This window comes from Kaistia granuli DSM 23481, assembly GCF_000380505.1.
In the GTDB taxonomy this organism is placed as follows: Bacteria; Pseudomonadota; Alphaproteobacteria; order Rhizobiales; family Kaistiaceae; genus Kaistia; species Kaistia granuli.
This window is the reverse complement of the sequence record NZ_AQYH01000007.1, coordinates 172,857-288,199: the sequence shown is the minus strand read 5'-3', so window position 1 is coordinate 288,199 and position 115,343 is coordinate 172,857. Positions and strand designations below refer to the sequence as shown.

The window sequence follows — 115,343 nt, the reverse complement described above, 5'->3', positions numbered from 1 at the left end:
GGCGCCGACCAGGCCGAAGAAGCCGAGGATCTCGCCCTTGCGCGCCTCGAAGCTCGCCGGCTTCGGCAGCTTCGAGCCGGTGATGGTCTCCACCTTCAGGCGCGTTTCACCGATCGCGCGGCCGCGCCAGCCCCAGATGTCGCTGATCTCGCGGCCGACCATCTCGGAGACGATCTGGTCGCGCGTGACCCCTTCCATGCTGGCGTGATGGGCGGCGAGCTTGCCGTCGCGCAGCACCGTGACGCCGTCGCAGAGGCGGAAGACCTCGTCGAGGCGGTGCGAGATGTAGAGGATGACCTTGCCCTGCTCGCGCAGGCGTTCGATCAGCTTGAACAGGATCTCGCTCTCGCGCGAGGAGAGCGACGAGGTCGGCTCGTCCAGCGCGATGACGCGGGCATCGAGCATCACCGCCTTGGCGATCTCGATCATCTGGCGCTCGCCGATGGAGAGCGCGGAAACCTTGGTGCGGGGATCGACGTCGACGCCGATATCCCGAAGCTTGCCGCCGACATCCGCGGCGAGCTCGCGGAAGCTGATGACGCCCGCTTTGGCCGGGAAATGGCCGAGCCGCAGGTTTTCGGCGACGGTCAGTTCCGGCACCAGCTGCAATTCCTGGTGTACCACCGTCACCCGAGCGGCGAAGGCGTCGCGGGTCGAATGGAAATTCTGGGCGACGCCGTCGATGCGGATCTCGCCCTCATCGGCGCGGATATCGCCCGAGAGGATCTTGATCAGGGTCGACTTGCCGGCGCCATTCTCGCCCATCAGGCCGTGCACGCGGCCCTTGGCGACGCCGAAAGAGATGCCCGACAGCGCCTTGACGCCTGGGTAGCTCTTGGAAATGCTGGAGAATTCTAGAAAATCAGCCATATGCGACGCTCCCCCCGCAAACGAGAACCGGCGGCGGATGACTCCGCCGCCGGGTGATCGAGGCCGGGCGAACTACTCGATGCCGAGGTCCTTGCGGACGGCTTCGTAGTTGTCGCGCAGCGCCAGCTGGCCGGCGGTGAGGGTCAGGGCCGGCGGCGCCTTGTCGTTGGCGATCCACTCATACATGTTGAGCGCCGTCTCATAGCCGTGACGCTTCGGCGAGATGATCACCGTGCCGACGAAGCCGGTCGCATCCGCCTTCTTGAACTCGTTGATCGCCGATTCAGCGCCGCCGATGCCGATGGCGATGACGTTGGCTGCCGGAATGCCGACGCTTTCCGTGGCGCGCACGGCGCCGAGGGCGGCTTCGTCGTTCAGGCCGAAGGCAACCCAGTTCTTGATGTCGGCATGCTTGTTGAGCACCACGGTGGCAGCGTTCAAGGCTGCTTCCGTGTCAGTCTTGGCCTGCGGCGCATCGAAGATGTTCTCGGCCGGGAAGCCGGCAGCCTTCAGGGCCGCGATGGTGCCTTCGACGCGATCGACGGCGGTCGGCAGCTGGTCGTAGGAGACGCGGATCGCGCCGACCGTCTTCATGTCCCAGCCGCGCTTCTTGATCTCGGCGGCGATCGCCTCGCCGACGGCTTCGCCGATCTTGGTGGCGGAAATGCCCATATGCGGCACGTCCTCGAGCGGATTGCCGGCCGCGTCGACGAGACGATCATCGACGGTCATCAGCTTCAGATTGTTGGCGGCGGCCTTGGCGACGATGCCGGGGCCGAGCTTGACGTCGGGGGTGCAGACGATGAAGCCCTGCGCGCCCTGGGCGCCAAGATTGTCGATCGCCGACTGGACCTTCTCGCCGTCTTCGGCGGCGATCTTCACCAGCGTGAAGCCCTTCTCCTTGGCCGCGATCTCGGCGAACTTCCATTCGTCCTGGAACCAGGGCTCTTCCGGCTGCTTGACGACGAAGCCGATCTTGACGTCCGCGGCATAGGCCGACGACAGGGCGATCATCACGGCGGCACCCGCCATGACGGCACTCTTCCAAAGGCGCATTGTCTCACTCCCACGAGATAAACTGCCCACCGCATGTAGCGGCAGTGTCAGATCCATATTTCGAATGATCATACCCGTCAACGACGTTGTATGATTAATTGAGATTGGGATTACACCCTTGATCCCGGCGCGAGCGCATGGGATTGGCTTTAGGTCCGACGCGCGTTCCCGCGACGCCCAAGCCGAGTGTGATGACAAGCGAGACCTATACGTTGAAAGCGCCCCCAAAGGACGCCGCTGTCGGTTCCGCGCCGCCGCGCCGCGCGAAACCGCGCGTCCAGAAGGAAATCATCGCCACGCTGGCGCGCTCCATCGCTTCCGGCCGCTTCCCACCCAACACCAATCTCCCCCGCGAAAACGACCTCTGCGCCGAGTTCGGCGTCAGCCGGACGGTGATCCGCGAGGCGCTAAAGGTTCTGGAATCGAAGGGACTGGTGCGCGGCCGGCCGCGCGTTGGCACCGTCGTGCGCGACAAGGAGGACTGGAACCTCCTCGACCCCGACATCATTGAATGGATGGGCAGCGATTTTCTCGACGAGGCGCTACTCAAATCAGTGCTCGAGGCGCGCCGGGCGATCGAGCCGGCGGCGGCCGAACTCGCCGCAACCCGCGCTTCGGCACAGGAAATCGCCGATCTCGACCATGCCTGGCAGCGCATGGCGGCGGCCGAGGACTACACCGCCTTCACCGAGGCCGACGTCGTCTTCCACACGGTGCTTTTGAAGGCGAGCCACAACCGCGTCTTCGCGCAGCTCTACGGGCTGATCCACGCCGCCCTGCATCGCGCCCTCGGCGCATCGGCCCGGGCCGTGGCGGACTACAAGGACGCGATCGTGGCGCATCACTCGCTCGTCGAGGCGCTGCGCCTGCGCGACACCAACGGCGCCCGCAAGGCGGTCGACGCCATCCTCAATCTCGCCGAACGAGACCTCGCCCACGCCGCCGCGACGGAACGGGCAGAGGCCGCGGCCCGCCTGGAGCAGCCGAATTCCCCAGCGCAGCAAGGCTAGGCGCCGTCGACGAGGTTGATCCAGCATCTAGCTATGGCGATGTGGACATGCCCAAGGAAGTTGGCCGGGGCTGGTCGTATCGGGTAGGGATAGCGCCATTGATTATCGAGCGCCTGGTCATGCTCGATCGTCACGCGGCGGTTTGATCGCCCCGGGATGACGACCTCCATGCCACGGCGCCTGAGATCGGCACGGATTGCGTTGCGTCGTAGCCGGTATGGGCCAGAAGCAGCCTACGCTGCGTCAACAATCTGGCCTGCTGAACCGACAGCAGAACAGTGCCCGAGTACAACTTGCCAGCGCCCATCCGTGCGATGCCATACGCGCGAGTAGGCCAAGGTGGCGCCAAATTGCTGGTCAGCATATGTGCCGGAGACCTCAGTGGTCAGGCAGACGATCGCAGTATCCCCAAACCTTTGGATGACACGGTCACCTGGTTCCGAGAGCGCCGTGATCGCAAGCAGACCTGATCGATGCGTGGCAATATCATCCGCCTTGGTGAGGCGGGCTCCATCCTGATTGACGAAAATAAGCCCATCGCTCAGAAGGCGATCAAGCTGCGCCACATCACTGAGCAGCATAGCGGCGCGCAGTTGCTGTTCGCAGTTCTCTATTTCGGCAATATCTTCCAAGACGATCCTCCAGCCTGAGCGATAGCGAAGTCTGCTTGGAGCCCTTCGCCGCGTCAACCAATTCACCACGCCGCCGAGGCTCGCCCGGCGGGACGCACCGCATCCCGCCGGGCTTCCACTCAGTCCCAGGCGAGCGCGCCGCCGTTCTGGTATTCGATCACGCGCGTCTCGAAGAAGTTCTTTTCCTTCTTGAGGTCCATCGCCTCCGACATCCACGGGAACGGGTTCTCCGTCTCCGGGAACACCGGCGCCAGACCCAGCTGCGCGCAGCGGCGGTTGGCGATGAAGTGCATGTAGCTCGCGCAAAGCGCCGCATTCAGGCCGAGGAAGCCGCGCGGCATTGTATCGAGGCTGTAGGCAGCCTCGAGTTCCGCCGCCTCGCGGATCATCGTGCGCAGCTCGTCCTGGAATTCGGCCGTCCAGAGATGCGGGTTTTCCGCCTTGATCTGGTTGATGACGTCGATGCCGAAGTTCAGGTGGATCGACTCGTCGCGCAGGATGTACTGATACTGCTCGGCGATGCCGACCATCTTGTTGCGGCGGCCGAGCGACAGGATCTGCGCGAAGCCGGTGTAGAACCACATGCCCTCGAAGATCACATAGAAGGCGACGAGGTCGCGCAGAAACGCCTGGTCGGTCTCGGGCGTGCCGGTCTTGAAATCCGGGTCGTCGAGATGCTGGGTGTGCTTCAGCGCCCAAGCCGCCTTGTCGGTGATCGACGGCACTTCCCGGTACATGTTGAACAGCTCGCCCTCGTCGAGGCCGAGGCTTTCGACGATGTACTGGAAGGTATGCGTGTGCACCGCTTCCTCGAACGCCTGGCGCAGCAGGTACTGCCGGCATTCGGGGTTGGTCAGATGGCGGTAGATCGCCAGCACGATGTTGTTGGCCACAAGCGACTCTGAGGCGGCAAAGAAGCCGAGATTGCGCTTGATGGCGCGGCGCTCGTCCTCGGTCAGCCCGTCCTTCGACTTCCAGAGCGCGATGTCGGCCTGCATCGAGACCTCGGTCGGCATCCAGTGATTGTTGCAGCCGGCGAGGTACTTTTCCCAGGCCCAGCGATATTTGAGCGGCAGCAGCTGGTTCACGTCGGCGCGGCAATTGATCATCGCCTTGTCGTCGACGGAAACACGGCCGCCGGCGCGGTCAATCGTTCCAAGACCGGTGGCGTCGGCTGCGGGCGCATCCTTGCCGGCGGAAGCATTGTTGCCGGAGGAGACATGGGCGCCGATGGTGGCGGCGAATTTCGGTTCGGACCAGTCGAGCATGGTCAACTCCTTTGAAGTCGGGTGGCGCGTTCCCAAGGAAGCGACCAAAACATTCTTCTTCACCTCTCCCTGAGGGAGAGGTCGACGGCGAAGCCGGCGGGTGAGGGTTTCGGGAATTCTCCGGGTGAGGCCGTAAACCCTCACCCGGACCTGCGTCCGACCTCTCCCTCAGGGAGAGGTGAAGCGCAGTGCTACCCTCACAAAACCGCCCCTACTGGCAGGCTTCGCAGTCGGGATCGTCGATCGAGCAGGCCTGACCCCAGGCCTCGCCGATCGGGATCGCGATCGGCGCCGGAGCCGGCTTGAGCGCCGCCGGCACGACGATCGGCACGGCCGCCGGCGCCGTGGCAATCACGGCCGAAACCGCGTTGAGCTTGCCGTCGGTGCCCTTCAGCGTCGACTTCTCGACATGCGTCGCCGAGCGCGAGCGCAGGTAGTAGGTCGTCTTCAGGCCGCGCTGCCAGGCGAGGCGATACAGCGCGTCGAGCTTCTTGCCCGAGGGATTGGCGATGTAGAGGTTGAGCGACTGCGCCTGGTCGATCCATTTCTGCCGCCGCGCCGCCGCCTCGATCAGCCAGGCGCTATCGATCTCAAAGGCGGTTGCGTAGAGCGCCTTGAGATCGTCCGGGATGCGGTCGATCGGGCCGATGCTGCCGTCGAAGTATTTCAGGTCGGAGACCATGACCTCGTCCCAGAGCCCGCGCGCCTTGAGGTCATGCACCAGCGCCGCGTTCACCACGGTGAAGTCGCCCGACATGTTCGATTTGACGTAGAGGTTCTGGTAGGCCGGCTCGATCGACTGCGCGACGCCGCAGATGTTGGAGATCGTCGCCGTCGGCGCGATCGCCATGGTGTTGGAGTTACGCATGCCGATGGTCTTCACCCGCTCGCGCAGGCCTTCCCAGTCGAGCACGGTCGAGCGGTCGAGATCGAGGCCGCCGCGCGCTTCGGCCAGCAGCTCGACCGAGTCGATCGGCAGAATGCCCTGCGACCAGAGCGAGCCATCAAAACTCGGATAGCGGCCGCGCTCGGCGGCGAGATCGGTCGAGGCCGAGATGGCGTGGAAGGAGATCGCCTCCATGCTCTCGTCAGCGAAGCGGACGGCGGCTTCCGAGGCATAGGGAATGCGCAGCGCCTGCAGCGCGTCCTGGAAGCCCATCAGGCCGAGGCCGACCGGACGGTGGCGCAGATTGGAACGGCGCGCCTCGGGGATCGTGTAGAAATTGATGTCGATGACGTTGTCGAGCATCCGCATCGCCGTCTGGACGGTGCGCGCCAGCCGGTCGAGATCGAGCCCGTCCGCCACGATGTGATGGGCGAGGTTGATCGAGCCGAGATTGCAGACGGCGACCTCGTCATTCGACGTGTTGAGCGTGATCTCGGTGCAGAGATTGGACGAATGCACGACACCGGCATGGCGCTGCGGCGAGCGGATGTTGCAGGGATCCTTGAAGGTGATCCAGGGATGGCCGGTCTCGAACAGCATGGTCAGCATGCGACGCCACAGATCGGTCGCCTTGACCTCCTTGTGCACGCGCAGCTCGCCGCGCTTCGCCTTCGCCTCATAGCCCTCATAGGCGAGCTGGAAGGCGGGGCCGTAGAGATCGTGCAGGTCCGGCGTCTCGTCGGGCGAGAACAGCGTCCAGGGGCCATCCTCGGCGACGCGCTGCATGAACAGGTCCGGCACCCAGTTGGCCGTGTTCATGTCATGCGTGCGGCGGCGGTCGTCACCCGTGTTCTTGCGGAGGTCGAGGAATTCCTCGATGTCGACATGCCAGGTCTCGAGATAGGCGCAGACGGCGCCCTTACGCTTGCCGCCCTGGTTGACGGCGATCGCCGTATCGTTCGCCACCTTCAGGAACGGCACCACGCCCTGGCTCTCACCATTGGTGCCCTTGATGTGGGCGCCGAGGCCGCGCACCCGCGTCCAATCATTACCGAGGCCGCCGGAATATTTGGCGAGCAGCGCGTTGTCCTTGACCGACTTGAAGATGCCGTCGAGATCGTCCGGCACCGTGGTCAGGAAGCAGGAAGAGAGCTGCGGCCGAAGCGTGCCGGAGTTGAACAGGGTCGGCGTCGAGGCCATGAAGTCGAAGGACGACAACAGGTCGTAGAACTCGATCGCCCGCGCCTCGCGGTCGATCTCGCGCAGCGCCAGACCCATGGCGACGCGCATGAAGAAGGCCTGCGGCAGCTCGATGCGGGTGCCGCCGGTCTGCAGGAAATAGCGATCGTACAGCGTCTGCAGGCCGAGGAACTGGAAGTCGAGGTCGCGCTCCGGCTTTAGCGCCGCCGCGAGGCGGGCGAGGTCGTAACGGCCAAGCTCGCCATCGACCAGCTCATGCTCGATGCCCACGCGGATGAAGGCCGGGAAATACTCGGCATAGCGCTCGGCCATTTCACTCTGGGTCGGCTGGACGGTGACGCCCTGCACGAAAGAGACGGCCTCGGCGCGCAGCATGTCGAGCAGCAGACGGGCGCTGACGAAGGCATAATTGGGTTCGCTCTCGACCAGCGTGCGCGCCGCCATCACCGGCGCCAGCGCCAGCTCGGCCAGCGAGATACCGTCATAGAGGTTGCGGCGGGTCTCGGCCAGGATCGCACTCGCATCGACATCGGCGAGGCCGGCGCAGGCCTCGTCGACGACGAGCTGCAGGCGACGCTCGTCGAGCGGACGAAGGACGCCGTCGGCGCCACGGACGTTGAGATGCGACGCGCCGCTGACGACGACCGGCTCGCTGGCGCGGCGGGCGCGGGCGCGCTCCTCGCGATAGAGCACATAGGCGCGGGCGACCTTGTGGTGCTCGCCGCGCATCAGCGCCAGCTCGACCTGGTCCTGCACGTCCTCGATGTGGAGCGCGCGGTCGGAACCGACGCGGCGCGTCAGGGCGCTGACGATCTGGGCGGTCAGGTCGGCGACGATCTCGTGCACGCGGCGCGAGGCGGCAGCTCCCGTGCCCTCGACGGCGAGGAACGCCTTGGTGACCGCGACGGCGATCTTGGCGGCGTCGAAATCCGACACCGAGCCGTTGCGGCGGATGACATGGAAGGACGGAACGGCGGCGGACGCCTTGGGCGGCACGGAAGCCGGCGCCAGCGAAGGATGGGAGGCGACCGGCACGCTGCGGTCCAGATCGATCGTTTGAGACATCGGCTTCAGCCCAAATGTTGGGAGCAAAGGCCGAGCGGAAGCGGACAGGACGACGAACGGCGCTGAAAAAGGCCGCACGAAACCAGCGCTCCACCGGGACACCCCGCCCGAGGACGTTTTCATTCTGTCGGGGCAGGTTTCCTGGCTCACGGGTCGTCGCTCTGCCCACCTTCCCAGGGCCTTTCGGTCCCAGTGGTCTCTCCGGACAGATACTCGCCGTTCACAGTTGCGGGGGCAGCTCCGGCATCACCCCATGGGGCGTCCCGGCATTCCCTCTAGCCCTTGAGCCTTGCGACTCAAGAGAACCTCGACACGCAGATGTAGACGCCCTAGGCGCCAAAACGTCAACATGTAGATGCTGGTTGACAGTTCACGAATCGGCGACCCCGGCGCATTCCGAAGCGGCGGCGCGGTTCCGCGGTTGTGGAAATTCCGCGCCGCCCCGTCAGCTCGCGCTCGCATACATGCCGGTGGTGCGGAATTCGGTCGGGCTGGTGCCGAAGAAGCGGCGGAACACCTTGGCGAAATAGTTCGAATCGTCGAAGCCCGACAGCACGGCGACCTCCTTGACCGAGAGCACCTGCTGGCCGGCGAGCAGCCTCGCCGCGCGCCGCATCCGCTCCTGCAGAACGAATTCGGCCGGCGGCATGCCCTCGCTCGCCGTGAACATGCGCGAGAAATGCGCCCGACTGAAACCGGACACCTCGGCGAGATCAGGCACCGAGAGCGGCTTGTCGAGATTGGCGAGGATATGGTCGACGACGCGCTGGATGGCGCCATCCTCGGCGCGCATGTCGCCATGCGGTCCGAACACGTCGTCATAGAGCGCCGCAGCCGCCTCATAGGCGATGGCCGAGGCCGCTCCCGGCGTCTCGCCGCCGCCGTCGATCAGACGAAGGCTGCAATCGGCGAGATGCTCGATCGTATCGGGCCGAAGCCGGAACACCGGCCCGGTCGCCGCCAGGATCGAGCGGTGGATGCGAAGCGCCTCCTGGCCGTTCATCGAGATCCAGAAGAACTCCCAGCGATCCCCCTGCTCGACCCAGTAGCGATGATTGTGCGGCACCAGGACGAGCATGGTCTCGCCCGCCGTGAGGCGATAATTGCGGCGGTCGTAGCGCAGCCGGCCGACGCCGGAAACCGTGTGCTGGAGCACCGTGAACGGCGTCTGGCCTCGCCTTCTGCCGTCCCAGGCATAGGTCGTATCCGTCCGCACCTCATAGCCGGTGCTGGTCGGCATCGTATGCAGGCGATGGCGGCCGCGCGGCAGCGACACGGTCTTCATCACCGGCGCGCGGCGGGCGAGTTTGTCGAGCACAGAATTACCCACGAAAGCACAAAATCTCTCTGGATCGCTTGAGAGCCTTGCGCATACTAGCCTCGCGCAGAGCAACTGGGCGACAAGAAAGAGCAGCTGGATGAGCAAATACCACCCAAGGCTGCCATTGCCCCGCCCGATCCACGGCATCGCCCCGACAATGGCCGACCGACCGGAATGCGCCGCCTGGAACCGCGCCCTGCGCGCGACGACCGCCTCCGAGGGACCCCAGAACCGTCATGTCTAGTTTCAAGATTGCCATCATCGGCGCCGGCAGCGTCGGCTTCACCAAGAAGCTGGTCTCCGACATCCTCGCCGTGCCGGAACTGCGCGAGGTCGAGTTCGCGCTGACCGACATCAGCGAACACAATCTCTCCATGGTCCACCAGATCCTCGACCGCATGGTCGCGGCGAACAAGCTGCCGACCAGGATCACGGCGACGACGGATCGGCGCGAGGCACTCGCCGGCGCGCGCTATGTCATCAGCTGCGTCCGCGTCGGCGGCCTTGAGGCCTATGCCGACGACATCCGCATTCCGCTCAAATACGGCGTTGACCAGTGCGTCGGCGACACGATCTGCGCGGGCGGCATCCTCTACGGCCAGCGCAACATCCCGGTCATCCTGGATTTCTGCAAGGATATCCGCGAAGTCGCGGCCCCCGGCGCCCGCTTCCTGAACTATGCCAACCCGATGGCGATGAACACCTGGGCGGCGATCGAATACGGCAAGGTCGACACGATCGGCCTCTGCCATGGCGTACAGCATGGCGGCGAGCAGATCGCCGAGGTGCTGGGCGCCACCGACGAGAGCGAGCTCGAATTCATCTGCTCGGGCATCAACCACCAGACCTGGTTCGTCGACATCCGCTTCCGCGGCCGCAAGATCGGCAAGGACGAGCTGATCGCCGCCTTCGAGCGCCATCCCGTCTATTCGCAGCAGGAAAAGGTCCGCATCGACGTCCTGAAGCGCTTCGGCTTCTATTCGACCGAGAGCAACGGCCATCTGTCGGAGTACCTGCCCTGGTACCGCAAGCGGCCGGAGGAAATCGGCCGCTGGATCGACATGTCGAACTGGATCCACGGCGAGACCGGCGGCTATCTGCGCCACTCGACCGAGACGCGCAACTGGTTCGAGACCGACTTCCCGAAATTCCTGGAAGACGCCGGCAAGCCGCTCGATCCGAAGAAGCGCTCGAACGAGCATGCCAGCCACATCATCGAGGCGCTGGAGACCGGGCGCGTCTATCGCGGCCATTTCAACGTCAAGAACCGCGGCATCATTGCCAATCTGCCGGAAGACGCGATCATCGAATCGACCGGCTTCGTCGACCGCTTCGGCCTCAACATGGCGGCCGGCATCCAGCTGCCGGAAGCCTGCGCCGCCACCTGCGTGTCGTCGATCAACGTCCAGCGCATGGCCGTGCACGCCGCCGTCACCGGCGACCTCGACCTCTTGAAGCTCGCCGTGCTGCACGACCCGCTGGTCGGCGCCATCTGCTCGCCGGAGGAGGTCTGGCAGATGGTCGACGAGATGGTCGTCGCCCAGGCGCGCTGGCTGCCACAATACGCCCACGCCATCGACGGCGCCAAGGAGCGCCTCGCCAACAAGACGGTCGCCACGCGCGACTGGCAGGGCGCGGCGCGGCGCGAGGTGCGCGGCATCGAGACGGTCCGCGCCGAGCGGGCCAAGGAAAAGGCCGAGGCCGCAGAGTAGCGGCGGCCCCGACGAACGGATCCAGCATGGCGGGAGGAGCCGCCATGCCGGATCGGCAGAGCCCGACAGACCCGAGACAAGGCGTTCGGGGAGCTGCCGCAGGGAAGTGAAAGGCAGACCTGGTGAAGGCGCCGTCGCGCCGACACCGATCCAAGGGGAGGTAACATGAAGAAGTCCGTATTGGCCGTCAGCGCAGCCAGCCTGCTGCTCGGCGTTTCCGTCACGGCGGCGCTCGCCCAGGTGAAGCCGCCGGTCGCGCCGCCCGATCCGCCGAAATTCGATGCCCAGGGCCAGATCAACTATGTCGGCGCCGCCGACATCCTCGAATTCAAGGCGCTGCCCGAATATCACGAGCCCGACTGGGTCACGAAGAACTTCGTCGCGACCGGCAAGCTGCCCGCCGTCAAGGACCGCCTCCCCAAGGAGCCGATGGTCTACAAGAAGGGCAACACCGTCGACGGCATCGGCGTCTATGGCGACACGATCCGCCACGTCATCGGTGGCCGACCGGAAGGCTGGAACTATACTGCCGGCCAGACCCAGGGCTGGGGCGGCATCGATATCGGCATGTCGGAATGCCTGACGCGCTCGGGTCCGCTGTTCCAGATCAAGGCCGACGAGCTGCAGCCGCTGCCAAACCTCGCCAAGAGCTGGGAATGGTCGGAAGACGGCCACACCCTGACCATGCACCTGATCGAAGGGGCAAAATGGTCGGACGGCCAGCCCTTCACCACCGCCGACGCGATCTTCTACTGGGAAGACAACGTAAACGATCCGAATGTCACGCCGCTGAACGGCGCCGCGCCCGGCTCGTTCGGTGATGGCACGACCCTCACCGCCGAGGGCGACTACACGCTGATCTGGACCTTCAAGGAGGCCTTCCCGAAGCAGTATCTCTATCAGATGGCCTATGGCACGTTCTGCCCCGGCCCGGCGCACATCCTGAAGCCGCAGCATCCGAAATATTCGAAGAACACCTACGAGCAGTACAAGAACGCCTTCCCGCCGGAATACATGAACATCCCGGTGATGGGCGCCTGGGCCCCGGTCGAGTATCGCGCGGACGACATCATCGTGCTGCGCCGCAATCCCTACTATTGGAAGGTCGACGAGGCCGGCAACCAGCTGCCCTACCTGAACGAGATGCACTACAAGCTCTCGACCTGGGCCGACCGCGACGTGCAGACGGTGGCCGGATCGGCTGACTTCTCCAATCTCGAGCAGCCGGAGAGCTTCGTCGAGGCGCTGAAGCGCTCGGCCAGCCCCGACGCCCCGGCCCGCCTCGAATTCGGGCCCCGGATCATCGGCTACTCGCTCTACCCGAACCTCTCGGCCAATGGCTGGGGCGAACCGGACGAGCGCGGCCAGGCGGTGCGCGAGCTGAACCGCAACGAGCACTTCCGCAAGGCCGTCACCTCGGCGATCGACCGCAAGCGGCTGGGTGAATCGCTGGTCAAGGGTCCGTTCACGACCATCTATCCGGGCGGCATCTATTCCGGCACCACCTATTACGACAAGGAATCGACCGCCTACTATCCCTTCGACCTCGAAGGCGCCAAGGCCGAGCTCGCGCTGGCCGGTCTGACCGATACGGACGGCGACGGCCTCGTCAACTTCCCGGCCGGAACGGCGGGCGGCAAGAATGTCGAAGTCACCCTGCTGGTCAATTCCGACTACCAGACCGACAAGAGCCTGGCCGACGGTGTCGTCGCCATGATGGAGCCGCTCGGCATCCGCGTCCTGCTGAACCAGGTCGAGGGCAAGCAGCGCGACGCGCTGCAGCAGGGCGGCCAGTTCGACTGGCTGATTTTCCGCAACCAGGAAGACCTGACCTCCGTCGTGCAGAAGACCGTCAACCTGGCCCCGGTCGGTCCGAAGACCAGCTGGTTCCACCGCGCCGGCAAGGACGACAAGGTCGATCTGCTGCCGTTCGAGCAGGAGTTGGTCGATGTCGTCAACAAGTTCATTGCCTCGAGCGACAATGCCGAGCGCAAGGAACTGATGAAGACGTTCCAGAAGATCTACACCGACAACGTCTACGGCATCGGCCTGACCCAGTATCCGGGTGCCCTGATCATCAACAAGCGCTTCGCCAACATCCCGAAGGGAGTTCCGATCAACCTGTTCAACTGGGCCGAGGACAGCATCATCCGCGAGCGGGTGTTCGTGCCGGCCGACCAGCAGGGCAATTACGAGCTCTTCCCGGAGACCTTGCCGAGCGCACCCGGCGCCAAGGGCGGCCCGATCAAGGGCTGATCTTCGCCCGGTCCCCGTCGAAACCGGCCAGGGTTGACGCCCTGGCCGGAACGACGGGACCGAGACGGCGTCCGGTCCCGCGCCAAGCGGGCACGACGGAACGACAGGGCGGCGGCTCCCGCGAGCGCGCCGCCCTCGAAGAGCCAACGCAAGGACCTGCTGCCCGATGCTACGTTTCCTGACGATGCGGATCCTCTCGGCGATACCGGTGCTGCTCATCCTGAGCATCGTCACCTTCGCCATCATCCAGGCGCCGCCCGGCGACTATGGCGATTTCATCCGCGCCCAGCTCATGAACCAGGGCGGCGCTTCCGCTGCTGTCGCCGAGGCGCAGGCCGATGCCTACCGCCAGGCACATGGGCTCAACGATCCGATCATCATCCAGTACTTCAACTGGATCTGGGGGATCGTCACCCGCTTCGATTTTGGCGACAGCTACTTCTACAACAAGCCTGTTTCCACGGTGGTGGCCGAGCGACTGCCGCGCACGCTGCTGCTGGCGCTGACCTGCCACGTGCTGGCCTCGATGTTCGGCATCGCCTTCGGCATCATCGCCGCGACCCGCCAGTACAGCTGGATCGACACGGCGCTCTCCTTCGTGTCGTTCCTCGGCATGACGGTGCCGCGCTTCCTGATCGCGATCATCATCGTCTACCTGCTGGCGTTCAAACTGAACGTGCAGGAGATCGGCAGCTTCTTCTCGCCGCAATATGGCGGCGCGCCCTGGTCCTGGGCAAAGTTCGTCGACCTGGTGAAGCATATCTGGCCCGTGGTGGCGATCGCCACCTTCGGCGGCCTCGCCTACAACATGCGCGTCATGCGCGGCAACCTGCTCGATACGCTCAACGCCCAGTATGTCGAGACGGCGCGTGCGAAAGGCCTGCCGGAATCGCAGGTGATCATGCGCCACGCCGTGCCGAACGCGCTGCACCCGCTCGTCATGTATCAGGGCGTCGTCCTGCCCTACATGCTGACCGGCGAGATCGAGGTGGCGATCGTCTTCTCGCTCGCCACCGTCGGTCCCGCCATCGTCGGCTCGATGGCCGTCGGCGACGTCTATGTCACCGCGACCTTCATGCTGGTGCTCGCGACAACCCTGATCATCGGCAACATCATCGCCGACATGCTGCTGGCGCTGCTCGATCCGCGCGTCCGGCTGGGTGGAGGCAATTCATGACCGATCGCTCCGATTCCGTCTCGACGCTGCCGCCCGCCCATCCGGCCGCACCGCTCGTTCCCAATGCCCGCTTCGCCCATGGCAATGAAGGCTATTTCGCCCTGGTCTGGCGGCGCTTCCGCCGCTCGGTCATGGGCATGATCGGCCTCGTCATGGTCATCGGCCTGCTGGTCATGGCGCTGTTCGCCGACTTCTTCGCGCCCGTCGATCCGCGCGCCAACGGCATCGGCTTCGCGCCGCCAGACCACATCTCCTTCTTCAAGGCCGACGGTTCGTTCACCTTCATCCCGCGCATCTATCCGATCGTCGAGACCGACGAGCTCGACCCGGTAACGTTCCAGCCGATGAACGGCCCCGATCTGGAAAACCCGCACGAGCTGGCTCTGTTCGTGCGCGGCTATCCGTACAAGCTGCTCTGGCTGATCCCGAGCAATATCCACCTGTTCGGCTCGCGCGACGGCGCGCCGATCCATCTGCTCGGTACCGACAAGTTCGGTCGCGACATTCTTTCCCGCGGCATCGTCGGATCGCGGATCTCGCTCACCATCGCGCTGATCGTCGTCATGATCACGACGACGGTCGGCACCACGGTCGGCATCACCTCCGGCTATCTGGGCGGCCGGATCGACGCCTGGGTGCAGCGCTTCGTCGATCTCGTCCTCGCCTTCCCGCAATTGCCGCTCTACCTCGCGCTGACCTCGTTGATCCCGATCACCGCGCCTTCGAACGTGTTCATTGCCTTCGTCATCGGCGTGATGGCGGCGCTCGGCTGGGCGCAGCTGTCGCGCGAGGTGCGCGGCAAGACGCTGGCGCTGGCCAGGATCGAATATGTGCGCGCCGCCATGGCGGTGGGCGCCGGCGACGGCCGCATCATCTTCCGCCACATCCTGCCCAATGTGATGAGCCATGTGATCGTCGGCGTGACGCTTGCCATCCCGACCATCGTGCTGCTCGAATCCTTCCTCGGATTCCTCGGCTTCGCCGTGAAGCCGCCGCTGATCTCCTGGGGCCTGATGCTGCAGGATACCGGCGCCTTCTCGGTGATCGGCTCCTATCCGTGGATCCTCTCCCCCGTCGTCTTCGTGCTGATCACCGTCTTCGCGTTCAACGCGCTCGGCGATGGTCTGCGCGACGCGATCGACCCTTATTGAACGGCGGATCGAGCATGGCCGACACACGAAGCGAATTCGCCCCGACCGAGCGCTATGATCTGAACGCGCATGGCCGCGAGCTGATCCTCGACGCCCGCGGCGTCGCCGTCACCTTCAAGGTCGAGGGTGGCACCGTCGACGCCGTCCGCGACGTCTCGTTCCAGCTGCACAAGGGCGAGACCATCGCCGTGGTGGGCGAGAGCGGCTCCGGCAAGTCGGTGACGGCGCGCACCGTCATGGGGCTGTTGTCGAAGCGGGCGACGGTGGCGAAGAACGCCCGCATCCTGTTCGAGGGCCAGAACGTGCTCGCCTTCAGCGACGCGCAGAAGCGAAAGCTGCGCGGCAACCGCTTCTCGATGATCTTCCAGGAGCCGATGAGCTCGCTGAACCCGGTCTACACGATCGGCCAGCAGATCGCCGAGGTGCTGCACCTGCACAACAAGATCAGCCGCGCCGACGCGCGCGCGCGGGTTCTGGAGTTGCTGAAGGAAGTGCAGATCCCCGACCCGGAAGCGCGGATCAAGCAGTATCCGCACCAGCTTTCCGGCGGCCAGCGCCAGCGCGTGATGATCGCCATGGCGCTTGCCAACCGGCCCGACATCCTGATCGCCGACGAGCCGACCACCGCCCTCGACGTCACCGTGCAGGCGCAGATCCTCAATCTGATCAAGGATCTGCAGAAGCGCTACGGCATGGCGGTGATCCTGATCACCCATGACCTGACGATCGTCCGGCAGTTCTCCGACTATGTCTATGTGATGCAGAATGGCGAAGTGAAGGAGCACAACGTCACCGAGGCGCTGTTCCAGAATCCGCGCCACGCCTATACCCGCCACCTGCTCGCTTCCGAGCCGAAGGGATCCGCCAATCCGCTGCCGGAAGGCACCTCCGTCATCCTGGAAGGGCGCAATGTCCGCGTCGCCTACACGCTGAAGCGCGGCGGGTTGTTCAAGCCCGACTATTTCGAGCTGCTCGCCTGCGACAATCTCAGCCTCGACCTGCGCCGGCACGAGACGCTCGGCATAGTCGGCGAGAGCGGTTCCGGCAAGACCACCTTCGGCCAGGCGCTGATCCGGCTGATCCAGCATTCGACCGGCGAGATCCTGTTCGACGGCGAACCGATCCACGACAAGGACCGCAAGGCGATGCGGCCGCTGCGCTCGCGCATGCAGATCGTCTTCCAGGACCCGTTCTCGTCGCTGAACCCGCGCATGTCGATCGGCCAGATCATCGAGGAAGGGCTTGTTGTCAACGACATCGGCGCCGATCGTCGCGACCGGCTCGAACGGGTCCGCAAGGCGCTGCGCGACGCCGGCATGCCCGACAGCATCCTGTCGCGCTTCCCGCACGAATTCTCCGGCGGCCAACGCCAGCGCATCGCCATCGCCCGCGCCATCGCGCTGGAGCCGGAATTCATCCTGCTCGACGAGCCAACCTCGGCGCTCGACCTCTCCGTGCAGGCGCAGATCATCGATCTCCTGCGCAAGCTGCAGGACGAAAAGGGCCTCTCCTACCTGTTCATCTCGCACGACCTGAAGGTCGTTCGCGCGCTCTGCCACCGCGTCATCGTCATGCAGCACGGCAGGATCGTCGAACAGGGACCGGTCAGCGAGGTGCTCACCCGACCGCAAAACGCATACACGGCCCGCCTCGTCCGCGCCGCGTTTGAAATAGCCGCCTAATCTTACTACCGGAGCTTCTCCCCATGACTGCCAATCCCAGGATCACCTTCATCGGCGCCGGCTCGACCGTGTTCATGAAGAACATCGTCGGCGACGTGCTGCAGCGTCCGGCCCTTGCCGGCGCGACGATCGCGCTGATGGACATCAACCCGCAGCGCCTCGAAGAAAGCGCCATCGTCGTCCGCAAGATCGCCTCCACGCTCGACGTTCCCGCCAAGGTCGAAACCTACACGGATCAGAAGAAGGCGCTCCAGGGTGCAAACTTCGTCGTCGTCGCCTTCCAGATCGGCGGCTACGACCCCTGCACGATCACCGATTTCGAGGTGCCGAAGCGCTACGGCCTGCGCCAGACCATCGCCGACACGCTCGGCGTCGGCGGCATCATGCGCGGCCTCCGCACCGTGCCGCATCTCTGGAAGATCTGCGAGGACATGCTCGCCATCTGCCCGGACGCCGTGATGCTGCAATATGTGAACCCGATGGCGATCAACACCTGGTCGATCACGGCGAAATACCCGACGATCAAGCAGGTCGGCCTTTGCCACTCCGTCCAGGGCACGGCGATGGAACTGGCGCACGACCTCGACATTCCCTACGAGGAAATCCGCTATCGTTCCGCCGGCATCAACCACATGGCGTTCTACCTGAAGTTCGAGCACCGCCAGGCCGACGGCTCGTACCGCGATCTCTACCCCGACCTCGTCCGCGGCTACCGCGAAGGCCGCGCGCCAAAACCCGGCTGGAACCCGCGCTGCCCCAACAAGGTGCGCTACGAGATGCTGACGCGGCTCGGCTATTTCGTGACCGAGAGCTCGGAGCATTTCGCCGAGTACACGCCCTATTTCATCAAGGAAGGCCGCGAGGACCTGATCGAGAAGTTCGGCATCCCGCTCGACGAATATCCCAAGCGCTGCATCGAGCAGATCGCGCGCTGGAAGAACCAGGCGGAGGAATACCGCACCGCCGACCGCATCGAGGTCTCGCAGAGCAAGGAATACGCCTCCGAGATCATCAACTCGATCTGGACCGGCGAGCCGTCGGTGATCTACGGCAACGTCCGCAACAATGGCTGCATCCCTTCGCTGCCGGCCGATTGCGCGGCGGAAGTGCCCTGCCTGGTCGACGCCTCGGGGATCCAGCCGACCTATATCGGCGAGCTGCCGCCGCAGCTGACCGCGCTGATGCGCACCAACATCAACGTGCAGGAACTGACGGTGAAGGCGCTGCTGACGGAGAACCGCGAGCACATCTACCACGCCGCGATGATGGACCCGCACACGGCGGCCGAGCTCGACCTCGACCAGATCTGGCACCTGGTCGACGATTTGCTGGCGGCGCATGGCGAATGGCTGCCGGAATGGGCGCGCGGCACGGCCAAGCAGCGCGTCGCATAGGCTACTCCGGCGCGTCTTCACCCGAAGACGCGCTGTGAGGCGCGCGGCTTGGTTCCGTTCCCCTCCCCGGCAGGAAGCTGCGCGCAGGCCCCGGCGATTTCCCCTCGCCGGGGCCTTTCTTCATTCCGATCGCCGAGCCGTCCCCCGGCGGCCAGCCTCTACCGGCCCATATAGGCGCGGCGGGCGATCTGGTCTTCCAGGCTCAGCCAGCGGCGCGACACCTCGTCGTCGTTCTGGCGCGAGGCTTCGCGCGCCTCGCCCTGCAGCGCGCGCAGCCGCTCGACCGGCAGTTCGATATTGGCGTCTAGCTCCTCGGCAATCTCAATAAAGCGTTCGGCCGCGGCCTGACTGCCGAGCAGCGGCGCCGCGTCCTCGGCGAGGAAGCGGTCCCAGGAGAGCGTCGGCTCGTAGCCGAAGCGGGCGAAGGCGAGATAGGAGAGCTCGACCGTCGCATGATAGGGCGACGGCTCGCCCCAAACGGTCAGGCCCTGCATGCCGACATCGGCGCAGAACTTGTTCATGTCGGCGAAGACGCGGCCATTGAAGGCATAGCGCTCGGTGCGCCGGTCGCCGTTCCACTGGCAGGCGAACTGGCAGCGCAGCACGTTCGGCTGCGTCGGCAGCTTCTCGACATCAGCCCGGGTCAGTTCCTTCTGCAGCCGGCCCCAGAAGGTGCGGTTGGTGGTGTGCTGGTAGATCGCGCCCTTCGGCATGCTGCGCTGGGCGTCATGGGCGACCGGATCGAACAGATTGTCCCACTGCAGCTCGCTGTAGATCCAGGCGTCCGGCTTCTTTGCCTTCGCCGCGCGATAAAGGCGCGGGAAATTCTCGGCCATGTCGGTGTGCGACCATGAATCGCCGTGATCGTCGACGCGGCGGGCGGCCTCGGCCTCGTTGTTGCGACGGGCGACGCAGCGCGCGCAGCCGCAGACGCCATAGTCGCCGCTCTCGATGTTGACGCCACCGATCTCGAAGGTGTCGGCGAGCCAGGAGACCGCCTCCTCCATCCAGTCCATCGTCTCCGGCGCGCTCGGGCACGCGCTCATGGTGTAGTCGGAGCGCGGGAAATTGAGCGGGAAGTCGAGGTCGGCGATCTGGAAGCCGACGCCCTTCTCCATGCTGGCGGCATGCTGCGGGTTCTTCTTCAGCCATGTGGCGAGATTGTAGGGATGGTCGCCCTCCCAGTAGACGCCGCCATAGGAGCCGATGGCGATGCCGGGAACGATGCGCACGCCGCGCTCGGTCGCATAGCGGCAGAGTTCCTGCGCTGCCTCGATGCCGCCATGCGTATTGCGCAGGAAGCCGTAGATGACGACCGACGGAATGCGGTTGCGGCTGGCGAAATCGACCAAGCGCGTATAGTCGCCGAGGAAGCCGGACGGCGGCTTGCCATAGGGATTGAAGACGCCGATCTCCTGATGGCCGACCTGCGACAATTCCCAGTTGGTCGAATGGTCCCAGGTCCAGAAGGTGCGATAGGCGAGGCCAGGCGCCACACGACGCTCACCGGCTGGAACCTGCACGGCGCCATCTGCCACGCGGGCGCGCGCGATCAGCTCCTCGGCGCCGTAGATGACGCCGGAGAAGGGGCCACCCGCGATGACGATCTCGGCGTCGGAGCCGTTACGCGGCTTGACCGTCAGCGTGAAGGCACCCTCGGCGAGCGAGCGATCCTCGACCAGGCGGACAACCGGAAGGCTCGTGGAAGCCGCAGCGAGCGGCACGAATTCCAGCATCGGAAAGGCTGCCCGGAGCCGCCGCGCCGCATGCACATGGCGCTCGCCATGCTCCAGTGCGACCCGCCCCGCGATCCGGACTTCATTCGCTCCAGCCATCCCGTCATCCTCCTCATGCCATGCGCTTGCGTGTCGCCGCGACGTCGCCGGCGATGTTGACAGGATTGCCCATCCAGTATCAAATATCAACGTCGACTATCGTCAGTGATAAATCATTGGAATGAAGCCCGCCGGCCCCGTTCGGCGGCGCCTGGGAGGGCGAGCATGACGTCTGGCTTGGAACTCGAACAGACCTGGCCCCTCCCGACCCGGCCGCGCCCGATCACGATCATCGGCGCCGGTGACATCGTCACCAGCGCCCATCTGCCCGCCTATCGCAAGATCGGCCTGCCGGTCGCCGGCATCTTCGATCTCGACCTAGATAAGGCGCGCGCCGTCGCCGCCGAGTTCGATATTCCCGTCGTGCATGAAAGTCTGGCCGCGGCGATCGCCGCGCGTACCGACGACACCGTGTTCGACCTCGCTCTGCCGCCGGCCGCCATCCTCGGCGCGGTCGAGCAACTGCCGGTCGGCAGCGCCGCGCTGATCCAGAAGCCGCTCGGCGCCAATCTCTCGGCAGCGCGCCAAATCGTCGAGGCGATCGACGCGCGCAAGATCACCGCGGCGACCAATTTCCAGCTCCGCTACACGCCGTCCATGCTGGCGATCCGCGACGCCGTCCGGCGCGGCCTGCTCGGCGACGTCGTCGAGCTCGAAGTGCGGCTCGCCATCTACATGCCGTGGGAGATGTGGTCGTTCATCCCGCATCTCGACGCCGTCGAGATCCCACTGCACTCGATCCATTATCTTGACTGGATTCGTTCGATCCTCGGCGAACCGGAAAGCGTCTACGCCAAGACGGTGCCGCATCCGCGCTATCCCGACCTCAAGGATGCGCGCTCCAGCATCATCCTCGACTATGGTGCGCGCGCCCGCTGCAACCTGTCGCTCAACCACACCTACAATTATGGCCCCAAGCACATCGACGCAACGATCCGCGTCGAAGGCACCAAGGGCTGCGCCCATCTCGATCTCGGCTATCTGCACGACTACCTGAAGCCGGTGCCGGAAAAGCTCGAGGTCATCGTCGAGGGCAGCGATTGGACGGAGATCCCGCTGGTCGGGGAGCGCGTGCCGGACGCATTCGGCGCCGTCATGTCCAATCTGCAGCGCTATGTGGCGGGCGAGGACAGCGTGCTCGACACGGATGTGCACGACTCGATCCGCACCATGGCACTCGTCGATGCCTGCCTGGCGTCGAGCCGTCTCGGCGGCGTCGTGCCGAAGACCACCTGATCAAAATCATCTGAGAGCTGAAACACTTAGGCTGCCGCATCCGATGCGGCGGCCCGAACTTTGCCGTCCGTCTGCCGGCTCCAATCGGAATGGTTTCTTATAAGAAATCTCTATTTCAATAGAAAAATCGCTGTGCTAGCGTTGACGCATGGCCGCCCACAAAACCCGTCTCAAGGGCGGCGGCCATGGCGGGGTGACAGGGATGCTGACCGCTCGTATCGCGCCTTCGTTCGGCTGCCCGGCGCTTGCTGCCGGCAGCGATGGCGACGCGTCGAGCGGCCTTTCGACGAACCCGATCGACGGTCGACCGCGACAGGGCCGGACCGGACCGAATTCCTGAAGCAGTGCGACAGAAACCTGACGGAAAGGGACACACAATGAAGCCAACACCATTCGGGAACGGCCGCTCGGGCCGCTCCGTCCGCGGCATGCTCGCCGGCCTCGCCTTCGCCTCGATGACCGCGCTCGGCGGCCAGGCAGCCCTGGCGCAGGACGTCACGACCATCCGCGTGCTGAACTGGGAGCCGGGCGGCGCCGACTACTGGAAGGCGCTCGTCGCCGAGTTCGAGAAGCAGAACCCGACCATCAAGGTCGAGCTCGAGACCGTGCCGTTCGACCGCTATCCGGAAGTCCAGGGCCCCTACATCACGACCAAGAGCGGCCCGGACGTGATGGAGAACAATGCTGGCCTCGAACTGTTCGATCGCCGCCGCGCCTATGAGCAGCTGCCGCCGGAAGTTCTGGAGGCCGGCAAGGACCTGATTACCTATAGCGGCGGCTGCCTGAACTTCGACACCAGCCAAGCCTGCTACGGCCTGCCCTTCGGCTACCAGGGCAACGTCATGTACTACAACAAGAAGGTGCTGACGGAGGCCGGCCTCGACGCCGCCAACCCGCCCAAGACCTGGGACGAGATGAACGCCGCTTGCGAGAAGGTGAAGGCCGCCGGCAAGACCTGCCTCGCCATCGGCCTGTCCGGCATCTTCCCGGCCTACTGGAACTTCCCCGAGGTCGCGCGCAACTACCTGACCGAAGACGACATGCGCGCCATGCTCGCCGGCAAGATGCCCTGGACCGACCCGAAGATGGTCAACGTCCTCAAGGGCCTCGCCTCGATCACCGAGAAGGGCTGGACCAATTCCAGCGCCCCCTCGATCACCATGCTGCCGGACGGCGCCGACATTTTCCAGAGCGGCAACGCCGCCTTCGCCGGCACCATCATCTCGGACGCCGCCAACTGGGCCGCCTTCGGCAAGATCCTCGGCGACGAGAATCTCGGCGCCATGCGCTGGCCGACCATCGTCGCCGACGCACCGCTCGCCGGCAGCTTCTCCGGCATCGAAAGCTCGGTCTTCGGCGTCTCCGCCTGGAGCGACAAGAAGGACGCCGCCTTCCAGTTCGTGAAGTTCATGGCCGGCAAGGAGAATGCCGAGCTTCTGACCAAGGTCGCCGGCGGCATCTCGCTCAACAAGAATGTCGACCCGTCGATCCTGCCGAAGTCCGAGGCGCTCACCCAGATCCTCGAGATCATCAAGAAGCCGACGCTGCATGCCGGCGTGCTGCTCTCCGGCCAGGAAGCCGATGCGCTCGCCCGCGGCTGGCAGGAAGTCTCGCTCGGCCGCCTGTCGATCGAGGACTGGACGGCGCGGATGCAGACCGCGCTCGAGCAGAGCCCGAGCAAGCGCCAGTAACAACCGCGCTCGCGACAAGATCGCGGGGAGGCCGACGAGGCCTCCCCGCCCCAACCCGCAACAGGCAGGAGTTTCGATGGCTGAGCTGGCCAATCTGGCGAGAGGCGCGGGCGACGCGCGCGCGAGGCCCTTCATCCGGCGCGACATGCTCATCGCCATACTGTTCGTGCTGCCGGGACTGGCGCTCGCCATCCTGTTCAAGCTGGTGCCGCTCGTGCGGACGATCTGGCTCAGCCTGCAGGAGACGCGCGGCTTCGAGGACCCGACCTTCGCCGGCCTAGCCAATTACCGCGCCATGGTGGCCGACCCTGCCGTCGCGGATTCGTTCCGCAATGCGCTGATCGCCTTCGCGACGCTACCGATCTGGATCGTGCTGCCGCTGGTGCTGGCCTTCCTCCTGTTCCAGAAGACGCCGGGCTGGAAGTTCTTCCGCGCCGCCTTCTTCCTGCCCTACATGATCGCGCCGATCGTCGTCGGCATCATGTTCCGCCAGATCCTGGCGCCGGACGGCCCGCTCAATGCGGTGCTGCGTGCCATCGGCCTGGCGCCGCTCGCCATCGAATGGCTGAACGGCCCGACCAGCGCGCTGCTGGCGCTGACCGCCGTCGCGCTCTGGAGCTTCTTCGGCCTCGGCGTGCTGACCTATCTCTCCGGCCTCTCGACCGTCTCCGAGGAAGTGGTGGAGGCGGCCAAACTCGACGGCGCCGGCTTCTGGCAACTGCTCTTCCACATCATCATGCCGCTGCTCAAATCGGTGATCGGCTACTGGGCCGTGCTGTGCACCTCCGGCATCCTGATCTGGATGTTCCCGCTGATCTACGCGCTGACCAAGGGCGGGCCGGGCACGGCGACCGTGCTGCCGGAATTCCTCGTCTTCACGACAACCTTCCAGTTCATGGATCGCGGCAAGGGCGCGGCGATCGGCATGGCGCTGTTCGTGTTCGTCGCCATCGTCTCCGCCTTCGTCGTCCGTCGCATGTATGTGGAAGGGAGCAAGCCCCGATGAAGTCCTCCGCCCCCGCCCCGCAGGTGACGATCTCCTCGGTCCGCATCGCGCTGACGCGCTGGCTGGTGACGAGCGTCCTCGTCGTGCTCGCCGTGGTGACGCTCTATCCGCTGATCTTCACGGTGATCAACTCGCTGAAAAGCCGAGCCGATTTCGCCGCCGATCCGCTCGGCTTCGTCACCGACATCACCTTCGACAACTACATCGAGACCTTCCAGCGCATGCAGGTCGGCCGGCTGCTGGTCAACAGCATCATCACCACGGCGGGCGGGCTTGTTCTCTCCACCGTCGCGGCGCTGTTCATCGCCTATGCCGTCACCAAGCTGAAGATCCGCGGCGGCAACTACATCTTCCTGTTCATCATCGCCATGCTGGTGATCCCGAGCCAGGTGATCATCTATCCGCTCTACGAGACGATCCTCGACCTCGGCTTCGGCGGTACCTACCAGGGCCTGATCTTCGCCTATGCGGCCTTCGGGCTGCCGCTCGGCACCTATCTGCTGTCGGCCTATTTCCGGGCGATTCCGGACGAGCTGATCGAGGCAGCGCGCCTCGATGGCGCCGGCGACATCCGCATCCTGTTCTCGATCCTGCTGCCGATCTCGATCCCGGCGATCGCGGCGCTCTCCATCCTGAACTTCGTCTGGATGTGGAACGACCTGCTCTTGCCGCTCGTCATCATGGGCGGATCCGACAAGAAGACGCTGATGGTCGGCGTAGCGCTGCTTTCCGGACAGTACGACGTCTCGATCCCGCTGATCAGCGCCGGGCTGATCGTCGCCCTGCTGCCGGTGATCCTCGTCTACATGCTGTTCCAGCGCCAGATCCTGTCCGGCGCCATCGCCGGCGCGGTGCGGTGAGGCGCGGCCCCGGGGCGGCGGCGCGGTCGGCCGCCCTCCCGCCCCCGCTGTCAGCGGCCGGGGCTGCCGACGGGACCGCCGGTATCGACCAGCGGGAACTTCGGCTCGGCGAGCTGGCCGCCCAGCAGCCCGGTGATCGTCTGGGCCGCCTCGAACAGCCGCCGGTTGGCGTCGTCAAGCGGCACCTTTTCGGTCGAGGAAGCGAGAAACGGCATGGTGATCACGGCCGGGGCGAACCCTTCCGAATCGAGGATCGGGAAGCTGACATCGGTGATGCCCTTGAGCGCCTCGCCGGCGATCATCTCGTAGCCGACCGAACGCACCACCTCGACGCGTCGGCGCAGCCACTCGACCTCGCTCTTCGGCGCGGTCTGTCCGATCGCCTCGAACAGCCATTCCTGCACCGCCGGTGGCTGATAGGCGATCAGCAGACGGCCGGACGCGGTCCGGATGGCCGGGTTCTGCGTGCCGACGCGCAGGCGGAAACCGAGCGGCGCCGGGCTGTCGACCTGGGCGACGACGCGGATGGAAAGCCCGTCCAGCACCGCCAGGTGGAACGCCTGATAGGCGTCGATCGCCACCCGGTTCAACACCGGCCGCGCCGCATCGACCAGCCGCCGCATCGGCGGATAGCGATAGGACAGGTCGTGCAGCTTGCTCGACAGCACCAGGCTTTCCTCGCCCGGCGGCCGCTGGATGTAGCCGCGGCGCTCCAGCGCGACGACGACGCGGTAGACCTCCTGCAGCGAACGCCCGAGCTGCTGGGCGATCTGGCTCGGCGTCACGCCTTCGGAGAGGCTCGCCAAAAGCTCGAGCACGTCGAGCCCCTTTTCCAGCGCCGGCGCGCTATAAGCGGGCTTGGCGACCGCGTCGCTGAGCACCGGCTTGGCGGATCGGGTGGCGGAGACCTTGCCAGCAGCGGCCTTGGCCGGCCGCTTGGCCGCTGGCTTCGCTGGGGATTTGACGGTCGCCTTCGACGCGACCTTCGCTTCCGCTGCGTCGGCGCCCTTCGCCGCTGCCCTGCTCTCGGCCTTCGCCGTCTTGCGGGCGGGCTTTGGACTATCGACGCCGCTCCCGCCGGATGGCCGCTTGGCTGTGGTCATAGCGATTCTCCTTTGGTGCCCGTCATTGCCGCGCCGACACGGCGGCGCAAGGCGACATTTGCGCCGATACTGCCTCTTGATGATATCACATATCAACTCTTGATATCATCAGTGATAGAAAATAGGGTAGCTTCAACAATCGACCCGATCGCGACCCTCCCTTCGTCGTCTCCGCACAGAGTAGAAAATGGGCCTGAACGCTAAGCAACTGGCGCAATGCACCGTCGACTTCGACAAGGACGGCAAGCAGAGCGGCTATTTCAACCTGCCGCTGTCCGTCCATGATGACGCCTGGGGCGTGATCCGCGTGCCGCTGGCCGTGATCAAGAATGGCGACGGCCCGACCGTCATCCTCGAAGGCGGCAATCACGGCGACGAATATGAGGGACCGATTGCGCTCGGTGAGCTCATCCGCGATCTGGATCCCGGCCTCGTCTCGGGGCGGCTGATCTTCATCCCGGCGATCAACCTGCCGGCGGTCAACGCCGCCCGCCGCACCTCGCCGATCGACGACCTCAACATGAACCGGACTTTTCCGGGCAATTTCAACGGCACGACGACGCAGCAGATCTCCGCCTTCGTCAACGACGCGCTGTTTCCGATGGGCGATGCCTTCCTCGACCTGCATTCCGGTGGCTCGTCGCTCGACCTGATGCCGAGCTCGGTGATCGAACCCGTCGCCGATCCCGTCCAGCACGCCAAGAACGTCGCCGCCGTCACCGCCTTCGATGCGCCGCTGGTCGTCGTCATCGACAATCGCGGCGACACCCGCACCGCGACCGCCTCCGCCGCCCGCGCCGGCCTGACCGTTGTCGGCACCGAGATGGCCGGCGGCGGCACCGTCTCGATCGACGCGCTCGACATCTGCCGCCGCGGCGTGCGCAACGTGCTGGCGCATCTCGGCGTGCTGCCGCCGGAGATGGCCACGCCTCCCCGCGCCGAGCCGCGGCTGTTCGAGCTGCCGGGTTCGGACGCCTATGTCATCTCCGACGATGACGGCGTGTTCGAGCCTTTCCACAGGAACGGCACGATGGTATCGCGGGGCCAGCCGGCCGGCCGCGTCCATTTCCTCGCCCATCCGGATCGCAGGCCGGCGGAACTCGTCTATGCCGCCGACGGCATCCTCTACGGCCGCCGCCAACCCGGCCGCGTCAAACCCGGCAATTGCTGCCTCGTCGTCGCCTCGCCCTATGGGGGTTCGCTGAAATGATCACGCTCCAGGACATCCAGGCGGCCGCCAAGCGGATCGCGCCGCATATCCGCCGGACGCCGAACATCCGCGCCACGGCGCTGGCCGAGCCCGTCACCGAGGCCACGCTGTCGCTGAAGCTCGAAAGCCTGCAGCCGACGGGCTCGTTCAAGGCGCGCGGCGCCACCAACAAGCTGCTGACGACGCCGAAGGAAGAGCTCGCCGGCGGTGTCGTCACCGCCTCGGGCGGCAATCACGGCCTCGCCACCGCCCGCGCCGCGCGGCTTGCCGGCGTGCCGGCGACGATCTTCGTGCCGAAGAGCATCACCGCCGCCAAGGTCGAGAAGCTGAAGCGCTGGGGTGCCACGGTCGAGATCATCGGCGACATCTGGAACGAGACGAACCTGCACGCGCTCGCCTTCGCCAAGGAAAACGGCGCCGCCTATTTCCACCCCTTCGCCGATGCCAATGTCATCGCTGGCCAGGGCACCACGGCGCTCGAGCTGCTGGAAGAGGTGCCCGACGTCGACACCGTCCTGGTGGCGATCGGCGGTGGCGGTCTGATTTCCGGCATGGGCGTCGCCATCAAGACGCTGAAGCCGTCGGTCCGGATCATCGGCATCGAGCCGGAAGGCTCACCGACTCTCAAGGCTTCGCTCGACGCCGGCCGCGTCGTCCGCCTGCCTGCCGTGACCAGCCGCGTCGCCACCATGTCCTGCGCCGAGACGGACCAGGGCGTGTTCGAGCTGGTCCGCGACCATGTCGACGACATCGTGCTGGTCTCGGACGAGGCGATGCTGGAGGCGAGCCGCTGGCTCTGGTTCGAGATGGGCATCGCCGCCGATCTCTCCGGCGCCGCCGCCATCGCTGCGCTGCAGACCAAGGTGCTGTCCTTCCCGGCCGGCCATTCCGTCGGAGCGCTCGTCTGCGGCGCAGGTCCCGACGCTCTGGTCTAGTCGACCGCCACGAGAACGAATTGGCGCGTCGGGGCCTGCGGCCCGGACGCGCCGTTCCCGGCGGCGCCTCGCGGAGGAAGCGCGTTTCTGGCGCCAATGCGCCATTCTTCCCGCCCGCCTGCCCCCGCCGCGCCACCCTCGCGCGCCGATGGCGCCGGCGCGCCCCGATCCTCTCTGCACGCACCCTTTATTTTCTCGGCGATTGGTCCAAGAATGAGGGGTCCACTATGTTAAGCGTGAGGCAGAGGACCGTCCTAGAAGGCGTGGCAACAACGCCGAAGGCGGTCCACGGACAGGGAAGAACCGCCATGGGCTTCGAGCGCAGATTCGCGCCGGATTTCGAGGTTATCGTCTGCGCGCCGTCGGAATCGTTTCGCTGGAACGTGCACGATTACCCCCACCATCTGGCGAAGTGGCACCATCACCCGGAGTATGAGCTGCACCTGATCCAGGAGAGCTCTGGCGAGATGATGATCGGCGACTATGTCGGCGACTTCCAGGCCGGCTGCCTGGTGCTGACCGGACCGGACCTGCCGCACAACTGGGTCAGCGCCATCCTGCCCGGCGCCCGCATTGCCGATCGCGACATGCTGATCCAGTTCAGCCCGGCCTTCGCCGACAAGGTCGTCAGCCTGTGTCCCGAGTTTCACGATCTGGGCACCCTGTTCGCCGACGCGGCGCGCGGCATCGAATTCAGCGGCGAGGCGGCCGAGACCGGCCGCCGGCTGCTGCGCGAGATCGGCGCCGCCAGCGGACCGCAGCGCCTGGTCCTATTCCTGGAGCTGATGACCGCGCTGGCGGAGCGGCCGGCGGAGCGGCGGATCCTGTCGCGGGCGGCGGCCGGTGCCCCCACCCGCTCGTCCGGCAAGCTGGAAGTCGCCATCAGCCATATCCTGGAGAATTTCGCCGCGCCGATCCGGCTATCGCAGGTGGCGAGCCTCTGCGGCATGGAAGCGAGCGCCTTCTCGCGCTTCTTCAAGAAGCAGACCGGCCATACCTTCGCCCGCTATGTGAACTGCACCCGGGTCCACTCGGCCTGCAATCTGCTGAGCCGGAGCGACAAGCCGGTCACCGACATCTGCTTCGAGGTCGGCTTCAACAACGTCGCCAATTTCAACCGCCAGTTTGTCAAGATCTGCGGGCGATCGCCCTCGGCCTATCGCCGCGATTCCCGGCGTATCGGCACCGTCACGCGCTGGGATCAGGCGGCCGAAGCCCGGATTTGACGGTGCGTCGGTGGGCCTTGGCGTGCCGACAAAATTGTACAGATGCGGCCGCAAACAAGCGTAGTGGGGCGCATCGCGCTCTTCTAGAGTCCCGAGCAGAAGCCATGCGGTCGATCGGCAGGTCCGAGGCCCGGAGGTGGGTCCCGCCAGCTTCGTGGAGGTTAGGCATACGGCACGCTTCATCAACGACATGAAGCGTTCGCTTGGGTCACGCACTGCGGACGCGTCCCTTTCCGGAGTGACGCAGGATCCAGGATCGCCGTCGACAATCCGAGGGAGGACGAGGAATGTCTGGTTTGAAGCGTATGATGCTCGGCGCCATCGCCGCGGGCCTGATGGCCGGCGTGGCTCCGGCCAAGGCCGACTTCTGGGCCGATGCCGGCAAGGATCTGGCCGGAACGACCATTCGCGGTGTCTCCGAGAGCACACCGCCATCCAACTACGTCAAGGACGTGCTGGCCCCCGCCTTCACCAAGGCGACCGGCATCAATGTCGAGTTCGAGGCGACGTCCTGGGACCAGATGTACGACAAGGCGATCAAGGACATGGAGGCCAATACCGGCATCTATGACTTCGTCTATATCGAGCAGGACGCCGTCTACGGCTATCTCGCCCGCGACTTCCTGGTCGACCTGACCAAATTCTTTGAAGAGAACCCGAAGCTCAAGGCGCCCGACTACGATCCGGCCAACTTCACCACCTTCGCCAACTACTTCAAGGGCAAGGACGGCGATCTGTTCGGCGTACCGATGGAAGCCTTCATCAAGGTCTACCTCTACCGCAAGGACCTGTTCGAGGATCCGGAGGTCAAGGCTGCCTTCAAGGCGAAGTACAATCGCGACCTCGCCCCGGCGAAGACACACGCCGAATACACCGAGATCGCCGATTTCTTCACCCAGTGGGGCAAGGACAAGGGCATCGAGCTCTGGGGCACGACCGTCCAGGCCAATACCGGACACCCGTCGTCCTGGTATGAATATGTCGAGACCGTCGCGCCGACCTTCGGCGTCTACAACTGGGGCATCGACGCGGCCAACAATTATGCGGCGACCGTCGAGCATGGCGGCAAGATGAACAGCCCCGAAGCCAAGGCGGCGCTGGAGTACTGGCTCGCCTTGCTCAAGAATGCCCCGCCGGAATCGACCGCATCGACCTGGGACGAGGTCGCTGCAACCTTCGGCGCCGGCCGCGCCGCGCAGGGTCTCGTCTATGGCGAGAACGCTGCCTGGATCGCCACCGACGCCAACAAGTCGAAGGTTGTCGGCAAGGTCGGCGTCGCCCTGCCGCCGGTGGAGCCCGGCGTGATGGAAGCCGCCGAGGCCGGAACCGGCTATATCGGCTACTATGACGGCGGCGCCTTCGGCATCCCGCATTCGTCGAAGAACAAGGCGGCCGCCGCCCTCTTCCTCGAATACATCGCCCAGCCTTCCGTGCAGGCCGACTGGGCCGTCGCCGGTTCCCGCATCACCCTGCAGGGCACCTACGACGATCCGAAGGTCAAGGCGCAGGACGCCAAGACGGACGGCTACTACACGCTGATGCGCGACCAGGGCAAACTGTTCGCCGGCGCACCTCCGTATCCGTTCCACAACCAGCTGCGCGAGACGGTCGCCCCGATCTTCTACCAGGCGATCACCGGCGAGCTCTCGGCCTCCGACGCGCTCGACCAGATGGCGGCGGCTTCGGAAGCCGAACTGACCAAGCTCGGCTACCGCAAGTAAGCGTCGCTTCGGCCTGACGGGCGGGGTCCTCCCAGCGGGATCCCGCCCGTTCTTCCAGCGGCACGCGACCATCGCCCGCGCTCGCCTGCCGGCCGTATCGCCGCCGCGCGACGCCACGCCCGATCCCCCGCGGCAACAGGAGAACCAGCTTCATGCGCTCTCAATCCGTCGGCTGGTTGTTTCTCGCCCCGACCCTTCTGATCCTGTTCGTGTTCGGCGTCTGGCCCTTCGTCTATGTGACGGTGATCAGCTTCTTCCACTGGAACAGCTTCGCCGCCGACCCGACGATGCGCTTCGCCGGCCTCGGCAACTATCGCGAGCTGGTGTTCGACAAGGGCTTCCTCATGGCCCTCTGGAACACGCTGAAATTCGGCGTCTTCGCTGTCGTCAGCCAGATCATCCTCGGCTATCTGCTGGCGCAATTGTTCATGAAGGATTTCCCGTTCAAGGGCTTCTTCCGCACGATCCACACGCTGCCGCTGATGATCGCCCCGGTCGCCGTCGGCGCCACCTGGCGCCTGATGACCGTGCCTGGCCTCGGCCCGATCCCCTATTATCTCGACAAGTGGTTCGGCTATGAATTCCTGATCAGCCGCTATGTCGGCCAGGCCTTCCTGACCACCGTCGTCATGGACATCTGGCACTGGACGCCGCTCGTCACGCTGACGCTGCTGGCGGCGCTTTCCTCGATGCCGAAGGAACCGTTCGAGCAGGCGCAGATCGACGGCGCCAACCGCGTCCAGACCTTCTGGTACGTGACGCTGCCGATGCTGAAGCCCGCCATCCTGTCGGCCGTCTTCATCCGCCTGATGGACGCGATGCGTACCGTCGACGAGGTCTGGATGCTGACCGGCGGCGGCCCCGGCGCGGCCACCCGCTATATCGGCCTCTACATCTGGCGCGTCGTCTTCCCGAAGACGGACTATGGCTACGGCTCGGCCATGTCGCTGATCACGCTCTATCTCACCATCGTGTTGTGCTGGCTGCTCTATGCCGGTCTCGTCGCCCGCCGCGATCTGAGGAAGCCCGAATGACCCGCAATCGCCCCTTCCTGTCGATCCTGTTCTGGCTCGTCTCCAGCCTGGTGACCCTGTTCCCGATCTACTGGATGTTCATCGTCTCGGCGAAGAGCCGCGTCGAGCTGTTCGGCGCACCGAACTTCATCATCAAGACGTTCTTCTCGGAAAACTACATCAAGACGCTGACCGACCCGACCTTCCAGAAATACATGTTCAACTCGATCGTCGTGGCGACCACCAATGCCGCGCTCGTCACGACGCTGGCCCTGTTCGCCACCTATGCGCTGGCGCGCTACAAGCTGACGGGCAAGGAGAACATCTTCTTCTGGACGATCACAAACCGGATGGCGCCGCCGGCGGCGTTCCTGCTGCCCTTGTTCCTGCTCTACACGCAGGTGTTCGTCGTCGGCGACTGGAAGCTGTTCGACACGCGGACGGGCCTGATCCTGCTCTATTGCGTGTTCAACCTGCCCTTCGCGATCTGGACGCTGCGGGGCGTCATCGAGGCGATCCCCTCCGAATTGGACGAGGCGGCCTATGTCGACGGCGCCAAGACCTGGCAGGTGATCTGGTACATCATCCTGCCGCTGGCGAAGCCCGGCCTCGCCGTCACCGGCATCCTGACCTGGGTGTTCGCCTGGAACGAGTATCTGTTCGCGGCGACGCTAACGAGCGTGCATGCCCGCACCATCACGACCGGCCTCGCCGAATTCGTCACGGTGACCGGTACCAACTGGGGCCAGATGGCGGCGACCGCCATGCTGACCCTGATCCCGGCGATCGTCTTCCTTGCGCTGGTGCAGAAGCACATCGTCGCCGGCCTGACCTTCGGCGCCGTGAAGGGATGAACGGGATGGCAAGCGATCTCACCGGCACGCCCGGAAACGGCAACGGAGCGCCGAAGCGCCCCGGCCGGCCCGACGGCTTCCTGCCGATCGACACCAATCTGTTCGACCGCGTCTTCATCGCGGTGGTGCTGTTCGTCGCCATCCATTTGTTCTGGATGCGCTTCGTCGAACAGTCGCTGTCGATCTATGTGGCGACGGCGATCTCGATCGTCGTCGGCGCCATCATCATCAAGCGCGGCTAGGCCGCCTGAAGAAAGAAAAGGGGCCGCTCCGAGGCGGGAGCGGCCCTTGTTCACGTGAGTCTTTCGCCCGCCTTACATGCCCATGGCGTGCGGCAGCCAGAGCACGGTCTGCGGCACGAAGGTGATGATCAGCAACACCACGAGCACGATGCCGACGATCGGCAGGCTGGCCCAGATCACGTCGCGCATCGGAACTTTGGCGATCGACTGGGTGATCAGCAGATTGAGGCCGAGCGGCGGATGGATCAGGCCAACCATCAGGTTGAGTACGATCACCAGGCCGAAATGCGTGGGATCGATCCCGAAGCTGGTCGCGGCCGGAAGGAAGATCGGCACCAGGATGATCGTCGCCGGCGTCGAATCGAGGAACATGCCCGCGACGAGGAAGACCAGGTTGACGATCAGCAGGAATTCCCACGGCGACAGCTCGGCGCCGTGCAGGAGGTTCTGGATGTCGCGCGGAATGCCGTGCACGACGACCAGATAGGCGATGAACGAGCTGACCGCGACCACCAGCATGATGTTGGCCGTCTGCAGCCCGGCATCGGTCAGCATGGCCGGGAATTGCCGCCACTTGAACTCGCGGTGGATGATCCAGCCGATGAAGATCGCGTAGAGCACCAGCACCGCGCCGAGCTCGGTGACGGTGAACAGCCCGCCCTTGGCGCCCACGATGAGCAGCAGCGGCATGGAGAGCGCCCAGGCGCTGCCCTTGAACTGCCGGCCGATCACGCCCCAGGACTGGCGGCCCCGCGCCGGCAGGTCGTGCCGCTTGGCATACAGCATGACATAGGCGATCAGCGCCGAAGCGATCAGCAGACCCGGGATATAGGCGCCGACGAACAGCTTGGTGATCGAGACCTGGGCGATGACGCCGTAGATCACCAGCGGGATGCTGGGCGGGATGATCGGACCGATGACCGCGGCGCCGGCGGTGAGCGCCGCCGCGAAGCCGCCGGAATAGCCCTGCTTGCGCATCTCCGGGATCAGCAGCGCGCCGCTCGCCGAAGCGTCGGCGACGGCCGAGCCCGAGATGCCGGCCAGGAACACGTTGGTTCCGACATTGACGACGCCGGACGAGCCGCGAACGCGGCCCAGCGCCGAGGAGAACAGGTCGACCACACGGGTGGTGATGCCGCCGCTGTTCATCACCAGCGCCGCGAGGATGAAGAACGGCACGGCGAGCAGCGGGAACGAGTCGATGCCGTTGACCATCTTCTGGGCGAGGATGAAGCCCGGCATGCCCCAGACGGCCACGATGATGAGGGCGGCGACGCCGAGCGCGATGGCGATCGGCACCGCCAGCAGGGTCAGCGTGAAGAAGACCGCAGCGAGAACGGCAAGCATCGTCATGACGGGAGGCTTTCGGTCCGAGTGGCATGGCCTTCGGCCACGGCCCTGGCCTGCGCCTCGCGCGCGGCGGCGGCCGAGGGCGCCAGGATGCGCTCGATGATGAAGAACAGGCCGAGGCCGGCGAAGGCGACGAGCGAGCCGTAGAACCAGGCGAAGGGCAGCCCCGTCGCCGGCGCGATCTTCTGGCCGACGACGGCCATCAGGTGGCGGCCATAGACCACCAGCATGACCAGGAAGGCAGCCGTGGCGAGGTCGATCAGGATGCCGAGCCGCTTGAACAGGTCGGCGTTCAGCTTGTCATGCAGGAAATCGATGACGATCAGCTCGCGGCGGCTGATCAGCAGGGCGGCGCCGAGGAAGGTGAGCCAGATGAAGAGAAGGCGAGAGATTTCCGCCATCCCCGGCGTCGCCGCGCCGATGAAGTAGCGCGAGAAGACCTGCACGCAGACGAGAAGGACGATCGCGAGCAGCAAGGCCCCGACCAGAAAGCCGAGCAGGCGGCGAAGGAGATCGCCGATCCGGACGAGGATGCTTGTCATCATGACCCCCAGGGGAGAGAAGCCCGCCGCACCGAGGCGGCGGGCCGGGTCTTACTGGACCGCGCGGAACTTGGCGATGATCGGCTCGAGCGCCGGATCGTACTTCGCCTCCTTGGCCTTCTCCATGAAGGGTGCGAGGTCCGGCTTGTGCACGACGACACCCTCGGCGACCAGCTTGTCCAGCACCTTGGCCTGGGCCTCGGTGGTGTAGCCCTTGTACCAGTCGGCGCTGGCATCGGCGGCGGCGTTGATCGCGCCGCGGACGCGCTCGTCCTGGCCCTGGTACCAGTCCGAATTGCACATGAAGCCCATGGTCTCGGCCATGTGGTTGGTCATGACCAGATGCTTGGCGACTTCGTAGAAGCGCTTGTCCTGGATGGCGAAGAGCGGCTGCTCGACACCGTCGACGACGCCCTGCTGCACGGCCGTGTAGACTTCCTCGAAGGCAACGGTCGCCGGATTGGCGCCAAGCGCGCGGATCGATTCGATATAGGCCGGGATGCCGGGCGCGCGGATCTTGCGGCCCTGCAGGTCGTCGAGGCTGTCGGCGGGCTTGGTCACCAGGAACTGGCGGAAGCCGTGATAGGCCGGGCCGACGACGCGGAAGCCGGCGTCCTTGGCGATCGAATCCAGGACCTCCTGGCCGACCGGGCCGCGCCAGATGCGGAAGAAATGGTCTTCGTCGCGGTAGATATAGGCGACGCCCTCGACATTGGCGGCCGGATGGAAGGAGCCGAGAACGCCGACGCTCTCATACATGCATTCGAGCACGCCGCCCTTCACCTGCTCGACCATTTCGTCGACGGTGCCGAGATGCGAACCGGGAAACAGCTCGATGGCGACGTCGCTGCCGAGCTCGGCTTCCATCTTCTCCTTGAAGACCTGCATGGCCTTCGTGTCCGGGCTGTCGTCGGAACCCGCGCCGCCGATGCGGATTGTGACGCCGGCATGGGCCGAGACGGTGGTGATCGCTGCGACACAGACGGCAGCAAGAAGCGTCTTCAACATCCTGTATTCCCCTCAGTGGTTCTTGTTATCCCGGCACGTCGCATGCGCGCACGCGCCGGCCTGCGCAGTCAATCCAGTCCCGTTGCTTGTGCGTGGTTCAAGAAACGATACTTGATTATTGATAGTTCGCAAGCCTGTCTCGACGGCAAGCCCCTGCCCGATATCCGGGCAAGCACCGGCCATGGACGGTCGCGCGCCTCAGGCGATCTCGCCGATCGTGTCATCGAGCGCGTCGACGAGTAGGTCGATCTCGGCCTCGCTGACGATGAAGGGCGGCGTGATCTGGATGTGGTCGCCACCCTGGCCGAAATTGGCGCCCGGCACGCCGCCGCCGATGATGACGCCGCGCTCCTTCATGCCGGAAACCAGCCGCGAGGTGAAGTTCTTCTCGGCTGGGAACGGCGCGCGCGTCGCCCGGTCGGCCACGAATTCGACGCCGCCATAGAGGCCGCGGCCGCGCACTTCGCCAATACAAGGATGGCGCTGCTGCAGGTCGTTCAGCCGGGCATGCAGATGCTTGCCGATGGTGCCGGCGCGGGTGAACAGGCCCTCCTTCGACATGATGTCGAAAACCTGCTGGCCGATGAAGCAGGACGTCGGATGGCCGCTATAGGTGAAGCCATGCACGAAGCGCTTGCGGCTCTCGCGGAAGAAATTGGTGATCTTGTCGTTGATCAGCACGGCACCGAGCGGCGCGTAGCCGCTGCCGATCGCCTTGCCGCAGGTGATCATGTCCGGCACGACGTCCCAATCCTCGATCGCGAACGGTCGGCCGGTGCGGCCATAGCCGGCCAGCACTTCGTCGGCGACGAACAGGATGCCGTAGCGATCGCAGATCTCGCGGATACGCTTGTAGTAATCCGGGCGCGGCACCAGGCCGGAGGCGGTGGTGCCGACGATCGTCTCGGCGAAGAAGGCGGAGACGGTCTCCGGCCCTTCAAGGTTGATCGCCCGCTCCAGCTCGTCGGCGCAGTCGAGCGTGCAACCGCCCTTATCCTTGCAATAGGCGCAGCGATACTCGTAGGGCGGCGCGATATGGATCACCGGCAGCATGTAGGGCGCATAGGGCGCGCGCCAGCTGGTGCGACCCGACAGCGACAGCGTCGCGATGGTCACGCCGTGATAGCTCTGCCAGCGCGAGATGATCTTCTGGCGCTGCGTGTCACCGCGCTCGAGATGATACTGGCGGGCGAGCTTCAGCGCCGTCTCGTTGGCCTCCGAGCCGCCCGAGACGAAATAGACCGAATCGATCCCCTTCGGCGCGACGGAGAGGATCGATTTGCCGAATTCTTCCTGCCAGGGCGTCGTGAACTGGGCCGAATAGGCGAAGGTCACGGCATCGCCGGCGGCCGCCAGCGCCTGGTAGATCTCGGTGCGGCCATGGCCGATGCCGATGACGCCGGCGCTGCCCATGCCATCGAGATAGGACTTGCCGTCGGCGTCATAGAGATAGACGCCGCTGCCGCGGACCGCGGTCGGAAGCTCGGTCGCATAGTCCCGGGAAAAAATCGACGACACCTGGCTCTCCTGCTGGGCGGTCGCCACCCATTTCAGGGCAGCTGGATTGGCAGCCCTGCGGGCCGCCGGATGGCGGCGCGCAACATCCAGTGTGTGGCCATCCCTGTCAATATCGATTATTGATAAAATGACCGTCGAAAAGGACAGGATATTGCCGATCGGCCAGGCCGCCGCCCCTGCGCATCGCCGATCGCGCTCAAGATGCGGGACGAGAGAATTCCCGGCCTAGTCGTGGTGGGAATATCGTTTATTGTTAGTTTTCAACGCCTGACAGGCAGAATGAGCATTGGAAGCGGGCTTGGGCGCATGAGGAACCGGCATGGGGTAAGGCAGGCGATGCGGCGGGATGCGGGCGGTGGCCCGGGCTCGCCGACAGACGCTCAGGAGCGGTTTCCGGCCGTTCGCGCCCGCATAACGGTCGGCCGACCCAGCGCTCGTCGCTGCAAGACGGGAGGTCGTCTATGATGGCGCGCCAGAGCAAGAAGCTGGTTTCCGGCGACACCCATGCGAGCCTCGAATCCGAGATCGGCGAAGCGCTGCGCGCGGCCATTCTCGACGGCGAACTCAGCCCCGGAGCCCGCCTGATCGAGCTGGATCTCGCCAACCGCTTCAACGTCAGCCAGGGCACCATCCGCGCCGCGCTGAAATTCCTGCAGGCCGAAGGACTGGTCGAATACCGCCCGCGGCGCGGCAATTTCGTCATTACGGTCGAAAAGGCCGACGTCTACGAAATCTCGATGCTGCGCGAGGCGCTGGAATCGCTCGGCGCCCGCCTCGCCGCCAAACGGATCGACGATAGCGGACGCAAGGCCCTGGAAGCGCTGCTGCAATCGATGCGCACCGCTGCCGAGGCCGGCAACCGGGCCAAGCTGGTCGAGCTCGATTTCGAGTTCCACCGCACTGTGATCGAGATCTCGGGCCATCGCCGGCTGATGGAGATCTATAACCGGCTCGAAGGCCAGACCCGCATGTTCCTGCGACTGACCGACCGCTTCTACAGCGATCCGCACGACATCATCGAGCTGCATGCGCCGCTGGTCGACGCCATCTGCAACGGCGACGCCGAGGCGGCCTTCCAGCTGGCAAACCGGCATGCCGACGCCGATGCCGAAGAGCTGATCGAAAGCATGCGCTGACGGAGGCACAATCCGTCTGACCCTAGAAACAAAAGGCCGGAGCGCGATGCGCCCCGGCCTTTTGCATTATCGGATCCGATGGAGAAACCGGCACCTATTCGGTGACGACGACATCCTGGATGAACAGCTTGCCGTCGACGCGCGGCTTCCAGTCGATGCGCTCGCTCAGGCCGTAAATGTCCTGAACCCGCAGGATCGAATTGACATAGGCCTTGTCGAACGACCGCTCGGTGATCTTGGCGTAGAGCGCCTTGCGCTTGTCGACATCGGTCTCGAAGCGGGCGGTGTCGATCCACTCGGCCAGCTCGGCGTCGGCATTCGACGCGCCCGGGCTCGACGGGTGGTAGTAGGCGGTGATGGCGCGATCGACGTCGAACAGCTCGTTGGCGCTCGACGAGTAGTAGATGTCGGGGCGGACATCCTTGTTGAAGATCGTCGCCAGATAGTCGCTCCACTCGGGAATGCGGACCTTCACGTCGAGGCCGAGCGCCGTCCAGTAGGCGGCGACGGCTTCGACCGTGTCGCGATCCTTGAGGAAGCGACCGCCGGGCCCAACGACATTGATCGTGAGGCCTTCGGCGCCCGCTTCCTTCAGCAGGGCCTTCGCCTTCTCCGGATCATACGGATACGGCTTGACCGCATCGTTGAAGCCGAAGGCGGTTGGCACGGCCAGCTGGCCGGAGGCGACGCTGGCATTGCCTTCGAACAGGCCCTCGGCCAACTCCTCGCGATTGATCGCATAGAGCAGCGCCTGGCGAACGCGCGCGTCGGCGATCGGCGAGCCCTCGCGGGCGTTGAGGACGATGTAGGGCAGCTCGAGGCCTTCGACCTTGGCGACCTTCGGCAGTTGCGGCACGAATTCCGGCGCCACATTGTTGATCAGGTCGACTTCGCCCGACATCAGTCCGGCCAGTCGCGTGCTGGCGTCCGGAATGAAGCGGAATGTCACCTCGTCGACCTTCGGCTTCTCGCCCCAATAATCGGGATTGGCCTTGAGAACGACCTCCTCACCGCGGTCCCAGCGCTCGAACTTGAACGGGCCGGAGCCGATCGGATGCGCGGCAAAGTTCGGATCCGAGGCATAGGCCGGCGGCACGATCTTCAGCCAGTAAAGGCGCGCGGTCAGCGCCGGATCGGGCTTTTCGGTCGTGACGCGGACGGTACGGGCATCGACCGCCACGGCGTCCTTGATCGTCGAGACATAGGAGAACTGCCCGGACTTCAGGGCCGGGTCGACAATGCGCTTCAGGCTGAAGGCGACGGCCTTGGCGTCGAGCGGCTCGCCATTGTGGAACTTGACGCCGTCGCGGACCACGATCTCCCAGGTGAGCGGGTCGATCTGCTTCGGCAGCGCCTCGGCCAGGCCGGGCTTCAGATTGCCCTCGGCGTCGCGCACATAGAGCGTCTCGTAGAGATTGTCGTTGACCAGCCGCTCCGGGCCATCGTCCTGAGCCTGCGGGTCGAGCGTCGTCGGCTCCGCACCAATCGCCACGACGATCTCGGCCGCCGAAGCGCCGGCCGCAGCGGCCATCAGGAGGCCAAACGCCGATACCGAAGCCAGCGCCGTGCGCCGGAGAGTCGACCTGAGGTCCAGCAACGAGTTCATGAAAATCACCCAAGCAGCGAGTTGTCTAACACGGAGGCGATGTTGCACTTGCGATACGTGAAGAGTGAAGTCTATCCATGCTAATAAACAAGCCCCCCTTAGAAAATTACTCCAAGTAGACAATTCCCGCGCAAACGAGATTCTTGGAACTAAAATTCCTCCTATAGCCTGACAGTAGAACGACGTATCATGACCCTTGGTCGGCCGCGGCTTAGAACGAGCGACCATCGGAGAACCCGCGTGACCTATCCGGAAAATCAGGCGCCAGGCGCGAAACGGCCGCGACGCGCAGCCCCGTCAGCCGGGAAATCCCCGAAGCCGGAGGCGGCCGAACGCCGGCCGACCCGCCTCGCCGGGGGTGTCTCCCGTGGCTGATTTCATCCTGCGCCGCCTGCTGCACGGCGTCGTCGTCGTGTTCGGCGTCATGACGATCGTCTTCTTCGTCACCCGCATCATCGGCGACCCCGTCCAGGTCATGCTGCCAGTCGAGGCGACCGAGGCGCAGCGCGACCTCCTGCGCGGCCAGCTCGGCCTCGACCGCCCGATCCTGGAACAGTTCCTGCAATTCGCAGGCGATACGCTGACCTTCAATTTCGGCGACAGTCTGTGGCAGCGCCGGCCGGCGATGGAGATCGTGCTGCAGCGCCTGCCGATGACGGCCCTGCTGACCGCCGTCGGCATCGGCGCGGCGATCCTGCTCTCGATCCCGCTCGGCATCATCGCGGCGCTGCGGCCGGACGGCATCGTCGACCGCACCACGGTCGTTGCCAGCCTGGCCGGCCTGTCGATGCCGCAATTTTGGCTCGGCCTGCTCCTGATCATCCTGTTCGGCGTCAAGCTCGGCTGGCTGCCGACCTCGGGCGCCCGCTCACCGGCGCATATCGTGCTGCCGGCGATCACGCTGGCCCTGCCCTCGCTCGCCCGTCTCGCCATGGTGGTGCGCACCGCCATGATCGACGAGCTGAACCGGCAATATATCAAGGTGGTGCGGGCCAAAGGCCTGAAACGGATCCGCGTCGTCGGCGTACATGCGCTGCGCAACGCCTCGGTGCCGATCCTGACCCTTTCCGGCTGGGAGATCATCGGCGCGCTCGCCGGCAATGTCGTCGTGGTCGAGTCGATCTTCGCCTGGCCCGGCCTCGGCCTCACCGTCATCCAGTCGATCGAGCGCCAGGACCTGATCCTGCTGCAGGCCGTCGTCTTCACGGTCGCGGTCATGGCCGTCTGCATCAACATCGCCCTCGACATAGCACACCGCGCGATCGACCCGAGGGTCAGCGCATGACCGATCTCGCCATGACCGGCAGACCCGCGAAAAAGCCGAGCGTTCCGGCGCAGCTGCTGCGCGAATTGCTGCGCGACAAGCCCGCCGCGCTCTCCACCCTGTTCCTGCTGCTGCTGGTTTTCGCGGCCATCTTCGCGCCGCTCGTCGCCCCGCATGATCCGGCGACGCAGGCGTTGCGCGCGCGGCTCGATCCGCCCTTCTGGCTCGAGGGCGGCAGCTGGTCGCATATCCTCGGCACCGACAATCTGGGCCGGGACGTGCTGTCGCGCATCATCTACGGCGCCCGCACCTCGCTGACCGTCGGCCTCTGCGTCGTCGCCATCGCCGGCTCGTTCGGGGTGACGATCGGCCTCGTCGCCGCCTATGTCGGCGGCAGGGTCGACAATTTCGTCATGAGCTGGGTCGACACGCAGCTGTCGTTCCCCGACCTGCTGCTGGCGCTGACGGTGTTGACCGTGCTGGGTTCGTCGCCGGTGACCGTCGTCGTCATCCTGTCGATCAGCGGCTGGATGGTCTATGCGCGCATGACGCGGGGCATCGTCAAGTCGACCCGCAACGAGGGCTATGTCGAGGCGGCGGAACTGGTCGGCTGCTCGATCCCCCGCATCATCTTCGTCCATATCCTGCCCAACCTTGCCGCGCCGCTGTCAACGCTGCTGATCCTCGAATTCGCCCGCGTCATCCTGGCCGAGGCGGCGCTTTCGTTCCTCGGCATGGGCATCCAGCCGCCGGCGACCTCCTGGGGCCTCGATATCGCGGTCGGCAAGGATCACATCTTCGGCGCCTGGTGGCTGGTGACCTTCCCCGGCGCCGCGATCGCCCTCACCATCCTGTCCGCCAATCTGCTCGCCGCCTGGGTCAGAACCACCGCCGATCCGCAGGAGCGCGAAAAGCGCTTTGCCCGTTCGGCCGCCGGCCGCCAGATGCGTGAGCGCAAGGTCGAAGCATGAGCGCGCCGCTTCTCGAAATCGACGATCTCGTCGTCTCCTTCACGACGCGACGCGGCCGCATCCAGGCAGTGCGCGGCGTGACGCTGCAGGTCCATCCCGGCGAGACGCTCGGCGTCGTCGGCGAGAGCGGCTCCGGCAAGAGCGTCACCATGCAGGCGGTGATGGGCGTGGTGGATTCGCCCGGCGCCGTCGAAAGCGGCGACATTCGCTGGCGCGGCAAGTCGCTGCTGGCCAGCGCCGTCGAGGCGGAGGACCTTCGCGGCCGTGACATCGTCATGGTGTTCCAGGACGCCATGACCTCGCTGGACCCGCTGTTCCCGATCGGCACCCAGATCGGCGAAGTGCTGGCGCGGCATCGCGGCCTCAAGGGTCCGGCGGCCCGCGCCCGCATCCTCGAATTGCTGGAGCTGGTCGGTATTCCGAATGCAGCGGCGCGGCTGAACTATCTGCCGCACCAGTTTTCCGGCGGCATGCGCCAGCGCATCATGATCGCGATGGCCCTCGCCGCCGACCCGTCGCTACTGGTCGCCGACGAGCCGACCACCGCGCTCGACGTCACCATCCAGGCGCAGATCGTCGATCTCCTGATCGAGCTGCGCGACCGGCTTGGCCTCGCCATCGTCCTCGTCACCCATGATCTCGGCCTCGTCGCCGAGCTCTGCGACCGCGTCGCCGTCATGTATGCCGGCCGGATCGTCGAAGTGGCGGATGTCTGGAGCCTGTTCGCCGCCCCCGCCCATCCCTACACGGCGGGCCTGCTCAGGGCGACGCCGGCGATCGGCGACCTGCCGGAGCGGCTCGATACCATCGAGGGCAGCCCGCCCGACCCGTCCGATCTGCCGGCCGGCTGCGCCTTCCGCCTGCGCTGCCCGCGCGCCGACGCCACCTGCGTCGTCGAACCGCCGATGTCCCATCCGGACACCGGCCGCAGCGTGCTGTGCTGGCACCCCGAACCCCCGCCCGTCACCACCCGCCCGGAGACGGCGCATGTCTAGCGAGACCCACGCCGCGCCGCTGATCGAGGCCGTCGGCCTCTCCGTTAGCTATCCGGTGCCGCGCGCCGCCTTCTGGCACAGGAAGCCGGCGCCGTTCCGCGCCGTCGAGGATGTCAGCTTTTCGATCGGTCGCGGCGAAACGCTGGGCATCGTCGGCGAAAGCGGCTCCGGCAAGAGCACGATCGGCCGCGCCCTTCTCGGCCGCGTGCCGCTGTCCTCCGGCCGCGCCGTCTTCCACGGCAGGGACATCTCCAACCTTTCGGGCGGCGAGATGCGCCGCATGCGCCGCCATATCCAGGCGGTGATGCAGGACCCCTATGCCAGCCTCAACCCGCGCATGCGGGTCGCCGACATCATTGCCGAGCCGCTGCTGGTGCACGGCATCGCCAGCGGCTCCGAGGCGCATGCCCGCGTCGCCGAGCTGCTCGATCTGGTCGGCCTGCCGGCCGATGCCGGCGCGCGCCACCCCGGCACCTTCTCCGGCGGCCAGCGCCAGCGCATCGGCATCGCCCGCGCGCTCGCCATGGAGCCTGCCTTCATCGTCGCCGACGAGCCGGTCTCGGCGCTCGACGTGTCGGTGCGGGCCCAGATCGTCAACCTCTTCCGCGACCTGCAGGAGAAGCTCGGCGTCTCCTATCTGTTCATCGCGCATGACCTGGCGATCGTCCGCCACGTCTCGCACCGCATCGCCGTCGTCTATGCCGGCCGGATCGTCGAGATGAGCGCGCGCGACGATCTCTACGCCACGCCGATCCACCCCTATACGCGGGCGCTGCTCGACGCCGTGCCGGTGCCCGACCCGCTCCATCGCCGCGCGAGACAAACCACGATCCGCGGCGAGCTGGGCGCGATCCCCTCCGCCGGCTGCCGTTTCGCGCCGCGCTGCCCGCTCGCGACCGAGCAGTGCCGCCGCGAGGCGCCGCCGCTGGTCGCCAAGGCGCCGGCCCATCTCGCCGCCTGCTGGAATGCCTGAACGGCACCGGCCCGGCAAAGCCGCGCGGCGCGGGGCTTTCCTGGCTCAGCAATCCGATTGACCGGTCATTCCGGCTATGCCAGCCTCCGATAGGAGCCATGGACATAAGGCCCGACAAGCGGCCGGCTCTTGGGAGGACTGAGACATGAGAAAATCACCCGTAGTGGGTGCGCTCGCCCTGCTGTTGCTGGCCGGTGCCGCCCATGCCGATACGTCGGCCAAGAAGATCGCCTTCTCCAACAATTACGCCGGCAATTCCTGGCGGCAGGCGATGCTGAAGAGCTACGACATCATCACCAAGAAGGCCGTCGCCGACGGCATCGTCGCCGCGTCGGACGTGTTCACCACCGCCGACCAGGAAGTGCCGACCCAGGCGGCGCAGATCCAGAACCTGATCCTGCAGGGCTATGACGCCATCGTCATCAATGCCGGCTCGCCGGACGCGCTGAACGGCGCCGTCAAGCAGGCCTGCGACGCCGGCATCGTCGTCGTCTCCTTCGACGGCATCGTCACCGAGCCCTGCGCCTATCGCGTCGTCGTCGACTTCAAGGCGATGGGCAAGGAACAGGTCACCCAGATGGCGAAGTTCCAGCCGAAGGGCGGCAATCTGCTCGAGATCCGCGGCCTCGCCGGCACCTCGATCGACGAGGAGATCCACGCCGGTATCCTCGAAGGCATCGCCGCGAACCCGCAGTTCAAGATCGTCAATTCGGTCACCGGCAACTGGGACCAGACGACGGCGCAGAAGGCCGTCGCCACCGTGCTGCCCTCGCTGCCCGACATCGTCGGCGTCGTCGACCAGGGCGGTGACGGCTATGGCGCGGCGCAGGCCTTCGCCGCCGCCGGCAAGCCGCGTCCGACCATCATCCTCGGCAACCGCCAGGACGAGCTCGCCTGGTGGAAGGAGCAGAAGGCCAAGGACGGCTACCAGACCTGGTCCGCCTCGATCGCACCGGGCGTCTCCTCGCTCGCCTTCTGGGTCGCCCAGCAGGTGCTCGACGGCCGCACGGACATCCCGCACGACCTGCTGGTGCCGTATCTCGCCTTCACGCAGGAAGACTTCGAGGCAGCCCTGCCGAACATCCCCGAGGGCGGCGTCGCCACGCATGAATACACCCAGGCCGACGCGATCGAAGCCATCAAGGCGAACATCAAGTAGCCGGCGCGGGAGCCGTTTTCGAGCGAGGCGGTTCGCGTGAAGGAAACGCGACCCGGCAAGTGGTAGAGCCTTCCACCGTTTCCATGAAGCGGTGAAAGGCCCTAGCTGCCCTCCTACCATCTGGTTGAATGCGGGTTGGAATGTCCGAGGGTAGCCCTGTCATCGTGAAACTGGACGGCGTCGAAAGGCATTTCGGCGCCGTTCGGGCCCTGGACGGCGTCGACCTTGTCGTCGGCGCCGGCGAATGCGTCGGGCTGGTCGGTCATAATGGCGCCGGCAAGTCGACGCTGATGCATATCCTGGCCGGAACCGGCACGCCCGACCGCGGCACGATCGCCATCGGCGGGACGCTCGAAACCGCGTACTCCGTCGCGCGGGCGCAAAAACTCGGCATACGCTGCGTGTTCCAGGAGCTGTCGCTCTGCCCGAACCTGACGGTGACGGAGAACACGCGCATCAGCCATGCAGCCCTCAAGGGGCCGGGCTGGCGACAGCGCTCAACGGCGTTGATCCGCGCCAAGCTCGACGAGATCTTTCCCGGCCACGGCATTGACCCTTCCGACGTCGTCGGCGACCTGGCGATCGGCCAGCGCCAGATGGTCGAGGTGGCGCGCGCCTTCACCGTCACCGACGAGCCGCTGCGGCTGGTCATCCTCGACGAACCGACTTCGTCGCTCGACGCCCACACCGCCGGGCAGTTGCTCGCCTTTATCGGGCGGGCGCGCCAGCAGGGCATCAGCACCATCCTGATCTCGCATGTCCTGGGCGAGATCCTGTCGACCTGCGACCGCGTCGTCGTCATGCGCGACGGCCGCGTCGTGGCGAGCGACACCGCATCGTCCTTCGATCGCGACCGGCTGGTCGGCACCATGGGCGGCGCCCGTCATCGCGACGGCGACACGGCGACGCGCGCGCGGACGCGCGGCCAGACCCCGGTCAAGGTGCGGGCCCGGCCGCGCAACCAGCAGGGCTCGGCCGAACTCGTCGCCCATGCCGGCGAGATCATCGGCCTCGCCGGCCTTGCCGGCCATGGCCAGACCCGCCTGCTGCTCGACATCTACGGCGCCTCGACCCATCGCCGCCCCGGCGTCGAAATCGACGATCCCGTCGCGCTCGTGGCGGGCGACCGCCAGACCGACGGCATCTTCCCGCTCTGGTCGATCGCGCAGAACATCGGCATCCGCTCGCTCGCCGGTCTCAAGCGCGGCTGGCTGCTGTCGGCCGAGCGCGAACAGGCGCTCGCCCGCGCCTGGCAGGCGAAGATCGGCATCCGGACGCCGGACCTCGACAACAACATCCTGTCGCTCTCGGGCGGCAACCAGCAGAAGGTGCTGTTTGCCCGGGCGCTCGGCTCCGATGCCCGCATCATCCTGATGGACGACCCGATGCGCGGCGTCGACATCGGCACCAAGCTCGAGGTCTACGACCTGATCCGGGCCGAGGCGGGCAAGGGCCGCACCTTCCTTTGGTACACGACGGAGATGGACGAGCTGAGCCATTGCGACCACGTCTACGTCTTCCGCAACGGCCGCATCGTCGCCGACCTCGCCCATAGCGAACTGACCGAGGAAAAGGTGATCCAGTCATCGTTCGAGGAGGCCGGCGACCGGGCCCGGGAGCGCGCATCGTGAGCTCTGCCGCCTCCGCCGAAACGTTGTCCCGCTCGGGCTTCCGCTCACCCGCCTTCGCCCGCCTGCTGCGCGCGCTGCTGCCGGCGCTGTCGATGACGCTGATCCTGATCGCCATCGCCTGGTTGAACCCGCGGGCGATCAGCTATTTCGGCTTCTCGCTGATGCTGAACCTGGCGATCCCGATCGCGCTCGCCACCATCGCCCAGATGTTCGTCATCACTGTCAACGAGCTCGACCTATCGATCGGCACGTTTGTCGGCTTCGTCGCTTGCGTCACCGCCACCTGGCTGCGCGATGCGCCGCTGTTGGGCATCGTCGTCCTGCTCGGCTCGATCGGCGTCTATGCGGCGCTCGGCGCGCTGATCCACCTGCGCAACCTGCCGTCGATCGTCGTCACCCTCGGCATGAGCTTCGTCTGGCAGGGCCTGGCGATCCTGATGCTGCCGAAGCCGGGCGGCAAGGCACCGGACTGGCTGCAGGCCTTCATGAGCCTGAAGCCGCCCTTCGTGCCCTTCCCGATCATCGCCGCCATCGTCATCGGCCTGGTCGTGCATTTCGGACTGATGCGGACCTCCTATGGCGCGGTACTGCGCGGCACCGGCGGCAACGCCCAGGCGATCCGGCGCGCCGGCTGGTCGATCCTCAAGACCAAGGTCACGATGTTCGCGCTGACCGGCGTGTTCGGCGTGCTGTCGGGCATGGCACTGGTCGGCATCACCACTTCGGCCGACGCCAATCTCGGCAATGGCTACACGCTGCTGGCGATCGCCGGCGTCATTCTCGGCGGCGGCGAATTCGTCGGTGGCCGCGTCTCGCCGATCGGCGCCGTCATCGGCGCGCTGACGCTGGCGCTGGCCGCCTCGCCGCTTTTGACCTTCATGCATATCCCGCCCGACTGGCAGGTGGCGGCGAACGGCGCCATCCTGATCATCGTTCTCGCGGCACGCGCGCTGATCAGCCGCCGGGAGGGAGACCGGTGAGCGCGATCCGAACCCTCCTCGCCCGCCCCTGGATCTGGTCCTATATCGGCGCACTCATCGTCTGGCTCGCCGCCATCACCTTCACCGGCGGCTATGGCGCTGGCGGTATGATCACGGCGGCGCTGTCGCTCGCCGTCTTCATGGTGATCGTCGGCATCGGCCAGATGTTCGTCATCACGCTCGGCCCCGGCAATGTCGACCTGTCGCTGCCGGCCAATATCGGCCTCGCCAGCGCCGTCGCCATGAAGGTGATGGGCGGCAGCAATTCGATGATCGCCGTCGGCTTGATCGCGGCGCTGGCGAGCGGCATGGCGGTCGGCGCGTTCAACTATCTGCTGATCCGGGCGCTGCGCATTCCGCCGATCATCGCCACGCTGTCGTCGAGCTTCATCGTGCTGTCGATCGACATCGCCTATGGCCGCGGCCTGCAGATCAAGCCGCCGCCGGCCTTCGCCGATTTCACCAACATCCAGTTCTTCGGCGTGCCGATCCTCGCCATCGGTGGCGCCATCTTCGCCTTCCTCGCCGGCATCGCGCTGCAGAGGATGATCTATGGCCGCTCGGTGCTGGCGATCGGCCAGAACATGCGCGCGGCCTGGCTTGCCGGCATCCCGGTCGAGCGCATCCGCTTCTTTACCTACACGCTCTCCGGCGCGCTCGGCGGCATCAACGGCGCCCTGCTCGCAGGCTATTTCCGCGGCGCCAGCGTCGATATCGGCAATGAATATCTCCTCAGCTCGATCGCGGTCGTCGTCATCGGCGGCACCTCGGTCGCCGGCGGCAAGGCCAATGTGCCCGGCATCTGGGGCGCGGCGCTCTTCCTCGTCCTGCTCCTCACCATGCTGAACACCTTCGGTGTCAGCGCCGGTGTCCGCCTGCTCCTGACCGGGCTGATCATCGTCGGCGTCATCACGGCGGCAGGGGGACAGAAAGCCCTGCGCTGAGGCCACACCACTTGTCCGCCGCCCCAGCCGGCCGGCATCGATGTTGACATCTCCGCCGGGGGCTGGTTTCACCTTTTGACCGAACAAACAAATTCTAAAAAGCCACCAAGGGGGGCCAATTGATGAAGTTCCTGACTGCCGCCGCGATCGCGACCCTCGCCTTCGTCCAGCCGGCCCTCGCACGCGACGTCACCGTCGATGTCACCGCCATCGTCGAGCATCCGGCGCTGGACGCCGTGCGCGACGGCGTCAAGGACGCGCTCGGCGAAGCCGGCTTCAAGGTCGGCGAGAACCTGACCTACAACTACGAGTCGGCGCAGGGCAATCCCGGCACCGCCGCCCAGATCGCCCGCCAGTTCATCGGCAACGGCCCGGACGTCATCGTGCCGATCTCGACGCCGTCGGCCCAGGCCGTCGTCTCCGGCACGCGCGACATCCCGGTCGTCTTCTCCGCCGTCACCGATCCCGTCGGCGCGCAGCTCGTCAAGCAGCTGCAGAAGCCGGGCGGCAACGTCACCGGTCTTTCCGACCTGTCGCCGGTTGCCGATCACGTCGCGCTGATCAAGGAGATCCTGCCGTCGGTGAAGACCATCGGCGTGCTGTTCAATCCGGGCGAGACCAACTCGGTCACGCTGGTCGAGCTCTTGAAGAAGTATGGCGCCGAACAGGGCATCGCCGTGGTCGAGTCGGCCGCGACCCGCTCGTCGGAAGTGCAGAACGCTGCCCGCGCGCTCGCCGGCCGCGTCGACGCCATCTACGTGCCGACCGACAACACCATCGTCTCGGCACTGGAATCGGCGGTCACCGTCGCGATCGAGAGCAAGCTGCCGCTTTTCACCGCCGACACCGACTCGGTCTCGCGCGGCGCCGTCGCAGCACTCGGCTTCAACTACTATGACGTCGGCAAGCAGACGGGCGCCATCGTCGTCCGCATCCTGAACGGCGAGAAGCCGGGCGACATCGACATCAACGTCGCCGCCGGCACCGACCTCGTGATCAACCCGGCCGCGGCCGAGAAGATCGGCCTGACGCTGCCGAAGTCGGTCGTCGACCGCGCGACCAAGGTCATCAAGTAATCCAGGAATGGCCCGGCCCAGCGCCGGGCCCTTTCTTGACGGACGGACCCTCACAGGCATCCACCCCGGGGTCCGCCGAAACGAAGTAACAAGAGCCAGCCCCTGCAACCGGGGCTCGCTTCACCGGAGAGGCCGCTTTCGTGAGCCAAATTGCCTTCCTCGGCGCGGTTGAACTCGGCCTCGTCTTTGCCTTCGTGGCGATCGGCGTCTATCTCGCCTTTCGCATCCTCGACTTTCCCGATCTGACCGTTGACGGCTCCTTCCCGCTCGGCGCCGCCGTCGCGGCCGTGCTGATCATCGCCGGCTGGAATCCTTGGCTCGCGACCGCCATCGCCATGGCGGCCGGCGCGCTCGCCGGCCTCGTGACCGCGACACTGAACGTCAAGTTCCGCATCCTGAACCTGCTCGCCTCGATCCTGACCATGATCGCGCTTTTCTCGGTCAATCTGCGCGTGATGGGCAAGCCGAACGTCGCCCTGATCAACCAGGACACGATGCTCTCGCCCTTCTACGGGCTCGGCCTGCCGGAATTCTATGTCCGGCCGCTGTTCGTCGCCGTTCTTGTCCTGATCGCCCTGCTGCTGGTCTGGCGCTTCCTGGCGAGCGATCTCGGCCTCGCCATGCGGGCGACCGGCGCCAACCCGCGCATGGCGCGCGCCCAAGGCGTCAAGACCAGCCTGCACATCTATCTCGGCATGGCACTGTCCAATGCGCTGGTGGCGCTCGGCGGCTCGCTGTTCGCCCAGACCAACGGCTTCGCCGACGTGACCTCCGGTGTCGGCACCATCGTCGTCGGCCTCGCGGCGGTGATCATTGGCGAGACGCTGTTCCATTCGCGCCTGATCATCTGGGCGCTGATCGGCTGCGTCGTCGGCTCCGTGCTCTACCGCATCGCCATCCAGCTGGCGCTTTCAAGCGACATCCTGGGGCTCAAGGCCTCGGACCTCAATCTCGTCACCGCGGTCCTCGTTGCCTGCGCCCTCATCCTGCCCCGCTTGCGCCGCGGGAGGGCCACGGCATGATCGAGCTTTCCAACCTCTCCGTCATCTTCGGACGCGGCACGCCGCTGGAGAAGCAGGCACTCTCCGGCCTGGATCTGAAGATCGAGACGGGCTCGTTCGTCACCGTCATCGGCTCGAACGGCGCCGGCAAGTCGACCATGCTCGGCGTGCTCGCCGGCGACGTCATCCCGACCTCGGGCCGTGTCGCCATCGGCGGCCGCGACGTGACGCGGATCACCACGGCCGAACGGGCGAAATATGTCGCCCGCGTGTTCCAGGACCCGCTGACGGGCAGCTGCGGCGCGCTGACGATCCAGGAAAACCTGGCGCTCGCCGCCGCGCGCGGCAGCCGTCGCGGCTTCGGCCTCGCCATCGGCAACAGCCGGCGCGACGAATTCCGTTCGCGCGTCGCCGAGCTGAAGCTCGGCCTCGAGAACCGCATGAACGACCGTATGGACCTGCTCTCGGGCGGCCAGCGTCAGGCGCTGTCGCTGGTGATGGCGACGCTCGCCCGCAGCGAGGTGCTGCTGCTCGACGAGCACACGGCAGCCCTCGATCCCGGCATGGCCGAGTTCGTCATGGAGCTGACCCAGTCGCTGGTCGAGAAGCACAAGCTGACGACGATGATGGTGACGCATTCGATGCGACAGGCGCTCGACTACGGCACCCGTACCGTCATGCTGCATGGTGGCAAGGTGATCCTCGACGTCGTCGGCGAAAGCCGCAAGAACCTGACGATCGAGGATCTGATCGAGATGTTCCGCAAGGCGCGCGGCGGCGAAACCCTCGACGACGACGCCCTGCTGGTGAGCTGAGGCCTCACTCCCCCTCAGGGAAGTGATCGCATAGCGCCGAAAGAGCCGCGCATCATTGTTGACCTGCCGGACCCGCCTGAGGCGAGCCCGGTCGCCGTCACTTGAGCTAGGCCGGCACCGCCGCAAACGTCTCTGGCTTGACCGGACCGCCGGTCTCGATCGACTTGTAGGCGGCCTCGACAAGGGCAAACGTGTTCAGATTGTCGTGGCCCGAGGTAGCCGGAGCGCTGCCGGCATCGAGGCTGTCGAGCCAGTGGCGCTGGGTCGAGACGACGCTGTCCTGGATCAGCAGCCACGGCTCGCCGCCCCAGGACAGCGGCTTTGGCGCAGCGATTTCAGTGAAATTGCCTTCCGGCGAGGTGACGACCAGCCGGCAATCAGCCTCGACCCGGATCGAGCCCTTCGTTCCCTCGAAATGGATCAGCGTCTGCGGGAACAGGTCCGGCTCCTGGCGGCTGGCATAGCTGCCTTCGGAGACGCTGACCGCGCCATTGGCATGGCGCATCATCACCGTCGCCTGGTCCTCGCCCTTGATGCCGGACTTAATCGCCTGGCCCAGGCAATAGACGCTCTCCGCCTCGCCCATGAAGACGCGCGCAACATCGAGGACATGCACGCCGATATCGAGCAGCACGAAGCGCTCGACCTCGGCCAGATAGGGCTGGCCCTTGTAGATGTCGTAGCCGGTGCGGAACGAGAAGCGGCCCCAGGTCGGCTCGCCGAGCACGCCCGACCGCGCGATCTCGGCGGCGCGCAGCAGCGGCGCCTGGAAGCGGAAGTTCTCATGCACCATCAGCGGACGCCCGGCGCGGTCCATCGCCGCCACCAGCGCGCAGCAATCTTCCCAATCCGGCGCCAGTGGCTTCTGCACGATGGCGGCGACGCCATGCGCGGCGCAGGCCTCGACCAGCTTGCGGTGCGACGGTGCCGTGGTGACGATGTCAACGAAATCCGGCTTCTCGGTCGCCAGCATGCGCTCGAAATCGTCGTAGAAGGCGGGGATCGCGAAATCCGCGGCGGCGGCCGCCGCCTTTTCGCGATCGACGTCGCAGACCGCGACAATCTTGGCGCGATCGCCGAGTTCCCGCCAGGCGTTCAAATGGTTGCGCGCGAAGAACCCGCACCCGACCAGGGCGCCCCTCCGTACCGTCATCATCTCTCTCCCTCGATGGCTTCTTCACCCGGCATGAAACTCCGGGCCGCGCGCCTCGCGAAAAAGCGGGCGCGCGACTTCCTAGGCCGACGATCGAGCAATTGCCGGGGCCGGCTGTCAAGCACAACCGGCACGCGGCACCACCGGAAAATGCGCGATCGGCCGGCCGTCGCTAGAGACCGAACGTCACGAGCCCCTGCCCGTCGATGGCCCAGGCGGGGTTCCAGGCGATTTCCCAGAGATGATCGTCGGGATCGGCGACATAGCCGCGAAAGCCGCCATGCGGCGGCGCATCGCCCCGACGCAGGATGGTGCCGCCCGCATCGGCCAACCGATCCAGCAGCGGCTGAACCTCGGCCTGCGACGGCACGTTGTGCGCCAAGGTGAAAGCGCCCGGACGAAGCAGGCCGGGACGCTGGCTGTCGGTCTCCATCGCCGCTTGCAGCCAGGTGCCGAGGACGAAGCCGTTCATCTGGTAGAAGGCGATCTCGTCATTCTCGAAGACCGGCCGCCAGCCGAAGCCGTCGCCATAGAACGCCTTCGATCGCCGGAGATCCTGAATGCCGAGGGTAATGACGGAAATCTGCGGTTGCATGCCCAAATCCTTTCGTTCGTCCCGGCACCCTGCCGGAACGCTGAAGGTCTTGGGACTCGGCGCCGGAGCGCCGGACAGGACCCGTTGCCGGGGGCCGGGCCAACCGCACCGACCTTTCCTTTTTCGACGCGGCGAGCCTAGCGCGCCGGCTGCCGCCGCTCAACATGGGCGAGCGGCGGAGCGGACCATGCCATCGACCTAGTCGCGGAACAGATCGAGGGTGAACTGCTTCGACAGGCCGAGGCCGACCGTGAACTGGTTCGCGTCGCCGACGGAAGAGACGATCGGCGAATCCTTGGCATCGCCGACGAAGCGCTCGTAGCCGGCATTGGCATTCAGGAACCAGGTCGGCTTGAACTCGTAGCGCGCCGACGCCTTGAGGCCGACGGAATAGAGACCGCCATTGGCATCATAGGCGTCGAGACGACCGCCGCTGGCGACGCTCTCGTCCGGCGAAACCGAGAAATAGGTGCCGACATAGTCGCTCGAAGCGAGATTGGCGCGCGGCCCCAGACGGAGTTCCAGCATCGGCATCGGTCGCGCGATGACATCGGCGCCGACCGTTCCGACCACGCCGCTCGCCTCGCCAAAGGCGCCGCGCACCTCGCCGATGACTTCCGCGCCATAGATCGGATCGAAATTGAACTCGTAGGCGGCCTTGATGCCCGCCTCATAGGTGGCGTCGAGCTTGCGCGTGCCGGCAAGGCCCGGCTCGTCGGCGGGATCGCGTTCGCCGATCACACGGAAGGACGGTCCGATCGTGAAAGCCGTCTTCGGGCCGCCGCCGAGCTCGAACAGGCCCGGCAGGCGAAGATAGGACATCGAGATGATCGGATAGGGCGCGAAGAGCAGATCGCGGGCGCCGGGATAGCGAGGCTGCACCTGGCCGCCGACACCGAGCTCGATGACGAGATCGGCGCCGTCGGTACGCTTTGGCGTATCGGCCGCGCTGGCGGGGGAAACGGCATGAGCCATAAGCACGGAGCCAGCAATCGCGCTGGCGGCTAGAAGTCGGATCAAGGCGGGGCTACTCCAGAACTCGCAATCGACACGCCGCGCGAGGAAGGGACCTACTTCCCCGTGCGCTTGGTTAACCAGATATCGCGATCGTTGCTGAAGATTGCGTTACGATAAGGCAGCCGATGCTGCTCTTCGGGACCGCCAACCTCCACAGACCGATGGAGCCTACCCTTCCCTGTCAACTTGGGGAAGCGAGAACTGGGGCACCGCCGACTTGGCGCAACCCCGGTTCTCCGCGGAAGTTCGGGTTCCGAACCTCAGCTTTGACCGAGGACCACGCGCAGGCTGTCCGTCGTCGCGGTCGTCGGCTTGTATTCGAGGCCGACCATGCCGCGATAGCCGTTGGCCTCAAGCCAGCGGACCCGCGCCTGCCAGTCGAGCGTTCCGGTGCCCGGCTCGTGCCGGCCCGGCGCATCGGCGAGATGGGCATGGGCGATACGGTCGACCCGGCCGGCAAGCACCTCGGCGATATCCTCGCCCATCACGGCCGAGTGGTAGATATCGTAGAGAATCTTGATTTCCGGCCGTCCGACCTCGTCGATGATGTCGAGGCCTTCCGTAGTGGAGGGCAGGAAATAGCCGACATGGTCGACCAGCGTGTTGAGCGGCTCGACGGCGAGCACGACGCCCGTGCCGGCGAGGATATCGGCCGCCTTCGTCAGGGCGTCGACCAGCGCCTTGCGCTGCTCGACGCGGCTGTGGCCGGGCAGATCCGCGCCGGCCTGGACGATCAGCACCGTGGCACCGAGACGCTTGGCGACGGCGATCGAACCCGGCAGACCGGCAAGGAACGCCTCGTGCTGGGCTGGATCGGTCAGCGGCACCATCGGCTCGGCGCAGAAGCCCGCGACCGGCAGGCCGGTCTCCTTCAGGGCCGCCTCGACGGCGTCGATGTCCTTGTTGCCGTAGAGCCAGAATTCCACGGCCGAGAGCCCCGCCTGCTTGGCCAGGCGGATACGGTCGGCAAAATTCGGCGCTTCGGCGGCGAAGAGCCATTCGAGACAGGCGGAATAGCGCATGGAAGAGCAGTCCTCGGAGGTCAGTGGCGATAATCGATCAGGACCTGCATGACATCGGGAGATCCCTGGTCAAGCAAGCCATAGCCGCGCCCTGCCTCGGCGAGCGGAACGCGGTGCGAGATGAAGCCCTTGAGATCGGGCGCCAGCTCCGACATGAACTCGCGCGCGATAGCGCCTCGGCGCTGCGTCGACCAGAGCGGCCCGAGAAACGGATTCACATTGCCAACCTGGGACGAGATGATCCGCGGCCGGTTGTGATGGAATTCGCCGGACAGGCTGAGGCTCTCGAACGTGCCGCCATACCAGGACATGGCGACGACCGTGCCATTGTAGCCTGCCGTCCGGATCGCCTCGTTCAAAGCCGGCGCCGCGCCCGAAACCTCGATCACGACGTCCGCGCCGCGTCCGTCGGTCAGCTGGCGAACGGTTTCCGCCACCCGATCTGCACCGGGAACGAGCACATGGTCGGCGCCGCCCTGGCGGGCGAGGTCGCGCCGCAGCTCGAGGCCGTCGACCCCGATCACAGTCCGCGCGCCATTGCGCTTCAAAAGCCGCACGACGATCTGGCCGATCACGCCCAGGCCGCTGACCACGACATCGGCGCCGAGCGGGATATTGGCGTCGAGTACGCCATTATAGGCGGTGTTCAGATTGGCGAAGAAGATGCCGATCTCGGCATCGTCGAGATCGCCGAGCGCCACCACGGCCCGGGCCGGAACGACGGCGTGGCTGCCATGCGGCGCATAGGCGAAGACGAGATCGCCGATCTTCACCGTCGTCACCGCGGCGCCGATCTCGGCGACGCGGCCGACCATGGCGTAGCCATAGCGGGCCGGCCAGGTCCAGTCGGAGCCGCCGTCGAGAAACAGGCGTGTCGCCGGATCCATATGCTGCCGCCACTGCGGCGCCAATCCACGAAAGACGTTGAGTTCCGTGCCGGCGCTGATGCCGGAGACGATCGCCTCGATGACGATATCCTCGGGCCCGGCCTGCTTGAGCGGCTCCTCCTCGATCGCGAGGTCGCGCGGACCGGTGAAATAGAGGGAGCGGGTCATGACGCCCATGGCGCTATCCTTTCACGCCGCCGGCCAGGAGGCCGCCGACCAATTGTCTACGGAAAATCAGGAAGAGCAGGATGGCGGGCAGCGCGATGATGGTGCCGCCGGCCATCACCTGGCCCCAGGAGAACGAGTAGGGATCGAACAGGCCCTGCAGGGCGAGCGGCAGCGTCTTCACGTCCGATTTCGAGATCAGCGCGAGCGCCATCAGATACTCACCCCAGGAAAGCACGAAGGCGAAGGTGCCGACGGCGATGATCGCCGGACGGATCAGCGGCAGCACGATGCGGACCATCGCGCTGATCCGGCCGCAACCGTCGATCTGCGCCGCTTCCTCCAGTTCCTTGGGAATGGCGTCGATATAGCCCTTGAGCATCCAGACGGCGATCGGCATGCCGAGCGCCAGATGGGTGAAGATCAGCGCGGTCAGCGTGTTGGTCAGCCCGATCTGGCGAATGATCACCACCAGCGGCACCAGCACGGCGAGGCTCGGCAGCATCTGCGTCCCGAGGATCAGCAGCGCGAAGAAGTTCCGGCCGTGGAAGGTGAAGCGGCTGAGCGCGTAGGCGGCCGGCAGCGCCAGCGCCGTGGTGAAAATGGCGACGACAACGCCGACGATCAGGCTGTTCTTCAGCGCGATCAGGAACGGCCGCTTGGCGAGGATCGCCTCGTAGTGTTCGAAGGTGAATCGGGTCGGGATCAGGCCCGCTCCGGTGATGTCGGTTTCCGGCCGGACCGAGGCGACGAACACCCACAGGATCGGCAGCAGGAACAGGAGCAGCACGACGAGCGTCAGGAGATCGAGCGAGATCTCGCGGGTCGGATTGTAGCGGCGCATCAGACTTTCCTCCGGGCCCGCAGGACGACGAGCGAGGCGAGGAACAGCAGCACCAGCATGACGATGCTGATCGCGGCGGCATAGGCGGGGCGCAGGTCGAGGAACACGGCCTTGTACATGGCGATGCCGACGATCGTGGTCGCATCCTGCGGGCCGCCCTTGGTCATGATCCAGGGCAGATCGAAGGAGTAGAAGGCGAGGATGCCGAGCACGAGGCCGACCGTGACGATGGTGTTCCAGATTTCCGGCAGCGTGACATGCAGGAAGCGGGAGACCGGCCCGGCGCCGTCGACCTCGGCCGCCTCGTACAGCTCCTCCGGGATCGACTTCAGCGCAGCGAGCAGGGCGATGACGAGGAAAGGCGTGCCCTTCCAACCGGAGATGAAGATGATCGTCGTGAAGGCCAGAACGGGATCGTTCAGGACCGAGCTGTCGCCGGCAATACCGATCGCGTTCAGGAAGCCGTGGATCGGACCGACATCGCTGTCGAGCAGGAAACGCCAGCCGAAGCCCAGCACGATGAAGGGCGTCACCCATGGCAGCAGGATGAGGGCCGATGCCGAGCGAGCGATCGCGCTCTCGCGGTTGAGCAGGAGCGCGATCGGCAGAGCGAGCAGGAGCTCGACGAAGACGGTGCCGACCATCCAGATCCAGGTCCGCCCGAAGGCGGCCCAGAGAGCGCCGTCCTGCAGCAGCTGGCGGTAGTTGACCAGCCCGCCCCAGACGGGGGTGGGCCGGCGCAGCATGTACCAGTCCTGCAGCGACAGCCAGAAGGCATAGGCCAGCGGGACGATGGCGATCGCGAAGGCGACGAATACGGCCGGCCCGATCATGCCGTAAGGGAGGAACCGATCGGGCACGAGCTTGCGCCGCAGGGGAGCCGGCGCCCGGGCCGGCCGCAACGTGTCTTGGGATGCCATCGTCATGGTACTGGACGCGACTTAGCGCGCGAGCACTTCGTTGATCGTCGTGCAGAGCTGCGCGGTCGCCGCATCCGTCGTCTGCTGGCCGAGCGCCACGGCCTGGACGGCCTTCTGGATGGTGTCGACCTCGAGCTGGCCCATCTGCGGGATGGCTTCGCTCGGATACTGGTAGGCCCTGGCGTCCTGCAGCTGCTCGACGAAGAGCGGATAGGGGAACTCGGTCCAGGGCGCGCCCTTGGCAAGCGAGATGCTACCGGGGATGAAGCCGCCAGCCGTGCCGAGGTTCTTCAACGCCTCGCCATGGGTTGCGAACATGATCCACTTGGCGGCCGCCTCCTTGTTCTCGGAAGCATCCCAAAGCACCAGCGGCCAGCCGCCCAGGAAGCCGGAGCGGTTCTTCGGCCCGGCCGGAACTTTGGCGATCGCGACCTCGTCGAGGAAGGAAGCCTTGTCGTTCTGCAGATCCTTGTAGAGACCTGCATCCGACAGGATCATTGCGAACTTGCCATCGCGGAATCCCTTGCGGAACGTGTCGCCGCTCATGCTCGGCGCGTCCGGATGGGTCGCCTTGTTCTTGTAGACGCTGACATAGGTGTCGAGCGCCGCCTTGAACTCGGGCGTCTCGAAGCCGCACTTGCCGTCTTCGCCGATCATCCGCGCGCCATAGCCGAGATAGGCGCTCATGAAGTTCTGGACGGTGAAATAGTCGAGGCTCATCGAGAGCGCCGCGCCGTAGACGCCGTCCTTGGTCAGCTTGCTCGCATCGGCCGCGAAGGCCTCCCAGGTCTCCGGCGGCTTCTCCGCATCGAGGCCAGCCGCCTTGAACAGGTCCTTGCGATAGTAGAGCGCGCGCGTCTCGACACTGATCGGCGAGGCCCACCATTTGCCGGCGAGATTGTAATAGCCCTTGTCGCCGGGCCAGACATCGGCGGCGACGTCGGTGCCGTGCTCCTTGTCATAGGCGGCGAAATAATCGTCGAGAGGCGCCAGGGCACCGGCCGACTGGAACTGCGCGACGACATTGTTGCCGAGCATCGAGACGTCAGGCAGGCCGCCGGCCGAGAGGGCGCTGACGAGGCGCTGCTGCTGCTCGGACCACGGCACGATTTCCATGCTGATCTTGATGTCGGGATTGGCCTGCTCGAAAGCGGCGATCGCCCCGTTCCACGCGGCGATGTCGGCATCGCGCGTCGAGAACTGCCAGAACGTCACGGTCGTCTCGGCGAGCGCCGGACCGGTGAGGAAACCGGCCACGATCGTGGTGGCCGCACATAGAGCCTTGATGCGCATGAGTACCCTCCCAAGCTATTCGGACGCCGCGGATGGGCGGCTGTTTGGCTTCCGATGCCCGTCTTGCGCGGGCTTGAGCGGATGACGAAAACCCTTCGTATCTGCCACATGTCATCGATGACATGTTGACCTAATCGATACCATCGCCCCGAAAGAGGGTCAATCCGTTCTCGGGTATCAGTTTGTGTGCGTTGCGATAGCGGTCGACCGGCGCAGCACCAGGCGGCTCGGCAGAGGCGCGACTTCCGGGCAGGTTCCGCCCTCTATCGCCGCGAGTGCAGTGCGAAATCCGGCCCGGCCCAGTTCTTCCATCGGCTGGGCGACGGTGGTCAGTTGCGGGGTCAGATTGACGGCCAGCGTATCGTCGAAGCCGACGACCGAGATATCGTTCGGCACGCGCAGCCCCCGCTCGTAGATCGCCTGCAGGGCGCCCGCCGCGAGGATGTCGCAGGTCGCGAAGATCGCCGTCGGCCGGTTCGGGAGGTCGAGCAGCGCCATGGTATGGCGATAACCCTCAATGCCGCTGCCGCCCTCGGCGATGCTGTAGTAGAGGCCGAGCCGCTGATAGTCCGGATCGGCGGCGATGCCGGCGGCGGCAAGACCTTCGTGATACGCCCCGAGCCGCTCCTGCTCGACCGAGGGATAGGGGCTTTCGCCGCGATGGATCAGCTTGTGGTCGCCGCCGACAAAGGCAATCCGCCGGTGGCCGAGCTCGACCAGGTGCCGCATCGCCTGCAGCGCGCCGACGCGGTTGTCGACCCGGATCGACGGCACGCCCACGGCGCGAATGCGCTCGAGCTGCAGAGCGGGGATGCCCGCCTCCGTCAGGAGCGCGATGTTCTCGCCGGCGATCGCATTGGTGAAGAGGACGGCGTCGACCCGGCGCTCGATGAACCGCTCGATGCCGCGACGCTCGCGATCGGCCTCGCCATTGTGATTGAACAGGAAGGTCTTGTAGCCGTGCTCGAGCGCCTCTTCCTCGGCCCAGTGCGCGACATTGACGAAGAACGGATTGACCGTGATCGCGGTCAGCATGTGACCGATGGTGAAGCTGCGCTGCTGGCGCAGGCCCCGCGCCACCGCATTGGGCCGATAGCCGGTCGCCTTGATCGCCGCCTCGACGCGGTCCTTGGTCTCGTTGGAGACATAGCCGTTGGATTTGAGCACGCGCGCCACGGTCGCCGTCGAGACGCCGGCGCGCTGTGCGACTTCCATCAACGTTGTCGACTTCATCAATGCGATCCAGATCGGCCCGGCTAAGCCCGGCTATTGGCACAGTGGAATAGCAGAATTGACGGCGGGTGAACGCCCCTTTCGGACCGAGCCGGCGGTACCGGACCAGGTGCGGAACCCCGCCAAGGCACCCGCCGTAGCGTCACACAGGCCTGCCACCGTTCGATTCCGGCCCTGGAAAGCAGCCATCCCACCGATTTCAAGTATCGCCAATAGTTGCAGGCCAGCGAAACTAATAGAATTGTCAGCCTTCATAGCATTGGCTAAGATCCCCCTCGCGGGATGAATCCCTAGGAGGTGCGGAATGTTCGGCACGTTCAGTGGCGCCAGCATGCGGAAGATGAGTCTAGTCTTCCTGGCGGCGACCTCCCTAATCGCAATCGCGACGACCGGGCAGGCGCAGGAACAGCCTGCTGCCCAGACACAACCTCCTGCGAACGCGACGCCGCCACCGGCGGACGCAGCGGCGACGACGGCCACCGAGGCCGCGCCCGCCGATGTCTTCACGCAGGAGGAATTGCGCAAGCTGCTGGCGCCGTTCGCGCTGTATCCGGACAGTCTGCTGGCGCAGCTTCTGCCCGCCTGCGCCTATCCGGTCGATATCGTCCAGGCCTCGCGCTGGATTGAAAAGAACAAGTCGGCCGTCGCCAAGGGTGACTTCTCCGGCGCCGACACCCAGAACTGGGATCCCACGGTGAAGGCGCTGGTGCGCTTTCCCGACATCATCAACAAGCTGAACCAGGATCTGGACACGACGACCGACCTCGGCGACGCCTTCGTCAACCAGCCGGACGATGTGGCGACGGTGATCCAGGATCTGCGCCGCGAGGCACAGAAGGCCGGATCGCTCAAGACCACCAAACAGCAGAAAGTGACCGTCCAGGACCAGGGCGGCACCGACTATGTGGTGATCGAGCCGGCGGAACCGGGGGTCATCTACGTGCCGACCTATGATCCCGAGACGGTCTACTACGACAATGGCGGCGCGGTCGCGGCCGGCATCATCGGGTTTGGAGCCGGCATCGCCGTGGGCATCGCCATCGACAATGCCTGGGACTGGGGCCGCGGCTGGGTCTATCCGCCGCGCTGGCCCGGCTATCCGGGATATCGCCCCGGCGGCGGCAACATCAATATCGGCAACGACATCAACATTGGCGGCGGGGACCGCATCGACATCGGCGGCGGCACGCGGCCCTGGCGGCCGGATGGCGACCGCTATCGTCCGGGCCAGGGCAGCAAGCCCGGCCTGGCCAATCGTCCGAACGCCCCGGGCGCCGGCAACCGACCCGGCGCGGGCAACCGGCCGAACGCCGGCAACAGACCCGATGCAGGCAATCGCCCCAATATCGCGAACCGGCCCGATGGCGGCAACCGCCCGAGCGCGGGCAACCGGCCGGCCAGTGCCAAGCCGGCGACCCGGCCGGCCGGCAAGCCTTCCAAGGGCGGCGCCTCCTCCAAGAAGCAGGCCAAGAACACCGCCTTCAGCGGCGCCAAGATGGGCGGCTCGTCCAAGGCGGTCTCCAATCGCGGTTCGTCCAGCCGGCAATCGGTCGCCAGGCCTTCCGGCGGCCGGCAGCAGATCAACCGCGGCGGCGGCGGCCGGCCCCAGATGCACCGCGGCGGCGGCGGCGGGCGGCAGATGCATCGCGGCGGTGGTGGTGGCGGACGTGGCGGCGGGCGGCGCTAGGGAGAATGATCATGCACAAGCACACGGCATCCGCGCTTGGCGTTCTTCTTGCAAGCGCCTTCGGCCTGCTCAGCCAACCTGCCGGCGCCCAGGAGGTCTTCCCCTCCCCCGAGGCCGCCTCCACCGCGCTCGTCGACGCGGCGAAGGCGCCCAAGGAGGGCATGCTCGACAAGATCTTCGGACCCGGCGGCAAGGACCTGATCGCCTCCGGCGATCCTGACGTCGACAAGGAGCGGATCGAGGATTTTCTCGATCTCGCCAGCAAGGGCAGCAACATCGTCGACGGCAAGGAAGGCGAGAAGATCCTGACCTTCGGCCCGGATCAATGGCAGTTCCCGATCCCGCTCAAGGCGAGCGGCACGGGCTGGGCCTTCGACATCAAGCTCGGCAAGCAGCAGATCACCGATCTGACGATCGGCCAGAATGAACTCGTCGCGATCGCCGCCTGCGACGACTATGTCGACGCCCAGAACGAATATTTCGAGACAATGCATGACGACGAGCCCGTGCAACAATTCGCGCGCAAGCTCGTCAGTACGCCCGGCCAGCATGACGGCCTCTATTGGGAACCCGAGACGCCAGACGACCGCAGCCCGCTCGGCGACCGGGTGGTGGCGGCGGCGGTGCGGACCAGCGCCGATCCGACGGTGCCAGGCTCCTATCACGGTTATCACTACCGCATCCTGACCCGTCAGGGGCCCGCCGCACCCGGCGGCGCCTACGACTATCTTGTCAACGGACGGATGCTCGCCGGCTATGCCCTGATCGCCTATCCGGAGAAATGGGGCGAGACCGGCATCATGACGTTCCTCTGCGACCAGCGGGGCAATGTCTATGAACGCAACTACGGCCCCTCAACCGACACGGTGGCGCCGACGATCCGGGTCTTCAATCCTGGACCGGCCTGGGACGACGTCCCGCAATAGCGGACGCCCGTGCAATTTCGCCTCCTTGCGCCCGACGGAGCGGGGAGGCTATTTTTCTTCGCGTGCGCCCGCTCGACCCGTCTCCCCCGCGCCGAAGGCCTAGTTTGGCCCCCGGGGCCAACCGTGCCAAACAGGAGGCGAATATGGAAATCCGCCGTGCCGGCTCGCAGCCTTCGGGCAAGGGGCCAACCGAGTGGTTTACCGGAACGGTCCGCATCGACCCGCTGTTTCCGGTCAACGCGCCGGCAAGGGCCGCCGCCAACGCCGTGACCTTCGAGCCGGGCGCGCGCACCAACTGGCACACCCATCCGCTCGGGCAGAGCCTGATCGTCACGGCCGGAGCCGGCCGCGTGCAGCGCTGGGGCGCTCCGATCGAAGAAATCCGGCCGGGCGACGTGGTCTGGTTCGAACCTGGCGAGAAGCACTGGCACGGCGCCGCCGCCGGCACGGCCATGACCCATATCGCCATCCAGGAAGCCCTCGACGGCAAGAGCGTCGACTGGTTGGAACCCGTCAGTAGCGAGCAATACGGCGCGTAGGACGGGCAGGAGCGTGCCGCGCTGCCGATATGCGGGCGCAGAAGAGCGGTCACGTCATCAACGTGTCGTCGGTTGCCGGCCAAGAGGTCGGGCCGAACGGCGTCGTCTACGCCGCCACCTCGCGATCAGCCAGCCCGAGGATGTCGACATCAACGAGATCCTCTATCGCCCGACGCGACAGGAGCTCTAGCCGGCTCCGGAGGCGGCCGGCGGCCGCCCCTCCCGGTCACAATCACGCCTCGGCCGGCTCGAGAATCTCGCCAAGCAGGCTGAGCGTATTGCGCAATGACGTATCGAGGTGCTCGCGCATGGCTTCCATGGCGCGCTGTTCGTCTTTTGCCGCGAGCGCGGTCAGGATCGCCTGATGCTGGGCGATCGTCGTCTCGCCGAGGCCCGGCCTCGGCAGAGCGAGATATCGCCCGCGATCCATCTGCGCCTTGGAGATGTCGACCGCTCGCCAGAGCATCGAGAACCGATTGATCTCGGCGATCGAGCGGTGGAAGTGATCATCGAGGCGAATGGCATCCGTATAGCGCTTGCGGCCGATCGCGGTCTGGTGTTGGCCGATGATGTCCTCGAGCTGCTCGAGATGGAACTTGGTGATCTTCGTCGCCGCGCGGCGCACGCTCTCGACCTCGAGCGCGTTGCGGATCACATAGGCCTCTTCGAGCGCATCCCGGGAGATCTTGGCGACGAAGGTTCCCGTCTGCGCATAGACGTTGATCAGCCCCTCGTCGCTCAGCCGCTTGACCGCCTCGCGCACCGGCGTGCGCGAAACGCCGAGCTGCTCGGCGATCTCGACCTCGTTGACCGATTGCCCAGGCCGCAATTGCCCGATGATGATCAACGTGCGGACGACCTGGTAGATCTGGTCGCGCAGCGGCGATTTGCGATCGAGGTTGACGAGCTGCAACTGCAGCAATGCCGCTTCGGCCACCCGTTCAAACCCTCCCAAAAGAATTGCCCGAGCCGCCTCGCCTGAGTCGGTTCCACCCGGTCAGGATGGCGTTGCGGACGCCCGCGACCGCGTCGTTCCGTGCCACTGTTATATTAGTATCGTGCATCGCCGCAAGCCGAGCTGCCTCCCTGCATGTGGAACAGCGATCCGCGCCATTCCGCCAAAACTCCGATAAACCGTTCGTTATCAATAATATGACCAATAAAACCCTACCGCAACAGTCATAAAATAAATCCGTCTCTGCCGGCCCAACTTAGCGTTGAAGGCCGCTTGACACGTTACACTAATATAACAGACAGTGCCGTTGCGTTCCGGTCGACCGAGGAAACGGTCGGAGCGCATGGGGGAGGCGTTTTCGCAACGCGGTGCAACCGGAACGGAGTCCTGCTGGACTGCCGGCGGAGAAGTGCGCCCGCATGCGACCCTGCAGCTTCCCCCGCATGCAGAAAGGACCTTTGCCGCGCAGAAGGCGGGTCCGATAGGGAGGAAGACCAAGTGGCGGATCCAAACAACTTTCCGAAGCTGCACAACGCGGCATGGCCGGGCGTCGTCGGCAAGGGCGGCGAAGGTGGCGAGCCCATCATTGCGCTCGACACCCTGTTGGATCTGACCGCCAAGGCCGAGGTCGACGGGCAGAAGTTCGACGGCATCGACCTCTGGCTCGCCGATCCGCACCTGTCGATCGACAGCGACAAGGACCAGGTCAAGCGCATGGTCGACCACATTGCGAGCTACGGCCTCAAGGTCGGCTCGTTCGTGGCGCCGATCTGGGCCGGCGCCGGCGGCGGCTCGGCCATGGGCTCGGCCGACGAGCGCAAGCGCTTCGTCTCGCAGGTGCGCAAGGCAGCGGCGATCGGCGAGCAGATGCGCGCGCTTGGCATTCGTCCGACCGGCGGCATCCGCATCGATTCCTCGACCGGCGTCGGCGACTGGGACAAGGACCCGGCCGGCAACACCAAGATCATCGCCGAGACCTTCCGCGAGGCCGGCAAGGCGGCTCAGGACCATGGCGAGTTCCTCGTCGCTGAGGGCGAGATCTGCTGGGGCGGCATGCAGTCCTGGCGCGAGAATGTCCGCCTGCTCGAAGAGGTCGGCATGCCCGGCGTCGTCGGCTACCAGGCCGACATGGCGCATTCGATGCTGTTCACGCTCGGCTACAACGCCGAGAAGGATCGCCTGCTGCCCGAAGGCTATGACTGGCAGGACCGCTCCGTCCTCGACGCGGCCTACAAGAAGGTCGCCGACGCGCTCCGCCCCTGGACCTACGACTTCCACGTCGCCCAGAACGACGGCACCGTCTTCGGTTCCGGCGACCACGAGAAGACCGGCCGCCATGTTCAGGTCAACGACCCGAACGGCAAGCTCGATGTCACCAAGCATGCCGGCTACTGGCTGCGCGACGACAGCGGCAACCCCACCCGCAAGATGCGCCACATCGCCTGGGACGGCTGCATGTTCCCGAATTCGGTGATGACGGCGCAGCAGACCTGGAATGACGTTCTGGGCGCGATGATCAAGGTGCGCGACGCCCATGGCTGGCGCGAATAACGGTTCCGGAGATCCTTCGAAAATGACCAAGAAAAAGCTGAACATCGGTCTGGTCGGCGCCGGCTTCATGGGCCGCACCCATTCCAACGCCTTCCGCCAGGTCGGCCAGTTCTTCAACAGCGAGTACGAGCCCGTCCTGAAGGCGATCGCCACGCGCAACGCCAAGGGCGCTGCCGATTTCGCCGCGAACTGGGGCTATGAGAGCTCGGAGAGCGACTGGCGCAAGCTGATCGAGCGGAAAGATATCGACCTGATCGATATCGCCAGCCCGAACGACACCCATGCCGAGATCGCCATCGCGGCGGCCCAGGCCGGCAAGATGGTGATGTGCGAGAAGCCGCTCGGCCGCAACGCCGCCGAGGCCGAGAAGATGGTCGCGGCCGTCGAGGCGGCCGGCGTCGCCAACATGGTCTGGTACAATTATCGTCGCGTGCCGGCGGTGACTCTCGCCAAGCAGATGATCGATGAGGGCCGGCTCGGCCGCATCTTCCACTATCGCGCCAAGTTCCTGCAGGACTGGACGATCTCGGCCGACGTGCCGCAGGGCGGCATGGGCACCTGGCGCCTCGACGCCAGCGTCGCCGGCAGCGGCGTCACCGGCGACTTGCTGGCGCATTGCATCGATACCGCCCTCTGGCTGAACGGCGGCATCGACAGCGTCACGGCGGCCACCGAGACCTTCGTCAAGCAGCGCTCGCACGCCGTCAGCGGCAAGGTCGAAGAGGTCAAGATCGACGACGCCAGCGCGTTCCTGGCCCGTTTCGAGAACGGCTCGCTGGCAACCTTCGAGGCGACGCGTTACGCCCGCGGCCACAAGGCGCTCTACACGCTCGAGATCAACGGCGAGAAGGGTTCCATCGCCTGGGATCTGCACGATCTGCACCGGCTCTCCTTCTTCGACTACAGCGACGAAGGGCAGCTGCGCGGCTGGCGCTCGATCCACATCACCGATGGCGACCATCCCTATATGAGCCAGTGGTGGGTGCCGGGCCTGCAGATCGGCTACGAGCACTCCTTCATCCATCAGGCCGCCGATTTCCTGGCGGGTCTCGCCTCCGGTCAGCCGGCGGCGCCGACCTTCCGCGAAGCGCTCAAGACCGACTATGTCACCGACGCCGTCCTGGCATCGGCGAAGTCCGGTCGCTGGGAATCGGTCCAGGGCTGAGCGGCGTCACGGCATGAACTCCGCAACACCCCTCGCGATCCAGGTACAGTCCGTGACCAAGAGCTTTCTCGGTCAGCGGGCGCTGGACGATATCGACTTCGAAGTCGCTCGCGGCGAGGTGCACGGGCTGGTCGGCAAGAACGGCGCCGGCAAGTCCACCTTCATGAAGATCCTGTCGGGCGCCCAGCCGCCCGACAGCGGCCAGATCATCGTCGGCGGCAAGGCGTTCAAGGCGCTGAATCCGGCCGAGGGTCGCGCGGCCGGCATCGCCATCGTCTACCAGAACCCCGAGCTGCACCTGGACCTGACCGTCGCGGCGAACATCTTTCTCGGCGCCGAGCCCCGCAAGGCGCTCGGCATCATCGACGAGAAGGCGATGTCGCGGCAGGCGGCCGAGTTGCTCGCCCGGCTCGGCCTCGACCTGCCGGTCGACAAGCGCCTCGGCGATTTCGACATCGCCGATCGCCAGCAGGTGGCGATCGCCAAGGCCGTGCGCGAGAAGGCGCACGTGCTGCTGCTCGACGAGCCAACCGCCGCCCTCAACAAGGCGCAGGCGGAGTTTCTGTTCAACCTGATCCGTGACCTCGCTAAACAGGGCATGGCGATCGTCTATGTGTCGCATCACCTCGACGAGGTGCTGGAGATCTCCGACCGCATCACCGTACTGCGGAACGGCCGCAAGGTCGCCGTCGTGGAGGGCCGGAGCGCCGACAAGGACGGCCTGATCTCGATGATCGTCGGCCGCACCCTCGACGCCGTCGAGACGCATCGGAGCGTCGCGGCCAGGACCGATCCCTATCTGGTGGTGGACGCCGTATCGAGCGAAGACGGCCTCGCCGACGTGTCGCTGACCGTCGGCAAGGGCGAGATCGTCGGCCTGACCGGGCTGATCGGCGGTGGCGCCAATGCGCTCGCCGCCGTCATCGGCGGGCTCGATCACAGGAATCTCTCCGGCGCGATGACGCTGGGTGGCAAACCTTATGCGCCGCGCGCCGTGCGCGAGGCGATCGCCCGCGGCGTGCTCTTCATTCCGGAGGACATGCGCGGCCGCGGCCTGGTGATGAGCCTGTCGATCGCCAAGAACATCTCGCTGGCAGCGCTCAAATCGCTGGCCAAGCTGGGCTGGCTCAACCTGCCGAAGGAGACCGGCGTCGCGACGGAGATGTCGGAACGGCTCGATCTCAATCCGCGCGCGCCGAGCCGCGAAGTCCGGTTCCTGAGCGGTGGCAACCAGCGCAAGGCGCTGCTCGGACGCGCGATCTTCGCCGATGGCGAGCTCTTCGTGCTGGAGGAGCCTACCCAGGGCGTCGACGTCGAATCGCAGCGGCAGATCCATGACCATTTGCGCAGCCTCGCGGCCAAGGGCGCGACTGTCGTCTTTGTCTCGACCGACCTCGAGGAACTGATCGCCCTCGCAGACCGCATCCTCGTCCTGCGCGGCGGACGCATCGAGCAGACGCTGTCTCCCGAAGGCCTCGATCCCCAGCAGTTGCTGGCGGCCATCCAGACCCAAAGCACCCGGAGCCTGAACTGATGTCCTCTCCCGCCGCCTCTGTCGCCTCGTCGACAAGCCGCAAACCCGGTGGCTTCCGGTCGCTCGACATCGGCCGCTACACACTGCTGATCGTGCTGTTGCTGATCGTGGTGGTCACTGCCATCGGCAATCCGCGCTTCCTGTCGGTCAACAACCTGATGAACATCCTGTTCCAGGTTTCGGCGCTCGGCATCGTCGCCTCCGGCCAGACAATCCTGCTGATCGCCGGCGGCCTCGATCTTTCGGTCGGCGCAGCGCTTTCGGTCGCCGGCCTCGCCACCGCGCTCACCATCATGTCGACAGGCTCGGTGACGCTCGGCATCCTGGCCGGCGTCGCTGCCGGCGTGGTCGTCGGCGCCATCAACGGCATGCTGGTCGCCACCAACCGCGCGACGCCGTTCATCATCACGCTCGGCACGATGACCTTCCTGCAAGGCGTCGCGATCCTGATGTCCGGCGGCAGCCCGATCAACGGCACCGGCGCCCTCTTCAACGTGTTTGGCCTGGGCGATTTCCTCGGTGTGCCCTGGCCGGTGTACGCCATGTTCGCGTCGATCCTGGCGATGTTCGTGATCCTGCGCTTCACCACGCTCGGCCGCTATGCCTTCGCCATCGGCGGCAACGAGGAAGCGGCGCGGCTTTCCGGCATCCCGGTCCGGCGCATCAAGATCGCACTCTATGCGCTGAGCGGACTCTTCGTCGGAGTCGCCGGCGTCATCCTCACCGGCATTCTCGACTCGGGCCTGCCCAGCATGGGCACCGGCTACGAGCTCCGGGCCATCGCGGCCGTCGTCATCGGCGGCACGCCGCTGATAGGTGGGCGCGGCACGGTGCTCGGAACGCTCGGCGGCGTCCTGCTGCTGGGCTTGGTGAGCAACAGCATGAACCTTCTCGGGGTGGGCGCGAACTTCCAGAGCGCCGTCCTGGGATTGATCATAACGGCGGCGGTCCTGCTGCAGAAAAAAGCCTAATCGGCACGCCGCTTCAAAGACATTGCAACGGAGGAGACGAGCAATGATGATCACGAGGAGAGCCCTGGCGCTTCTGGCGCTCGGAACGGCGCTTGTGGCGCCTGGCCTGGCCCAGGCCGCGGAGAAGACCATCGCCTTCATGCGCGGCGGTCCGGATCCCTACTACCAGTTCGGCATGAACGCGGCGCAGGCCGCCGCCGACAAGCTCGGCGTCAAGCTGATCACCTATTCCGCCAACAATGATCCGACCCAGGAACTCGCCAACGTCCAGGACGCGATCACCAAGGGCGTCGACGGCATCCTGATCTACGCCGTGTCGCTGTCGTCGGAGAAGGCCGCCATCGCGCAGGCCAAGAAGGCCGGCGTGCCGATCTTCTTCCAGTACGGCTATGACGAGTCGATCCTGCCGGATTCGGCCGGCATCATGCAGATCGACCTCTTCAATTTCGGCCAGCCCGTCGGCGAGGCAATCGGCAAGCTGCTGCCGGAAGGCGAATACGCCACTATCACCGGCAAGCTCGGCCGCGGCGACGCGGAAGCCTTCGCCCAGTCGTTCAAGAACGGCATGGTGAAGTCCGGCTCCAAGGCCGTCTCCGTGGCGGACCTCGCAGCCGACTGGGATCGCCAGAAGGCCATGGACGCCGCCTCGCAGATCCTCACGGCGCATCCGAACGTCAAGGCGATCTACGCCGCCAATGACGACATGGCCGTCGGCGTCGCCATCGCCATCGATCGGGCCGGCAAGTCCGGCGAAATCCTGATCGGCGGCAACAACGGCGCGCCCTATGGCGTCGAGCTGATCGAGAAAGGCCAGATGACCCTGACCGGCAGCAACCCGCCGTCGATCGCCTCGGTCCATGCGCTGCGCCTGCTGCTCGGCGTCATCGACGGATCGGTCAAACCCGGCCAGTTCTACTACGCGCCGACCCAGCTGATCACCAAGGACAATCTCGGCGACGCGATTCCGTGGGATGCCCAGCCCGAGATGGTCGCGAAGTGGCTGGAAGAGCCGCTGCCGCAGGGTGCGGCCCCGCCGGTTCCGCCGGCGAACTGATGCCTCGGGCCGGCGGACCATGGGGTTCGCCGGCCTCATTCCAGCGGCGCCGGACTTCGTGCCCGGCCCGCATGGCTTGCCCAGCGACGGCGAGCCTTTTGTTGGGTCGCGATTTCTTCACGCGAACCGGTTCCACTTCGCTCGAAAACGCTCTGGAAGAGACGACCGCCATGAAGATCGGCTTCAACCTCCTGCTCTGGACGGCCCATGTCGAGCCTCGGCACTGGCCGATCCTCGAGGATCTGAAACGCTGCGGCTATGACGGCGTCGAGATCCCGATCTTCGAGGGCACGCCAGAGCACTATGCCGAACTCGGTCGCGAGCTCGACCGCCTCGGCTTGGACCGCACCGTGATCGCGCTGTTCCCCGGCACCGAGATGAACCCGATCGGCGCCGAGGCGAGCCAGCAGGAGGCGGGGCGCCGCCATATGCAATGGATCCTCGACTGCTCGGCCGCGCTCGGCGCGAAGGTGGTCGGCGGCCCCCTGCATTCGACGCTCGGCCATTTCTCCGGCGACGCGCCGACGGCCGACGAGCGGGCGCGCGGCATCGCCTTCCATCGGGACGCGGGTGACATGGCGAAGGCGCGCGGCATCACGCTGGTGCTGGAGGCGGTCAACCGTTTCGAATGCTATTTCGTCAACACGATGCGCGATCTCGCCGGCTATCTGGCGGATGTCGATCATCCGAACGTCGCCGGCATGTACGATACCTTCCACGCCAATATCGAGGAGAAGGATCCGATCGCCGCCGTCGCCGCCATCGCGCCGCATCTGGCGCATGTGCATGTCTCGGAGAACGACCGCGGCACGCCGGGCAAGGGCCATGTCGATTTCGCCGCCACTTTCAAGGCGCTGAAGGCGGTCGACTATGATGGCTGGATCACCATCGAGGCGTTCGGCCGTTCGATGCCGTTGCTCGCGGCGGCGACGCGCGTCTGGCGCGATCTCTTCCCCACCGCGACCGAAGTCTACAGCGACGGCTACACGCTGATCCGCGACGGCTGGCGTGCCGCCTGATGCTGACATTGAAGAGCGGCCATCGACGCGCCGCGAGGGAATTTACATGAACGACGCCGCCCCCCTTCCTGCCCAGCCGCGGACGCTTGTCCTCCATGGCCAGGACAACATCGCCGTGGCGCTGGGCAATCTCGATGTCGGCGTCACCACGGCGCAAGGTGTCCAGATCATCCGCCGCGTGCCACGCGGCCACAAATTCGCGCTCCGTCCGATCGCCGCCGACGAACCGGTGGTGAAATTCGGCCAGATCATCGGCTTCGCCAAGAGTGACATCGCCGCCGGCGACTGGGTGCACGAGCACAATTGCGGTATCGGCGAGGAACACGGCGCCTTCGCGCGCGACTATGCCTTCGGCCAGGGCGTGGTGCCTACCGAATATGTGTCGCCCGAATTCCAGGCGACGTTCCAGGGCTACCGTCGCGCCAACGGCAAGGTCGGCACCCGCAACTATGTCGGAATCCTCACCTCGGTGAACTGCTCGACGACGGTCGCCGGCTTCATCGCCACCGAGATCGAGCGCTCGGGCATCCTGAACGACTATCCGAACATCGACGGCATCGTCGCGCTGAAGCAGGCGAATGGCTGCGTCATCGACTATCGCGGCGTCATCTTCGACACGCTGAAGCGCACCACCTGGGGCTATGCGACCAACCCGAACATGGGCGGCGTGGTCATGGTCGGCCTTGGCTGCGAGGGTTTCCAGATCCCGCGCTTCAAGGATGCGTACCGGATCGAGGAGAGCGAGACCTTCCGGACGATGACGATCCAGGAGGTCGGCGGCACGCGCAAGACGGTCGACGCCGGCGTCGAGGCGGTCAGGGCGATGCTGCCGATCGTCAACGCGGTGAAACGCGAGACCGTGCCGGCAAGCGAACTGATGCTGGCGCTGCAATGCGGCGGCTCCGACGGCTATTCCGGCATCACCGCCAATCCGTCGCTCGGCGTCGCCGCCGACATCCTCGTCCGCAATGGCGGCACCGCCATTCTCTCCGAGACCCCCGAGATCTACGGCGCCGAGCATCTGCTCACCCGCCGCGCCGTGACGCCCGAGGTTGGGCAGAAGCTGGTCGACATCATCCATTGGTGGGAAGACTACGCGACACGCAACCTCATGGAAATGAACAACAATCCGTCACCCGGCAACAAGCAGGGCGGGCTGACCACCATTCTCGAGAAGTCGCTCGGCGCCGCTGCCAAGGGCGGCACCTCACCGCTCACTGCCGTCTATGGCTATGCCGAGCCGGTGACCGAGAAGGGCTTCGTGTTCATGGACACGCCCGGCTATGACCCGGTCTCGGCGACCGGCCAGGTGGCGGGTGGCGCCAACGTCCTCTGCTTCACCACCGGCCGCGGCTCCGCCTATGGCTGCAAGCCGACGCCGTCGATCAAGATCGCCACCAATTCCGAGATCTACGCCAAGATGATCGACGACATGGACATCAATGGCGGCGACGTGCTCGACGGCGGCTCGCTTGAAGCCAAGGGCCAGGAGATCTTCGACGAGATCCTCGCCGTCGCCTCGGGCAAGAAGAGCAAGTCCGAACTGCTCGGCTATGGCGACAACGAATTCGTGCCGTGGCAGCTGGGCGCGACGTTCTAGCATCACCCTTGGCCCCTGGGGGCTGAAGGGAGCCCGGTCCGTTCCAGAACGCCGCATCGTCTGGGCGGACCGGGCGACCCGTCGCGACTGCGCCGCGCGAGACGGAATTCATTCAAGGAGAGAGACATGCTGAAGGGACTTTCGCCCATCCTCAGCCCCGACCTGCTGTGGACGCTGCGCGCCATGGGGCACGGCGACGAGATCACCATCGTCGACGCCAACTATCCGGCCTCCAGCGCCGGCCCGGACCTGATCCGCATCGACGCGGCGACGGCGCCGCAGGTGCTGGAGGCGGTGCTGTCGCTGCTGCCGCTCGACCAGTATGACGAAGTCGCGGCGATCTCGATGCAGGTGGTCGGCGATCCCGACCGGCGCGAGCCGATCGTCGACGAGTTCGAGGCGATCGTCCGGAAGCACGAGCCGACGCACAAGGTGCACTCGCTGGAGCGCTTCGCCTTCTACGAGCGCGCCAATTCCGGCTACGCCATCATCCAGACCGGCGAAACCCGCCAATATGGCAATCTGATCCTGAAGAAGGGCATCGTCCCCCCGGCCGCATGACGCCACGACCCGGCGGAGCGCGCCGCCTCAGGCGGCGGGCCTGCTGACCAGATCGGCGGCGGCGCGATTGGCCCGTGCCAGCGCCTCCGCCAGGTGGTCGCCACGCAGGAGGCATGCCGCCAGAACGCCAATGAACTCATCGCCGGCGCCATGGGTGCTGACCAGCTCGACCGGGATTGCCTCGATAGCGATCGCCTCGCCTTGCACGGTGGCAGAGGCAACTCCCTTGTCGCCAACAGTGACGACGGCCGTCGGATAGCTGCCCGCCAGGATGCGAGCCGCCGCCTGTGCGCCCTTCAGGCTCTCGACGACCGGAACGCCGGCCAGCAGTTCCGCCTCGATGGCGTTGACGACCAGGATATCGACACAGGACGCCAGGCCTTCCGAGGGCACCCGGGCCGGCGCCGCGTTCAGGATGACGAGACCACCCGCCGCCTTCATCGCCGCCGCGGCGGCGGCGTTGGCCGTATCCGGCACCTCGTTCTGCAGGACGAGGATGTTGCCCCGGGCAAAGAGTTCGCACGCCGTCAGGACGTCATGCTCGGAAAGCGAGAGGTTGGCGCCCGAGACGATCACCGCGCCATAGTCGCCGTCGCTGTCGCAGATGGCGACGCTCATGCCGGTCGAAGTGCCCGGGGAAATCCGCACGAACCGAGGATCCACGCCCCGGGCCGCCAGGTTCCCCAGCAGGGTGCGGCCGAAATCATCCTGCGCCACCGCGCCGATCATGGCGCTTCGCGCGCCGGCGCCAGCGGCGGCGACCGCCTGGTTGCCGCCCTTGCCGCCGCATTTCGGCTGCCATGAATGCCCCGCGATGGTTTCGCCCTTTCGCGGGCGCGCCGGGCTGTCGACGATAATGTCGTAGTGCAGGCTGCCGAAGACGACGACAAAGGGCGCGGGCTCGGTCATGGGGTCCTGTCTCTGCGGTTCGATGCGACGGCGGACATGGTCATTTCAAGGTTCTGTTGCGACCGCTCGTAATCTCGCTGCGCCACCGCGACGAACACGGCGTCGAGAATATTCAACTGGGCGATCCGGGCGGCGGCGTTCTCCCCCATCAGCGGCGATCCCTGCGCCGTCGAGCACAGGACGATGTCCGCCTGCCTGGCCAGCGGCGAGCGCTCGTAATTGGTGATGGCGATGGTCCGGGCGCCGTTTCGACGGGCGAGCTGGATCGCCTCGATCACCGCCGCCGTATTGCCGGAATGCGAGAAGCCGATCGCGAGATCGGACGGCCCGAGCAGGGCGGCCGACATCAGCATCATGTGGGCGTCGTCATGGACGCTGGCGCGCACCCCGATGCGGAGGAATTTGTGGCCGACATCGCGGGCGATCTGCGCGGATCCGCCGACGCCGTAGAAATCGCGCTGGCGCGCCACATGAAGCGCATCGACGGCACGGTCGAAGGCGTCAATGTCGAGGATCGACAACGTCTCCTCGAGCGCCTTGATCGAGGTGCGGAACACCTTCTGGACGATATCCCGCGACGTGTCCTCGGGCGACAATTCCTGATGCATCGCCGCCGCCGGCAGCCGGTTGTACTGCGCCACCGCGGCGCGAAAGGCTCTATAGCCGTCAAAACCCAGCTTCTTGGTGATCTTGACTACCATGGCCTCGGAAACATCCGCCGCGGCGGCGATCCGCTTCAGCGACGTATCCATGCCGAAATCAGGCATGGCGAACACCGTCTCGACGACGTGAGCCTCGCGCGGCGTCAGCAGCGGCATCATCATCCGGATGCGCGGCCCGACAGAATTGGGCTGCAGATCGACCGGGTTCATTGGATCCTCCCTTCCGGCGCAGGCGGCAGCGCGCAACCGGATCTAGGCGTCGGGCCCCAGCATGGCTTCCTGAACAATGCCCTGCGACGACACCGCGTCCTGGCGATCGATCGCCTCGACCAGCCGGTTGTCGCGCTCCAGCCGATCGACGATCGCCAGCATGCGGCGGACGGTCTGGATGTTGACCTGGCATTCGTGCACCGGATCCAGCCCCGTCATGTCGGGGAAGGTGTCGAAATAGATGGCGCCGTCATAGCCATCGCGCCGGATCTGGCGGAGCAGCTCGATCGTCTGGACCGAATGGACGGCGCCCACCATCAGGCCGTCATCGCGTTTCGCATAGCCGTCATTCAGGTGCACGCCGAGAAGTCGGCTGTGGCGCGCAATCATCGCCGCCGCGAAAGCTGGCTGCTCGTCGGCATAGAGCACATGCGCGAAATCCAGCGTCACGCCCAGATTGGGCGACCCCGCCTCCTGGATCGCGAGCAGCGCCGTGGCGCAATCGGGTATCAGGCTGTAGGAGCGCGGCTCGTTCGGCTTGTATTCGATGCTGATCCAACAATCGGGGTCATGCGCGCATACTTCACGAATTCCATCGATCTCGTGTTGCCACAGCCGATCATAGTCGGCCTGAAACGCGTAATCGAAGCCGTCCTGACCGAGCCAGATCGTCATTAGCTTCGACCCGGCCTGGCGGGTAGCATCGATGCCGCGCTTGGTCAGTTCGATCGCCTCGCGGCGGACGTTCCGGTCCGGATGGGTGAAGGCGCCGAGCTTGAAGGCGGGATTGGTATAGTAACGCATGGCGAAGCCATTCACTGCCAGGCCCAGATCCCCCAGCCGTTGTGCGAGAACGCGCGGATTGTCGTCGACGTGATCGGGATAGTTCAGGTCCAGATCCGTCAGACCGTCGACCCTGGCGGCCCGCGCCGCCATCTGCAACACGCTCGGCTTGCCCTTGAGATCCGGCCATTCAGCCTCGGCGCGCGAGGCAAAGGAATTCAGGCGAGTGGCGAAGCGCAATCGGGTCACGGAAGGATCCCCTGTTTTGCCGGATGAGAGCCAAACTTCACACGAGAAGATATTCCTGTAAAGTAAAATATGCCTCGGGCGGCTGCCAGCCAGACCCGTTCATGGATCGTGTTCGCGCTCCGTTGCCCTCAGCGGCTGCACGCTAGCCGCTGCGACGAGGCCGGTCAGAAAAATGCCGGTAACTCCGATCAGCAGCGGCAGCCATGCCTTAGCGGCAGGCTTGCAGCGCGACGCGAACCCGCCTGGCGCGGATCCTGCTTCATGCGTCCGGGAATGCAAGTCTCCGCGCATCCGCTCGCCGACGCCCCTGTCGGCATCGTGATCGAAATTCGGCGGCGGGCATGCGATCGTTTCTGCCCCTCACTATGGGCGCTTTCGTCACCGTATTCAGGTAGCGGTTCGAAGCGCGGGCGACGTCGTCCAGCGGTGAGGACCTCGGCGGCTCTTCCCGCCATCCAGGGCTCTATGCCGATCGGTCCTCAGGCCGACACACGGGATGGACTACCTATTGGCGGTCAGGGCCAGTTTCGAAGGCCCGCTACTCGCTGGCTCTCGTCCTGTGTCTTGAGCCTAATGTGTTGCTGGCTGTCCCCAGCGGCACCCTCCCGCGTCCCGCGTTCCGCGTCCTTAGTTTTTATTCCGCAGATGGAGAAAGAAGATGACATCCCTTCGCATGAACAACGACCCCGTTGCTCTCAGCAGCATGGGCCCCGGCTCCGGCAGTCAGGCCATGGCCGAGGCCACCCGGGCGATCCGCGATATCGGCTATGACAACCTTCATATCGATATCGATACGGTCAACTCGACCTGCTGGTGCTACATGGAGCCGGTGGGCAAGCCCTCCTACACCCATGAACTGATGCACGACATCAGCCGGATGCAGACGGCGATCACCCAGACCTTCTCCACCCTGCCCAGCCCGGCCGCCGCGCCCTTCTCCTGGTTCGTGATGGCTTCCGGCGTGCCGGGCATCTACAATCTCGGCGGCGATCTCGGGCATTTCGCGCAGCGCATCCGCAGCCGGGATCTGAACGCCATGCGCCACTATGGCCATGTCGCGGTCGAGGCCATTCACCGCAACGCCGTGGCCTTCGACGCGCCGGTCGTCACCATGGCCCTGGTGCAGGGCGATGCGCTCGGTGGCGGGTTCGAGCACGCGCTGTCCTTCGATCTGATCGTGGCGGAGCGCAGCGCCAAGATGGGCCTGCCAGAAATCCTGTTCAACATGTTCCCCGGCATGGGCGCCTACAGCTTCCTGTCGCGGCGCATGTCCCGCGACAAGGCAGAAGCGCTGATCCTGTCGGGCCGCGTCCATACCGCCGAGGAGTTGCACGACATGGGTGTCGTGGATGTCCTGGCCGAGGACGGACAGGGACAGGCGGCCGTACTCGACTACATCGCCCGCCACAACCGCAAGCACAACGCCCACCACGCCCTCTACAAGGCTCGCCGGCGCGTCAACCCGGTGACGCTCGAGGAGCTCATCGACGTCGTCGACATCTGGGCCGAAGCGGCGCTGAACCTGACGGAAGCCGACCTGCGCAAGATGGACCGGCTCTGCTCGGCCCAGAACCGCCGCCTCGCGTCGCTGCAGGCGGAGATACCCGTTCTCGTGGCTGCCGAATGAGGTGGATTGGCGATGCGCCCCGGCGGGCGCATCGCCAGCCATCCGTCAGCCCAGGCCCGCCTCGCGCGCCGAATAGGCGCGCATGGCTTTTTGCGTCCGCCTCAGCTCCGCCCTGGCTTGCCGCGTGAACTCCGCGGCACGGGCCTGCAGCTCATCGCCACGCAGGCCCCGCCAGGGCGCGCAGATACTGCCGAGCGCCAGCGCACCCATATTGGCCGAGCTGCTCTGCAGCGCGTGGTCATCGCTGCGGAAAGCCTCCAGATCGCCCTGGCAGGCGCTCTGCACCAACCGGTCGAGCATCACCTCGGCGTCGACCAGATAGTCCTCCATCAGCTCGCGCACGAATTCCGCATTGCCGAGCCTCTGCAGCTTCTCGACCGCATTCTCATCCAGGCTGGGCAGGACATCGTTGCGAACCAGGGTCAGCCGCGGCTCGTTGCGGGCCGGCCTGCCGGGCTCCTCGCGGGCGATCCTGTCGATCGCCGCCAACAGGCTGGCAGGCTCGACCGGCTTGATCAGGCAATCATCCATGCCGGCATCGCGCCAGCGATTGTCGGTCATGGCGGTCGCATCGGCGGTCAGGCCGACGATGGGAAGCCGCCGGTCGCCGGTTGCCATCATGCGATAGAGCTTGGTCGCCTCCAGCCCGTCCGTATCGGGCATGTTGAAGTCCATCAGCACGATGTCGATCTGGTCCGCCTTCTCCTCCAGAAGATCGAGCGCCTGGTCTCCCGATTCCGCCAGCAGCACGGAATGGCCAGCCGCCTCCAGAATGCGGGAGAACACCCGCTGGTTGATGCGATTGTCGTCCGCCAGCAGCACCCGGCGGGGGCGGCTCGGCTGGATCGGACGCGGCGCCGCGGGCTGGGCGAGCGAGGCGGCCGGCGCGGCCAGCCGGCAGGCGACGACCAGCGCCCGGCGCAGTTCCGTCTCCGTCGGGTCCACCGAAAGCAGGCTCGCACAACGCTGGCGGGTCGCCAGGCCCGGCAGGGTCTCCGTCGCCTGAGGTTGGACCAGCACCACCTTCGGGGTCGATCCGGCTGCGCCAGCTGGCGGGATGGGCAGGTTATGGCTGTCCGGTTCGTAGAGCAGCCGAACGGAATTGACGGCCTGCGGCGGGAACATGCGCACCGGCCCCTGGCGCGGATCGGCCAGGATCGGCGTGACGCCAAGCGCGGAAAGGGTGCTCAGCAGCTCCGCCACCGGCGCGACATCCCGGCAGACCAGGACGACGCCGCGCTCGCGCCAGGGCTCGTCCGCCGACAGGCCTTCATCCGCCACCGTCGAGACGACGATATCGAAACGAAACGTACTCCCCTCGCCCAGCGCGCTCTCGACCGAAATCGAGCCGCCAAGCAGCTCTACCAGGCGCCGCGCGATCGCCAGGCCGAGGCCCGTGCCGCCAAAGCGGTTCATAATGCTGGGGTTGGCCTGGGTGAAGTCCTCGAAGATCCGCTCCTGGTCCTTCGGCGCGATGCCGATGCCGGTGTCGGTGATCTCCATCACCAGCCGGAGCGTGCCATCCTCCTGCGGCTCGCCGTCCACCGCGATGGTCACGCCGCCGTCGCGGGTGAACTTCACGGCGTTGCCGACGAGATTGACCAGGATCTCGTGCAGGTGCTGGCGGCTGCCATGCAGGCGCAACGGCGTGCGCGGCGTGACGTGGATATCGAAGCTGAGGCCGCGCTCGCGCACCTGGCTCTCGACCAGGCGGCGCGCGTCGACGAGCAGCGCGATCAGATCGATCCCCTCGTTCGATACCGGCATGCGCCCGGCCTCGATCCGCGAGAGATCGAGCAGGCTGTTGATCAGCGATTGCAGCGAGCGGGTAGCGACATCGACCGTCTCGACCATGTCGCGCTGCTCGGCGACGAGCGGGCTGGCTCGCAGCAATCCCGTCATGCCGACGATGGCGGTAAGCGGCGTGCGCAGCTCGTGGCTGACGCTGGCGAGGAAGAGGCTCTTTGCCTGGCTGGCCTCCTCCGCCGCCTGGGTGGCTAGCGAGAGCTTGCGGATCAGCGTTCCGGCATAGGCCGGCAGGATGACAAGCCCGGCCAGCAACCCGACCGAGAGATGCCAGCGCTCGAACCAGAATGGTGTTGTCAGGACGACGACGGCGAAACATAGGGTCGCAACAGGAATCGCGATGGCGAGCCAGGTCAGTCCGAAGCGGAAGCCGTTGCCGAAGATGACCCAGAGATAGATCGGAAAAAACAGCGCGGCGACCTCGCCGCCGAGATGCAGCTGCCAGGAGAGAAAGCCGCAATCCATCAACAGCGCGAAAAAACGTCGGCCGCGCGATACGCCAGGGCGAAACAGGATATGGCCGAGAACCCCGAGCGCCAGCGGTATGTACAGCGCCATGACGTCGAGGGCGTCGCCCATGTCGCTGCTGCTGCGATAGATCAGCAGCACGATGACGATGATGATGGCGAAGACGAGCCGGTTGTAGCTCATCTCATGTTCGCTATCGGGGCGACCCCGCAGTCGTGAAGCCATCCAGCGGAATGGTGTAGCCAGCGTCTGGAGCACGCTATCCGGTGCCCGCATGCTCGTTCTCCATCGAGCCCTGCGAGGACCCGGAGCTCAGGCTGCCATACTGCATCAACCAGTTGGCGAAAGCGTCGGCGGGAAGCGGCCGGCTGAAATGGTAGCCCTGCACCTCGTCACATCCCTCCAGGCGCAGAAGCGAGAGCTGCGGCTCCGTCTCGACGCCCTCGGCGAGAACATGGAGATGCAGGATGTGGCCGAGATCGATGATGGTCCGCACGATCGCCAGCGCGCTGGGATCGCTGCCCAGATCCTGAACGAAGGAGCGGTCGATCTTCAGACGGTTCAGCGGAAAGCTGCGGAGATAGCTCAGCGACGAATAGCCGGTGCCGAAATCGTCGACCGACAGCGTCACGCCGAGCGAGCGCAGGACATGCATCTGCTTGACGACCTGCTCGTCATGACCGAGCAGAATGCCCTCCGTCAGCTCCAGCTCCAGCATGGTCGGGCGCATGCCGCTTTCGCGCAGCGCATCCTTGACCAGGCCTTCCACGCCCTGACGCTTGAACTGGATGGGCGACATGTTGACGGCGACGCGCAGATCGCCGAGGCCGGCAGTCTGCCAGGCGGCGCCCTGCCGGCAGGCCTCGTTCAGCACCCATTCGTTGATGGGCAGGATCAGCCCCGTCTCCTCCGCCAGGCCCAGGAACGAGCCGGGCGCCAGCAGGCCGCGCTGCGGGTGCTGCCAACGCAACAGCGCCTCGACACCGACCACCTTCTTGCTACGGAGATCGATCTGCGGCTGGTAGTGGAGCACGAATTCCCGCCGCGACAGCGCACCCTTCAGCTCGCTCTCGAGATGCGCGGTCTGGCTGGCACGCGGGCGCATGTCGGCCGCGAAGAAGCGCCAGGTGCCGCCGCCCAGCGACTTGGCCAGATACATCGCCTGGTCGGAATTCTTGAGCAGCTCGTCCGGGTCGGTGCCGTCCAGCGGGGCGAGCGTGACGCCGATGCTAGCGCCGATATTGAGGGCGAGCGGGCCGTCTTCCTCGCTGTTGAGCAGGTCGAGGATCGCCTGCGCCAGACGGCCGGCGTCATCGGGCCCGTCAATATCGGGCTGCAGGATGGCGAATTCATCGCCGCCCAGGCGAGCAACGGTATGATTTTCGTCGACCAGCTCCGACAGCGCTTCGGCGACGCGTTGCAGCAGTTCGTCCCCCCGGTGATGGCCGTGCGCGTCGTTCACCGCCTTGAAGCGGTCGAGGTCGATGAAATGCAGCGCGAAATTCTGGTCGCCGCGCCGGCCGCGCGCCAGCTCGCGCCGCAGATGGTCGCGCAGCATCAGCCGGTTCGGCAGGCCGGTGAGCGAATCGTGATTGACGATATGCAGCAGGCGCCGCTCGGCATGGCGCTGTTCGGTGATGTCGATCGAAGTCGAGAGGACACTGGCGATCTCGCCCATGCCGTCATAGAGGGGCGCCTTGCTCGTCAGATAGATCCGGTGTTCGCCGCTCGGCGCCCACACATCCTCCTGGCGGGCCGGAATCGAGCGGCCGGTCTTCAGCACGAGCTGGTCGAGCCGGCGACTGATATGCGCCCGCTCCTCGCCGAGCAGCGCCTCGATCGGCTGGCCGACGAGGTCCCCCGGCACCTTGCCGAAGAAGGCGGCCTGGTGGGCATTGACGAAGACGCAGCGCCCGTCTCGATCCGTCGCGTTGATCATGGCGGGAACGGTATCAATGACCTGGGCCAGCGCCTCGCGGCTTTCCCGCAGCAGTTGCTCCTTGGCGTTCAGGCTCATCTCCAGCAGGTCCGCCCGCTTGGCAATGAGAAGCTGCTGGGTCCGGAGCTTCAGGAGGTTCTTGGCCCGGGCGAGAAATTCGACATGATCGACCGGGCTGAGCAGGAAATCCGTCGCCCCCGCCTCGAGCGCCGTGACCCTGAATTGCTGGTCGCTGTAGGCGGTGATGACGATGATCGGGACGTCCCAGTTGCGGGCGTTGGCCCGCACGGCGGCGGTCAGATCCGCGCCGGTCATCGTCGGCATCTTGTAATCGGTGATGATCAGATCGGCCGTGTTCTCGGCCAGCCATTCAAGCGCCTTGCGCGGATTGCCGAACGCGCGGATGTCGAGATCGGTCTCCAGTTGCCTGGCCAGTTTCGAATAGATGCGCTGATTGGTCGAGCTGTCGTCGACAATGAGGATCTTGAGCATCAGTGCTGGCGCCATGAACACACGGGAGGCCTCTTACAGTAGCATTGACACGGTGAACTGCGATGACCGCATGGCACTAGAGTTCGAGACGGCCGCGGAGCGCGGTCGAATGTGTCTTATGTGTTTACGCCTGCGAAGGGGCAAGTGGTAGCGGTGCCCCGACAATCTGGCCAGATTTTTGGCTCGGATCGCCTGACCGGCAACGTGCCTGTCGATAAGTGACCGCCGCCCCCCAAGATCCCGCATGCCTTCCCGTGACTGATATCCTAGGCTTGGCCGACGCCGCTCTCGTATCCCAGCCCCGAAAAAGGACATCTCATGACAGCGACTGCCTGGCGCGCCGATCCCCTCGTCTGGGGAACCGGATCGCGCATCTTTGAAGTCTTCCTCGAGCCGACCTGCCCCTATTCCGTCCGCGTCTTCAACAAGCTCGACGAGCTTCTGGCCCAGGCCGGAGAGGACAGGATCACGATCAAGATCCGGCTGCAGTCGCAGCCCTGGCACCTGTACTCCGGCGTCATCGTCCGCTGCATCCTCGCGGCCTCGACGCTGGAAGGTGGCAAGGAAACCGCGAAGAAGGTCATGGCCGCCGTCGCCGCCCATCGCGAGGCGTTCGAGTTCACCCACCATGCCGGCGGCCCGAACATGGACGTGACGCCGAACCAGATCATCGAGCGCCTGGAAGGCCATAGCGGCGTGGCGCTGAAGGAGGCCTTTGCGATTCCGGATCTCGACCGCGAGATCAAGTGGCACTGCAAATATGCCCGCCAGAACGGCATCCATGTGTCGCCGACCTTCATGATCGACGGGTTGATCCAAGCCGACATGAGCAGCGGTGACGCGGTGTCCGCCTGGGTATCGCGCCTGCTGCCAGCGTAAGCAGCATCCGCGCCCCGGCGCCCCTTGCGTCAGCGCCAGTTGCGCGAGCGGGCGACGGCCTGGTCGAAGCGCTCGCGCCAGCGTCCGCGGCCGAGATCGCGGCTCGCATAGACGATGTCGCCGCCCGAGCGCTCCGGCAGCTCGACGCCGAGCGCCAGGCCGGCCAGCGCCGCGCAGCCGAGGCTCGTCAGCTCGTCGAACGAGCGCGTGCGGATATCGCGTCCCAGCGCATCGGCCAGGAACTGCGCGAAATAGGGGCTGCGCGACAGACCGCCATCGATCGACAACGTCTCGCCGATCGCCACCTCGGCCGCCATCGCCCGCATCACGTCGGCGCACGCCAGCGCGATGCCTTCGAGCGCCGACTGGCTCATCTGCGCCCGCGTTGTGTCGGCCGACATGCCGAGCCACAGCCCCGCCGCGCTGCGATCCCAATGCGGACAGCCGAGACCGGACAGGGCCGGCACGAAGACGAGCCCGCGCTCGATCGCCGGGCCGCCCTCAAAGACCTGCAGGTCTTCGACGCTGTCCAGGATGCCGATCCGACCGAGCCACTCGATCGTCGAGCCGGCGTCGTAGACGCCGCCATCGACGGCATAGACCGTCTCCGCCGCGATCCGCCATGCCACCGTCGGCAGCAGCCCGATCGCCGGGTTGCGGACAATCCGGTCGCCGGTCACCGCGAGCGCGAAGGCACCCGTGCCGAAGGTGATCTTGGCGTCCCCCGGCCGGCGGCAGCCATGCCCGTAGAGCGCCGCCTGCTGATCGACGATCGACGCCGTCACGGGAATATTTCCCGCCATGCCGATGACGCAACCGGCCGAGGGCCCAATCTCCGGCAGGCATTCAACCGGCACGCCGAACAGCCGGCAGAGTTCCGGGTCCCAATCGAGCGTCTCGAGGTTCATCAGCGAGGTGCGCGAGGCGGTCGCCGCGTCGGTGACGAAGCGTCCGGCGAGCCGATCGAGGAAGAAGGCATCCGTGGTGCCGAGCCGCAATCTTCCCGCCGCATGGGCGGTGCGTGCCGCCGGCAGGTGATCGAGGATCCAGCGCAGCTTCGTCGCCGAAAAATAGGGGTCGAGCGGTAGACCGGCGCGGGCGAGGGTCAGCGCCTCGCCCCCCTCGCCCCGCAGCCGCTCGATGACGTCCTGGGTGCGATTGTCCTGCCAGACGATGACCGGCGACAGCGGTTCGCCCGTGACGGCGTCCCAGGCAAGGCAGCTCTCGCCCTGATTGTCGATGCCGATGGCGTCGACGGCGCCCGCCGCTTCGATGCAGGCGGCGACATTGGCGAGCAGCTCCTTCGCGTCATGCTCGACCCAGCCGACTCGCGGATAGTGCTGGGCGTGACGGAGCGAATGGACGATCTGGCGGCCACCGGCATCGTCCGCCACCAGCACCCTCGTCGACGTCGTCCCCTGATCGATTGCCGCCAGCCGCATCTAGTCCACCTTGTCGCTGGTGAAGCGGATCTCGACCGTATCGGTTCGTTCGCCCGCCTTCAGGAGTGCCGCCAGAGGAACGAGAATTCGCCGCTCCGGCAAGATCGAAAGCCGCTTTTCCCAGAGAATGGTGGAGCCATCTCTCACGCTGAGCACACCGGTGCCGGCGGCGGCGGCGCGAAGCTGGATCCAGCCGAGGCTCGGTTCGGCCGATGGCAGCGCGATCCGCTGCGGCACGGCGAGCTTGAGCCCCTCGCCGCGCGCGATCCGGATCGACCGCCTGGCCGGAGCGAGGTGGCCATCCAGATCGTCGGCGACGATGCCGCCGATGCGCGTGCCTTCGCGAAACGACCAGCCCGCCGTCTCGACCGGGCGCAGCAGATTGCCGGCGGCAAAATAAGCGGGATCGCTGCAGCGACCGAACTGGTCGATTGAGGGACCGCCGCTGCCCATATCGACATCAAGATGGCTGAGGCGGACCAGCGCCGATTCGGGTACGAAGCGCCCTGTCAGAAGGACGCCGTCGCAATCGACATCGCGCGTCGTGCCGTCGGCCAGTCGCAGCGTCACCGCCTCGACGCGCGAGCGGCCGCGAATGTCGACAAGCTCCGCGCCATAATGCATCGGAATGCCGAGCAGGCGCGGAAACAGCGCCAGCGGCCAGCGGGCCGTCGGCCGGGACGCCGCCTCGACGACAGCTACGGGCCGGATGCCGGCCTTCCGACAGGTCAGCACGGCCGACAGGCTGACCAGTTCCGTGCCGACGATCAGTGGCCGGCGGAACGGCTTCAGCCGCTCGATATAGATCGCATGCTGCAGCGTGCCGGTATTGAGGACGCCGACCGGCCTGTCGCCGGCGATCAGGCGCGCCGAACGCGGCATTTCCCGAACGCCGGTGGCGAGGATCACCCGGCGAGCGTCGAGTTCGGCCGTGCCGTCGGGCGTCGCGAGGTCGAGCCGCCCGCCCGGATGCAGCGCCGTCACCGAGGTGCTGGTCCGGATCTCGACGCCGGCACCAGCCGCCTCCAGCCGCAGCCGCGCCGCATAGGCCGGGCCCGACAGGATGCGGCCGAATTCGCGCAGGCCGAAGGGCGGATGGCCGCAATGGCGCGGCACGCCGCCCGCCTCGTTCTCGCGCTCCAGGATGGTGACGCGCGCGACACCGTGATGGCGCAACGCCAGCGCCGCGGCGATGCCGGCCGGTCCGCCGCCGACGATAGCGACGTCGGTCTCGAAGGGCTCAGTCATCCGCCTTCTCCACGGCCAGCGGCTCCGCGAATTTTCCCTCGGTCAGCGCAGCGATACGGGCCTGGCAATAGAAGCCCTGGCAGCGGCCCATGCCGGCGCGGGTCCGGCGCTTCAGCCCTCCGACATCGCCGGCGGCCAGCGGCCCTTCGAGCGCCTGCTCGATCTCGCGCCGGGTGACCAGTTCGCAATGGCAGACGATCTCGCCATGGCCGTCGGCCTGCCAGTCGCGTTCGCAATGCTCGGCAAGGTTCGGCATGAACGGCCAGACTGGATCGGCCACGGGCCTGAAGCCGCTCTCACCGAAGCCGGCATGCAGGCTGGCGGCGTGTCGGGCGATGCCGAGGGCGGCGGTCAGGCCCGTCGAACGAATGCCGCCAAGGGTGATCCAACGCTGATCGGGCTTCGAGGAAACGCGATATTCCTTTCTGTCGGTCGCCGGCCGTAGCCCGGCATAGATCGCCGTCACCGGCACATCGGCCAGCGCCGGCACCATCTCGACGGCCTTGGCGACCAGTTCGCGCAGCGCCTCCTGCCGGACATCCGTGCGGTTGCGGTCAAGCTGCTCCTCGGCGGTCGGGCCGACCAGCACATTGCCGAAGATGGTGCGCGCCAACACGACGCCCTTGGTGCGCTCGTTCGGCACCGGCAGGATGATGCTGGTAAGCAGCGCACTCGCCGCCTTGTCGAAGACGACGAACTGGCCCTTCCGCGGCAGGATGGTGAAATCGGACTGGCCGAGCAGCCGCGTCTCGACCTCGTCGCCGAACAGGCCGGCGCAGTTGATGACCGCCTTGGCCTGCACGGCGCCGCGCGGCGTTTCGAGCGTCCAGACGCCGGCGTTGAGATGGCCGGACAGCACCTCGGCGTTGCAGAGCACTTCGGCGCCATGCGCGACGGCCTGCTTCAGATAGGCGAGCGGCGCCGACCACGGATCGATTACATGTTCGCCGGGCACCAGCAGCGCGCCGCGCAGGCTCTTCGCCAGATGCGGCTCGCGCGTCAGAGCCTCGTCCGGCTCCATCAGGTGGACATCATCGACGCCGTTCGCCCGCGCCTGCGCTTTGATGCCGTCGAGCCTGACCAGGTCCGCCTCGTTCCAGGCGACGACCATCGCGCCGGTCTCCAGGAGCGGGAGGTTCATCCGCTCGCGGATCTCGCAATACTCCCGGTAGCCGGCCTGCATGCAGGCGAGCTCCAGGCTGCCGGTCGGCGCGTCGAAGCCGGTATGCAGCAGCGCGCTGTTGGCCTTGCTGGCCCCCGACAGGATGTCGGACGCCCGCTCGAGCAACAGGACGCGCGCGCCGTCCAGCGCAAAGCGCCTGGCGACGGCACAGCCGACGACGCCGCCGCCGATGATGGCGACATCGAACAAGCCGGACTGGCTCTTCATGATCTGTCTTTCTGAACGCTGCCGCGGTTCAGCTTGTCGGCATCGGGAACGGCGTCGGATCCATGAACCGGCGCAGCACATTCAACGTCAGCTTGGAGATGTTGTTGTCGAAGTTGTTCCAGGGCAGCGCGCCGGAATAGGCGATGGAGCCGACCGAGAAGACGGCGCCGCCCTGCGGCGTCTCGAAGAACACTAGATCGGCGCGGACCTTGTCGCAGACGTCACCGGTGGCGCCCATGAAGTTGAACAGCATGTCCTCGACGACGAAGACATGCGCCTCAGTATGAGGGCCGGAGCTGGCGATCACCAGCGAATGCGGCGGCGAACCGACCGAGACATCGTGGCGGTCGAGCTCCATGCCGGCGGCGCCGCCGCCCGTAAGACCAAAGTCGCCGAGGATCTCGTCCTCTATGCCTTCAAGGATGAAGGCGGCGCGGGGATCGGCCGCCCCTTCGGCGCGACGATAGGGCGACGACTGGTCGAAGCCCTGCGCGGTGAAACCGACGCCAACCAGATGGTTGGGGCTGCGATTGCCCTGGCGACGCCACATGCCACCATATTCGCCGGTGAAGGAGTGGTAGTACTCGCCCGTCGGCGGCTCCCAGGCGCGACTGCCGCCCTCGGAACGACGTACCTCGATGATGCCGGGCTGGGTCGCATGATAAGCGATGCGCCAGTAGAAGCCGTTGCCGCCGAGATAGATCAACCGGCCGCCGCCATGCGTATAGCGATGGACCGCGTCATACATCTCCTTTGTGTAATATTCCGGATGGGTCGCAGTGACGACCGTCTGATAGTCGCGCAGCAGACCGTGCCCTTCGGCGTGCAGGTCCTCGTCGGTTATGACGTCATAGTCCTGGTCAAAATTCTCGAGCCAGCTGGTGATGTGCGTGTCGGCGTTGAACAGCCAGAGATGCGACGGGCCGGCGCCATGATTGGCCTCGACCTTCGGCCGCAGGTTCAGGACCGGGCGCAGTCGCGAGGAATAGCAGACGCCGCTGCCGTCCGAATGCAGATCATAGAGCGAATGGCCGTATTCGCGGTGCTCGTTCAGGAACTGCTGATGCGGATGCAGCACCAGCGCCCGGTTGAGATGCAGTTCGACCAAGCCGTCATTGGTGCCGAAATGCTCGTTGGCATAGGCCATGTAGGTCGCGAGCGGGAACAGGAAGGCGAGCTTCGAGCCCGGCTTGCCGCGCGGCGGCCGGACGACGAAGGTGACGAACTGCTCCTCGCCCTCGGCCTCGATGCGAACGGCGTAGATGCCGCTCTTCATGCCTTCCGGGATGGTCAGGCTGAAATCGACCTGCCAACCGGCATCGTAGATGTCGTCGTCATGGAAGTGGATCGCCGACCATTGCGTCGGGCGATCCTTCCAGCACATGCCGTCCTCGCCGGTGAAATTGTGCCCGGTGACGCCGCGCGTCGGCATGTTGACGACGACGCCGTGATGCTCGCGGCCTGAAACGTCGTCCATGCGGATGCCGGGGATGTCGCGGGAGAAATCCCAGGCGCCGATCAGCGCGCCGCCGAGACGCTCGGACCAGAGATCGCCGCGCAGAGCCTGCATATCGGCGAGGCTCAGGCTGGCGCCAGAGACGCGCGGCCGGTCGATCTTGCCGTTGTAAAGCGCGCGACCGATCGTGCGGCCGGCATCCTCGCCGCCCCAGCTGGCGGCGAACAGCAGCGGCGCCGCGTTCTGCCAGGAAAGCCCCGCCGGCACGGTATCGCTGGCGCTGCCGCTATCGTCGATGGTCGGGAAATCGTGCTGCGGCTCCTGATGCACATGCAGCGCGCCGGTCACCGCGTCATAGCTGACGGCGGCGAAGTACCAATGGCGCGACAGCATCGGCTTGCCGACCGACAGGACCTTGCGCGTCGCGCCGTCCGAGATCTCGATGCCGAGCGAGCCATCGGCGGCGACGATCATGGCGATGCCGCGCCCTTCGGCCTCGTCCCATTTCGACAGGATCGCCTGGCGGCCCTTCTGCGGCGTGGTCGGAAAGATCATCGCCTGCAGCGACAGGCTCGAAACGCCGGCAAAGCCACGCTCGCAATCGACGCGGCCGAACGAACCGGCATGGATGACCTGTGGTCGGCCCGGATAGCGGCCATCGATCGCGGCCGGCACCGGCACCAGCTTGACCGGCGGCGCCTCGGGGGCGGTATCGCCCTGCACGACGCGGACGACGCTCGCCTGATAGTCGGGATACTCGCAATTGATCATGAAGCGGATGGCATCGCCGGGCATCGCGCTAACGCGATCGGCGTATCCGGTGATCTTCAGCATGGGGCCAGTCTCCAACTCTTCGCCGGCGGCGTTCGTTCGGTCGGGTTGTTCGGTCAGGGCGGGCGGCGGGCGCCGCCACGGCTCAATCCTGCAGGTCGATGTCGAAATGCCGCTTCATGCGCAGCTTGAAGATCGCCCATTCGGCATCGTTCAGATCATGGTAGATGCCGCCGAGCAGTGTCATCGGCTTGCCGCGCCCGTTCATCTGAACGAGCCGCCATTCCTCGTGCGGCTTGGTGCAGAGCAGCGCCAGCTTCCCAGTCATCGGCTCGCTGCGGATGCGGTTGATCAGACGCTGCAGCGCCGGGCTGTGCTGGCCTGTCGTCTTGGCGCGAAATTCGGCCACCAGCTCGTTCAGATCCCGCCCCTGAATCAGCTGTTCCAGATCCTGCTTGGCCATCCGGGCCCTCCCTGCTTGCATCGCGCCCATGCCGGACCGCCGCCCGGAAGCGCCGCCACTCCTGAACGGCGGCGCCTCGCAATTCGGGCATTAGAAACGACTGAAACAAACATTGTCAATGACCGAACGGTCAATCGAGGATCAAATCGCCCGACCGATCCACGAATGCTGGATCCGGCTCGCCGCGCGACACCGGCCCGAAATCAGCGGGCGGTGCCTAGTCGGCCAGGATTACCTCGACACCGGCGCCCAGCAGCGCGTCCATGGTTTCCGCCGGCGGCCGCAGGTCGGTGACGAAGCGGTCGATGACGTCGAGCGGGCAAACCTTCGCAAAGGCGCCGCGCCCGACCTTGGAATGATCCGCGATGATCGTCACGCGGTCGGCCTGCTCGATCATGGCGCGCGCCACCTGCGCCTCGCCAAGCGAGAAATCCATGACGCCGTTGCGGCCATGAATGGCGCCTATGGTCAGCACGGCATGGGCGGCACGGAAATTGCTGATTTGTTCGATCGTCGCCTCGCCGGTCGTTTGGCCGGCATCGGGCTGATAGAGGCCACCCAGCAGGAAGACGTTATTGGCGGGACCGGACAAGGCCGCGGCGATCGCCGACGAATTGGTGACGACCGAAAGATTGCTGACATGCGCCAGTTCCTCGGCGAAGAACAGCGTCGTCGTCCCGGTATCGATGAACATCGTCTCGCCATTGCCGAACAGGCTGGCGGCCTTGCGAGCGATTGCCCGTTTGCCGGCCGTTTGCTCCGACATGCGGATGGAGAACGGATTTTCCTCGGCCAAGGACGGTAAACAGGCGCCGCCGTGGAATTTCCGCAACGCGCCGCTGGCGGCCAGATGGTTCAGATCGCGCCGGATCGTCTCGCTCGACGCCGACAATTGCTGGACGAGATCCTCGACCAGAAGGCGACCCTTTTCGCGGGCGATGTCCATGATCATGGTGCGGCGCTGTTCGGGACTGAAACGGCTGGATGTCATTGGCTTTCCGCACGGTTTCTCGGCGAGGGAAAATAGCCGACGCCCCGGACCTCCGCAATCGGAGAGACCGGACTTGGCCGGGTCGCGGCGCTTCGGTCGGGGCAAATGCCCGAAAATTGGGCCGGCAAATAATTCTCGCGGATCGGATTGACTGAACGGTCATAGCATATACCATATTCGGGCTAACGGCTATCAGGGCGCGTTGCACGACGGAGAGGTCGGGCCACGACGCCGGCTCAAGACCAGTCTGCCGTTCGGACGCGCCAGCGGGCTGCTGGCCAGTTGAGGAGCGGGATCGCTGAGGGGCGGTCGTCGCAAGGCCGCCACCCGCCTATCGGGCACGCGGCCAAGGCCACACCGAAGGAAGGGGAACTCATTCCATGAACACCACGAGACGCACTTTTCTCGCCGGCGCCTCAGCGTTCGGCGCCGGTTCGCTGCTGGTTGGCGCGGGCACGGGGCCGTTCGGCGCCGCCTTTGCGCAGGAATCGAAGCCACTGGTCTTTGCCGCCGCCGGCACGGTCACCAGCAGCTGGGATCCAACCTCGCACACCATCGCGCCGCAGATCACCGCCGAGATGCTGGTGTTCAGCCGGCTCACCAAATGCCTGATGACGGCCGAGAATCCGGGCGAAATCCTCCCGGACCTGGCGACTGAATGGAAGCTGATCGACAAGTACACACTCGAATATAAGCTCCGGCCGGGCGTCAAATTCCACGACGGCAAGGAGTTCAAGGCCGAGGACGTCAAGGCGACCTACGAATATGGCTGCCAGCCGAGCCGCCCGGCTTCCGCCTGGTATCCGGGCCAGGTCGAGGTCGAGATCGTCGACGATTACACGGTGCGCCTGAAGACCGAGAAGTTCGGCTATCCGGCCCTGAATTTCTGGTACGTCGCCGCCTTCCTGCCGGTGCTTTCGGCCAAGGACGTCGCCGACCCGAGCCAGTTGAAGCAGCGCCCGAACGGCACCGGCCCGTTCCGCTACCAGGAGACCAAGGGCGACCAGATCGTCTTCAAAGCCAACGAGGCCTACTACGACGGCAAGCCGCATATCGACACGCTGCTGTGGAACTACGTCCCGGACGCCAACACCCGCGTCCTCGGCCTGCTGAACGGCCAGTACCACCTGACCGAGCGCCTTGAGCCGGAGCAGTATGAATCGCTGAAGGCCGACGCCAACATCGTCACCAATCGCGGCCTGTCGAGCGAGAACAAGTATCTGCATTTCCGCTGCAACAAGCCGCCCTTCGACGACGTCCGCGTCCGCATGGCCGCCGTCCACGCCATCGACCGCGATCAGATTCTCGAGCTGATGGGCGATGCCGCCGAGGCTTCGAACTGCCACATCTCGCCGGTCAAGTTCGGCTTCACCGACGTGCCGAACTATCCGAAATATGATCCCGAGCTGAGCCAGAAGCTGCTGGCGGAGGCCGGCTTCCCGAACGGCCAGGGCCTGCCGGAGCTCGAATACATCACCTCGGTCGGCTTCTATCCGAAGACGCGCGAATATGGCGAGCTGGTCACGGCCATGCTGCAGGAGCAGGGCTTCCCGGTGAAGCTGACGACGCTCGAGCCGGCGGCCTGGGAAGAGCAGATCTATCGCCGCGCCGACGGCCAGGGTCCCGGCCACATCATCGATGTCGGCTGGATCACCGGCTCGCCGGAACCCGACCTGGTGCTGCGCCCGAACTACTATTCGAAGTTCGCGCTCATCAACGGCGTCAATGATCCGGAGATCGACGCCTCGCTCGACAAGGAGCGCGGCGCCGAGACGGCCGAGGAGCGCAAGAAGATCCTGCAGGAAGAGACCCTGCCGCTGCTCGCCGCCAAGGTCCCGAGCCTGTCGCTGTTCTCGGCCGTCTCGCTACGCGCGATGTCGAAGAACCTCGAGGGCGCGTATTTCTACCCGAACGGCCCGATCGACCTGAGCAAGGCGAAGCTGTTCTGAGCCAAGCTCACCTCCCCGGCCCGGCGGTCTACCACCGCCGGGCCGGTCGCGCAGCCAAGGGCGCGCCAAGGGCGCGCTCGACCCATTCTTCGTTTCCGGGACGGCATCCATGGCCTTCGCAATCGAATTCTTTCTGCGGCGCATCAGCCAGGGCGTGGTGATCGTCATCCTGGTCGCCTTCGTGATCTTCACCTTGCTCCGGATCGTCCCGGGCGATCCCATCCGCATCATCCTCGGCCCGATGGCCTCGGCAGCGGCCCTGGAGGAGAAGGCCACCGAGCTCGGCCTGCGCGATCCAATCTATGTCCAGTTCGGGCGCTTCATGGGCCAGGTGACAACCGGCGATTTCGGCCGCTCCTTCATCCGCGGCGCCCAGGGCGGCAGCGCCGGCGGCTCACAGGACGCGGCGGGCTACAATCCGGAATCGCGCGCTTCCGTGTCCGGACTGATCGCCAACGCCCTGCCCTACAGCCTGCAGCTGGCAGCACTCGGCATCGCCTTCGCCTTCCTGGTGGCGATCCCCATCGGTCTCGGCGCCGGATTGCGAGCGGGAAAATGGCCGGACAGGCTCGGACTCTATGTCAGTTCGCTGTTCGTCTCGCTGCCCAATATCTGGGTGGGCGTCGTGCTGATCTTCCTGCTCTCGGCCAAGACGGGCTGGCTGCCGGCCATCGGCTATCAGGGCTTCGCCTACACCATCATCCCCGCCATGGTGCTCGCCATCGAGCTGTCGCCGGTGATGATCCGCGCCATCTCCGTCTCCGTCGCCGCCAATCTCGGCGAGGTCTATTTCGACGTCGGCCTGGTGCGCGGCTTGTCGCGCCGGACGATGGTCGCCAAGCATGTGCTCCGCAACGCCGCCGTGCCGCTATTGAACCTGTTCGGCGCGCAGATGATCGGCATGCTGCTCGGCGGCCTGTTCGTCGTCGAATACATCTTTTCCTATCCCGGCATCGGCATGCTGACGATCAACGCCGTGTTCCAGCGCGACTTCCCGATCATCCAGGCCGTCGCGATTCTCGCCAGCGCCGCGCTCGTCGCGATCAACATGCTGGTCGACTTCGCCTCGACGACCATCGATCGCCGCTTGAAATTCTGAAGGACGGCACCCCATGACGAGCTCGACCGCCACGGCCGCCGGAACGACGGCCGCCCCCAAGACCAAATATCGCGGCGTCACCGCCCGCATCCTGCGCCGCGCCTGGGGCCAGACCGAGATGAAGGTCGCCGCCTCGATCTTCCTGGCGCTGACCCTCCTGACGCTGTTCGGCCCCTACATCATCGACGCCTCCGCCACCAAGATGAGCGTCGCCAACAAGTTCCTGCCGCCGATCTTCATGGAAGGCGGCAAACTTCCGCATTTCCTCGGCACCGACCAGCTCGGCCGCGACCTGCTGCTGCGCTCGCTGATCGGCCTGCGCAACGCCTTCGCCATCGGCGTCGTCAGCGTCGTCGGCATGTTCATCCTCGGCTGCGCCATCGGCATCTATTCCGGCTATCGCGGCGGCCTGACCGACGTCATCCTGATGCGGCTGACCGATGTGCAGATGTCGATCCCGGTCGTCATCCTGGCGATCACGGTGCTCGGCATGTCGCGGCCTTCACCGCTCACCATCATCGCCGTGCTGATCCTGGCCAGCTGGCCGGTCTATGCCCGCGTCGCCCGCGGCGTCACCCTGGCCGAGCGACAGAAGGAATATGTGCGCGCCGCCAAGATCCTCGGCGCAAGCGACCTACGCATCATGGTGCGCCACATCGCGCCCAGCATCTTGCCGCCGATCGCCTTCGTCGCCGTCCTCGACGTCGCGCGCATGATGATCTTCGAGGCGATCTTCGGCTTCATCGGCATCGGCATCCAGCCGCCGACGCCGACCTTCGGCACCATCATCGCCTCCGGCACGCAATATCTGCTCAATGCGTGGTGGATCACCATTGTCCCCGGCGTGCTGCTGGCGCTAGCGCTAGGCAGCCTCAACCTCATGGGCGGCGTCCTCGAACGCGCGCGCAACCACATCCTCCAGGGAGGGGAATGATGTCGAAGTCCCTGGCGACCCACATGTCCCCGGCGAGCAACTCGCACGCCGCCATGGCACCCGTCATGGAAGTGCGCGGCCTGTCGGTGGTGGTTAACACCGCCGCCGGCGAGCGCAACATCCTCACCGACATCGACCTGACCGTGGCGCCGCGCTCCGTGCTCGGCATCATCGGCGAGAGCGGTTCGGGCAAGACCGTGCTGTCGCGCGCCATGGTCAACTGGCTGAAGCCGCCGCTCGCCATCACCAAGGGCAGCGTCCGCTATGACGGCCGCGACCTGCTCACCCTGCCGGCCGCCACCATGGCCGGACTGCGTGGCCGCGAGATCGCCTATATCGGCGCCAATCCGACCAGCGCGCTGGATCCGACCGTGCCGGTCGGACACCAGATCCTGGAAAAGCTGCGCGCCGTCGCGCCAGAACTGACCCCGCAGGCCGCCCGCCAGCGGGTCATCGACACGCTCGATGCTGTTCGCATCCCCTCGCCGAAACAGCGCTTCGACGAATATCCGTTCCAGTTCTCGGGCGGCATGATGCAGCGCGCGATGATCGTCGACGCGCTCGTCTCCAACCCGAAGCTGCTGATCGCCGACAACATCACCCAGCCGCTCGATGTCACCGTGGCGGCGCAGATCCTGCGGCTGCTGCGCGATCTGCAGAAGGACTTCGACACCTCGATCGTCTTCGTCTCGTCCTCGCTCGGCATCGTCAGCGAGATCGCCGACGACATGATCGTGCTCGATCGCGGCCATATCGTCGAACGCCAGTCGGTCCGGGGCCTGCTCGCCACGCCCGAGCACGCCTATACGAAGGAACTGATCGCCAAGGTGCCGATGATCTGGGCGAGCGCCGAGACGCCGCCCGTGCCTTCTTCCGGCGACATCGTCCTCGACGTCCGCGATGTCGGCAAGACCTACCGGGTGCGCGACCGCAAGGCGATCTTCGCCGAGCGCCAGGTCCGCGCCGTGCGCGGCGTGTCGTTCACCGTGCGGCGGGGCGAGAATTTCGGCATCATTGGCGAGAGCGGTTGCGGAAAGTCGACGCTGTCGCGCCTACTGAGCTGCCTCGAACAACCGGATGCCGGCCAGATTCAGTTCGAGGGCCGCGACATCGCCACGCTCAAGGGCCGCGACCTGCTCGGGCTGCGGCGGCGGTTCCAGCTGCTGCTGCAGGACCCCTACAACGCTATCGCAGCCCACGCCTCGATCGGCCGCACCATCGCCGAGCCGCTTTTGATCCACGGCCTCGGCAGCCGGCGCGAGATCGAGCACAAGGTGAAGGACGTCATGGCCGAGGTCGGCCTGGCCCCGGCGCTCTACAACCAGCTGCCGATCGGCCTCTCGGCCGGCCAGCGCCAGCGCGTCAACATCGCCCGCGCCCTCGTGCTCGAACCGGAACTGCTGATCCTCGACGAGACGCTGTCGTCGCTCGACCAGGTGGAGCAGGCGAAGCTCCTCGACCTGTTCGAGACGCTGCAGGTGAAGCGCGGCATCACCTATGTCTACATCTCGCATGATCTGGCGATGGTTCGCCGCGTCTGCGCCCGCATCGCGGTGATGTATCTGGGCCGCATCGTCGAGCTGGCCGACAACGACACCATGTACTGGCGGTCGGCCCATCCCTATACACGGGCGCTACTCAGCGCCGTGCCGACGGTCGAGGCCAAGCCGTACCGGACCGCCACCTATCTGCTCGAAGGCGAGCCGCCGGATCCGATCGACATCCCGCCCGGCTGCAGCTTCCGCACCCGTTGCCCGTTCGCCTTCGATCGCTGCGCCACCGACGACCCGAGCCAGACGATCTACGCCGATGGCAACGCCAGCGCCTGCCATCTGCCCTTGAACAGCCTGCCGGCGCCGGAGCTCGCACACTAGCCGCGCGCGACAGCGAGAAATGACTGCGCCGCCCGACGGGCGGCGCAGGAGAAATCAGCCCGCGAGCTGTTCCTTGAAGAAGCGCCGCGTCTCCTCGGCGATGATTTCCTTGTCATAGTCGATCGTGGCGACATGGAAGGAATTGTCGAGGATCAGCTGGCGCCGGTCCTTCGACGAGATGCCGTTCAGGATCACGCCGGCATTGCTCGGCGGCACGACATGATCGTCCGGCGACACCATCACCAGCGTCGGGCAGGTCACCTTGACCAGCAGGTCGCGGGTGATGTTCATCAGGCCGTAGATTTCCTTGATTGTCGGGATCGGGATCTCGCGATAGGCGACCTCGACAACGTCCGGGTCCTTCACGTCATTGCCGACGCCGACGATGTATTCCGGCGCATCCTTGGCATAGGCGAGCTCGGCCAGGCCCGGCACGCCGAAATAGAGGCAGGCATTGATCGGCACCGCAGCCTTGATGCGGTCGCCATATTGCGCCGCCATGTAGAGCGTCAGGCAACCACCCATCGAGAGACCGGCCATGAAGATGGTCGAACAGGTCTGGCTCAGCGTGTCGAGGCCCTCCTCGAGCGAACGGATCCAGTCGGTCGCCGTCGTCTTGGCCATCGCGGCCGGGCTGTCGCCATGGCCCTTCAGCTGCGGCGCCAGCACCGTCCAGCCCTCGCGCTCGTGCAGATAGTCGCCGAGATAGCGCATGCCGGAGGTGGTGCCGGTATAGCCGTGCGACAGCAGCACGCCGACCTCGTTGCCCGGGATCAGGAAGGGCTGGCCGCCGGCGCGGTATTGTTCGGGTGTCATGAAGTTCCTCCCTCGAAGAGGACGCGCGTTCAGCGCGTCCGCATTCCGTAGATGATGGCGGCGACGGCGATCACCGTGCCCTGGACGATCAGCTTGCCCGGCTCCTGGATGCCGAACACGGTCATCAGGGCGAACAGCAGCGCGAAGGCGACGACGCCGACGAACGGCCCGGCAACACCGCCGCGCCCGCTGCCGAAGGTGACGCCGCCGAGAATGGTCGCGGCGATCGAGTTCATCATGATCTCCGGCCCGAACTTGACGCTGCCGACGCCGAGCGCCGCCGTGAACATGACGCCGCCCAACGCCGCCAGCAGGCCGGACAGCACATGGGTGGTGACGACGATGCGCGGCAGCGGCAGGCCCGAGAAACGCGCCGCCTGCGGATTGGAGCCGATCGCGGTCAGGTAGCGCCCGAAGATCAGAGTCCGCAGAAGCACCGCGACGATGATCGCCGCGACGACCCAGATGATCACCGGCACCGGCACCACGTCGATCCGGGCATTGGCGATGGCGCGCAGCTCATCCGGCACCCGGCCGGGCGGCCGGCCGCTGCTCATGAACAGCACGATGCCGGTCAGGATGATCGAGACGCCGAGCGTGACGATGACGGCCGAGGCGCGGACCAGCGCGATCAGCGCGCCGTTGACGAGGCCGACCACCAGCCCGACCGCGAGCGGCACCAGCACCAGCATGGCGACCGGCTGCCCGCCGAGGAGACCCGAGGTCAGCAGGTAGTTGGTGATGATGAAGACGCCGCCGATGGAAAGATCGATCGAGCGCGCCCGCATCACCATCAATTGCCCGAGCACGGCGACGCCGAGCGGCGCCGATTGCCGGATGAAGGTCAGCAGCACCTGCGGCTTCATCAGATTGGGGTTGAGCAACGCGATGGCGACCAGCACCGCCGCCAGCACGAAATAGGCGGGCGGGATCTCGATCAGGCGGCGGCCGAGGGCCCGGACCCAGTGGTTGGCGCCGCCGGCGTTCGACGAGGTTTCGAAGGTATGCGCCATGCTCAGAGACCGATCTGCTTGCGCCGCTGCACCGAGACGACGGCGAGGAGCAGCGCGCCCTTGATAACGATCTGCAGGAAGGCGGAGACATTCATCAGGTTCATGCCGTTGCCGATGACGCCGACCAGGACGGAGCCAAGCACCGTGCCGACGAGGCTGCCGACGCCGCCGGAAAGCGAGGTGCCGCCGAGCGCGACCGCCGTGATCGAATCGAGCCCGAACACCGTGCCAACATTGGCGTCGCCCGAGGCGATGCGGCCGGCCAGGTAGAAGCCCGCTCCCATCGCGAACAGCGACGACAGGATGTAGGTCAGGACGATGTTGCGCTGGACCCGGACGCCATTCATCAGCGCGCTGTTCGGATTGCCGCCGATGGCGAAGAGATGCAGCCCGAAACGCGTGCGATAGATCAGGAAGGCGGCGATGACGACGGCGACGGCGATCCAAACCAGCGCCGCCGGCAGGCCGAACAGGCTGCCGTTCACGGCGCCCGAGATCCAGCCGGGCACCGTGCCGCCCGGCACCGGCCGGGTGATCAGGGCCACACCCTGCACGACGCTCATCGACGCCAGCGTCATGATGATCGGATGGACGTTCAGGAAGGCGATGCCGACGCCGTTGACGGTGCCGACGGTAACCGCAGCCGCGATCGCCAGCAGCACCATCGCCCAGCCCGGCAGGTCGAGAACGATGATCGCCGTGGTCAGGCTGATCAGCGAGCCGACCGAGAGGTCGAGGCCGCCGGTGATGATCACCAGCGTCTGGCCGATGGCGGTGATCACCAGGGGCGTGACCTGGGCGGCAACATTAGAAAGATTGCCCGGCGTCAGGAATAGCGGCGCCGACCAGGCGACAACCGCAACGACAATGACGAGGCAGGCGAGCACCAGATACCAGGGGCCGGCGCGTGAATTTCGTGGAGGCGGCAGCAGGGCCGAAAGCGTTGCCATGATGGATCCCTATGCCGCCTGCCGCGAGCCGATGGCCGAATGAAGAATGCCGTGCTCGGTGGCGCCGTCCGCCGCCATCTCGGCGACGACGGCGCCGCCATGCACGACAAGCAGCCGGTCGCACAAGCCGATCAGCTCCGGCGTTTCCCGCGACAGCACCAGCACCGCACCGCCAGCATCCGAAAACGCCCGGAGCAGCTTGTAGACTTCCGCCTTGGCGCCGACATCGACGCCGCGCGTCGGCTCTTCGATGATCAGCACGTCGACGCCCGATGACAGCCAGCGGCCGATCAGCACCTTCTGCTGGTTGCCGCCGGAGAGTGAGCCGACGATGGCCTCGGCGTTGCGCGCGCGGATATTCATCGACTGCATCATCGAGCCAATGACGGCCGTGGTGTTGGGCGCCAGCGCCCAGAACGGACGGCCGGTCTCGACGCCGAGCGCGATGTTGTCGCGGATGGCGAGATCGAGGAACAGGCCCTCGCCCTTGCGGTCTTCCGGCACGAAACCGATGCCGGTTGCCAGCGTCCGGCCGACGCCGGCGTCGACCGGCAGCCCGTGCCTCGCGCCATCGCGGCCGGTCTTCTCGATCCGTCCTGCCTCCGCCGGCTCGATGCCGGCCAGCGCACGGGCGATCCCCCGCTGGCCCTGGCCCTCCAGGCCCGCCAGGCCCAAGATCTCGCCGCGATGCAGCGTCAGGCCGACCGACGGCGAGGCCGCATTGGTGCGCAGGTCGATGGCGGTGAGGACCGGCTCGCCCACGGTTCCGGCGCGCGGCGGGAAGAAGCTCGACAGCTCCCGTCCGACCATCAGCGCCACCAGGTCGTGCTCGTTCAGTTCCTCGGTCGGACGGGTGGCGACATGGCGGCCGTCCTTCATCACCGTGACCGTGTCGCAGAGCGCGAAGATCTCTTCGAGCCGGTGCGAGATGTAGAGGATCGCCTTGCCGCGCGCTTTCAGGTCGCGGATCAGGCGGGTCAGCTTCTCGACATCGGCGGAATTCAGCGCGGCGGTCGGCTCGTCGAAGATGAAGACGCGCGCATCGGCCGAGAGCCCCTTGGCGATCTCGACGATCTGCTGTTCGGCGACGGTCAGATTGCGCACCATGCCGTCGGGGTCGATGGCGGATTCAAGCCGCGCCAGGGCCGCTGCGGCGCCAGACCGGAGCTTCGGATAGTCGATCCCGCCCCAGCGCCGCATCGGCTCGCGGCCGAGGAAGATGCTTTCCGCGACCGTCAGGTTGGGGATCAGGGTGAATTCCTGGAACACGGTCGAGATGCCGTGCCCGAGCGCGCCGAGCGGCGAAGAAAAATGCACCTCGCGGCCTTCGAGCCGGATGGTTCCCGCATCCGGGCGGATGACGCCGGCGAGGATCTTCATCAGGGTCGACTTGCCGGCGCCATTCTCGCCGGTCACGGCGTGGACGGAGCCCGGCTGGACCGTCAGGCTGACGCCGTCGACGGCGCGGGTGCTGCCGAACGAGCGCGAGATATCGAGGAGTTCAATCAGCGGGGCGGCCATGGCGCTTCCTTCGCGAGATCAGGAAGCCGCGGCTTCGGACCGCGGCTTCCCAAAGTCGTGTTACTTCTTCAGGCCGTAATATTCCTGCTTCTTCTCTTCCGAGAGAGCGGTCGGGAACCAATAGGCGTCCGAGAGATCCTCGCGGATGTAGGTGTCGCGCGTCTCGGCAGTGATCGGCTCGGGATTGTAGACGTAGCGCTTGTGCAGCGGCTTGCCCTCGAGCAGGGCGACGGCCGCGCGCACGCCGGCGGCACCCTGTTCCGGACCATATTCCGGAGCGATCGAGGTCAGCTTGTTGTCGCGCCAGAACTTGAAGAAGCCGTTATTGCCTTCACCGGAGATCGGCGGCATCTCGGCGCCGTACTGGTTGAAGACGTCGACGCAGGCACGCGCCATGTCGGCGCCGGACGACCAGATGCCCTGGACGTCGGGATTGCTGAGATAGAAGGCTTCGCAGAGCTTCTTGCCGCCGTCATATTCCCAGGTGCCGTAGTCCTCGGACACGATCTTGATGTCGGTGCCCTTGATGGCGTCGACGAGGCCCTGATAGCGGTTGATGTCCTCCGGATGAGACGGCACGCCGCGCAGCACCCAGATGTTGCCCTTGCCGCCAAGCTGTTTCACCAGGAAGTCGCCCATGACGCGGCCGAAATAATTGCCGCCGCCCTGGATGTCGACCGTGTAGTCCTCGGTGTCGGTAAGGCCGGTGTGGACGATCACGGGAATGCCGGCGGCGACCGCCTTCTTGATGCCGGCATCAGCCGAGGTCGGCGTCAGCGGCGTGATGATGATGGCGTCGACGCCCTGGGCGATCAGGTCCTCGATATCGGCGACCTGCTTGGTTTGGTTCAGATCGGCGTTGCGGAACAGGAAGTCCGTGATGTTCGGATTGTTCTTCGCCTCGAACTCGGCATCATGCGCCATCTGGATGGTCCAGGTGTTGCTCAAGCCGAAATGGCTCATGCCGATCTTCCACGGACCGGGCTTCTTGAACTGGTCCGCCGTCGTCATCCGGTCGTCGCCCTCACGCGGAATGACGCCCTTCATCAGATTGACCTCTTCAGCAAAAACCGAGGTGGCCCCCATCATGGCAAAGGCGACAAGCGCGCTTCGGCCGAGTTTCGCCAGTTTCGTCTGCATGGTTTCTCCTCCCCTGTAGTGTCGATGATCCCGCGATCCTCCTCGCGGGACGTCTCCTCCGGGCCCTTATCGATCAGGAGCCCGAGCTGACAAGGACCGACGGGCCCGCTCTACGCGGCGACACGACGATCCAATCACGAAATTCCAGAATGTCCGGCTGGCCAGGCTCGCCCCGTCGCGCTCCGCGTCTGCGCACGGGCGCGACAAGCGGTATCCAGCCATTGCGAGCGCTGTCATCAGCGACTAGACAGCCATCGCCACGATCCTGAAATCTTGACCGAACTTCACCCCCGCCCCCCCGGCGTTCAGCATCAGTTTCGTTTTTAAGCCTTATTGATCGCTAAGCGAAAGAAAATCGAATGTCAAACGTTCGATTGACGAGACAGCTTCCTGGCCGCGACAAGTTGCCGAAAAGCGTCTAGATGCGAGGCTTCGCCTCCCTTCGGCGCCGGCCCGCGGTCGCTCGTCCTGGGCCTTGTGGCTGCCGTCGAGGCCAAGTCGGAACACCCGATCGCCGGCGCGATCGTCGACGCCGCCGTGGCCGAAGGCATCGCGCTGCCGGCCGTGTCGGACTTCGAGTCGGTGACGGGCTTCGGCGTCAGGGCCACGGCCGACGGCAAGCGTGTCGACGTCGGGGCGGACCGCTACATGGTTGAGCTCGGCCATGACGTGGCGCCGGCCTACGGCATCCTGCTGTCGCCGGTCTTCGCGGCGGGCGCCATGGCGCTGTCGAGCGTCTTCGTGCTCGGCAATGCGCTGCGGTTGCGCGCGTTCAAGGTGGCGAACTGACAGACCGCGGCAGCCGGCGCAATCCGGACCGGCTGCCGCGTCATTCCAGGGAGAACATGGATGAACATTGGACAGGCATCCAAAGCATCGGGCGTGTCCGCCCCTAGGCGCCTGCGACCAGCCGCTTGAGCTTTTCCAGCATGGTGTCGCGCGCTTCGCCATAGGCGAGCGTGCCGACGAACTGGCCATCCTTGTCCATCAGATAGACCGATGCCGTGTGGTCGATGGTGTAATTCCCGCCTTCGACCGGAACGCGCTTGTAGTAGACCCGGTAGGCCTTGGTGACCGCGTTGATCTCCGCTTCGTTGCCGGAAAGGCCCTGGATATGGCTATCGAACGCGGAGGTGTAGCTCGCCAACTCCTTCGGACCGTCACGTCCCCAGTCCACCGAGACGAACGCGAAGTTCATCTTCTCGGCCTTCGGTCCCAGTTCCTTGATCAGACCCGACAACTCATAAAGCGTTGTCGGGCACACCTCCGGACAGAAGGTGAACCCGAAGAATATTGCCGTGGGCTTGCCGAGAAAGTCGGCTTCCGTGACCTGCTTCCCATCGCCCCGGGTGAGCTCGAAAGGGCCGCCAATGCTGGCGACCCCGGTTCCGCTCTGTCCTGCTCCGCTCAGCCCCGTCGCCGCCTGTCGAGAGTTCACAAGCGCGGTGAAGCCCACCAGCGTCAGGACGATGGCGAACACACCGCCGGCTATCAGGCCGATGTGTCGAGGGCGCATCAGTGCTTCCCCCCATGCGCCGAACCGTGCCGGCCTTCCTCGTCCATCCGTACCACGCCCTCGAACAGCGAGAACTTGGCCACTGTCTTGGCATCAAGCTTGGCCTCGGCAACAGCCAGCTCGGCCGTCAGCGCCTCCGCATCCTCGGTCGGCACGCCGGCCGTTGTCAGGTTCTCCGCCGACTTCAGCTCGTCGCCACTGCACAGGACGATGCCCCACGCGTCGCCGCGACGGCGAAGAAGAGCCCGTCCGCCCCGCTCAGCCTGCACCCAACCGGCCAACGCATAGTCTCCGGCTACCACTACCGGGGCCACGCCGAGCGGGGACGCCTCGCTGTCCCAGATCGACTTCAGGACATGCTGGATGGCGGCTTCGTCACCGCCCGCATCGGCCTGCCCGTGATCCTGATCACCGTGCTCTGCGCCATGGTCACCATGCTCCATCGCCGGCGCGCCGAGCGCGCCGGCCGCCAGTTCCACCGCAACGGAACCGGCATGCTCGAAGCGGAGCGTGACCGGAACCTTGGCGCCCTCGCCGATCGGCGCCTTGAGATCGGTCAGCATCAGATGAAAGCCGCCCGGCTCGAGCTTGACGGTTTCGCCCGGCGGAAGCGTGAGGCCGTTCGCGAGCTCGCGCATCTTCATGACGCCATCGGTTACTTCCATGGTGTGGATCTCGACACGGCCGGAAGCGGGCGACGACCCACCTACCAGTCGATCGGCGGTCTGCCCCTTGTTGGTGAGGGTGAGATATCCGCCTCCGACACGCGCGGCCGGTGGCGTGGCGCGGGTCCAGGGATGGCCGATTTCGATATCGCCGACCTTGTCGTCGTGGGCAAAGGCGGAAGGAGCGGCCAGCAGGACGGCGGCCGCGAGAAGGCGCGAAAAAGCTCGCATGATCATTCTCCATATGCGCAAGAACAGCCGGCGCGCGGGATGCGCGCCGAGCCGTGACATCAGGCGTCAGATGGAGAGCGAAGGCGGCCCGCGGGCTTCGGGGACCCGTCGGGTCAGGGAAGGCGGGCCTCTTGCGGCGCCGGCCGGCCGCCATTTTGGCGGCCGCGCCTCGACCTTGAAGACGAACGCGACCGAGGATGGCAGAAGCGAAGGCCCGATGGCGCTGGCCACCTGGCACAGGGTCGAACAGCACTCCCGCGCCAGCGACTTGATGGGATCTTCATCGCTCGTGCTGCCGAGCGGAGAACAGATGATGAATCGGGGGCCGGCTTGGGAGGCGGCCATAGCCGTCTGTGCGTAGGCCGAAATCAACCCTTGCGAGAGCAGGAGATAGACGACGCCGACCGCCACAAGGGCAGTCCTCAGCTCTTGCCAAATGAGCTTGCGCATCGCGTCCATCCTCCGCTGATCGCATGCGGCCGGCTTTTTGTCACCGCGACAATTGCCCTCCGGGAACCGCGACGCAGAGCCAGACGCTCAAAGGCCCATTTCAGGTTGCGAGTATGATGTTTTTTACTAGACATCATACTCCTGCTCGCCCTAGCCTCGACCCAACACACGGCTATCGCATGGGGGCAATCGATGCGTGGAGTTCTGGTTGGGGTGCTGCTTGGGATTGCAGCCGCGTGCGTGCCGATCTCGGGCGTCGTCGCACAGACCCTGAATTTCTCGTGGCCGTCGAATGTCGGGCCACTCCATCCGCATGGCTATGCGCCGAACCAAATGTTCGCCCAGGGCATGGTTTACGAATCACTGGTGAAGTATCAGGCGGACGGCACCGTTGCGCCCTGGCTCGCAACATCCTGGGCCGCGTCCGAGGACGGGCGGACCTATACCTTCAAGCTGCGCGACGGCGTTACCTTCTCGAACGGTGAGCCATTCAATGCCGCCGCCGTGGTCGCCAACCTTGAGAGGGTGATCGCCAACCGCAAGAGTCATGACTGGCTGGAACTCATCCACCAGCTCCAGACCGTCACGGCGCTGGACGATCTGACCGTCGAGCTGCAGCTGAAGGATGCCTACTATCCGCTGCTACAGGAACTGGCACTGGTGCGCCCCGTCCGCTTCCTGGCGCCCTCGCAGTTTCCGGCCCCAGGTACCACCGAGCCGGGCATCAGCGCCCCTATCGGGACAGGCCCGTGGAAGCATGTCGAGACCAGGCTCGGCGAGTACGATGTCTTCGAGCGCAACGACACCTACTGGGGCGACAAGCCGGCCTACCAGAAGGTCGTCGTCAAGGTCATCGCCGACAGCAACACGCGAGCGGTGGCGCTGGAGACCGGCGACATCGATCTCATCTATGGCGACGAGGGGCCGATCACGCCGGACACCTTTGCGCGTCTCAAGGCGCAGGGCTACCAAGCCGAGATCTCGCCGCCGCTGGGAACGCAGGTCCTTGCCCTCAATACCAACAAGGCTCCGACTAACGAGCTTGCCGTGCGGCAGGCGATCAACCACGCCGTCGACAAGGACACGCTCATTGCTGCGATCTACCACGGCACGCAGACCCGCGCCGACACGCTGTTCGCACCGACCGCGCCCTATTCGAATGTCGGGTTGAAGCCCTATGGCTATGATCCTGCCCTGGCCGCCAACGCGCTCGACAAGGCAGGCTGGACGCGCGCGCCCGGCGCCGCTTTCCGCAGCAAGGACGGGCAACCGCTTCAGGTGGAGCTCGCCTATGTCGGAACCGACGCAGTCATGAAGTCGATGGCCGAGGTGCTGCAGGCGGATCTCGCCAAGGTCGGCATCGAAGTCCGCTTGCTCGGCGAGGAGGCCAATTCCTTCTACGCCCGCCAGACGGACGGCAATTTCGGCATGATCTTCGGCAACACATGGGGCGCGCCCTATGATCCGCACGCCTTCGTCAGTTCGATGCGGGTGCCGTCGCATGCCGACTATCAGGCGCAGCTCGGTCTTGCCGACAAGGCCGAGATCGACGCCAGGATCGGCCAGGCGCTGACGAGCACCGACGAGGCGCAGCGTCAGGAGCTCTACCGCTCCGTCCTCACCACCCTGCATGACGAGGCCGTCTATCTGCCGCTTACCTTCTCGACGGCCATCCTCGTCGCGCGCGACAATGTCGGCAATTTGACCTTCGGCGCCACCCAGTTCGACTATCCCTTCGCCGCCCTGAAGCCGAAGGACTGAGCCGAGCCATGGCCGGGTTCATCCTCCGAAGGCTGCTTCTGCTGATCCCGATCCTGCTCGGCGTCTCCATCCTGATGTTCGTCATCATCCGGATGGCGCCGGGCGATCCGGCCGTGGCCTATCTGAAGCTGTCGAACATTCCGCCGACGCCCGGCGCCGTCGCCGAGGCGCGACAGACCCTCGGCCTCGACCAGCCGATCCTCGCCCAATATGTCAGCTGGATCAGCAGCGCCGTGCGGGGTGATTTCGGCGTCTCCTACGTGACCCGGCGCCCGGTGCTCGACGACATCCTCTATTACCTGCCGGCGACGTTGCAGCTCGCCGGCCTGGCGCTCCTGTTCACGCTCGTCGTCTCGGTACCGCTCGGCATCTGGTCGGCCCGCTACAAGGATCGCTGGCCGGACCATCTCGTGCGCGGCTTCGCCTTCCTTGGCGTCTCGACCCCGAACTTCTGGCTCGGCTTCCTGCTGGTGCTCTTGTTCTCACTCACGCTGAAATGGCTGCCGCCCATGGGCAAGGGCGGCTGGCAGCACATGATCCTGCCGGTGCTCGCCGTGTCCTTCATGTCGCTGGCGATCAATGCGCGGCTGCTGCGGGCCAGCATGCTGGAAACCGCCAGCGCCCGGCACGTCCTCTATGCCCGCCTGCGCGGTCTCTCCGACCGGCAGGTGGAGCGGTCGCACATCCTGCGCAACGCCCTCCTGCCGATCGTCACGGCGACCGGCATGCATGTCGGCGAGCTCCTGGGCGGCACGCTGGTGATCGAGAGCGTGTTCGGCTGGCCCGGCATCGGCCGCTACGCCGTCTCGGCCATCTACAGCCGCGACTTCCCCGTCATCCAGTGCTTCACCCTGTTCCTGGTCACCATCTTCGTGATCTGCAACCTCGTCGTCGACATCGTCTATGCCTGGCTCGATCCGCGCATCCGCCTGAACGCGGAGGCCGCGATATGAGCGTCGCCAGCCTCGACGAACACGCGCCGCGCCGCACGGTCTGGCGCCTGCCGATCCGCGACACCTGGGCGGTGCGGATCGCGCTCGTCATCGTCGTCCTGCTGGCGATCGCGGCCATCGCCGCGCCGCTCGTCGCGCCCTACGATCCCAACGCCGTCGACCTGACCCAGCGCCTGCAGGGCCCGAGCCTGGCGCACTGGCTCGGCACGGACCATCTCGGCCGGGACGAACTCTCCCGCCTGATCTACGGGACGCGCGTATCGCTCGGCTCGGTCGCACTCTGCATCGTGCTGATCATGACGCTCGCCATCGTCGTCGGCGGCGCGTCGGGCTATCTGGGCGGCCGCGTCGACCAGGCGGTGATGCGCTTCTGCGACATCTTCCTCGCCTTCCCGACCATCGTGCTTGCCCTGTTCCTGATCGGCATCCTCGGCACCGGCATGGTCAACGTGGTGATCGCCATCGCGCTGTCCCACTTCGCCTGGTATGCGCGCATGGTGCGCGGCCTCGTGCTTTCGTTCCGGCAGCGCGATTTCGTGCTGGCCTCGCGCGCCGCCGGCGCGAGCCGGATCCGGATCTTCTTCGAGCATCTGTTCCCGGCGATCATGGCGCAGATGATCGTGCTGGCCACGCTCGACATCGGCCACATGATGCTGCACGTGGCCGGGCTCTCCTTCCTCGGCCTCGGCGTTCAGCCGCCGACCGCCGAATGGGGCGTGATGATCAACGACGCGCGCCAGTTCGTCTGGTCGAAGCCGATGCTGATCCTCTGGCCGGGTCTCGCGCTGCTCCTCAGCGTCATGGCGTTCAACATCCTGGGCGACTCGGTGCGCGACCGGCTCGATCCGAGCCTGCACGGAGACCACCCGCATTGACCGCGACCCTGACGATCGAGAACCTGCGCATCGCCGCCAGGCACGGCAATCATGACCACGTGCTCGTCGACGGCGTCAGCCTGACGATCCGGCGCGGCCGCATCCTCGCCCTGGTCGGCGCCAGCGGATGCGGCAAGTCGATGACCTGCAGCGGCGCGCAGGGCGTCCTGCCGCCGGGTGTGCGGGTCACGCATGGCGAGGTGCTCCACGACGGCAAGCCGATCGCCCCGCAAAAGCTGCGCGGGCACGTCGTCGCGACGATCCTGCAGAACCCGCGCTCGGCCTTCAATCCGGTCCAGACCATGGCGGACCACGCCAGGGAGACCCTGCGCGCGGTCGACAAGCTCGACGCGGGCTGGCGAAGCCGGACCCTCGACGCCTTCGACACCGTCGGGCTCGAGGATAGCGAGACGGTGCTGCGCCTGCACGCCTTCGAGATGAGCGGCGGCATGCTGCAGCGGGCGATGATCGCGCTCGCGCTTCTGTCCGATGCGCCGTTTCTCTTCGCGGACGAGCCGACGACCGATCTCGACCTGATCGTACAGGCCCGTATCCTCGACCTGCTCGACGATCTGGCGCGGCGCCGCAATCTCGGCGTGCTGATGATCACGCATGACATGGGTGTCGTCGCCCGCCTCGCCGACGAGGTGGCGGTGATGGAGAACGGACGCATCATCGAGATGGCGTCGACCCGGGATATCTTCGACAACCCGCAGCGTATCGCGACGCGCGAACTGGTCGAGGCCCACATGGCGCTCTATCCGGAGGTGGCATGACCCCGATCCTTTCCGCGCGTTCCGTGTCGAAGTCCTATTCGACGGTCTCGCTGGTCGGGCAATCGAAGCCCAAGACCGTGCTCCGTGACATCGACCTCGACATCGCGGCCGGCGAGAGCATTGCCCTGCTCGGCCGCAGCGGCTCCGGCAAGAGCACGCTCGGCCGGCTGCTGCTCGGATTCGAGCGACCGGACAGCGGCAAGATCGCGTTCGCGGGGACAGAAATCGGGGGCCTGTCCGGCGAGGCCTACCGGGACTACCGGCGCTCGGTCCAGATCGTTTTCCAGGATTCGCTCGGCGCCGTGAACCCACGCCACACGATCGGCCGGATCCTCGCCGAGCCGCTACGGCACCTGACGACGCTGAACGCAGACGAACGCGACCGGAAGGTCCGCGCGCTGCTGATGCAGGTCGGCCTCGCCCCCGACGACATGCGCAAGCTGCCGACCCAGATGAGCGGCGGCCAGCTGCAGCGCGTCTGCATCGCCCGGGCCATCGCCCCCGGCCCGAAGCTGCTGGTGCTGGACGAGGCGGTCTCCAATCTCGACCTCGTCCTGCAGATGCAGATGATCGAGCTGTTGAAGCAGCTCAAGGCCAGCCTCGACATGGCGGTGCTCTTCATCACCCACGACCTGCGCCTCGTCCGGCTCTTCTGCGGCCGCGTCATCGTGCTCGCAGATGGCGCCATAAGGGAAGATGCGCCGGTTGATCGTGACCTGAAGCTGTGCTCCGAGGAGGGCCGATTGCTCCAGGGCGCCATCCTGCCGGCTCGGCCCGTACACCGCCAGATCGAGGTCGCCTAGGCAGGATCTGGGCCGGCAGGGATTCTCCCCTCAGGAGGTATACTCCGGCACCATCCGGTTTCGCCAAGCGGTCAGAGGCAGGGCTCGCCCTCCTCCGTGCCTGCTGTGCCGGCTCGTCGGCTCGGCATGAGCCGGGATGATCCGTGACGGGACCGTCGCCGCGGACGATTTCGATTGGCCGGGACGGCCAGCCTCCGAGCGCTCGGCAACTGAAGTCCTGCCACTCGAGGTCGGACTCAGGGGCTGGGCAACCCGTCAGTCATCGCAGAATGTTCGATGCGACACCTTGCGTTAGGTAAGGCTACCAAGGAAACTGCCTCGACTAGAGGACCATGCGATTTATTCTGTCGTCAATCGATACTCGGGGGCATGAGAGAAAGCTTTGACCCATGTAAAACGCCAGTTCTGCACAAGGTCGGCCGGAACAAATTCCACCCGATTGAACGCATGGATGGCCGCCGCGTCCCCCCATGACCTCTCCGCCTCGTCCGACATCCCGATCGGGCGGCTGGACCCATGACATCGAAGTTCGCCATGCGGCGCCCCATACATCTATCCCGGCGCGGCCTGCTGGGCGCCGCCGTGACGGCCATCGCCGCGCCGCGTGCCTTCGCGCAGCCGCTCAGCGATCTCACCCGCCTCTATCGCGACAACCCGCTGCGGATCGCGATGCCCCGCTTCGCGTCGCCTCCCTTCTTCGAGGCCTCGGGGCCGGACAATGCAGGCATCGACGTCGCGCTCAGCCAGGCGATCGCGCGAACCCTGGAGACGGACGTCACCTTCGACCGGCAGCCGGCGACATTCGACGAGGCCGTTGATCTGATCGCCGCCGGCGCCGCCGATCTGGCGATCTGCAAGCTGAGCCGCACGGTGCGCCGCGGGCGACTGATCCGCTACTCGCGGCCCTATGCGGTGTTTAATCACGGCCTCATCGCCAACCGCGTCCGGCTGGCGCAGATGACCGGCAACCGGCCGACCGAGCAGGTCGTCCGTGAGTTCAGCGGCATTCTGGGTGTCATCGGCCATTCGGCCTTCGCCGAGTTTGCCGGCACGAGCTTCCCCAAGGCCAGCATCCGCGAGTTTGCCGACTGGACATCGATGATCGACGCGGTCCGTGCCGAAGAGATCGACATGGCCTATCGGGACGATTTCGAGATCAAGAAGCTGCTCGTCGACGACCCCTCCCTGACCGTCGTCGCGCGTTCGATCACCCTGAACGACAAGACGGATACGCTGGCGATCGGCATTCGGCCGGACGCCACGCACCTGGCTGCTTTCGTCGACCTGTACCTCGACATTTCGCAGGGCGGTGCCGTCCTAAAGACCGATGAGATCGTCGCGCGATATCGCGCCAGCAAGGGTGTCTGAAGCGTGCCAACGGACGAGACCTTCCCCGCGCGGGCGCCACGCTTCAACCTCTTCACCCTGCTCAAGCGCATCCTGCGTTCGCCGGTCACCACACTGGTGCTGATCGGGGCGGGAATCCTCTGCGGCATCCACGCGCCGGCGATCGCCCATGCCGTGGCGCCGGTCGCCAAGGTCTATCTCAACCTGCTGACGATGGTCGTTCTGCCCCTGCTGGTCTCGTCGGTGATCTTCTCGATCACGTCGATGGTGCAGGATCCGCGATCGGTGCGCTACCTGCCGCGCATCGCGCTGGCGGTCGTGATCGTTTCGATCCTGGGTGTCGCGCTGAGCGGCACCTTGTCGTTGCTGCTGCAACCCGGCCAGATCGACGATCCGCAGACGCGCATCGGGCTCGGCACCTTCATCAACTCGCAGGGCGCCGTGTCGACCGACCTGCAGCTGTCCCTGGCAGCGCCGGAGGCCATCAGCCAGGACGCCGGCCCGCTTGGCATCCTCCTCCATCTCGTGCCGAGCAATGTCTTCGGCGCGCTCGCCAAGGGCGAAACGATCCAGGTGCTGCTGTTCTGCCTGCTCTTCGGGCTGGCCGTCGGCCAGGTTCCGCAGAAATCCGCGACCAGCCTGGCCCAGGGCCTCGATGCGATCTACCGCGCCTGCATCATCCTGACCAACTGGTTCGTCTGGGGCCTGCCGATCGCGACCTTCATCCTCATCGCCGAGCAGACCGCGCAGGTCGGGCCGGAGCCACTGACGCTGATGGGCGGCTTCCTGGTTGTGATGGGCCTTTCGACCCTGTCGGTCATGGTCGCATCGGTGGTGATCGTCGCGATCCGCTCCCGCCGCGGCTACTGGGCCACCATCAAGGCGTTCCAGCCGCTGCTGATGGTGGTAATCACCACGCGTTCGACCATCGCCTCGATCCCGTGGATCATCAATCTCCTGGTGGAGAGGATGAAGTTCAACCAGGTCATCGTCGAACTGCTGGCCCCCCTGCAGGCAGCGCTGCTTCGGACCGGGGCGATCTTCCTCTATGTCGGCGGCGTGATCTTCATCGCGCAGCTCTACGGGCGCACGCTCTCGGTCGGCGATCTCGCGCTGGTCGGGGTGTCCTCGGCGCTGCTGGCGCTCACCACGACCGGCATGGCCGGACTGGTGATCCTGTCGCAGATGTCGATCCTGTGCGGCTACCTGCAGCTGCCGTTCGAAGCGGCCTTCGTGCTGTTCATCGCGGTCGACGCGGTTTCGGACACACTCATGACCCTTGCCAGCGTTTCGACGGTGACGGCGGTCACGGCGGCCATCGCGCCGCATTCGCGGGAGATCGCCGAGGCCGAACCGCGACCCGCCGGCATTTCTCCGACACAGCAGGCGACGGCATGACGGCAATCCGGTTCGGTCCTCGGCTAGGCGTCATCGGCTGACTGGGGCCGCTGACCTCCGCAAAATTTGCACCGCCGGCACACCGGCCGACGCCAGCGCGCATGGACACGGGTGTGATGTCGGCCAGTCCTCCGCACGACGACCACGGCACGCCTTGTTGATCCGATGATGCCTGGCGCGGGTCAGCCCACTAGCCCGCCGGGATAGCGAAGGAA

98 protein-coding genes, 1 pseudogene and 1 riboswitch (2 of these 100 cut by a window edge) are annotated in these 115,343 nt (G+C 65.9%); of the genes and pseudogenes, 55 read left to right on the top strand and 44 right to left on the bottom strand.

The genetic code is table 11. From position 1 onward, the window contains the following. On the bottom strand, window positions 1-870 hold the 5' portion of the coding sequence (araG, locus tag G342_RS0111230; RefSeq protein WP_018183239.1) for an L-arabinose ABC transporter ATP-binding protein AraG. 651 nt of this gene lie to the left of the window's left edge; the window shows 870 of its 1,521 coding nt (coding positions 1-870); its start codon is at window positions 868-870; its stop codon lies beyond the left edge, outside the window. Window positions 871-942: 72 nt separating this feature from the next. Continuing rightward, window positions 943-1,926 carry an arabinose ABC transporter substrate-binding protein gene (locus tag G342_RS0111225; RefSeq protein ID WP_026304338.1) on the bottom strand — a complete coding sequence of 328 codons (984 nt, stop codon included), beginning with the start codon at window positions 1,924-1,926 and terminating at the stop codon, window positions 943-945. Window positions 1,927-2,117: 191 nt separating this feature from the next. On the opposite strand from G342_RS0111225, the gene G342_RS0111220 reads away from it, so the two are divergent. Further along, on the top strand, window positions 2,118-2,936 hold the full coding sequence (locus tag G342_RS0111220; protein WP_018183237.1) for a FadR/GntR family transcriptional regulator: 819 nt from the start codon (window positions 2,118-2,120) through the stop codon (window positions 2,934-2,936). On the opposite strand, the gene G342_RS26000 is transcribed toward G342_RS0111220, so the two are convergent. The 5 genes from G342_RS26000 to G342_RS0111200 all read right to left on the bottom strand — a co-directional run bounded on the left by G342_RS26000 (window position 2,933) and on the right by G342_RS0111200 (window position 9,317). Further along, the gene (locus tag G342_RS26000) at window positions 2,933-3,106 is read right to left on the bottom strand and encodes a hypothetical protein (protein WP_156830894.1); all 174 of its coding nucleotides are present in this window, start codon (window positions 3,104-3,106) and stop codon (window positions 2,933-2,935) included. The genes G342_RS0111220 and G342_RS26000 overlap by 4 nt on opposite strands. Window positions 3,107-3,169: 63 nt before the next feature. Beyond that, window positions 3,170-3,568, bottom strand: coding sequence for a nuclear transport factor 2 family protein (locus G342_RS25680; protein ID WP_083931204.1), 399 nt, complete (start codon window positions 3,566-3,568; stop codon window positions 3,170-3,172). 119 nt (window positions 3,569-3,687) lie between these two features. Then, a complete protein-coding gene (locus tag G342_RS23905) occupies window positions 3,688-4,836 on the bottom strand; it encodes a ribonucleotide-diphosphate reductase subunit beta (protein WP_018183235.1) in 1,149 nt (382 codons plus the stop codon). A 211-nt stretch (window positions 4,837-5,047) separates the two neighbouring features. Then, complete coding sequence (locus G342_RS0111205; protein WP_018183234.1) at window positions 5,048-7,987, bottom strand: ribonucleoside-diphosphate reductase subunit alpha; 2,940 nt, start codon at window positions 7,985-7,987, stop codon at window positions 5,048-5,050. Window positions 7,988-8,101: 114 nt separating this feature from the next. Beyond that, window positions 8,102-8,312, bottom strand: a riboswitch (cobalamin riboswitch). 120 nt (window positions 8,313-8,432) lie between these two features. Then, window positions 8,433-9,317 (bottom strand): AraC family transcriptional regulator, encoded by an 885-nt coding sequence (locus G342_RS0111200; RefSeq protein ID WP_026304336.1) that lies wholly within the window; start codon window positions 9,315-9,317, stop codon window positions 8,433-8,435. A gap of 227 nt (window positions 9,318-9,544) precedes the next feature. Between G342_RS0111200 and melA (G342_RS0111195) the strand changes: the two genes are divergently transcribed. The 6 genes from melA (G342_RS0111195) to melA (G342_RS0111170) all read left to right on the top strand — a co-directional run bounded on the left by melA (G342_RS0111195) (window position 9,545) and on the right by melA (G342_RS0111170) (window position 18,680). Continuing rightward, window positions 9,545-11,020: an alpha-glucosidase/alpha-galactosidase gene (gene melA / locus G342_RS0111195; protein ID WP_018183232.1), complete on the top strand. Its 1,476-nt coding sequence runs from the start codon at window positions 9,545-9,547 to the stop codon at window positions 11,018-11,020. 165 nt (window positions 11,021-11,185) lie between these two features. After that, window positions 11,186-13,276 carry an ABC transporter substrate-binding protein gene (locus G342_RS0111190; protein WP_018183231.1) on the top strand — a complete coding sequence of 697 codons (2,091 nt, stop codon included), beginning with the start codon at window positions 11,186-11,188 and terminating at the stop codon, window positions 13,274-13,276. A 166-nt stretch (window positions 13,277-13,442) separates the two neighbouring features. Next, complete coding sequence (locus G342_RS0111185; protein ID WP_018183230.1) at window positions 13,443-14,453, top strand: ABC transporter permease; 1,011 nt, start codon at window positions 13,443-13,445, stop codon at window positions 14,451-14,453. Further along, entirely contained in the window at window positions 14,450-15,604 is a 1,155-nt protein-coding gene (locus G342_RS0111180) for an ABC transporter permease (RefSeq protein WP_018183229.1), read from the top strand. The genes G342_RS0111185 and G342_RS0111180 overlap by 4 nt, the downstream gene beginning before the upstream one ends. 14 nt (window positions 15,605-15,618) lie before the next feature. After that, window positions 15,619-17,286 (top strand): ABC transporter ATP-binding protein, encoded by a 1,668-nt coding sequence (locus G342_RS0111175; RefSeq protein WP_018183228.1) that lies wholly within the window; start codon window positions 15,619-15,621, stop codon window positions 17,284-17,286. Between the two features lie 23 nt (window positions 17,287-17,309). Beyond that, window positions 17,310-18,680, top strand: coding sequence for an alpha-glucosidase/alpha-galactosidase (melA, locus tag G342_RS0111170; protein ID WP_018183227.1), 1,371 nt, complete (start codon window positions 17,310-17,312; stop codon window positions 18,678-18,680). A gap of 158 nt (window positions 18,681-18,838) precedes the next feature. Here melA (G342_RS0111170) and G342_RS0111165 read toward each other — a convergent pair whose 3' ends face one another. Next, a complete protein-coding gene (locus G342_RS0111165; RefSeq protein WP_018183226.1) occupies window positions 18,839-20,515 on the bottom strand; it encodes a hypothetical protein in 1,677 nt (558 codons plus the stop codon). A 165-nt stretch (window positions 20,516-20,680) separates the two neighbouring features. Between G342_RS0111165 and G342_RS0111160 the strand changes: the two genes are divergently transcribed. The 4 genes from G342_RS0111160 (at window position 20,681) to G342_RS0111140 (ending at window position 25,308) form a co-directional block, all read left to right on the top strand. After that, entirely contained in the window at window positions 20,681-21,751 is a 1,071-nt protein-coding gene (locus tag G342_RS0111160) for a Gfo/Idh/MocA family protein (protein ID WP_018183225.1), read from the top strand. Window positions 21,752-22,128: 377 nt separating this feature from the next. Then, window positions 22,129-23,442 (top strand): ABC transporter substrate-binding protein, encoded by a 1,314-nt coding sequence (locus G342_RS0111150; RefSeq protein ID WP_018183223.1) that lies wholly within the window; start codon window positions 22,129-22,131, stop codon window positions 23,440-23,442. Window positions 23,443-23,518: 76 nt separating this feature from the next. Further along, the gene (locus tag G342_RS0111145; protein WP_018183222.1) at window positions 23,519-24,448 is read left to right on the top strand and encodes a carbohydrate ABC transporter permease; all 930 of its coding nucleotides are present in this window, start codon (window positions 23,519-23,521) and stop codon (window positions 24,446-24,448) included. Further along, window positions 24,445-25,308 carry a carbohydrate ABC transporter permease gene (locus G342_RS0111140; RefSeq protein WP_018183221.1) on the top strand — a complete coding sequence of 288 codons (864 nt, stop codon included), beginning with the start codon at window positions 24,445-24,447 and terminating at the stop codon, window positions 25,306-25,308. The genes G342_RS0111145 and G342_RS0111140 overlap by 4 nt, the downstream gene beginning before the upstream one ends. A 50-nt stretch (window positions 25,309-25,358) precedes the next feature. Here the strand turns inward: G342_RS0111140 and G342_RS25270 are convergent, their stop codons facing one another. Then, complete coding sequence (locus G342_RS25270; RefSeq protein WP_018183220.1) at window positions 25,359-26,411, bottom strand: IclR family transcriptional regulator; 1,053 nt, start codon at window positions 26,409-26,411, stop codon at window positions 25,359-25,361. 187 nt (window positions 26,412-26,598) lie between these two features. Here G342_RS25270 and G342_RS0111130 point away from each other — a divergent pair, with 187 nt between their 5' ends. The 7 genes from G342_RS0111130 to G342_RS0111100 all read left to right on the top strand — a co-directional run bounded on the left by G342_RS0111130 (window position 26,599) and on the right by G342_RS0111100 (window position 33,612). Beyond that, window positions 26,599-27,621 (top strand): succinylglutamate desuccinylase/aspartoacylase family protein, encoded by a 1,023-nt coding sequence (locus tag G342_RS0111130; protein ID WP_018183219.1) that lies wholly within the window; start codon window positions 26,599-26,601, stop codon window positions 27,619-27,621. After that, window positions 27,618-28,556, top strand: a complete 939-nt coding sequence (locus G342_RS0111125; protein ID WP_018183218.1) for a threonine ammonia-lyase — start codon at window positions 27,618-27,620, stop codon at window positions 28,554-28,556. The genes G342_RS0111130 and G342_RS0111125 overlap by 4 nt, the downstream gene beginning before the upstream one ends. Window positions 28,557-28,864: 308 nt before the next feature. Continuing rightward, window positions 28,865-29,782 carry an AraC family transcriptional regulator gene (locus G342_RS0111120; RefSeq protein ID WP_018183217.1) on the top strand — a complete coding sequence of 306 codons (918 nt, stop codon included), beginning with the start codon at window positions 28,865-28,867 and terminating at the stop codon, window positions 29,780-29,782. Between the two features lie 305 nt (window positions 29,783-30,087). Next, window positions 30,088-31,503, top strand: a complete 1,416-nt coding sequence (locus G342_RS0111115) for an extracellular solute-binding protein (RefSeq protein ID WP_018183216.1) — start codon at window positions 30,088-30,090, stop codon at window positions 31,501-31,503. 152 nt (window positions 31,504-31,655) lie between these two features. After that, entirely contained in the window at window positions 31,656-32,537 is an 882-nt protein-coding gene (locus G342_RS0111110; protein ID WP_018183215.1) for a carbohydrate ABC transporter permease, read from the top strand. Next, the gene (locus tag G342_RS0111105) at window positions 32,534-33,370 is read left to right on the top strand and encodes a carbohydrate ABC transporter permease (RefSeq protein WP_018183214.1); all 837 of its coding nucleotides are present in this window, start codon (window positions 32,534-32,536) and stop codon (window positions 33,368-33,370) included. The genes G342_RS0111110 and G342_RS0111105 overlap by 4 nt, the downstream gene beginning before the upstream one ends. Window positions 33,371-33,375: 5 nt before the next feature. Beyond that, window positions 33,376-33,612: a DUF2160 family membrane protein gene (locus G342_RS0111100; protein WP_018183213.1), complete on the top strand. Its 237-nt coding sequence runs from the start codon at window positions 33,376-33,378 to the stop codon at window positions 33,610-33,612. A 72-nt stretch (window positions 33,613-33,684) separates the two neighbouring features. Here G342_RS0111100 and G342_RS0111095 read toward each other — a convergent pair whose 3' ends face one another. The 4 genes from G342_RS0111095 to G342_RS0111080 all read right to left on the bottom strand — a co-directional run bounded on the left by G342_RS0111095 (window position 33,685) and on the right by G342_RS0111080 (window position 38,030). Then, entirely contained in the window at window positions 33,685-34,965 is a 1,281-nt protein-coding gene (locus G342_RS0111095; protein WP_018183212.1) for a TRAP transporter large permease, read from the bottom strand. After that, window positions 34,962-35,507 carry a TRAP transporter small permease gene (locus G342_RS0111090; protein WP_018183211.1) on the bottom strand — a complete coding sequence of 182 codons (546 nt, stop codon included), beginning with the start codon at window positions 35,505-35,507 and terminating at the stop codon, window positions 34,962-34,964. The genes G342_RS0111095 and G342_RS0111090 overlap by 4 nt, the downstream gene beginning before the upstream one ends. Before the next feature lie 48 nt (window positions 35,508-35,555). Next, window positions 35,556-36,512 carry a TRAP transporter substrate-binding protein gene (locus G342_RS0111085; RefSeq protein WP_018183210.1) on the bottom strand — a complete coding sequence of 319 codons (957 nt, stop codon included), beginning with the start codon at window positions 36,510-36,512 and terminating at the stop codon, window positions 35,556-35,558. Between the two features lie 198 nt (window positions 36,513-36,710). After that, window positions 36,711-38,030, bottom strand: a complete 1,320-nt coding sequence (locus G342_RS0111080) for an aminotransferase family protein (RefSeq protein WP_026304333.1) — start codon at window positions 38,028-38,030, stop codon at window positions 36,711-36,713. 461 nt (window positions 38,031-38,491) lie between these two features. Here G342_RS0111080 and G342_RS0111075 point away from each other — a divergent pair, with 461 nt between their 5' ends. Further along, the gene (locus G342_RS0111075) at window positions 38,492-39,166 is read left to right on the top strand and encodes a GntR family transcriptional regulator (RefSeq protein ID WP_018183208.1); all 675 of its coding nucleotides are present in this window, start codon (window positions 38,492-38,494) and stop codon (window positions 39,164-39,166) included. A 94-nt stretch (window positions 39,167-39,260) separates the two neighbouring features. On the opposite strand, the gene G342_RS0111070 is transcribed toward G342_RS0111075, so the two are convergent. Beyond that, the gene (locus tag G342_RS0111070; protein WP_018183207.1) at window positions 39,261-40,772 is read right to left on the bottom strand and encodes an ABC transporter substrate-binding protein; all 1,512 of its coding nucleotides are present in this window, start codon (window positions 40,770-40,772) and stop codon (window positions 39,261-39,263) included. 367 nt (window positions 40,773-41,139) lie between these two features. On the opposite strand from G342_RS0111070, the gene G342_RS0111065 reads away from it, so the two are divergent. The 11 genes from G342_RS0111065 to G342_RS0111015 all read left to right on the top strand — a co-directional run bounded on the left by G342_RS0111065 (window position 41,140) and on the right by G342_RS0111015 (window position 52,581). After that, the gene (locus tag G342_RS0111065) at window positions 41,140-42,057 is read left to right on the top strand and encodes an ABC transporter permease (protein ID WP_018183206.1); all 918 of its coding nucleotides are present in this window, start codon (window positions 41,140-41,142) and stop codon (window positions 42,055-42,057) included. Then, window positions 42,054-43,007, top strand: coding sequence for an ABC transporter permease (locus G342_RS0111060; RefSeq protein ID WP_018183205.1), 954 nt, complete (start codon window positions 42,054-42,056; stop codon window positions 43,005-43,007). Before G342_RS0111065 ends, G342_RS0111060 begins: the two co-directional genes overlap by 4 nt. Continuing rightward, window positions 43,004-44,002 (top strand): ABC transporter ATP-binding protein, encoded by a 999-nt coding sequence (locus G342_RS0111055; RefSeq protein ID WP_018183204.1) that lies wholly within the window; start codon window positions 43,004-43,006, stop codon window positions 44,000-44,002. The genes G342_RS0111060 and G342_RS0111055 overlap by 4 nt, the downstream gene beginning before the upstream one ends. Next, window positions 43,995-44,975, top strand: a complete 981-nt coding sequence (locus tag G342_RS0111050) for an ABC transporter ATP-binding protein (RefSeq protein ID WP_018183203.1) — start codon at window positions 43,995-43,997, stop codon at window positions 44,973-44,975. The genes G342_RS0111055 and G342_RS0111050 overlap by 8 nt, the downstream gene beginning before the upstream one ends. Window positions 44,976-45,120: 145 nt before the next feature. Next, window positions 45,121-46,134: an ABC transporter substrate-binding protein gene (locus tag G342_RS0111045; RefSeq protein WP_026304330.1), complete on the top strand. Its 1,014-nt coding sequence runs from the start codon at window positions 45,121-45,123 to the stop codon at window positions 46,132-46,134. 140 nt (window positions 46,135-46,274) lie between these two features. Continuing rightward, the gene (locus tag G342_RS0111040; RefSeq protein WP_018183201.1) at window positions 46,275-47,765 is read left to right on the top strand and encodes a sugar ABC transporter ATP-binding protein; all 1,491 of its coding nucleotides are present in this window, start codon (window positions 46,275-46,277) and stop codon (window positions 47,763-47,765) included. 92 nt (window positions 47,766-47,857) lie between these two features. After that, window positions 47,858-48,745 (top strand): ABC transporter permease, encoded by an 888-nt coding sequence (locus tag G342_RS0111035; RefSeq protein ID WP_425402221.1) that lies wholly within the window; start codon window positions 47,858-47,860, stop codon window positions 48,743-48,745. Next, window positions 48,742-49,689: an ABC transporter permease gene (locus G342_RS0111030; protein ID WP_018183199.1), complete on the top strand. Its 948-nt coding sequence runs from the start codon at window positions 48,742-48,744 to the stop codon at window positions 49,687-49,689. The genes G342_RS0111035 and G342_RS0111030 overlap by 4 nt, the downstream gene beginning before the upstream one ends. A gap of 122 nt (window positions 49,690-49,811) precedes the next feature. Continuing rightward, window positions 49,812-50,765, top strand: a complete 954-nt coding sequence (locus tag G342_RS0111025; RefSeq protein ID WP_018183198.1) for an ABC transporter substrate-binding protein — start codon at window positions 49,812-49,814, stop codon at window positions 50,763-50,765. Between the two features lie 140 nt (window positions 50,766-50,905). Next, window positions 50,906-51,787, top strand: a complete 882-nt coding sequence (locus tag G342_RS0111020) for an ABC transporter permease (RefSeq protein WP_018183197.1) — start codon at window positions 50,906-50,908, stop codon at window positions 51,785-51,787. After that, the gene (locus G342_RS0111015) at window positions 51,784-52,581 is read left to right on the top strand and encodes an ABC transporter ATP-binding protein (RefSeq protein WP_018183196.1); all 798 of its coding nucleotides are present in this window, start codon (window positions 51,784-51,786) and stop codon (window positions 52,579-52,581) included. The genes G342_RS0111020 and G342_RS0111015 overlap by 4 nt, the downstream gene beginning before the upstream one ends. 106 nt (window positions 52,582-52,687) lie before the next feature. On the opposite strand, the gene G342_RS0111010 is transcribed toward G342_RS0111015, so the two are convergent. The 9 genes from G342_RS0111010 to G342_RS23895 all read right to left on the bottom strand — a co-directional run bounded on the left by G342_RS0111010 (window position 52,688) and on the right by G342_RS23895 (window position 61,710). Beyond that, a complete protein-coding gene (locus tag G342_RS0111010; RefSeq protein WP_018183195.1) occupies window positions 52,688-53,737 on the bottom strand; it encodes a Gfo/Idh/MocA family protein in 1,050 nt (349 codons plus the stop codon). A 169-nt stretch (window positions 53,738-53,906) separates the two neighbouring features. Next, complete coding sequence (locus G342_RS0111005) at window positions 53,907-54,329, bottom strand: VOC family protein (RefSeq protein WP_018183194.1); 423 nt, start codon at window positions 54,327-54,329, stop codon at window positions 53,907-53,909. A 198-nt stretch (window positions 54,330-54,527) separates the two neighbouring features. Continuing rightward, window positions 54,528-55,304 carry a MipA/OmpV family protein gene (locus G342_RS0111000; protein WP_018183193.1) on the bottom strand — a complete coding sequence of 259 codons (777 nt, stop codon included), beginning with the start codon at window positions 55,302-55,304 and terminating at the stop codon, window positions 54,528-54,530. 302 nt (window positions 55,305-55,606) lie between these two features. Beyond that, the gene (locus G342_RS0110995) at window positions 55,607-56,368 is read right to left on the bottom strand and encodes a hydroxypyruvate isomerase family protein (protein ID WP_018183192.1); all 762 of its coding nucleotides are present in this window, start codon (window positions 56,366-56,368) and stop codon (window positions 55,607-55,609) included. Window positions 56,369-56,388: 20 nt separating this feature from the next. Then, window positions 56,389-57,432 (bottom strand): zinc-dependent alcohol dehydrogenase, encoded by a 1,044-nt coding sequence (locus G342_RS0110990; RefSeq protein WP_018183191.1) that lies wholly within the window; start codon window positions 57,430-57,432, stop codon window positions 56,389-56,391. 4 nt (window positions 57,433-57,436) lie between these two features. Next, window positions 57,437-58,264, bottom strand: a complete 828-nt coding sequence (locus G342_RS0110985; protein WP_018183190.1) for a carbohydrate ABC transporter permease — start codon at window positions 58,262-58,264, stop codon at window positions 57,437-57,439. Further along, window positions 58,264-59,190, bottom strand: coding sequence for a carbohydrate ABC transporter permease (locus G342_RS0110980; protein ID WP_083931202.1), 927 nt, complete (start codon window positions 59,188-59,190; stop codon window positions 58,264-58,266). The genes G342_RS0110985 and G342_RS0110980 overlap by 1 nt, the downstream gene beginning before the upstream one ends. A 15-nt stretch (window positions 59,191-59,205) precedes the next feature. Continuing rightward, the gene (locus G342_RS0110975; protein ID WP_018183188.1) at window positions 59,206-60,477 is read right to left on the bottom strand and encodes an ABC transporter substrate-binding protein; all 1,272 of its coding nucleotides are present in this window, start codon (window positions 60,475-60,477) and stop codon (window positions 59,206-59,208) included. 177 nt (window positions 60,478-60,654) lie between these two features. Next, window positions 60,655-61,710, bottom strand: coding sequence for a LacI family DNA-binding transcriptional regulator (locus G342_RS23895; protein ID WP_018183187.1), 1,056 nt, complete (start codon window positions 61,708-61,710; stop codon window positions 60,655-60,657). Window positions 61,711-62,014: 304 nt separating this feature from the next. Here G342_RS23895 and G342_RS0110965 point away from each other — a divergent pair, with 304 nt between their 5' ends. The 3 genes from G342_RS0110965 (at window position 62,015) to G342_RS0110955 (ending at window position 64,862) form a co-directional block, all read left to right on the top strand. Next, entirely contained in the window at window positions 62,015-63,397 is a 1,383-nt protein-coding gene (locus G342_RS0110965) for a DUF3300 domain-containing protein (protein WP_018183186.1), read from the top strand. 11 nt (window positions 63,398-63,408) lie between these two features. Then, window positions 63,409-64,323 carry a DUF2950 domain-containing protein gene (locus tag G342_RS0110960; RefSeq protein WP_040878751.1) on the top strand — a complete coding sequence of 305 codons (915 nt, stop codon included), beginning with the start codon at window positions 63,409-63,411 and terminating at the stop codon, window positions 64,321-64,323. A gap of 143 nt (window positions 64,324-64,466) precedes the next feature. Further along, the gene (locus tag G342_RS0110955) at window positions 64,467-64,862 is read left to right on the top strand and encodes a (R)-mandelonitrile lyase (RefSeq protein ID WP_018183184.1); all 396 of its coding nucleotides are present in this window, start codon (window positions 64,467-64,469) and stop codon (window positions 64,860-64,862) included. Window positions 64,863-65,094: 232 nt separating this feature from the next. Here the strand turns inward: G342_RS0110955 and G342_RS0110950 are convergent, their stop codons facing one another. After that, entirely contained in the window at window positions 65,095-65,781 is a 687-nt protein-coding gene (locus G342_RS0110950; protein WP_040878749.1) for a GntR family transcriptional regulator, read from the bottom strand. A gap of 534 nt (window positions 65,782-66,315) precedes the next feature. Between G342_RS0110950 and G342_RS0110945 the strand changes: the two genes are divergently transcribed. From G342_RS0110945 to G342_RS0110910, 8 genes are all read left to right on the top strand, one after another. Continuing rightward, window positions 66,316-67,368, top strand: coding sequence for a sugar phosphate isomerase/epimerase family protein (locus tag G342_RS0110945; RefSeq protein ID WP_018183182.1), 1,053 nt, complete (start codon window positions 66,316-66,318; stop codon window positions 67,366-67,368). A gap of 22 nt (window positions 67,369-67,390) precedes the next feature. After that, window positions 67,391-68,533, top strand: coding sequence for a Gfo/Idh/MocA family protein (locus G342_RS0110940; protein WP_018183181.1), 1,143 nt, complete (start codon window positions 67,391-67,393; stop codon window positions 68,531-68,533). 13 nt (window positions 68,534-68,546) lie between these two features. Further along, window positions 68,547-70,067: a sugar ABC transporter ATP-binding protein gene (locus tag G342_RS23890; protein ID WP_198010777.1), complete on the top strand. Its 1,521-nt coding sequence runs from the start codon at window positions 68,547-68,549 to the stop codon at window positions 70,065-70,067. Continuing rightward, entirely contained in the window at window positions 70,067-71,038 is a 972-nt protein-coding gene (locus G342_RS0110930; protein WP_018183179.1) for an ABC transporter permease, read from the top strand. The genes G342_RS23890 and G342_RS0110930 overlap by 1 nt, the downstream gene beginning before the upstream one ends. Before the next feature lie 43 nt (window positions 71,039-71,081). Next, the gene (locus G342_RS25265; protein ID WP_018183178.1) at window positions 71,082-72,092 is read left to right on the top strand and encodes a sugar ABC transporter substrate-binding protein; all 1,011 of its coding nucleotides are present in this window, start codon (window positions 71,082-71,084) and stop codon (window positions 72,090-72,092) included. Between the two features lie 170 nt (window positions 72,093-72,262). Next, complete coding sequence (locus G342_RS0110920; protein WP_026304325.1) at window positions 72,263-73,111, top strand: sugar phosphate isomerase/epimerase family protein; 849 nt, start codon at window positions 72,263-72,265, stop codon at window positions 73,109-73,111. Between the two features lie 46 nt (window positions 73,112-73,157). Beyond that, window positions 73,158-74,711, top strand: a complete 1,554-nt coding sequence (locus G342_RS0110915; RefSeq protein ID WP_018183176.1) for a UxaA family hydrolase — start codon at window positions 73,158-73,160, stop codon at window positions 74,709-74,711. Between the two features lie 126 nt (window positions 74,712-74,837). After that, window positions 74,838-75,272, top strand: a complete 435-nt coding sequence (locus G342_RS0110910) for an RbsD/FucU family protein (protein ID WP_018183175.1) — start codon at window positions 74,838-74,840, stop codon at window positions 75,270-75,272. A 27-nt stretch (window positions 75,273-75,299) separates the two neighbouring features. Here G342_RS0110910 and G342_RS0110905 read toward each other — a convergent pair whose 3' ends face one another. Genes G342_RS0110905 through G342_RS0110895 form a run of 3 tightly spaced genes read right to left on the bottom strand, consistent with a single transcriptional unit; the run spans window position 75,300 to window position 78,076 of the window. Then, a complete protein-coding gene (locus tag G342_RS0110905; protein WP_018183174.1) occupies window positions 75,300-76,181 on the bottom strand; it encodes a PfkB family carbohydrate kinase in 882 nt (293 codons plus the stop codon). Then, on the bottom strand, window positions 76,178-77,053 hold the full coding sequence (locus G342_RS0110900) for a MurR/RpiR family transcriptional regulator (RefSeq protein WP_018183173.1): 876 nt from the start codon (window positions 77,051-77,053) through the stop codon (window positions 76,178-76,180). Before G342_RS0110900 ends, G342_RS0110905 begins: the two co-directional genes overlap by 4 nt. Window positions 77,054-77,095: 42 nt before the next feature. After that, entirely contained in the window at window positions 77,096-78,076 is a 981-nt protein-coding gene (locus G342_RS0110895; RefSeq protein WP_018183172.1) for a TIM barrel protein, read from the bottom strand. A 667-nt stretch (window positions 78,077-78,743) separates the two neighbouring features. On the opposite strand from G342_RS0110895, the gene G342_RS0110890 reads away from it, so the two are divergent. After that, a complete protein-coding gene (locus G342_RS0110890; RefSeq protein ID WP_245557259.1) occupies window positions 78,744-79,712 on the top strand; it encodes a crotonase/enoyl-CoA hydratase family protein in 969 nt (322 codons plus the stop codon). A gap of 45 nt (window positions 79,713-79,757) precedes the next feature. Here G342_RS0110890 and G342_RS25260 read toward each other — a convergent pair whose 3' ends face one another. Next, entirely contained in the window at window positions 79,758-82,169 is a 2,412-nt protein-coding gene (locus G342_RS25260; RefSeq protein ID WP_051094195.1) for a sensor histidine kinase, read from the bottom strand. Window positions 82,170-82,245: 76 nt separating this feature from the next. Further along, on the bottom strand, window positions 82,246-84,417 hold the full coding sequence (locus G342_RS0110880; RefSeq protein ID WP_018183170.1) for a two-component system response regulator: 2,172 nt from the start codon (window positions 84,415-84,417) through the stop codon (window positions 82,246-82,248). A 318-nt stretch (window positions 84,418-84,735) separates the two neighbouring features. Here G342_RS0110880 and G342_RS0110875 point away from each other — a divergent pair, with 318 nt between their 5' ends. Further along, window positions 84,736-85,296 carry a DsbA family protein gene (locus tag G342_RS0110875; protein WP_018183169.1) on the top strand — a complete coding sequence of 187 codons (561 nt, stop codon included), beginning with the start codon at window positions 84,736-84,738 and terminating at the stop codon, window positions 85,294-85,296. A 29-nt stretch (window positions 85,297-85,325) separates the two neighbouring features. Here G342_RS0110875 and G342_RS0110870 read toward each other — a convergent pair whose 3' ends face one another. From G342_RS0110870 to G342_RS0110845, 6 genes are all read right to left on the bottom strand, one after another. After that, entirely contained in the window at window positions 85,326-86,738 is a 1,413-nt protein-coding gene (locus G342_RS0110870) for an FGGY family carbohydrate kinase (protein ID WP_018183168.1), read from the bottom strand. Further along, window positions 86,739-87,986, bottom strand: coding sequence for an NAD(P)/FAD-dependent oxidoreductase (locus G342_RS0110865; RefSeq protein WP_018183167.1), 1,248 nt, complete (start codon window positions 87,984-87,986; stop codon window positions 86,739-86,741). It lies immediately after the preceding gene. Then, on the bottom strand, window positions 87,979-89,376 hold the full coding sequence (locus G342_RS0110860) for an NAD(P)/FAD-dependent oxidoreductase (RefSeq protein WP_018183166.1): 1,398 nt from the start codon (window positions 89,374-89,376) through the stop codon (window positions 87,979-87,981). Before G342_RS0110860 ends, G342_RS0110865 begins: the two co-directional genes overlap by 8 nt. Before the next feature lie 28 nt (window positions 89,377-89,404). After that, a complete protein-coding gene (locus G342_RS0110855) occupies window positions 89,405-91,666 on the bottom strand; it encodes a N,N-dimethylformamidase beta subunit family domain-containing protein (protein WP_018183165.1) in 2,262 nt (753 codons plus the stop codon). Between the two features lie 82 nt (window positions 91,667-91,748). Then, window positions 91,749-92,066: a N,N-dimethylformamidase alpha subunit family protein gene (locus G342_RS0110850; RefSeq protein ID WP_018183164.1), complete on the bottom strand. Its 318-nt coding sequence runs from the start codon at window positions 92,064-92,066 to the stop codon at window positions 91,749-91,751. Between the two features lie 217 nt (window positions 92,067-92,283). Continuing rightward, entirely contained in the window at window positions 92,284-93,057 is a 774-nt protein-coding gene (locus G342_RS0110845; protein ID WP_018183163.1) for a DeoR/GlpR family DNA-binding transcription regulator, read from the bottom strand. Window positions 93,058-93,437: 380 nt separating this feature from the next. On the opposite strand from G342_RS0110845, the gene G342_RS0110840 reads away from it, so the two are divergent. From G342_RS0110840 to G342_RS0110825, 4 genes are all read left to right on the top strand, one after another. Continuing rightward, on the top strand, window positions 93,438-95,006 hold the full coding sequence (locus tag G342_RS0110840; protein WP_018183162.1) for an ABC transporter substrate-binding protein: 1,569 nt from the start codon (window positions 93,438-93,440) through the stop codon (window positions 95,004-95,006). A 109-nt stretch (window positions 95,007-95,115) separates the two neighbouring features. After that, a complete protein-coding gene (locus tag G342_RS0110835; RefSeq protein ID WP_018183161.1) occupies window positions 95,116-96,105 on the top strand; it encodes an ABC transporter permease in 990 nt (329 codons plus the stop codon). A 13-nt stretch (window positions 96,106-96,118) separates the two neighbouring features. After that, a complete protein-coding gene (locus tag G342_RS0110830; protein ID WP_018183160.1) occupies window positions 96,119-97,039 on the top strand; it encodes an ABC transporter permease in 921 nt (306 codons plus the stop codon). Then, on the top strand, window positions 97,039-98,913 hold the full coding sequence (locus G342_RS0110825) for a dipeptide ABC transporter ATP-binding protein (protein WP_018183159.1): 1,875 nt from the start codon (window positions 97,039-97,041) through the stop codon (window positions 98,911-98,913). The genes G342_RS0110830 and G342_RS0110825 overlap by 1 nt, the downstream gene beginning before the upstream one ends. 54 nt (window positions 98,914-98,967) lie before the next feature. On the opposite strand, the gene G342_RS23875 is transcribed toward G342_RS0110825, so the two are convergent. Genes G342_RS23875 through G342_RS0110800 form a run of 5 tightly spaced genes read right to left on the bottom strand, consistent with a single transcriptional unit; the run spans window position 98,968 to window position 104,353 of the window. Next, window positions 98,968-99,729, bottom strand: coding sequence for an alpha/beta hydrolase (locus G342_RS23875; RefSeq protein WP_018183158.1), 762 nt, complete (start codon window positions 99,727-99,729; stop codon window positions 98,968-98,970). A 29-nt stretch (window positions 99,730-99,758) separates the two neighbouring features. Then, the gene (locus G342_RS0110815; protein ID WP_018183157.1) at window positions 99,759-100,742 is read right to left on the bottom strand and encodes an ABC transporter permease; all 984 of its coding nucleotides are present in this window, start codon (window positions 100,740-100,742) and stop codon (window positions 99,759-99,761) included. A gap of 2 nt (window positions 100,743-100,744) precedes the next feature. Next, on the bottom strand, window positions 100,745-101,692 hold the full coding sequence (locus tag G342_RS0110810; protein ID WP_018183156.1) for an ABC transporter permease: 948 nt from the start codon (window positions 101,690-101,692) through the stop codon (window positions 100,745-100,747). 9 nt (window positions 101,693-101,701) lie between these two features. After that, window positions 101,702-103,213, bottom strand: coding sequence for a sugar ABC transporter ATP-binding protein (locus tag G342_RS0110805; RefSeq protein ID WP_018183155.1), 1,512 nt, complete (start codon window positions 103,211-103,213; stop codon window positions 101,702-101,704). Between the two features lie 60 nt (window positions 103,214-103,273). Beyond that, window positions 103,274-104,353 (bottom strand): ABC transporter substrate-binding protein, encoded by a 1,080-nt coding sequence (locus tag G342_RS0110800; RefSeq protein WP_018183154.1) that lies wholly within the window; start codon window positions 104,351-104,353, stop codon window positions 103,274-103,276. A gap of 456 nt (window positions 104,354-104,809) precedes the next feature. Between G342_RS0110800 and G342_RS26650 the strand changes: the two are divergent. Continuing rightward, window positions 104,810-105,142: pseudogene (locus G342_RS26650) on the top strand (heavy metal translocating P-type ATPase); the annotation flags it as partial. A gap of 103 nt (window positions 105,143-105,245) precedes the next feature. Here G342_RS26650 and G342_RS0110790 read toward each other — a convergent pair. The 3 genes from G342_RS0110790 to G342_RS0110780 are packed head-to-tail and all read right to left on the bottom strand — an operon-like array spanning window position 105,246 to window position 107,215. Beyond that, complete coding sequence (locus G342_RS0110790) at window positions 105,246-105,869, bottom strand: SCO family protein (protein ID WP_018183152.1); 624 nt, start codon at window positions 105,867-105,869, stop codon at window positions 105,246-105,248. Continuing rightward, a complete protein-coding gene (locus G342_RS25670) occupies window positions 105,869-106,825 on the bottom strand; it encodes a copper uptake system-associated protein (RefSeq protein ID WP_156830891.1) in 957 nt (318 codons plus the stop codon). Before G342_RS25670 ends, G342_RS0110790 begins: the two co-directional genes overlap by 1 nt. Before the next feature lie 6 nt (window positions 106,826-106,831). After that, on the bottom strand, window positions 106,832-107,215 hold the full coding sequence (locus G342_RS0110780) for a hypothetical protein (RefSeq protein ID WP_018183150.1): 384 nt from the start codon (window positions 107,213-107,215) through the stop codon (window positions 106,832-106,834). A 192-nt stretch (window positions 107,216-107,407) separates the two neighbouring features. On the opposite strand from G342_RS0110780, the gene nikA reads away from it, so the two are divergent. The 7 genes from nikA (at window position 107,408) to G342_RS0110745 (ending at window position 115,128) form a co-directional block, all read left to right on the top strand. Continuing rightward, a complete protein-coding gene (nikA, locus tag G342_RS0110775; RefSeq protein WP_040878696.1) occupies window positions 107,408-108,976 on the top strand; it encodes a nickel ABC transporter substrate-binding protein in 1,569 nt (522 codons plus the stop codon). Between the two features lie 8 nt (window positions 108,977-108,984). Further along, window positions 108,985-109,929, top strand: coding sequence for a nickel ABC transporter permease subunit NikB (gene nikB / locus G342_RS0110770; protein ID WP_018183148.1), 945 nt, complete (start codon window positions 108,985-108,987; stop codon window positions 109,927-109,929). Continuing rightward, window positions 109,926-110,804 (top strand): nickel ABC transporter permease subunit NikC, encoded by an 879-nt coding sequence (nikC, locus tag G342_RS0110765; protein ID WP_018183147.1) that lies wholly within the window; start codon window positions 109,926-109,928, stop codon window positions 110,802-110,804. Before nikB ends, nikC begins: the two co-directional genes overlap by 4 nt. Beyond that, window positions 110,801-111,580, top strand: coding sequence for a nickel import ATP-binding protein NikD (locus G342_RS0110760; protein WP_018183146.1), 780 nt, complete (start codon window positions 110,801-110,803; stop codon window positions 111,578-111,580). The genes nikC and G342_RS0110760 overlap by 4 nt, the downstream gene beginning before the upstream one ends. After that, window positions 111,577-112,383 carry a nickel import ATP-binding protein NikE gene (nikE, locus tag G342_RS0110755; RefSeq protein ID WP_018183145.1) on the top strand — a complete coding sequence of 269 codons (807 nt, stop codon included), beginning with the start codon at window positions 111,577-111,579 and terminating at the stop codon, window positions 112,381-112,383. The genes G342_RS0110760 and nikE overlap by 4 nt, the downstream gene beginning before the upstream one ends. A gap of 534 nt (window positions 112,384-112,917) precedes the next feature. Beyond that, a complete protein-coding gene (locus tag G342_RS0110750) occupies window positions 112,918-113,751 on the top strand; it encodes a substrate-binding periplasmic protein (protein ID WP_156830890.1) in 834 nt (277 codons plus the stop codon). Window positions 113,752-113,754: 3 nt separating this feature from the next. Further along, complete coding sequence (locus tag G342_RS0110745; RefSeq protein WP_018183143.1) at window positions 113,755-115,128, top strand: dicarboxylate/amino acid:cation symporter; 1,374 nt, start codon at window positions 113,755-113,757, stop codon at window positions 115,126-115,128. Window positions 115,129-115,310: 182 nt separating this feature from the next. Here the strand turns inward: G342_RS0110745 and G342_RS0110740 are convergent, their stop codons facing one another. After that, window positions 115,311-115,343 carry the 3' end of an MBL fold metallo-hydrolase gene (locus tag G342_RS0110740; RefSeq protein WP_018183142.1) on the bottom strand. The gene runs 750 nt beyond the window's last position, so the window shows 33 of its 783 coding nt (coding positions 751-783); the start codon falls outside the window, past its right edge — the gene reads right to left on this strand; the stop codon is at window positions 115,311-115,313.

Bases quoted from the DNA above. Each gene is read 5' to 3' on its own strand.
- G342_RS0110860 (WP_018183166.1), bottom strand. From the start codon at position 89,376: ATGAAGAGCCAGTCCGGCTTGTTCGATGTCGCCATCATCGGCGGCGGC.
- G342_RS0111205 (WP_018183234.1), bottom strand. From the start codon at position 7,987: ATGTCTCAAACGATCGATCTGGACCGCAGCGTGCCGGTCGCCTCCCAT.
- G342_RS0110930 (WP_018183179.1), top strand. From the start codon at position 70,067: ATGTCCTCTCCCGCCGCCTCTGTCGCCTCGTCGACAAGCCGCAAACCC.
- G342_RS0110980 (WP_083931202.1), bottom strand. From the start codon at position 59,190: ATGACGATGGCATCCCAAGACACGTTGCGGCCGGCCCGGGCGCCGGCT.
- G342_RS0110835 (WP_018183161.1), top strand. From the start codon at position 95,116: ATGGCCTTCGCAATCGAATTCTTTCTGCGGCGCATCAGCCAGGGCGTG.
- G342_RS0111000 (WP_018183193.1), bottom strand. From the start codon at position 55,304: ATGGCTCATGCCGTTTCCCCCGCCAGCGCGGCCGATACGCCAAAGCGT.
- G342_RS0110810 (WP_018183156.1), bottom strand. From the start codon at position 101,692: ATGGCAACGCTTTCGGCCCTGCTGCCGCCTCCACGAAATTCACGCGCC.
- G342_RS0110990 (WP_018183191.1), bottom strand. From the start codon at position 57,432: ATGGGCGTCATGACCCGCTCCCTCTATTTCACCGGTCCGCGCGACCTC.
- G342_RS0111055 (WP_018183204.1), top strand. From the start codon at position 43,004: ATGAGCGCGCCGCTTCTCGAAATCGACGATCTCGTCGTCTCCTTCACG.
- G342_RS0111085 (WP_018183210.1), bottom strand. From the start codon at position 36,512: ATGTTGAAGACGCTTCTTGCTGCCGTCTGTGTCGCAGCGATCACCACC.
- G342_RS0110850 (WP_018183164.1), bottom strand. From the start codon at position 92,066: ATGGCCAAGCAGGATCTGGAACAGCTGATTCAGGGGCGGGATCTGAAC.
- G342_RS0110830 (WP_018183160.1), top strand. From the start codon at position 96,119: ATGACGAGCTCGACCGCCACGGCCGCCGGAACGACGGCCGCCCCCAAG.
- G342_RS0110870 (WP_018183168.1), bottom strand. From the start codon at position 86,738: ATGCGGCTGGCGGCAATCGATCAGGGGACGACGTCGACGAGGGTGCTG.
- G342_RS0110750 (WP_156830890.1), top strand. From the start codon at position 112,918: ATGCGGCGCCCCATACATCTATCCCGGCGCGGCCTGCTGGGCGCCGCC.
- G342_RS0111060 (WP_018183205.1), top strand. From the start codon at position 42,054: ATGACCGATCTCGCCATGACCGGCAGACCCGCGAAAAAGCCGAGCGTT.
- G342_RS0110840 (WP_018183162.1), top strand. From the start codon at position 93,438: ATGAACACCACGAGACGCACTTTTCTCGCCGGCGCCTCAGCGTTCGGC.
- G342_RS0111090 (WP_018183211.1), bottom strand. From the start codon at position 35,507: ATGATGACAAGCATCCTCGTCCGGATCGGCGATCTCCTTCGCCGCCTG.
- nikB (WP_018183148.1), top strand. From the start codon at position 108,985: ATGGCCGGGTTCATCCTCCGAAGGCTGCTTCTGCTGATCCCGATCCTG.
- nikA (WP_040878696.1), top strand. From the start codon at position 107,408: ATGCGTGGAGTTCTGGTTGGGGTGCTGCTTGGGATTGCAGCCGCGTGC.
- G342_RS0110915 (WP_018183176.1), top strand. From the start codon at position 73,158: ATGAACGACGCCGCCCCCCTTCCTGCCCAGCCGCGGACGCTTGTCCTC.
- G342_RS0110800 (WP_018183154.1), bottom strand. From the start codon at position 104,353: ATGCAGACGAAACTGGCGAAACTCGGCCGAAGCGCGCTTGTCGCCTTT.
- nikC (WP_018183147.1), top strand. From the start codon at position 109,926: ATGAGCGTCGCCAGCCTCGACGAACACGCGCCGCGCCGCACGGTCTGG.
- G342_RS0111145 (WP_018183222.1), top strand. From the start codon at position 23,519: ATGGCTGAGCTGGCCAATCTGGCGAGAGGCGCGGGCGACGCGCGCGCG.
- G342_RS0111180 (WP_018183229.1), top strand. From the start codon at position 14,450: ATGACCGATCGCTCCGATTCCGTCTCGACGCTGCCGCCCGCCCATCCG.
- G342_RS0111050 (WP_018183203.1), top strand. From the start codon at position 43,995: ATGTCTAGCGAGACCCACGCCGCGCCGCTGATCGAGGCCGTCGGCCTC.
- G342_RS0110985 (WP_018183190.1), bottom strand. From the start codon at position 58,264: ATGCGCCGCTACAATCCGACCCGCGAGATCTCGCTCGATCTCCTGACG.
- G342_RS0110815 (WP_018183157.1), bottom strand. From the start codon at position 100,742: ATGGCGCATACCTTCGAAACCTCGTCGAACGCCGGCGGCGCCAACCAC.
- G342_RS23895 (WP_018183187.1), bottom strand. From the start codon at position 61,710: ATGAAGTCGACAACGTTGATGGAAGTCGCACAGCGCGCCGGCGTCTCG.
- G342_RS0110965 (WP_018183186.1), top strand. From the start codon at position 62,015: ATGTTCGGCACGTTCAGTGGCGCCAGCATGCGGAAGATGAGTCTAGTC.
- G342_RS0111110 (WP_018183215.1), top strand. From the start codon at position 31,656: ATGCGCTCTCAATCCGTCGGCTGGTTGTTTCTCGCCCCGACCCTTCTG.
- G342_RS0111075 (WP_018183208.1), top strand. From the start codon at position 38,492: ATGATGGCGCGCCAGAGCAAGAAGCTGGTTTCCGGCGACACCCATGCG.
- G342_RS0110995 (WP_018183192.1), bottom strand. From the start codon at position 56,368: ATGCGCTATTCCGCCTGTCTCGAATGGCTCTTCGCCGCCGAAGCGCCG.
- G342_RS0111105 (WP_018183214.1), top strand. From the start codon at position 32,534: ATGACCCGCAATCGCCCCTTCCTGTCGATCCTGTTCTGGCTCGTCTCC.
- G342_RS0110875 (WP_018183169.1), top strand. From the start codon at position 84,736: ATGACAGCGACTGCCTGGCGCGCCGATCCCCTCGTCTGGGGAACCGGA.
- G342_RS0110920 (WP_026304325.1), top strand. From the start codon at position 72,263: ATGAAGATCGGCTTCAACCTCCTGCTCTGGACGGCCCATGTCGAGCCT.
- G342_RS25260 (WP_051094195.1), bottom strand. From the start codon at position 82,169: ATGAGCTACAACCGGCTCGTCTTCGCCATCATCATCGTCATCGTGCTG.
- G342_RS23875 (WP_018183158.1), bottom strand. From the start codon at position 99,729: ATGACACCCGAACAATACCGCGCCGGCGGCCAGCCCTTCCTGATCCCG.
- G342_RS0110855 (WP_018183165.1), bottom strand. From the start codon at position 91,666: ATGCTGAAGATCACCGGATACGCCGATCGCGTTAGCGCGATGCCCGGC.
- G342_RS0111130 (WP_018183219.1), top strand. From the start codon at position 26,599: ATGGGCCTGAACGCTAAGCAACTGGCGCAATGCACCGTCGACTTCGAC.
- G342_RS0111220 (WP_018183237.1), top strand. From the start codon at position 2,118: ATGACAAGCGAGACCTATACGTTGAAAGCGCCCCCAAAGGACGCCGCT.
- G342_RS0111150 (WP_018183223.1), top strand. From the start codon at position 22,129: ATGAAGCCAACACCATTCGGGAACGGCCGCTCGGGCCGCTCCGTCCGC.
- G342_RS0110975 (WP_018183188.1), bottom strand. From the start codon at position 60,477: ATGCGCATCAAGGCTCTATGTGCGGCCACCACGATCGTGGCCGGTTTC.
- melA (WP_018183227.1), top strand. From the start codon at position 17,310: ATGACTGCCAATCCCAGGATCACCTTCATCGGCGCCGGCTCGACCGTG.
- G342_RS0110865 (WP_018183167.1), bottom strand. From the start codon at position 87,986: ATGACTGAGCCCTTCGAGACCGACGTCGCTATCGTCGGCGGCGGACCG.
- G342_RS23890 (WP_198010777.1), top strand. From the start codon at position 68,547: ATGAACTCCGCAACACCCCTCGCGATCCAGGTACAGTCCGTGACCAAG.
- G342_RS0111045 (WP_026304330.1), top strand. From the start codon at position 45,121: ATGAGAAAATCACCCGTAGTGGGTGCGCTCGCCCTGCTGTTGCTGGCC.
- G342_RS0110805 (WP_018183155.1), bottom strand. From the start codon at position 103,213: ATGGCCGCCCCGCTGATTGAACTCCTCGATATCTCGCGCTCGTTCGGC.
- G342_RS0111005 (WP_018183194.1), bottom strand. From the start codon at position 54,329: ATGCAACCGCAGATTTCCGTCATTACCCTCGGCATTCAGGATCTCCGG.
- G342_RS0111225 (WP_026304338.1), bottom strand. From the start codon at position 1,926: ATGCGCCTTTGGAAGAGTGCCGTCATGGCGGGTGCCGCCGTGATGATC.
- G342_RS0111185 (WP_018183230.1), top strand. From the start codon at position 13,443: ATGCTACGTTTCCTGACGATGCGGATCCTCTCGGCGATACCGGTGCTG.
- G342_RS25270 (WP_018183220.1), bottom strand. From the start codon at position 26,411: ATGACCACAGCCAAGCGGCCATCCGGCGGGAGCGGCGTCGATAGTCCA.
- G342_RS0111115 (WP_018183216.1), top strand. From the start codon at position 30,088: ATGATGCTCGGCGCCATCGCCGCGGGCCTGATGGCCGGCGTGGCTCCG.
- G342_RS0110905 (WP_018183174.1), bottom strand. From the start codon at position 76,181: ATGACCGAGCCCGCGCCCTTTGTCGTCGTCTTCGGCAGCCTGCACTAC.
- G342_RS26000 (WP_156830894.1), bottom strand. From the start codon at position 3,106: ATGGAGGTCGTCATCCCGGGGCGATCAAACCGCCGCGTGACGATCGAG.
- G342_RS0111190 (WP_018183231.1), top strand. From the start codon at position 11,186: ATGAAGAAGTCCGTATTGGCCGTCAGCGCAGCCAGCCTGCTGCTCGGC.
- G342_RS0111015 (WP_018183196.1), top strand. From the start codon at position 51,784: ATGATCGAGCTTTCCAACCTCTCCGTCATCTTCGGACGCGGCACGCCG.
- G342_RS0110780 (WP_018183150.1), bottom strand. From the start codon at position 107,215: ATGCGCAAGCTCATTTGGCAAGAGCTGAGGACTGCCCTTGTGGCGGTC.
- G342_RS0111175 (WP_018183228.1), top strand. From the start codon at position 15,619: ATGGCCGACACACGAAGCGAATTCGCCCCGACCGAGCGCTATGATCTG.
- G342_RS0111160 (WP_018183225.1), top strand. From the start codon at position 20,681: ATGACGTCTGGCTTGGAACTCGAACAGACCTGGCCCCTCCCGACCCGG.
- G342_RS25670 (WP_156830891.1), bottom strand. From the start codon at position 106,825: ATGTCACGGCTCGGCGCGCATCCCGCGCGCCGGCTGTTCTTGCGCATA.
- G342_RS0110890 (WP_245557259.1), top strand. From the start codon at position 78,744: ATGACATCCCTTCGCATGAACAACGACCCCGTTGCTCTCAGCAGCATG.
- G342_RS0111100 (WP_018183213.1), top strand. From the start codon at position 33,376: ATGGCAAGCGATCTCACCGGCACGCCCGGAAACGGCAACGGAGCGCCG.
- G342_RS0110845 (WP_018183163.1), bottom strand. From the start codon at position 93,057: ATGACATCCAGCCGTTTCAGTCCCGAACAGCGCCGCACCATGATCATG.
- G342_RS0111165 (WP_018183226.1), bottom strand. From the start codon at position 20,515: ATGGCTGGAGCGAATGAAGTCCGGATCGCGGGGCGGGTCGCACTGGAG.
- G342_RS0111040 (WP_018183201.1), top strand. From the start codon at position 46,275: ATGTCCGAGGGTAGCCCTGTCATCGTGAAACTGGACGGCGTCGAAAGG.
- G342_RS0110900 (WP_018183173.1), bottom strand. From the start codon at position 77,053: ATGAACCCGGTCGATCTGCAGCCCAATTCTGTCGGGCCGCGCATCCGG.
- G342_RS0111035 (WP_425402221.1), top strand. From the start codon at position 47,858: ATGACGCTGATCCTGATCGCCATCGCCTGGTTGAACCCGCGGGCGATC.
- G342_RS0110960 (WP_040878751.1), top strand. From the start codon at position 63,409: ATGCACAAGCACACGGCATCCGCGCTTGGCGTTCTTCTTGCAAGCGCC.
- G342_RS0111025 (WP_018183198.1), top strand. From the start codon at position 49,812: ATGAAGTTCCTGACTGCCGCCGCGATCGCGACCCTCGCCTTCGTCCAG.
- G342_RS0110955 (WP_018183184.1), top strand. From the start codon at position 64,467: ATGGAAATCCGCCGTGCCGGCTCGCAGCCTTCGGGCAAGGGGCCAACC.
- G342_RS23905 (WP_018183235.1), bottom strand. From the start codon at position 4,836: ATGCTCGACTGGTCCGAACCGAAATTCGCCGCCACCATCGGCGCCCAT.
- G342_RS0111095 (WP_018183212.1), bottom strand. From the start codon at position 34,965: ATGACGATGCTTGCCGTTCTCGCTGCGGTCTTCTTCACGCTGACCCTG.
- G342_RS0111120 (WP_018183217.1), top strand. From the start codon at position 28,865: ATGGGCTTCGAGCGCAGATTCGCGCCGGATTTCGAGGTTATCGTCTGC.
- nikE (WP_018183145.1), top strand. From the start codon at position 111,577: ATGACCCCGATCCTTTCCGCGCGTTCCGTGTCGAAGTCCTATTCGACG.
- G342_RS0110880 (WP_018183170.1), bottom strand. From the start codon at position 84,417: ATGCTCAAGATCCTCATTGTCGACGACAGCTCGACCAATCAGCGCATC.
- G342_RS0110940 (WP_018183181.1), top strand. From the start codon at position 67,391: ATGACCAAGAAAAAGCTGAACATCGGTCTGGTCGGCGCCGGCTTCATG.
- G342_RS0110825 (WP_018183159.1), top strand. From the start codon at position 97,039: ATGTCGAAGTCCCTGGCGACCCACATGTCCCCGGCGAGCAACTCGCAC.
- melA (WP_018183232.1), top strand. From the start codon at position 9,545: ATGTCTAGTTTCAAGATTGCCATCATCGGCGCCGGCAGCGTCGGCTTC.
- G342_RS25265 (WP_018183178.1), top strand. From the start codon at position 71,082: ATGATGATCACGAGGAGAGCCCTGGCGCTTCTGGCGCTCGGAACGGCG.
- G342_RS0111125 (WP_018183218.1), top strand. From the start codon at position 27,618: ATGATCACGCTCCAGGACATCCAGGCGGCCGCCAAGCGGATCGCGCCG.
- G342_RS0110910 (WP_018183175.1), top strand. From the start codon at position 74,838: ATGCTGAAGGGACTTTCGCCCATCCTCAGCCCCGACCTGCTGTGGACG.
- G342_RS0111140 (WP_018183221.1), top strand. From the start codon at position 24,445: ATGAAGTCCTCCGCCCCCGCCCCGCAGGTGACGATCTCCTCGGTCCGC.
- G342_RS0110790 (WP_018183152.1), bottom strand. From the start codon at position 105,869: ATGCGCCCTCGACACATCGGCCTGATAGCCGGCGGTGTGTTCGCCATC.
- G342_RS0111010 (WP_018183195.1), bottom strand. From the start codon at position 53,737: ATGATGACGGTACGGAGGGGCGCCCTGGTCGGGTGCGGGTTCTTCGCG.
- G342_RS0111070 (WP_018183207.1), bottom strand. From the start codon at position 40,772: ATGAACTCGTTGCTGGACCTCAGGTCGACTCTCCGGCGCACGGCGCTG.